This is a genomic window from Pseudoclavibacter chungangensis, assembly GCF_013410545.1.
Lineage (GTDB): Bacteria > Actinomycetota > Actinomycetes > Actinomycetales > Microbacteriaceae > Pseudoclavibacter > Pseudoclavibacter chungangensis.
Map to the genome: position 1 here is coordinate 3,446,977 of NZ_JACCFV010000001.1, position 115,343 is coordinate 3,562,319.

General features: G+C 69.2%; 102 protein-coding genes, 3 tRNA genes and 2 pseudogenes (2 of these 107 only partly in view). 58 read left to right on the plus strand and 49 right to left on the minus strand.

The window, feature by feature from the left end; translation table 11 throughout:
* On the minus strand, positions 1-401 hold the 5' portion of the coding sequence (locus tag HNR16_RS15245) for a hypothetical protein (protein ID WP_158041102.1). 175 nt of this gene lie to the left of the window's left edge; 401 of the gene's 576 nt are visible here — the first part of the coding sequence; it begins with the start codon at positions 399-401; the stop codon falls past the left edge of the window.
* A 139-nt stretch (positions 402-540) separates the two neighbouring features.
* Positions 541-627: transfer RNA gene (locus tag HNR16_RS15250), tRNA-Leu, on the minus strand.
* Between the two features lie 636 nt (positions 628-1,263).
* Here HNR16_RS15250 and HNR16_RS15255 point away from each other — a divergent pair.
* The 7 genes from HNR16_RS15255 to pknB all read left to right on the plus strand — a co-directional run bounded on the left by HNR16_RS15255 (position 1,264) and on the right by pknB (position 10,292).
* Positions 1,264-1,977: an FhaA domain-containing protein gene (locus tag HNR16_RS15255; RefSeq protein WP_158041103.1), complete on the plus strand. Its 714-nt coding sequence runs from the start codon at positions 1,264-1,266 to the stop codon at positions 1,975-1,977.
* The gene (locus HNR16_RS15260) at positions 1,974-2,519 is read left to right on the plus strand and encodes an FHA domain-containing protein FhaB/FipA (protein WP_158041104.1); all 546 of its coding nucleotides are present in this window, start codon (positions 1,974-1,976) and stop codon (positions 2,517-2,519) included. Before HNR16_RS15255 ends, HNR16_RS15260 begins: the two co-directional genes overlap by 4 nt.
* A 1-nt stretch (position 2,520) precedes the next feature.
* Complete coding sequence (locus HNR16_RS15265; protein ID WP_158041105.1) at positions 2,521-3,774, plus strand: PP2C family protein-serine/threonine phosphatase; 1,254 nt, start codon at positions 2,521-2,523, stop codon at positions 3,772-3,774.
* Positions 3,758-5,155: an FtsW/RodA/SpoVE family cell cycle protein gene (locus tag HNR16_RS15270; protein ID WP_158041106.1), complete on the plus strand. Its 1,398-nt coding sequence runs from the start codon at positions 3,758-3,760 to the stop codon at positions 5,153-5,155. The genes HNR16_RS15265 and HNR16_RS15270 overlap by 17 nt, the downstream gene beginning before the upstream one ends.
* Positions 5,152-6,612 carry a peptidoglycan D,D-transpeptidase FtsI family protein gene (locus tag HNR16_RS15275; RefSeq protein WP_158041107.1) on the plus strand — a complete coding sequence of 487 codons (1,461 nt, stop codon included), beginning with the start codon at positions 5,152-5,154 and terminating at the stop codon, positions 6,610-6,612. Before HNR16_RS15270 ends, HNR16_RS15275 begins: the two co-directional genes overlap by 4 nt.
* Complete coding sequence (locus HNR16_RS15280; protein ID WP_158041108.1) at positions 6,609-8,417, plus strand: serine/threonine-protein kinase; 1,809 nt, start codon at positions 6,609-6,611, stop codon at positions 8,415-8,417. Before HNR16_RS15275 ends, HNR16_RS15280 begins: the two co-directional genes overlap by 4 nt.
* A gap of 126 nt (positions 8,418-8,543) precedes the next feature.
* Positions 8,544-10,292, plus strand: coding sequence for a Stk1 family PASTA domain-containing Ser/Thr kinase (pknB, locus tag HNR16_RS15285; RefSeq protein ID WP_218868464.1), 1,749 nt, complete (start codon positions 8,544-8,546; stop codon positions 10,290-10,292).
* Positions 10,293-10,628: 336 nt separating this feature from the next.
* Here pknB and HNR16_RS15290 read toward each other — a convergent pair whose 3' ends face one another.
* The gene (locus HNR16_RS15290; protein ID WP_158041109.1) at positions 10,629-10,808 is read right to left on the minus strand and encodes a hypothetical protein; all 180 of its coding nucleotides are present in this window, start codon (positions 10,806-10,808) and stop codon (positions 10,629-10,631) included.
* Positions 10,808-11,785, minus strand: coding sequence for a class E sortase (locus HNR16_RS15295; protein WP_158041110.1), 978 nt, complete (start codon positions 11,783-11,785; stop codon positions 10,808-10,810). Before HNR16_RS15295 ends, HNR16_RS15290 begins: the two co-directional genes overlap by 1 nt.
* A 775-nt stretch (positions 11,786-12,560) precedes the next feature.
* Here HNR16_RS15295 and HNR16_RS18435 point away from each other — a divergent pair.
* Positions 12,561-12,788: pseudogene (locus tag HNR16_RS18435) on the plus strand (cell division protein CrgA); the annotation flags it as partial.
* 183 nt (positions 12,789-12,971) lie between these two features.
* Here HNR16_RS18435 and HNR16_RS15305 read toward each other — a convergent pair.
* Positions 12,972-13,817 carry a rhomboid family intramembrane serine protease gene (locus HNR16_RS15305; RefSeq protein ID WP_158041111.1) on the minus strand — a complete coding sequence of 282 codons (846 nt, stop codon included), beginning with the start codon at positions 13,815-13,817 and terminating at the stop codon, positions 12,972-12,974.
* A 7-nt stretch (positions 13,818-13,824) separates the two neighbouring features.
* Positions 13,825-14,364 (minus strand): peptidylprolyl isomerase, encoded by a 540-nt coding sequence (locus tag HNR16_RS15310; RefSeq protein ID WP_158041112.1) that lies wholly within the window; start codon positions 14,362-14,364, stop codon positions 13,825-13,827.
* Between the two features lie 140 nt (positions 14,365-14,504).
* Between HNR16_RS15310 and HNR16_RS15315 the strand changes: the two genes are divergently transcribed.
* Complete coding sequence (locus tag HNR16_RS15315) at positions 14,505-15,107, plus strand: DNA/RNA helicase (RefSeq protein WP_158041113.1); 603 nt, start codon at positions 14,505-14,507, stop codon at positions 15,105-15,107.
* Positions 15,108-15,314: 207 nt separating this feature from the next.
* Here the strand turns inward: HNR16_RS15315 and HNR16_RS15320 are convergent, their stop codons facing one another.
* From HNR16_RS15320 to HNR16_RS15340, 5 genes are all read right to left on the minus strand, one after another.
* A complete protein-coding gene (locus HNR16_RS15320; protein WP_158041114.1) occupies positions 15,315-15,785 on the minus strand; it encodes an NUDIX hydrolase in 471 nt (156 codons plus the stop codon).
* Positions 15,786-15,855: 70 nt separating this feature from the next.
* Positions 15,856-16,515, minus strand: a complete 660-nt coding sequence (locus HNR16_RS15325; protein ID WP_158041115.1) for a methionine ABC transporter permease — start codon at positions 16,513-16,515, stop codon at positions 15,856-15,858.
* On the minus strand, positions 16,515-17,666 hold the full coding sequence (locus HNR16_RS15330) for a methionine ABC transporter ATP-binding protein (protein WP_158041117.1): 1,152 nt from the start codon (positions 17,664-17,666) through the stop codon (positions 16,515-16,517). The genes HNR16_RS15325 and HNR16_RS15330 overlap by 1 nt, the downstream gene beginning before the upstream one ends.
* Positions 17,667-17,786: 120 nt before the next feature.
* Complete coding sequence (locus HNR16_RS15335; RefSeq protein WP_158041119.1) at positions 17,787-18,692, minus strand: MetQ/NlpA family ABC transporter substrate-binding protein; 906 nt, start codon at positions 18,690-18,692, stop codon at positions 17,787-17,789.
* Positions 18,693-18,873: 181 nt separating this feature from the next.
* Positions 18,874-19,758, minus strand: a complete 885-nt coding sequence (locus tag HNR16_RS15340; RefSeq protein ID WP_158041120.1) for a LuxR C-terminal-related transcriptional regulator — start codon at positions 19,756-19,758, stop codon at positions 18,874-18,876.
* A gap of 128 nt (positions 19,759-19,886) precedes the next feature.
* Here HNR16_RS15340 and HNR16_RS15345 point away from each other — a divergent pair, with 128 nt between their 5' ends.
* The 3 genes from HNR16_RS15345 to HNR16_RS15355 all read left to right on the plus strand — a co-directional run bounded on the left by HNR16_RS15345 (position 19,887) and on the right by HNR16_RS15355 (position 24,057).
* A complete protein-coding gene (locus HNR16_RS15345; protein ID WP_158041121.1) occupies positions 19,887-21,857 on the plus strand; it encodes an AMP-binding protein in 1,971 nt (656 codons plus the stop codon).
* Positions 21,858-22,042: 185 nt separating this feature from the next.
* Complete coding sequence (locus tag HNR16_RS15350; RefSeq protein WP_158041122.1) at positions 22,043-22,432, plus strand: DUF485 domain-containing protein; 390 nt, start codon at positions 22,043-22,045, stop codon at positions 22,430-22,432.
* Entirely contained in the window at positions 22,429-24,057 is a 1,629-nt protein-coding gene (locus tag HNR16_RS15355) for a solute symporter family protein (RefSeq protein ID WP_158041123.1), read from the plus strand. Before HNR16_RS15350 ends, HNR16_RS15355 begins: the two co-directional genes overlap by 4 nt.
* A gap of 153 nt (positions 24,058-24,210) precedes the next feature.
* Here the strand turns inward: HNR16_RS15355 and HNR16_RS15360 are convergent, their stop codons facing one another.
* Entirely contained in the window at positions 24,211-24,984 is a 774-nt protein-coding gene (locus HNR16_RS15360) for a FadR/GntR family transcriptional regulator (RefSeq protein ID WP_158041124.1), read from the minus strand.
* A 119-nt stretch (positions 24,985-25,103) separates the two neighbouring features.
* Between HNR16_RS15360 and HNR16_RS15365 the strand changes: the two genes are divergently transcribed.
* Positions 25,104-26,801, plus strand: a complete 1,698-nt coding sequence (locus HNR16_RS15365) for an L-lactate permease (protein WP_158041125.1) — start codon at positions 25,104-25,106, stop codon at positions 26,799-26,801.
* A 33-nt stretch (positions 26,802-26,834) separates the two neighbouring features.
* Positions 26,835-28,112 (plus strand): alpha-hydroxy acid oxidase, encoded by a 1,278-nt coding sequence (locus tag HNR16_RS15370; RefSeq protein WP_158041127.1) that lies wholly within the window; start codon positions 26,835-26,837, stop codon positions 28,110-28,112.
* A gap of 72 nt (positions 28,113-28,184) precedes the next feature.
* On the opposite strand, the gene HNR16_RS15375 is transcribed toward HNR16_RS15370, so the two are convergent.
* Positions 28,185-28,676, minus strand: a complete 492-nt coding sequence (locus tag HNR16_RS15375) for a GNAT family N-acetyltransferase (protein ID WP_158041129.1) — start codon at positions 28,674-28,676, stop codon at positions 28,185-28,187.
* A 172-nt stretch (positions 28,677-28,848) separates the two neighbouring features.
* Between HNR16_RS15375 and HNR16_RS15380 the strand changes: the two genes are divergently transcribed.
* The 3 genes from HNR16_RS15380 (at position 28,849) to HNR16_RS15390 (ending at position 31,414) form a co-directional block, all read left to right on the plus strand.
* On the plus strand, positions 28,849-29,568 hold the full coding sequence (locus HNR16_RS15380; RefSeq protein WP_158041131.1) for a DUF937 domain-containing protein: 720 nt from the start codon (positions 28,849-28,851) through the stop codon (positions 29,566-29,568).
* Positions 29,569-29,640: 72 nt separating this feature from the next.
* Positions 29,641-30,471 carry an SDR family oxidoreductase gene (locus tag HNR16_RS15385; protein WP_158041133.1) on the plus strand — a complete coding sequence of 277 codons (831 nt, stop codon included), beginning with the start codon at positions 29,641-29,643 and terminating at the stop codon, positions 30,469-30,471.
* On the plus strand, positions 30,458-31,414 hold the full coding sequence (locus HNR16_RS15390) for a DUF817 domain-containing protein (RefSeq protein WP_158041134.1): 957 nt from the start codon (positions 30,458-30,460) through the stop codon (positions 31,412-31,414). Before HNR16_RS15385 ends, HNR16_RS15390 begins: the two co-directional genes overlap by 14 nt.
* A 12-nt stretch (positions 31,415-31,426) precedes the next feature.
* Here HNR16_RS15390 and HNR16_RS15395 read toward each other — a convergent pair whose 3' ends face one another.
* Positions 31,427-31,822, minus strand: a complete 396-nt coding sequence (locus tag HNR16_RS15395) for a hypothetical protein (RefSeq protein ID WP_158041136.1) — start codon at positions 31,820-31,822, stop codon at positions 31,427-31,429.
* The gene (locus HNR16_RS15400; RefSeq protein WP_158041138.1) at positions 31,812-32,372 is read right to left on the minus strand and encodes a GNAT family N-acetyltransferase; all 561 of its coding nucleotides are present in this window, start codon (positions 32,370-32,372) and stop codon (positions 31,812-31,814) included. The genes HNR16_RS15395 and HNR16_RS15400 overlap by 11 nt, the downstream gene beginning before the upstream one ends.
* Before the next feature lie 190 nt (positions 32,373-32,562).
* On the opposite strand from HNR16_RS15400, the gene HNR16_RS15405 reads away from it, so the two are divergent.
* From HNR16_RS15405 to HNR16_RS15415, 3 genes are all read left to right on the plus strand, one after another.
* Positions 32,563-33,360 (plus strand): hypothetical protein, encoded by a 798-nt coding sequence (locus tag HNR16_RS15405; RefSeq protein WP_158041140.1) that lies wholly within the window; start codon positions 32,563-32,565, stop codon positions 33,358-33,360.
* Complete coding sequence (locus HNR16_RS15410) at positions 33,357-33,902, plus strand: ABC transporter ATP-binding protein (RefSeq protein WP_158041142.1); 546 nt, start codon at positions 33,357-33,359, stop codon at positions 33,900-33,902. Before HNR16_RS15405 ends, HNR16_RS15410 begins: the two co-directional genes overlap by 4 nt.
* A gap of 64 nt (positions 33,903-33,966) precedes the next feature.
* A complete protein-coding gene (locus HNR16_RS15415) occupies positions 33,967-34,194 on the plus strand; it encodes a hypothetical protein (RefSeq protein WP_158041145.1) in 228 nt (75 codons plus the stop codon).
* 95 nt (positions 34,195-34,289) lie between these two features.
* Here the strand turns inward: HNR16_RS15415 and HNR16_RS15420 are convergent, their stop codons facing one another.
* Positions 34,290-34,997 carry a glutamine amidotransferase gene (locus tag HNR16_RS15420; RefSeq protein WP_158041146.1) on the minus strand — a complete coding sequence of 236 codons (708 nt, stop codon included), beginning with the start codon at positions 34,995-34,997 and terminating at the stop codon, positions 34,290-34,292.
* The gene (locus HNR16_RS15425) at positions 34,994-35,890 is read right to left on the minus strand and encodes a dihydrodipicolinate synthase family protein (protein WP_158041148.1); all 897 of its coding nucleotides are present in this window, start codon (positions 35,888-35,890) and stop codon (positions 34,994-34,996) included. Before HNR16_RS15425 ends, HNR16_RS15420 begins: the two co-directional genes overlap by 4 nt.
* 168 nt (positions 35,891-36,058) lie before the next feature.
* Here HNR16_RS15425 and HNR16_RS15430 point away from each other — a divergent pair, with 168 nt between their 5' ends.
* The gene (locus HNR16_RS15430) at positions 36,059-37,471 is read left to right on the plus strand and encodes an aminotransferase-like domain-containing protein (protein WP_158041150.1); all 1,413 of its coding nucleotides are present in this window, start codon (positions 36,059-36,061) and stop codon (positions 37,469-37,471) included.
* A 15-nt stretch (positions 37,472-37,486) separates the two neighbouring features.
* Here HNR16_RS15430 and thrC read toward each other — a convergent pair whose 3' ends face one another.
* Positions 37,487-38,911, minus strand: a complete 1,425-nt coding sequence (thrC, locus tag HNR16_RS15435) for a threonine synthase (RefSeq protein ID WP_179558293.1) — start codon at positions 38,909-38,911, stop codon at positions 37,487-37,489.
* 116 nt (positions 38,912-39,027) lie between these two features.
* On the opposite strand from thrC, the gene HNR16_RS15440 reads away from it, so the two are divergent.
* Positions 39,028-39,999: a DMT family transporter gene (locus tag HNR16_RS15440; RefSeq protein ID WP_158041151.1), complete on the plus strand. Its 972-nt coding sequence runs from the start codon at positions 39,028-39,030 to the stop codon at positions 39,997-39,999.
* On the opposite strand, the gene HNR16_RS15445 is transcribed toward HNR16_RS15440, so the two are convergent.
* Entirely contained in the window at positions 39,989-41,062 is a 1,074-nt protein-coding gene (locus tag HNR16_RS15445; protein WP_158041153.1) for an ABC transporter substrate-binding protein, read from the minus strand. The genes HNR16_RS15440 and HNR16_RS15445 overlap by 11 nt on opposite strands.
* 150 nt (positions 41,063-41,212) lie before the next feature.
* Between HNR16_RS15445 and HNR16_RS15450 the strand changes: the two genes are divergently transcribed.
* Positions 41,213-42,784: a helix-turn-helix transcriptional regulator gene (locus HNR16_RS15450; protein WP_158041154.1), complete on the plus strand. Its 1,572-nt coding sequence runs from the start codon at positions 41,213-41,215 to the stop codon at positions 42,782-42,784.
* A gap of 107 nt (positions 42,785-42,891) precedes the next feature.
* On the opposite strand, the gene HNR16_RS15455 is transcribed toward HNR16_RS15450, so the two are convergent.
* The 12 genes from HNR16_RS15455 to dnaA all read right to left on the minus strand — a co-directional run bounded on the left by HNR16_RS15455 (position 42,892) and on the right by dnaA (position 55,297).
* Positions 42,892-43,416, minus strand: coding sequence for a hypothetical protein (locus tag HNR16_RS15455; protein ID WP_158041156.1), 525 nt, complete (start codon positions 43,414-43,416; stop codon positions 42,892-42,894).
* Positions 43,417-43,720: 304 nt separating this feature from the next.
* A tRNA-Ala gene (locus HNR16_RS15460) sits at positions 43,721-43,793 on the minus strand.
* A gap of 120 nt (positions 43,794-43,913) precedes the next feature.
* Complete coding sequence (locus HNR16_RS15465; RefSeq protein WP_179558294.1) at positions 43,914-44,090, minus strand: hypothetical protein; 177 nt, start codon at positions 44,088-44,090, stop codon at positions 43,914-43,916.
* A gap of 131 nt (positions 44,091-44,221) precedes the next feature.
* Positions 44,222-44,653, minus strand: coding sequence for a TetR family transcriptional regulator (locus HNR16_RS15470; RefSeq protein WP_158041157.1), 432 nt, complete (start codon positions 44,651-44,653; stop codon positions 44,222-44,224).
* A gap of 244 nt (positions 44,654-44,897) precedes the next feature.
* Positions 44,898-44,974: transfer RNA gene (locus tag HNR16_RS15475), tRNA-Ile, on the minus strand.
* A gap of 53 nt (positions 44,975-45,027) precedes the next feature.
* Positions 45,028-45,438, minus strand: coding sequence for a DUF3566 domain-containing protein (locus HNR16_RS15480; RefSeq protein WP_158041159.1), 411 nt, complete (start codon positions 45,436-45,438; stop codon positions 45,028-45,030).
* An 11-nt stretch (positions 45,439-45,449) separates the two neighbouring features.
* Complete coding sequence (gyrA, locus tag HNR16_RS15485; RefSeq protein ID WP_158041161.1) at positions 45,450-48,206, minus strand: DNA gyrase subunit A; 2,757 nt, start codon at positions 48,204-48,206, stop codon at positions 45,450-45,452.
* Between the two features lie 18 nt (positions 48,207-48,224).
* Positions 48,225-50,408 carry a DNA topoisomerase (ATP-hydrolyzing) subunit B gene (gene gyrB / locus HNR16_RS15490; RefSeq protein ID WP_158041163.1) on the minus strand — a complete coding sequence of 728 codons (2,184 nt, stop codon included), beginning with the start codon at positions 50,406-50,408 and terminating at the stop codon, positions 48,225-48,227.
* Between the two features lie 173 nt (positions 50,409-50,581).
* Positions 50,582-51,079, minus strand: a complete 498-nt coding sequence (locus tag HNR16_RS15495; RefSeq protein WP_158041169.1) for a DciA family protein — start codon at positions 51,077-51,079, stop codon at positions 50,582-50,584.
* Positions 51,076-52,260 (minus strand): DNA replication/repair protein RecF, encoded by a 1,185-nt coding sequence (gene recF / locus HNR16_RS15500; RefSeq protein ID WP_158041170.1) that lies wholly within the window; start codon positions 52,258-52,260, stop codon positions 51,076-51,078. Before recF ends, HNR16_RS15495 begins: the two co-directional genes overlap by 4 nt.
* Before the next feature lie 2 nt (positions 52,261-52,262).
* Positions 52,263-53,405, minus strand: coding sequence for a DNA polymerase III subunit beta (gene dnaN, locus HNR16_RS15505; protein WP_158041172.1), 1,143 nt, complete (start codon positions 53,403-53,405; stop codon positions 52,263-52,265).
* Positions 53,406-53,824: 419 nt separating this feature from the next.
* Positions 53,825-55,297, minus strand: coding sequence for a chromosomal replication initiator protein DnaA (dnaA, locus tag HNR16_RS15510; RefSeq protein WP_158041173.1), 1,473 nt, complete (start codon positions 55,295-55,297; stop codon positions 53,825-53,827).
* Positions 55,298-55,671: 374 nt separating this feature from the next.
* Here dnaA and rpmH point away from each other — a divergent pair, with 374 nt between their 5' ends.
* The 8 genes and pseudogenes from rpmH to HNR16_RS18440 all read left to right on the plus strand — a co-directional run bounded on the left by rpmH (position 55,672) and on the right by HNR16_RS18440 (position 69,725).
* Positions 55,672-55,809 (plus strand): 50S ribosomal protein L34, encoded by a 138-nt coding sequence (gene rpmH, locus HNR16_RS15515; RefSeq protein WP_158041175.1) that lies wholly within the window; start codon positions 55,672-55,674, stop codon positions 55,807-55,809.
* A 7-nt stretch (positions 55,810-55,816) separates the two neighbouring features.
* Positions 55,817-56,179, plus strand: a complete 363-nt coding sequence (rnpA, locus tag HNR16_RS15520) for a ribonuclease P protein component (protein WP_158041177.1) — start codon at positions 55,817-55,819, stop codon at positions 56,177-56,179.
* Positions 56,176-56,505 carry a membrane protein insertion efficiency factor YidD gene (gene yidD / locus HNR16_RS15525; RefSeq protein WP_158041179.1) on the plus strand — a complete coding sequence of 110 codons (330 nt, stop codon included), beginning with the start codon at positions 56,176-56,178 and terminating at the stop codon, positions 56,503-56,505. Before rnpA ends, yidD begins: the two co-directional genes overlap by 4 nt.
* A gap of 22 nt (positions 56,506-56,527) precedes the next feature.
* A pseudogene (gene yidC, locus HNR16_RS15530) lies at positions 56,528-57,484 on the plus strand (membrane protein insertase YidC); the annotation flags it as partial.
* A 227-nt stretch (positions 57,485-57,711) separates the two neighbouring features.
* Positions 57,712-58,227: a Jag family protein gene (locus HNR16_RS15535; RefSeq protein ID WP_158041182.1), complete on the plus strand. Its 516-nt coding sequence runs from the start codon at positions 57,712-57,714 to the stop codon at positions 58,225-58,227.
* Between the two features lie 8,388 nt (positions 58,228-66,615).
* Entirely contained in the window at positions 66,616-67,269 is a 654-nt protein-coding gene (gene rsmG, locus HNR16_RS15540; protein WP_158041213.1) for a 16S rRNA (guanine(527)-N(7))-methyltransferase RsmG, read from the plus strand.
* A gap of 51 nt (positions 67,270-67,320) precedes the next feature.
* Positions 67,321-68,280, plus strand: coding sequence for a ParA family protein (locus HNR16_RS15545; RefSeq protein ID WP_158041184.1), 960 nt, complete (start codon positions 67,321-67,323; stop codon positions 68,278-68,280).
* Positions 68,281-68,483: 203 nt separating this feature from the next.
* Complete coding sequence (locus tag HNR16_RS18440; protein ID WP_225737910.1) at positions 68,484-69,725, plus strand: ParB/RepB/Spo0J family partition protein; 1,242 nt, start codon at positions 68,484-68,486, stop codon at positions 69,723-69,725.
* Between the two features lie 573 nt (positions 69,726-70,298).
* On the opposite strand, the gene erm is transcribed toward HNR16_RS18440, so the two are convergent.
* From erm to HNR16_RS15585, 7 genes are all read right to left on the minus strand, one after another.
* Positions 70,299-71,174: a 23S ribosomal RNA methyltransferase Erm gene (gene erm / locus HNR16_RS15555; RefSeq protein ID WP_158041188.1), complete on the minus strand. Its 876-nt coding sequence runs from the start codon at positions 71,172-71,174 to the stop codon at positions 70,299-70,301.
* Positions 71,175-71,693: 519 nt separating this feature from the next.
* A complete protein-coding gene (locus HNR16_RS15560) occupies positions 71,694-72,749 on the minus strand; it encodes a D-alanine--D-alanine ligase family protein (RefSeq protein WP_158041189.1) in 1,056 nt (351 codons plus the stop codon).
* A gap of 27 nt (positions 72,750-72,776) precedes the next feature.
* Positions 72,777-74,099 carry an aminotransferase-like domain-containing protein gene (locus HNR16_RS15565; protein WP_158041191.1) on the minus strand — a complete coding sequence of 441 codons (1,323 nt, stop codon included), beginning with the start codon at positions 74,097-74,099 and terminating at the stop codon, positions 72,777-72,779.
* A 172-nt stretch (positions 74,100-74,271) separates the two neighbouring features.
* Positions 74,272-74,592 carry a thioredoxin gene (gene trxA, locus HNR16_RS15570; protein WP_158041193.1) on the minus strand — a complete coding sequence of 107 codons (321 nt, stop codon included), beginning with the start codon at positions 74,590-74,592 and terminating at the stop codon, positions 74,272-74,274.
* 22 nt (positions 74,593-74,614) lie between these two features.
* Complete coding sequence (gene trxB, locus HNR16_RS15575) at positions 74,615-75,670, minus strand: thioredoxin-disulfide reductase (RefSeq protein WP_158041194.1); 1,056 nt, start codon at positions 75,668-75,670, stop codon at positions 74,615-74,617.
* A 74-nt stretch (positions 75,671-75,744) separates the two neighbouring features.
* Positions 75,745-78,279, minus strand: a complete 2,535-nt coding sequence (gene murJ / locus HNR16_RS17910) for a murein biosynthesis integral membrane protein MurJ (RefSeq protein WP_218868466.1) — start codon at positions 78,277-78,279, stop codon at positions 75,745-75,747.
* Between the two features lie 2 nt (positions 78,280-78,281).
* The gene (locus tag HNR16_RS15585; RefSeq protein WP_158041196.1) at positions 78,282-80,582 is read right to left on the minus strand and encodes a DUF6049 family protein; all 2,301 of its coding nucleotides are present in this window, start codon (positions 80,580-80,582) and stop codon (positions 78,282-78,284) included.
* 130 nt (positions 80,583-80,712) lie between these two features.
* Between HNR16_RS15585 and HNR16_RS15590 the strand changes: the two genes are divergently transcribed.
* The 4 genes from HNR16_RS15590 to HNR16_RS15605 all read left to right on the plus strand — a co-directional run bounded on the left by HNR16_RS15590 (position 80,713) and on the right by HNR16_RS15605 (position 85,385).
* Positions 80,713-82,182 (plus strand): CCA tRNA nucleotidyltransferase, encoded by a 1,470-nt coding sequence (locus tag HNR16_RS15590; protein WP_158041215.1) that lies wholly within the window; start codon positions 80,713-80,715, stop codon positions 82,180-82,182.
* Positions 82,169-83,053 carry a carbohydrate ABC transporter permease gene (locus HNR16_RS15595; RefSeq protein ID WP_158041198.1) on the plus strand — a complete coding sequence of 295 codons (885 nt, stop codon included), beginning with the start codon at positions 82,169-82,171 and terminating at the stop codon, positions 83,051-83,053. The genes HNR16_RS15590 and HNR16_RS15595 overlap by 14 nt, the downstream gene beginning before the upstream one ends.
* Positions 83,040-83,906: a carbohydrate ABC transporter permease gene (locus tag HNR16_RS15600; RefSeq protein WP_158041199.1), complete on the plus strand. Its 867-nt coding sequence runs from the start codon at positions 83,040-83,042 to the stop codon at positions 83,904-83,906. Before HNR16_RS15595 ends, HNR16_RS15600 begins: the two co-directional genes overlap by 14 nt.
* 150 nt (positions 83,907-84,056) lie before the next feature.
* Positions 84,057-85,385: an ABC transporter substrate-binding protein gene (locus HNR16_RS15605; RefSeq protein WP_158041201.1), complete on the plus strand. Its 1,329-nt coding sequence runs from the start codon at positions 84,057-84,059 to the stop codon at positions 85,383-85,385.
* 69 nt (positions 85,386-85,454) lie between these two features.
* On the opposite strand, the gene HNR16_RS15610 is transcribed toward HNR16_RS15605, so the two are convergent.
* The 3 genes from HNR16_RS15610 to HNR16_RS15620 form a co-directional block, all read right to left on the minus strand.
* The gene (locus HNR16_RS15610) at positions 85,455-86,873 is read right to left on the minus strand and encodes a hypothetical protein (protein WP_158042013.1); all 1,419 of its coding nucleotides are present in this window, start codon (positions 86,871-86,873) and stop codon (positions 85,455-85,457) included.
* A gap of 150 nt (positions 86,874-87,023) precedes the next feature.
* Entirely contained in the window at positions 87,024-87,389 is a 366-nt protein-coding gene (locus HNR16_RS15615) for a hypothetical protein (RefSeq protein WP_158042012.1), read from the minus strand.
* A gap of 101 nt (positions 87,390-87,490) precedes the next feature.
* A complete protein-coding gene (locus HNR16_RS15620; protein WP_158042011.1) occupies positions 87,491-87,829 on the minus strand; it encodes a hypothetical protein in 339 nt (112 codons plus the stop codon).
* Positions 87,830-88,014: 185 nt separating this feature from the next.
* Here HNR16_RS15620 and rpsF point away from each other — a divergent pair, with 185 nt between their 5' ends.
* The 5 genes from rpsF to dnaB all read left to right on the plus strand — a co-directional run bounded on the left by rpsF (position 88,015) and on the right by dnaB (position 91,635).
* Positions 88,015-88,458 (plus strand): 30S ribosomal protein S6, encoded by a 444-nt coding sequence (gene rpsF / locus HNR16_RS15625; RefSeq protein WP_158042010.1) that lies wholly within the window; start codon positions 88,015-88,017, stop codon positions 88,456-88,458.
* A 3-nt stretch (positions 88,459-88,461) separates the two neighbouring features.
* The gene (locus tag HNR16_RS15630) at positions 88,462-89,016 is read left to right on the plus strand and encodes a single-stranded DNA-binding protein (protein WP_158042009.1); all 555 of its coding nucleotides are present in this window, start codon (positions 88,462-88,464) and stop codon (positions 89,014-89,016) included.
* A 36-nt stretch (positions 89,017-89,052) separates the two neighbouring features.
* Entirely contained in the window at positions 89,053-89,313 is a 261-nt protein-coding gene (gene rpsR / locus HNR16_RS15635) for a 30S ribosomal protein S18 (RefSeq protein ID WP_158042008.1), read from the plus strand.
* Positions 89,314-89,324: 11 nt separating this feature from the next.
* Positions 89,325-89,777, plus strand: coding sequence for a 50S ribosomal protein L9 (gene rplI / locus HNR16_RS15640; protein WP_158042007.1), 453 nt, complete (start codon positions 89,325-89,327; stop codon positions 89,775-89,777).
* 472 nt (positions 89,778-90,249) lie between these two features.
* Positions 90,250-91,635 (plus strand): replicative DNA helicase, encoded by a 1,386-nt coding sequence (gene dnaB, locus HNR16_RS15645; RefSeq protein ID WP_158042017.1) that lies wholly within the window; start codon positions 90,250-90,252, stop codon positions 91,633-91,635.
* A gap of 72 nt (positions 91,636-91,707) precedes the next feature.
* Here the strand turns inward: dnaB and HNR16_RS15650 are convergent, their stop codons facing one another.
* Positions 91,708-92,202, minus strand: coding sequence for an FBP domain-containing protein (locus HNR16_RS15650; protein WP_158042006.1), 495 nt, complete (start codon positions 92,200-92,202; stop codon positions 91,708-91,710).
* A 300-nt stretch (positions 92,203-92,502) separates the two neighbouring features.
* Between HNR16_RS15650 and HNR16_RS15655 the strand changes: the two genes are divergently transcribed.
* On the plus strand, positions 92,503-93,099 hold the full coding sequence (locus HNR16_RS15655) for a protein-L-isoaspartate O-methyltransferase family protein (protein WP_158042005.1): 597 nt from the start codon (positions 92,503-92,505) through the stop codon (positions 93,097-93,099).
* A gap of 37 nt (positions 93,100-93,136) precedes the next feature.
* Here the strand turns inward: HNR16_RS15655 and HNR16_RS15660 are convergent, their stop codons facing one another.
* On the minus strand, positions 93,137-93,769 hold the full coding sequence (locus HNR16_RS15660) for a GTP pyrophosphokinase (protein WP_158042016.1): 633 nt from the start codon (positions 93,767-93,769) through the stop codon (positions 93,137-93,139).
* A gap of 245 nt (positions 93,770-94,014) precedes the next feature.
* Positions 94,015-94,830, minus strand: coding sequence for a carbon-nitrogen hydrolase family protein (locus tag HNR16_RS15665; protein ID WP_158042004.1), 816 nt, complete (start codon positions 94,828-94,830; stop codon positions 94,015-94,017).
* A 224-nt stretch (positions 94,831-95,054) separates the two neighbouring features.
* On the opposite strand from HNR16_RS15665, the gene HNR16_RS15670 reads away from it, so the two are divergent.
* The 3 genes from HNR16_RS15670 to HNR16_RS15680 all read left to right on the plus strand — a co-directional run bounded on the left by HNR16_RS15670 (position 95,055) and on the right by HNR16_RS15680 (position 97,478).
* Positions 95,055-95,885 (plus strand): hypothetical protein, encoded by an 831-nt coding sequence (locus HNR16_RS15670; RefSeq protein ID WP_158042003.1) that lies wholly within the window; start codon positions 95,055-95,057, stop codon positions 95,883-95,885.
* 217 nt (positions 95,886-96,102) lie between these two features.
* A complete protein-coding gene (locus tag HNR16_RS15675; RefSeq protein WP_158042002.1) occupies positions 96,103-96,726 on the plus strand; it encodes an NADPH-dependent F420 reductase in 624 nt (207 codons plus the stop codon).
* Between the two features lie 65 nt (positions 96,727-96,791).
* Complete coding sequence (locus HNR16_RS15680; RefSeq protein ID WP_158042001.1) at positions 96,792-97,478, plus strand: MOSC domain-containing protein; 687 nt, start codon at positions 96,792-96,794, stop codon at positions 97,476-97,478.
* Between the two features lie 51 nt (positions 97,479-97,529).
* Here HNR16_RS15680 and HNR16_RS15685 read toward each other — a convergent pair whose 3' ends face one another.
* Complete coding sequence (locus tag HNR16_RS15685; RefSeq protein ID WP_158042000.1) at positions 97,530-97,994, minus strand: protein-tyrosine phosphatase family protein; 465 nt, start codon at positions 97,992-97,994, stop codon at positions 97,530-97,532.
* A gap of 51 nt (positions 97,995-98,045) precedes the next feature.
* On the opposite strand from HNR16_RS15685, the gene HNR16_RS15690 reads away from it, so the two are divergent.
* From HNR16_RS15690 to HNR16_RS15710, 5 genes are all read left to right on the plus strand, one after another.
* Positions 98,046-98,555, plus strand: coding sequence for an aminoacyl-tRNA deacylase (locus HNR16_RS15690; protein WP_158041999.1), 510 nt, complete (start codon positions 98,046-98,048; stop codon positions 98,553-98,555).
* 180 nt (positions 98,556-98,735) lie between these two features.
* Entirely contained in the window at positions 98,736-99,614 is an 879-nt protein-coding gene (locus HNR16_RS15695) for a DUF5336 domain-containing protein (RefSeq protein WP_179558295.1), read from the plus strand.
* 165 nt (positions 99,615-99,779) lie between these two features.
* Positions 99,780-100,865: a hypothetical protein gene (locus HNR16_RS15700; protein WP_158041998.1), complete on the plus strand. Its 1,086-nt coding sequence runs from the start codon at positions 99,780-99,782 to the stop codon at positions 100,863-100,865.
* Between the two features lie 249 nt (positions 100,866-101,114).
* Positions 101,115-101,807 (plus strand): DUF308 domain-containing protein, encoded by a 693-nt coding sequence (locus HNR16_RS15705; protein WP_158041997.1) that lies wholly within the window; start codon positions 101,115-101,117, stop codon positions 101,805-101,807.
* Positions 101,808-102,413, plus strand: coding sequence for a hypothetical protein (locus tag HNR16_RS15710; protein ID WP_158041996.1), 606 nt, complete (start codon positions 101,808-101,810; stop codon positions 102,411-102,413). It abuts the gene before it with no gap.
* 95 nt (positions 102,414-102,508) lie between these two features.
* Here the strand turns inward: HNR16_RS15710 and purB are convergent, their stop codons facing one another.
* The gene (gene purB / locus HNR16_RS15715) at positions 102,509-103,897 is read right to left on the minus strand and encodes an adenylosuccinate lyase (RefSeq protein WP_158041995.1); all 1,389 of its coding nucleotides are present in this window, start codon (positions 103,895-103,897) and stop codon (positions 102,509-102,511) included.
* Entirely contained in the window at positions 103,894-104,466 is a 573-nt protein-coding gene (locus tag HNR16_RS15720; protein ID WP_225737987.1) for a low molecular weight protein-tyrosine-phosphatase, read from the minus strand. The genes purB and HNR16_RS15720 overlap by 4 nt, the downstream gene beginning before the upstream one ends.
* A gap of 209 nt (positions 104,467-104,675) precedes the next feature.
* Between HNR16_RS15720 and HNR16_RS15725 the strand changes: the two genes are divergently transcribed.
* The 6 genes from HNR16_RS15725 (at position 104,676) to HNR16_RS15750 (ending at position 111,182) form a co-directional block, all read left to right on the plus strand.
* A complete protein-coding gene (locus HNR16_RS15725) occupies positions 104,676-106,832 on the plus strand; it encodes an MSCRAMM family protein (RefSeq protein ID WP_158041993.1) in 2,157 nt (718 codons plus the stop codon).
* 229 nt (positions 106,833-107,061) lie between these two features.
* Positions 107,062-108,543, plus strand: coding sequence for a DUF7927 domain-containing protein (locus HNR16_RS15730; protein WP_158041992.1), 1,482 nt, complete (start codon positions 107,062-107,064; stop codon positions 108,541-108,543).
* Between the two features lie 170 nt (positions 108,544-108,713).
* Positions 108,714-109,223 (plus strand): mycothiol transferase, encoded by a 510-nt coding sequence (locus HNR16_RS15735; protein WP_158041991.1) that lies wholly within the window; start codon positions 108,714-108,716, stop codon positions 109,221-109,223.
* 13 nt (positions 109,224-109,236) lie between these two features.
* A complete protein-coding gene (locus HNR16_RS15740; protein WP_158041990.1) occupies positions 109,237-109,431 on the plus strand; it encodes a hypothetical protein in 195 nt (64 codons plus the stop codon).
* A 199-nt stretch (positions 109,432-109,630) separates the two neighbouring features.
* Positions 109,631-109,858 (plus strand): hypothetical protein, encoded by a 228-nt coding sequence (locus HNR16_RS15745; RefSeq protein ID WP_158041989.1) that lies wholly within the window; start codon positions 109,631-109,633, stop codon positions 109,856-109,858.
* A gap of 1 nt (position 109,859) precedes the next feature.
* Positions 109,860-111,182 carry an alpha/beta fold hydrolase gene (locus tag HNR16_RS15750; RefSeq protein WP_158041988.1) on the plus strand — a complete coding sequence of 441 codons (1,323 nt, stop codon included), beginning with the start codon at positions 109,860-109,862 and terminating at the stop codon, positions 111,180-111,182.
* A gap of 59 nt (positions 111,183-111,241) precedes the next feature.
* On the opposite strand, the gene HNR16_RS15755 is transcribed toward HNR16_RS15750, so the two are convergent.
* Together HNR16_RS15755 and HNR16_RS15760 are read right to left on the minus strand one after the other, a co-directional pair.
* On the minus strand, positions 111,242-111,649 hold the full coding sequence (locus tag HNR16_RS15755) for a phage holin family protein (RefSeq protein ID WP_158041987.1): 408 nt from the start codon (positions 111,647-111,649) through the stop codon (positions 111,242-111,244).
* 108 nt (positions 111,650-111,757) lie between these two features.
* Positions 111,758-112,642 (minus strand): imine reductase family protein, encoded by an 885-nt coding sequence (locus tag HNR16_RS15760; protein ID WP_158041986.1) that lies wholly within the window; start codon positions 112,640-112,642, stop codon positions 111,758-111,760.
* A gap of 77 nt (positions 112,643-112,719) precedes the next feature.
* Between HNR16_RS15760 and HNR16_RS15765 the strand changes: the two genes are divergently transcribed.
* From HNR16_RS15765 to HNR16_RS15775, 3 genes are all read left to right on the plus strand, one after another.
* Positions 112,720-113,085 (plus strand): winged helix-turn-helix transcriptional regulator, encoded by a 366-nt coding sequence (locus HNR16_RS15765; RefSeq protein WP_218868467.1) that lies wholly within the window; start codon positions 112,720-112,722, stop codon positions 113,083-113,085.
* Positions 113,086-113,107: 22 nt separating this feature from the next.
* The gene (locus tag HNR16_RS15770; RefSeq protein ID WP_158041985.1) at positions 113,108-114,211 is read left to right on the plus strand and encodes a histidinol-phosphate transaminase; all 1,104 of its coding nucleotides are present in this window, start codon (positions 113,108-113,110) and stop codon (positions 114,209-114,211) included.
* 87 nt (positions 114,212-114,298) lie between these two features.
* Positions 114,299-115,343, plus strand: the 5' portion of a protein-coding gene (locus HNR16_RS15775; protein ID WP_225737986.1) for a thiamine pyrophosphate-dependent dehydrogenase E1 component subunit alpha. Its footprint extends 71 nt past the window's final position; only the first 1,045 of its 1,116 coding nucleotides appear in the window; it begins with the start codon at positions 114,299-114,301; the stop codon falls past the right edge of the window.

Here is a 115,343-nt window from a genome sequence, read left to right on the forward strand (position 1 = left end):
TGCAGCACGTCGCGGACCTCGTCCGCGGTGAGGACGCCGTCGGCCCCGACGGCGCGGACGCGTGCGGCGAAGGCGTCGGAGTAGTCGAACCCGGCGAGGATCCCGAGGTCGCGGCCCCTCGTCGACTCGGTCGCCTCGCGGTCACGGAGACGGTCGATCACGAGTTCGACGCCGTCACCGTCCACGTCGATCGCCCATGCCCGGTACTGGCCCTCGGTGATGTCGCCGCGTTCGACCTCGACGACACGCTGCACCGTCTCGCGGCCCGGCAGTTCGCCGTCGAGGTAGGCGCTCGCGAGGAGCTCGACGATCATCCGCCGGTCGTCCTCGGCGAGGGGGCTGAGGAGGTCGGGGAAATAGAGTCGCCAGTACTCGTCGAAGGACAGCGCGGCCGTGGTCATGCGTCAAGCTCACCGCGTGCAACTGGGAACGCGCCGGTTGCCGCGCCACACGCGGTCATCGGGGCGCGGGGCAGTGCGTGAGCCGGGGGCGAAGAAAAGCCCCCGTTCCCGGAACCGGGAACGGGGGCTGCTCTCTGCGTGGTGCGCGAGGGGGGAGTTGAACCCCCACGCCCTTTCGGGCACACGGACCTGAACCGTGCGCGTCTGCCTATTCCGCCACTCGCGCGCTAACCCGGAGACTCTATCAGACTCCGACCACCCCGCTCGACCACGCCCACGGCCCGACCACGCCCGCCACGCCCGACCACGCCCGCCACGCGACAACGGCCCTCCCTTCGAACACCGCCTCCCCTTGGCCAAAACCCTGCCCTCGACCACGCCCACCCCGCTCGACCACGACCCTCCCTCATGACACCCGCCCGACTCGTGACGCATCGCCGCGAACGCGTCCGGTCATACCCTCCGGACGCCGCACATCAAGCCGGGTTGTTGCTACCGGGCCTGAGGCCCGGTAGCAACAACCCGGCTTGATGCTGGATGGGTGGCAGGGGGGCGATGTCCGGACCGTGCTCGGCCGCGTGGTCCCAGCGCGCTCGCCGGCGTTCTCCGGCGCGCGTCCGTGCCGTGCGCCGAGCGGCGTCCTTCGGCACCGGCGCGCGGTTCGCGTGGACCGACGCGCCTTCCTGAATATGGGTTTCGTCGCCGTAGCGGCTACCATGACGTGACCCTTTTCCGAGGCCGTGTCCGTCGTCACCCACGCGGACGCCGTCTCGAGACGGACGTGAGCGACAGCCCCGAACGACCCTGCCGGAGGATCGGGGATCACGCCGTACCGACCGACCACGCGAGACCCGGGAGTCATGTGGGAATCCTCGACAAATTCGAGCGAGGTCTCGAACGCCTGTTCAACGGTGCGTTCGCCAAGACCTTCCGCTCCGGCTTGCAGCCGGTCGAGATCAGTGCAGCCCTCAAGCGCGCCCTGGACACCAAGGCACAGGTCGTCTCGCGCGAGCGCATCCTCGTCCCGAACCGGTTCCACGTGAACCTCAGCCCGGCCGACTACGAGCGCATGACCGGCCTCGGTACGAGCCTCACCGACGAGCTCCTCCGTGTCGTCGAGCAGCACGCGGCCAGCCAGCACTACCAGTTCGCGGGCGGCCTCAGCATCAAACTCCTCGAGGACGACTCGCTCGCCGAGGGGCAGCTCGACATCGACGCGCGCAGCGTGCAGGGGCAGGTCGCCTGGACGCCGGTGCTCGACTTCGACGGCGAACGCGTCCACCTCCGCACCGGCTCGACGATCATCGGACGCGGCTCCGACGCCGACATCACGATCAGCGACTCGGGTGCCTCCCGCAAGCACGCGGAGATCGTGTGGGACGGCAAACGTGCAGGCGTCCGCGACCTCGGCTCGACCAACGGCACGAAGCTCAACGGGCGCAACATCTCGCGCGCCGCGCTCGAACCCGACTCGGTCATCGAGATCGGCCGTCACGCCTTCACCTTCCGAGTCGTCCCGCAGGCGCCGCCGAGCGACGAGACCGGATACCTTCCCACCCAGCGAGGTCGCGTGTGACCAGTGAACTGACGCTCCTCGTTCTGCGGCTCGGCTTCCTCGCCGTGCTGTGGATCTTCGTCTTCTCCATCATCTATGCGCTGCGCAGCGACCTGTTCGGGACGCGCGCGAGCGAGTACCAGCGCCGCATGGAGCAGCAGTCGCTGCAGCAGACCTTCGGCGCCGCCGACCAGGCGCCGACCGCGACGCCGCCGCACGGCAACCAGCCCGCCGCCGCGCCCGCACCTCGCCGCACGGCAACCGCCACGAGCCCCCGCACGGTCCACCTCGTCGTCACCTCGGGTCCGCGCCGCGGCCTCGAGATCCCGCTCGCGAACGAGCCGCTCACGATCGGGCGCGCGCGGGACAGCGGACTCGTGATCCAGGACGACTACACCTCGACCCACCACGCACGCCTCGTGCGCTGGGACGACGACTGGGTGATCGAGGACCAGAACTCCACGAACGGCACCTACGTCGACGGCGAGCGCATCACCGGCTCGACGCGCATCGGCCGCGGCACCCCCGTCCGCATCGGAACGACCACCTTCGAGCTCCGCTGACATGACCATCATCGCGCGCGCGAGCGCCGTCTCCCACGTCGGCCGGGTCCGCTCCAACAACCAGGACTCCGCCTTCGTCGGCGAACACGTCTTCCTCGTCGCCGACGGTATGGGCGGACACGCCGGCGGCGACGTCGCGAGCGCGATCGTCGCGAAGTACGTCGCCGAGAACGACGTCGCGTTCCCGACGACCGACGACGCCGAGAACGGCCTCGCGCGCCTCCTCGTCGAGGGCAACCGGCAGATCGCCGATGCCGTCGACGAACACCCCGAACTGCGCGGCATGGGCACGACGAGCGATGCGATCTCCCTCGTCGGCGACAAGCTCGTCCTCGCACACATCGGCGATTCGCGCGTCTACCGGTTCCACGAGTCCGAGCTCACGCAGGAGACCGTCGACCACACGTTCGTCCAGCGGCTCGTCGACGCGGGGCGGATCACACCCGAGGAGGCACTCGTCCACCCGCGGCGCTCGGTGCTCATGCGCGTGCTCGGCGACGTCGAGACGGAGCCGGAGATCGACACGTTCGTGACGGACGCCGTCATCGGTGACCGATGGCTGCTCTGCTCCGACGGCCTGTCGAGCTACGTCGACGAATCGCGCATCGCCGCGACACTCCGCAACTCCGTCAGCCTCTCGAGCCGTGAGGTGGCCGACGAGCTCGTGCAGCTCGCACTCGACAACGGCGCACCCGACAACGTGACGGTCGTCGTGCTCGAGATCGGTGACACGCAGCTCGAACCGCTGGAACCGAAACTCGTCGGTTCCGCCGCGAACCCGCTCCGCTACGCGTCCAAGCGGCAGCGCCGCCAGTCACAGCTCATCCCGAACCTCCTGCACCCCCTGCGTCGAGCCGGTTCGCGCCCGGAGGACGAGGAGTTCGTCCCCCCGACCGACGAGTTCCTCGATCGCCTCATCGCGGACGACCGCAAGCGGCGTCGAGTCCGTCAGGTGAGCTGGCTCGTCGGCATCCTCCTCTTCGTGAGCGCACTCGCGGGCGCCGGCGCCCTGTCCTACGCGTGGACCCAGGAGCAGTACTTTGTCGCCGAGAGCGACGGCTACGTGGCGATCTACCAGGGCGTCCAGCAGCCCCTCGGCCCCATCGAGCTGAGCCACGTCGTCGAGGTCACCGACATCCCCGTGAATCACATCGCTGACTACCAGCGCGGGCAGGTCGAGGTGGGCATCACCGCCACGAGCCTCGAGGACGCCCGCGACGTCGTGGAACGGTTGCGAAGTGCCGTCGACGCCTGACCTCGCCGCCGCACCCGACACGCGCGTCCGCGTGCCGGGTGGTCGGCGACGCTCCACGCAGGGGCTGCGCAATCTCGAGCTCGCGCTGCTCGTCTTCGCCGTCGCGATCTTCTTCGCGGCGATCCTCCTCGTGCAGCTCGGCGCGTCCGGCGGCTTCGACTTCAACGTCATCACGATGCCCGCGATCATCGCGGCGCTCACGTTCTGCGTACACATCGTCCTGCGCTTCATCGCGCCGCAGGCCGACCCGTTCATCCTGCCCATCGCAATGACCCTCAACGGCATCGGCATCAGCATGCTGTACCGCCTCGACCTCGCGCACGTCGCCGCAGGTGAGGAGTCCGGTTTCGCGAGTGCCCAGATGATCTACACGGCCGTCGGGGTCGTCATGGCGATCATCGTGCTGTTCCTGCTCAAGAACCACCGCGTCCTGCTGCGGTTCATGTACATCAGCATGGCGCTCGCGATCCTCCTCCTGCTGCTGCCGCTCGTTCCGGGCCTCGGCGACCACGACGCGGCCGCTCGCGTGTGGATCAGCATCGGCCCGTTCAACTTCCAGCCCGGCGAGATCGCGAAGATCGCGCTCGCCGTGTTCTTCGCCGGCTACCTCGTGACCGCCCGCGAGACGCTCTCGGTCGTCGGCACGAAGTTCCTCGGCATCCAGTTCCCCCGCCTGCGCGACCTCGCGCCGATCATGGTCGTATGGGCCGTGTGCATGGGCGTGCTCGTGTTCCAGCGCGACCTGGGCACGTCGATGCTCTACTTCGGCCTGTTCCTCGTCATGATGTTCGTCGCGACGGGGCGCATCAGCTGGATCGTCATCGGGCTCGTCCTCGTCGCGATCGGTGGCGTGCTCGCGTACAACTTCATGGGCTACGTCAACTTCCGCGTCCACGCGTGGCTCGATCCGTTCGACCCCGAGATGATCGATGCGAGCGGCGGCAGCTACCAGTTGCTGCAGAGCCTCTACGGTCTCGCGAACGGCGGGCTCATCGGGCAGGGACTCGGCCAGGGGCGCCCGCTCATCACGCCCGTCGCGGAGAGCGACTTCATCATCTCCGCCCTCGGTGAGGAGCTCGGGCTCGCGGGCCTGTTCGTCATCTTCAGCCTCTATCTCATCCTCGTCGCGCGCGGCTTCCGCATCGGCCACCAGGGCATCGACGATTTCGGGCGACTGCTCGCGATGGGCCTCTCGTTCACGATCGCCTGGCAGGTGTTCATCGTCGTGGGTGGCGTGACCCGCGTCATCCCGCTCACGGGACTCACGACGCCCTTCCTCGCGGCGGGCGGATCGAGCCTCCTCGCGAACTGGATCATCGTCGCGATCCTGCTCCGATTGAGCGACACCGTCCGCCAGACCCCGGTGGAGGACCGCGAATGAACCGAAACATCCGAATCGTCGGCGTCGCCGTGCTGGGCATGTTCCTGGCGCTGTTCATCTCGACGACGACCATTCAGGTCTTCCAGGTGAACAACCTCGCGAACGGCCCCGAGAACCGCCGTTCGCAGCTCGCCGACTACGAGATCGAGCGCGGCCCCATCCTCATCGACGGCACGCCCATCGCCTCGTCGAACCCGGTCAACAACATGTACCGCTATCAGCGAAGCTACGCGAACGGCCCGCTCTACTCGGCCGTCACGGGGTACTACACGTACACGCAGGGGTCGACGGGCATCGAGGACGCGATGAACGCCGAGCTGTCGGGCAAGAGCGATTCGCAGTTCTTCGCCGGCCTCAACCGACTCTTCACGGGACAGACCCCCGCGGGCGCCGCGGTGGAGCTCACGATCAACGCGAACGCCCAGCAGGTGGCCTACGACGCACTCGGCGACCTTCGCGGTTCGGTCGTCGCGTTCGACCCGGCGACGGGCGCCATCATCGCGATGGTTTCGACGCCCGGTTACGACCCCAACGGATTGTCCGGGCCCGACCAGGAGCAGGTGCTGGACACCTACAACCAGCTCCTCGCCGACCCGAACGGGCCGTTGCAGAACCGCGCGATCGGTGGCGACATGAACCCGCCGGGGTCGGTCTTCAAGCTCGTGATCGCCGCGGCGGCGCTCGAGGAGGGCATCGCGACCCCCGACTCGCCCCTCGAGAACCCGGCGACGTGGACCCTTCCCGGCTCGACGGCGGTCGTGAACAACCCGAGTCACGGGAGCCCGTGCGGGTCCGGTGAGACGACGAACCTGCGCATCGCGATCGAGCAGTCGTGCAACATCCCGTTCGCCCAGCTCGCGGTGCAGCTCGGTGACGACAAGATCCGCGCGATGGCCGAGAAGCTCGGTTTCGGGCACGAGTTCAAGGTGCCCATGACGGCGAGCGCGAGCATCTACCCTGACGGGCCCCTGGACGATGCACAGACGGGGCTCACGGGCTTCGGGCAGTTCGATGTGCGCGCCACCCCGCTGCAGATGGCCCTCGTCTCGGGCGCGATCGCGAACGGCGGCGTCGTCATGAACCCGACGCTCGTCGAGAGCGTGCTCACACCGGACCTGCGCGAGCTGCAGGGCCAGCAGGTCTCGGAGTTCGGCCGCGCGTTCAGCGCGGAGACGGCGTCCGCACTCGAATCGATGATGATCGGATCCGTGAGCAGTGGCGTCGCGAGTAATGCAAGAATTGACGGCGTCGACGTGGCAGGAAAGACCGGCACGGCCGAGAACGGTGACGACGAGCCATACTCGCTCTGGTTCACCGGATTCGTCGCCACGGACACGACGCACATCGCCGTGGCGGTCGTCCTCGAGGACGGCGGGGGCATGGGGCAGTCGGGTACCGGGAACGGGTCTGCCGCGACGATTGGACAGCAAGTGATGAAGGCGGTGCTTGACGGATGAGGCCAGCTCCAGGGGTTTCGTTTGGAGATCGGTACAAGCTCTCCTCCCGCATCGCCATCGGCGGCATGGGAGAGGTGTGGCAGGCGACCGATCAGGTGATCGGCCGGACGGTCGCGATCAAGATCCTCAAAGACGAATACATGGGTGATCCCGGCTTCCTCGAGCGCTTCCGCGCCGAGGCCCGGCACGCCGCGCTCGTCAACCACGAGGGCATCGCGAACGTCTACGACTACGGCGAGGAGAACGGCTCCGCCTACCTCGTCATGGAGCTCGTGCCCGGCGAGGCGCTCTCGAACATCCTGGAGCGTGAGCGTGTCCTGCCCGCGCCGAAGGTCATGGACATCGTCGCGCAGACGGCGTCCGCGCTGCAGGCCGCCCACAACGCGGGTCTCGTGCACCGGGACATCAAGCCCGGCAACCTGCTCATCACCCCCGACGGGCGCGTGAAGATCACCGACTTCGGTATCGCGCGCATCGCAGACCAGGTGCCACTCACCGCGACCGGGCAGGTCATGGGGACGGTCCAGTACCTGTCGCCCGAACAGGCGTCGGGTCACCCCGCCTCCCCGTCGACGGACATCTACTCGCTCGGCATCGTCGCGTACGAGTGCCTCTCGGGTCGTCGCCCGTTCACGGGCGAGTCGCAGGTCGCGATCGCGATGGCGCACATCAACGACGAGCCGCCGGAGCTGCCCGTCACGGTGCCGGAGCCCGTCCGGAATCTCGTGATGTGTGCGCTCGCGAAGAACCCCGACGAGCGCCCGTCGACCATCGAGGCGATGGGCCGTGCAGCCCGCGCGCTTCGCGACGGTGACGTCGCGAAGGCCGCGCACTTCGTGCCCGCCGTCGCCGGCGGCGAGGTGCCCGACGCGACGGCGCCGCTCGACCGCACCCAGCTGCTGAACGACGACGCCCGCACGACGGTGCTCGGCGCGGCGCCGGGGCGACCCGACACGCAGGCCACGACCGCGTACGCGGACCCCACGGGCTTCGACACCCTCATCGACACCCCGAAGGACGACGACGCGCTCGTCGAACGCCCCGAGCAACGCGCGGACACGGAGAAGAAGAAGGTCCCCGTCTGGGTGTGGGTGCTCATCGCATCCATCGCCGTCGTCGCCATCGCGGCGGCGATCATCTGGGCGGTCATCCGCGGCGGGACGCCGGCGGCGACGACCGCGGCCACGACCGCGACGCCCACCCAGACGCAGACGCAGACGCCGACCGCGACGACGATCACGATCTCCGAGGGCCAGTACATCGGCCTCACCTACGAAGAGGCCTCGTCGAAGTTGTCCGCACTCGGCCTCGTCCCCGAACGCTCCGTCGGTGCCGCGGCGCCGAGCCAGGACCAGGTGAACACCGTCTCGGCGGTGAACCCGACCGGCACGCTGTCGCCCGGAGCGACCGTCACCGTCACGGTCTACGACGAGATCGCGAGCCCGGACGCGCCCACGAGCGCACCGTCGATCACGGTGAACCAGAACGGGACGCAGGCGAACGTGAGCTGGCCGTCCTACCAGTGCCCGCCCGGCCAGGCGCTCTCGCACTATGTCGTCCACGTCTCGGGCGGCTCGTCCAACAACGGCACCGAGGTGACCGGGACGAGCATCTCCGTCGCGATCGACCAGGGCTCCACGGCGTTGACCGTCTCGTACGAGGCGGTGTGCGGGAACACGAGCAGCGGCAGCTCGCCGGAGACCACGGTGGACGTGCACCAGACGCCCGCCACGAGTCCCCCCCAGCCGTCGAACACCGAAGAGCAGGGCAGCGGGAGCGGCGAGGGTCGGACCGTCCACGACTGATCGCCACTCGGTGCGGACCGAGGGTCAGGCTTTCCCACATCCGCTCGGCACGGAACGGTTAGTATCGGAAGCTGAACGGTTGTCCCGCCCGCGGTGACATGCGAACGGGAGTGAGGAGCGCGCAGGTTGATCCAAGGTGAGCGCACCCTGGCCGGTCGGTACGAGATCGGTCGCCGGGTCGGGCGTGGCGGCATGGCCGAGGTGTACCTCGGCACCGACGAACGGCTCGGTCGTCGTGTCGCAGTCAAGTTGCTCTCCACGTCGCTCGCCGGCGAGCCGGACTTCCGGTCGCGGTTTCGCCAGGAGGCGCAGGCCGCGGCGCGCATGACGCACCCCACGATCGTCCGCGTGTTCGATGCCGGTGAAGACACCTTCATCCGCGCCGACGGACACGAGCTCATCGTCCCGTACATCGTCATGGAGTACATCGAAGGCGAACAACTCCGCGACATCATGATGGATGCGCCGCTCCCGATCGACAAGGTCGTGAGCTACATGTCGGGCATCCTCACCGCGCTCGAGTACTCGCACCGCGCGGGCGTGGTGCACCGCGACATCAAGCCGGGGAACATCAAGATCACGCCCGAGGGCACGGTCAAGGTGATGGACTTCGGTATCGCACGTGCGATCTCCGACACGGCGGGCACGATCGCCCAGACCACGGCGATCCTCGGCACCGCCTCGTACTTCTCGCCCGAGCAGGCGAAGGGCGAGCAGGTGGACGGGCGAAGCGACCTGTATTCGGCCGGCATCGTGCTCTACGAGATGCTCACGGGGAAGGTGCCGTTCCAGGGCGACTCCGCCGTGGCCGTCGCGTACCAGCACGTGACCGAGAAGCCGGTCCCGCCGAGCCAGATCAATCCGGATGTGTCGCCGGCCATGGACGCGGTCGTACTGCGAGCGCTCGCGAAGAACCGGGACGCGCGCTTCCAGTCGGCCTCCGAGTTCCGACGCGACCTCGAACTCGCCGCACAGGGCACGATGCCGGCCTTCGCGACGGCCGACGACCCGAGCGACGACACGCAGCTCTTCGGTGCGGCGCCCACGTCCGTCGACCAGACGGAGTCGGCCTTCGCCGCACTGTCCGAGACCGACGACCGCGCGCCCCAGGTGCAGCGGCGCCCGCCCGCGATGTGGATCTGGGGGTCCGCCGCGCTGCTCGTCGTCATCGTGATCGCGGTCATCATCTGGGTCGGGAATCTCGGTGGCGTCGATCCGCTCCCGGCGACGAGTTCGGACATGCCCGATGTCGTCGGGCAGACGTGGGAGGAGGCCGAGGCGGCGATCCGTCTCGCCGAGCTCGAACCCACGCGTCAGACGGAGACGAGCGACACGGTCCCCGAGGGCGTCGTCATCTCGACGACCCCGGAGGCGGGCCTCACCGTGACGAAGGGCACGACCGTCACGGTCCTGGTCTCGTCGGGCCCGTCGGCCATCCCCATGCCGAACATCGACGGGATGACCGAGGATCAGGCGCGCACGGCGCTCGAGAACGCCGGGCTCTCGCTCGGGACGATCACCTCGCAGGACTCCGCCACGGCACCCGCCGGGACGATCATCAAGTCGGATCCCCCGAGCGGTTCGCAGGTCGCACCTGGGACGTCGATCAACATCGTCGTCTCGTCGGGGAACGTGACCCTCGATGATCTCCGCGGGATGCCGCTCAGCCAGGCACAGGACAAGCTCCGCACGCTCGGGCTGCAGGCGATCGTCGTGGAGGACCCGAACTGTCCCGCCGACGACGACCAGACGGTCGTGAACATGTCGGAGGCCGCGGGCTCGGTCCCCCAGCACTCGACGGTCACGATCACGTACTGCAGCGGTGCCCCGAAGACGCCCGAGACGACGGCACCGCCCTCGCCGCCCCACACCTGACGCACTCGGTGCGGTGACCCGGAGTCCGTCACCTCGTGACGGTCTTCGGACGGGACACTCGTGTGTTCCGGTCGTCGCCCGTCGACCCAGCGGGCGAGCCGGGCGGGCACCCCTCCAACCTGACGCGCGAGAGTGACTTGATGCGTGGGTGACGGCGTGCAAGCGTTCCCACCGTCTACCGTCTCCACCCGCTGCGGTATCGGCGCGAGCCCGTCGCCGCCGACGTCCCTGCCGAGCGACGGGCTTCCGTCACGCCGGCGGTCGGCTGACGACGGTCGGAGGTCGGCTGATGGCGGTCGCCGTCACAGCCGCACGGAGCCCGGCACGCGGTGACGGTTACGAGATGCCGAGGAGCCCCATACCGACGGTCACGTCGCTCTCCTGCTCGAGGAGCGAATCGACCCACGGGAACACCCAGTACACGAGCCCGTACAGGATCGCGGCGACGAGCACGAGCACGATGAGCAACTTCACGGGCCACGGGCCCGGCAGGACCCGCCAGAGGGCGCCGTACATCAACCGCCCCCGTTCGCGACCGCCTGGGCGATCTGTTCGGGCGGGCCGTCCGCGCGTGCGGTGAAGTGCGCGAACGTCGCGTAGGCGATGATGCGCTCGGCGGTCGACCAGAACGGATTGCAGCTCATGAGCGTGAGGATCCGATCGGTTCCGAGCCCGGCGGGTGGCGTCGGTACCGCGGGCGCGTCCGCGGACTGCTCGTCCTCGTTGAGGCCGAGCGTCCCCCCGCTCTCCTCGCCCGTCGGGACGCGTGGGATCGGATTGAGGACGTCGATCTGCGTCGGCGCCACGTACTCGCCGGAACGATACGTGTAGGTGTACCAGCCGTCCTTCGTCCCGATGATGATCTCGTCGCCCAGTTGCAGCTCGTGGATGTGCTGCATCGACGCACCGTACGCGAGCCGGTGGCCGGCGATGGCGAAGTTGCCTACGGCACCCGGCATCTGCGTGTCCTCGTAGTGCCCGACGTTCTGGTTGAGCACCTCGTGGTAGCCGGTGCCCTCGGCGATCGGACGACTGTAGTCGGCACCCCAGGCGGGCACGTACAGCACGGCGAATCGTTCGTTCGTGACCGTCGGCGCGATGCCGACCGGGATCCCGATCTCGGGGTCGACCGTCGACTCGGGCGCTGAGCTCTCGGCGTCGTCACGGGAGAACGACTCCTCGACACTCGCACCGACGGAGTTCTGTTCGTTGCCGACGATGAGGTCGTTAAGCCAGTACTTCCAGCCGACGAACATGAGCAGGACGAGCCCCATCGTCAGGAGGAGTTCACCCGCGACCCCGACGGCGGTCACCTTGGGGCGAGGCTTCGCGCGCGCGTGCCGGATGGAGCGTCGGCTCGGCAGTGCGGGCGCCGGCTCGGCCGCCCGCGGCTCGTACCCGTCGGACGGCGATGCGTCGCCGCCGAGCAGCGTCGGCAGACCGTCGACGTCGTCGGAGCCGTCGGCGCCGGAAGGGGTGCGGGAAGAGGGCATGCTATCGATTCTAGATAGAATGATCGACATGCCCACTGAGAAGCCTTCGCGCGCCCGGAAGACGTCGCGCGATCGCGCGAACGCCGATCGCGCCCGCACGAGTCCCGACCCGATCGAGGAGGACATCGAGGACCTCGACGACGCGGTGGTGGACGAGGACGACGACCTGGACCCGGACGACGACCTCGACGAGGACGACGACCTGGACCCAGACGACGACCTCGACGAGGACGACGACCTGGACGAAGACGACCTCGACGAGGACGACGATCTCGACGAGGACGAAGACGACCTGGCCGACGACGACCTGGCCGAGGACGACCTGGCCGAGGACGACGACGAGGACCTCGACCCGGACGACGACGAGGACGACTTCGACGAAGGAGACCTCGAGGACGAGGACGAGGACGATCTCGAGGACGAGGACCTCGACGAGTACGACGACTACGACGACCTCGATGAGGACGATCGCGCCGAGAGCGCGACGCCGGCCTCGAAGCGATCCGACTCGCGGAACGCGAAGAACGACCGACGCGCGACCGCCACCTCGAAGTCCGCCAAGGGCGGCCGGGCATCGGTCGGCACGGGCAAGGGGTCGAAGCGCAAGCTGACCGAGGCGGAGCGCAAGGCGCTCGAGCGCGAGCGCGCCCGCGAGAAGGCACGCGCCGCTCGCGCGGCAGCCAAGGGGGCCGCCAACGCGAAGGGCGGCGCCGCCGTCAAGACACCGGCCGGCAGCAAGAAGAACACGTCATCGCAGGCGTCGGCAGCGGCCTCCGCGGCGGCCGCGGCCGAGAAGCGTCAGCGCCGGGCACGTCCCGAGAACGCGAACCCGGTGTGGTTCAAGCCGCTCATGTTCGGGTTCCTCATCATCGGGTTCCTCTGGATCATCGTCTTCTACCTCTCCACGGGCGAGTTCCCCATCAAGGAGCTCGGCAACTGGAACATCCTCGTGGGCTTCGGCATCGCCTTCGTCGGGTTCCTCATGACGACGAACTGGAAATAGCCGCAACGCCGAGCACGTCGGCGTTCGTCGCCGAATGACACGCGTGTGATTCTCCACCGATGTGGAGAACCTGTGGAAAGAACGAGCCGCGCGACCGATGGTCGCGCGGCTCGTTCGTGTTCGCGTGCGGTGCGAGGCGTCGAACCGTCACCGCCGGGCGGCCCGCTTCGTCTCATCGCCCCCTCACGTCAGCTGGACGACAGCCACCGAGACGAGGGCACAGACGAGTCCGAGCACACCGACCCCGACCCCGCCGCGGATCCGCTTGCCGAGCGAATCGGCCCGGTCCCGGCCGAGCAGCCAACCGGCCGCGAGCCCCACGAGCAGGCCCCCGATGTGCGCCTGCCAGGCGATCCCGGGGACGACGAATCCGAGGACGATGTTCATACCCACGAGCACGAGCAACGATGTCGTGTTCATGCGCATCTCGCGCATGACCGTGAAGTAGGCGCCGAAGAGCCCGAAGACGGCGCCCGAGGCACCGATGACCGCCGTGTCGGGCGCGATGATCGTCACGAGCATCGATCCGCCGAGCGCTGCCGCGACCCACAGCAGCAGGAATCGCCACCAGCCGTAGGCGGGCTCGAGCACGCGGCCGAAGAGCCAGAGCGTCAACATGTTGAAGCCGACGTGGAAGATCGACCCGTGCACGAGGGTCGCCGTGAACAACCGCCACGGCTCGAAGTGTTCGGGCGTCAGGAACGCGGAGGTGTAGGCGAGGGGCTGGGCGAGGTCGACGCCGGGGATCAGGCCGACGAGCCACAGGAGTGCCGTGACGGCGATGATCGAGTAGGTGACGACCGGTGCCCCGGCCCCCAGCCGGGCACGGAGTCGACGGACGGGACTCCGCTTCGGAACAGCGCCCCGCGCGGCCTTCATGCACTCGGGACAGATCGATCCGACCGGGGCCTGGGTCTGGCACTCGGGGCAGATCGTGCGACCGCACCGCTGGCAGAGCACGAAGCTCTGCCGGTCCGGGTGCCGGTAGCAGAAGTTGTCGCGGTGATTCGGGTCGAACGGGGCGCTCATCGTCCGATCAGAGCTGCTCGACGGTGAAGCTCTCGATCACGACGTCCTCGGCCGGGCGGTCGCGACCGTCCGTCGGCACCTTCGCGATCTCGTCGACGACGGCCTTCGAGGCCTCGTCGGCGACGTGACCGAAGATCGTGTGCTTGCCCTGCAGCCAGGGCGTCGGGTCGGTCGTGATGAAGAACTGCGACCCGTTCGTGCCGCGTCCGAGGTGCTTCCCGGCGTTCGCCATCGCGAGCACGTAGGGCTCCTGGAAGGTGAGCTCGGGGTGGATCTCGTCATCGAACGTGAAGCCCGGACCGCCTGCACCGGTGCCCGTCGGGTCGCCGCCCTGCAGCATGAAGCCGGGAATGATGCGGTGGAAGACGACGCCGTCGTAGAAGGGATCGTTGCGCTTCTCGCCCGTCGCGGGGTCGGTCCACTCGAGCTCACCCGTCGCGAGACCGGTGATCGTCTTCACCGTCTTCGGTGCGTGGTTGCCGTAGAGCTCGAGCTTGATGGGTCCGTGGTTCGTGGTGATCGTCGCGATCGCTGTGGCTTGGGACATGGGCGTCATCCTCCCACACGGCACCCCGCCGAGTCCGCATACTCCCGTGGCGCGCGGAATCGCCGGGCGGAACTCAGCTTCGCCCAGGAATGTTCGTGCCAGTATGGGACACGTCCCGTCGAATGTCCTGGAGGCACCACATGGCCCTGTCACGCAAGAACGAACGGAACCTCAAGCGCCTGCGCAAGGAGGCCGATCGACTGTGGGCCGAGCAGAAGTCCGTGAACGAACACGCCAAGGCACTTCTCGCCTCGGCCGGGAGCGAAGCCAAGACGCTCCGCGACTCCGAGCTGTACCCGGCCATCCGCCGCAGCTACGACAGCAACGTCCGGCCGAGCCTCGACCGCGGCTTCGCGATCGCTCGTGACGCCGCCGACGACGCACGCGTCCGTTTCAACGGCCGTGTCATCCCGGCCGTCGCGACCGTCGGCGGTTCGGTCGCCGGTGCGCTCTCGCAGCTCGCCACCGACGACCGCGACTTCAAGCAGGTCGCGAAGCGCGCGAAGGGTTTCTCGAAGGATCTCGATAAGCGCGCCCGCAAGGCCGCCAAGGAGTACGACCGCAAGTACAACTCGGGCGGCATCGGTGTCGGTGGCTGGTTCCTGATCGGTGCCGGCGTCGCCGCGGTCGCCGCGGTGGGCTACGCGCTCTGGCAGACCTTCCGTGCCGACGACGACCTGTGGATCGCGGACGAGGACCTCGACGCCCCCGTCACGACGGTCACGCCGCACACCGCGGCGTAGTCGTCCGCACAGCTCCGGGAACGGGGCGCACCGCGATCGCGGTGCGCCCCGTTCTCCGTTCGCCCGTCCGATGCGCTCCGGCCGCGCAGATCGTCTCGGGCGCGAGTGGCTCGACTCGGGCGGAGCGTCACGCCTCGACGAGCGGTCACCGCTCATCGCCCGTCGCAGGCACGGCTCCACGACCGCGTGAGCGCGTGACCGTACGGCTCAGTGGCTCCGACGAACGGCCCGCGCCTGCGGGCGAAGGTGGCCGTTCTCGGGCCGCTGCTCGCGCAATCGCAGTGCGGTGTCGACGAGCGAGACGCGATGCAGGTCGGCGACCTCGTCGAACGTGAACCAGCGGGCCTCGTCGGTCGACCCGTCGGCCTCCGAGCGCAGCTCCCCGCCGATGATCGACGCCTCGTAGACGATGCGCACGGCCTGCATCGGTTCGCGCGTCGGAACGATCCGGTCCGATGCCTTGATGACGGCGGAGTCGATCCCGAGCAGCACGTCGATCGATGCGTGGAAGCCGGTCTCTTCCCAGATCTCGCGCACGGCCCCCTCGATCGGGTCCTCGCCGGGCTCGACGCCGCCGCCCGGCAGGGTCCAGCCGCTGCGACCGTGCTCGTTCCAGTGCGCGAGGAGGATCCGCCCGTCCACGACGACGACACCGTAGGCGGCGAGACGAACGCGCATGATCCTCCTCCGACCGGAGTCGGCCCGGCGTGGCTGCCCATCGTACGCACGGGCCGATGCGTCGTGCCTGTCAGCGGCGCAGCACGCTCTTCGCGATCCAGTTGCCGAGGAACTGCGCGAGCTGGACGATGATGATGATGACGACGACCGCGGCCACCATCACCCCGTAGTCGAGCTGACGCCAACCGGTCTGCACCGCATACGTTCCGAGGCCGCCGCCGCCGATCCAGCCGGCGACCGCCGACATGTCGACGAGAGCGACGAAGGCGTAGGTGTAGCCGAGGATGAGCGGGCCGAGTCCCTCGGGCACGATGACCGACCAGACGATGCGGAAGCGACTCGCGCCGACCGCGCGCGCCGCCTCGATCACACCTGGCGACACCGTGACGAGGTTCTGCTCCACGAGGCGGCTGATGCCGAAGATCGCCGCGATCGAGATCGCGAAGATGACGGGCGGATTGCCGATGCCGACGCCCATGACCGATCGCGCGAGCGGTTGCAGCAGCACGAGCAGGAGGATGAAGGGCACGGGACGGACGACGTTGACGATCACGTTCAGGATCGTGAACACGACCGGATTGTCGTACAGATTGCCCGGCCTGGTGAGGTAGAGCGTCAGCCCGATCACGAGGCCACCGAAGCCGCCGAAGATCATGCTGAGGATGACGATGTAGAGCGTCTGCCACGTCGCGTCGAGCAACTGCGGGAGGATCGCGTAGAGGTCGAACATCAGCGAGCCCCTCCGTCTTTCTCGAGCGACACGTCGGCGGCGCCGTCCGTCCCGCCGTCCGTCGTCCCCGGACCGGTGTCGGGGTCGTGCGTGATGGTCGCCTCGACGTCGTCGGGCACCCGTTCGAGCCGGCTCACCTCGGCGATCTCCTGGACCGCCGCGATGCCGCGCTCGACCGCGTGGGACTCGCCGTCGAGGGCGAAGGTCAGGTAGCCGAAGGAGTGTCCGCGGATCTCGTTGATGCCGCCGAACACGAGTTGGACACCGAGGTTCTCGGACTGGAGGCGCCGGAAGACCTCCGCCTGCTCGGTGCCGCCGGAGCGCACCGAGACCGCGATCAGCCGCGACGACGGGTAGCGCTCGCTGAGCTCCCGGATCTCGTGCGGGTTCGGGATGCCCTGCACGACCGTCGAGACGAATCGTCGCGTCGCGGGCGCCTGGGGGTTGGAGAACACGTCGAACACCTCGCCGCGTTCGACGACGCGGCCCGACTCCATGACCGCGACGTGCGTCGCGATCGACTTGATGACGTCCATCTCGTGCGTGATGACGATGATGGTGACGCCGAGTTCACGGTTGACCTTCTGCAGGAGCGCGAGCACGTCGCTCGTGGTCTGCGGGTCGAGCGCACTCGTCGCCTCGTCGGCGAGGAGGATGCGCGGCTGTGTCGCGAGGGCGCGGGCGATGCCCACGCGCTGCTTCTGTCCGCCCGAGAGCTGATCGGGGTAGTTGCCCGCCTTGTCGGCGAGGCCGACGAAGTCGAGCAGCTCGGCGACGCGCTTCTCGCGGGCCGCCTTCTCCCACTTCGCGACGCGCAGCGGATAGGCGACGTTGCCGGCCACGGTGCGCGAGTTGAAGAGGTTGAACTGCTGGAAGATCATGCCGATGCCGGATCGGATGGGGCGCAGGTCCCGCTCCGGGAGTCCGACGAGGTTCACCCCGTCGACCTCGATGACCCCGCTCGTGGCGGGCTCGAGCGCATTGACGAGCCGGACGAGGGTCGACTTGCCCGCGCCGGAGTAGCCGATCATGCCGTAGATGTCGCCCGCCTGGATGTCGAGGCTGACGCCGTCGACCGCGCGCACGGCGACGCCGTTCCTCGCACTCGACGGATACTCCTTGACGACGTCGCGAAGACTGATGAGCGCCATGCGGCTCCCCTTGCGTGGTGGTGCGGATTCCGCCTCAGCGTCTCACGACACGATCTCGGCGATGACGTGGAGCGGGGTGGGGGCCCGGCTTCCCGAGCCCCCACCCCGCCGGTGACGACGCTACTTCGTCGCCTTGTAGTCGGACTCGACCGTCGCGAGCGTCGACTGCAGCTCGGAGGCCGGCGTCTGCAGGAAGACGGCCGTCCCACCGGACTGCTCCTGCACGGCGTCGAGCACGCCCTGGTTCGACTGGAAGATCTCGACGAGCTTCAGGTAGGTCGGGTTGTCCTTCTGCTCGGCCGTCGTCGCGAACACGTTGACGTAGGGGAGGGCCTTCGGGTCGGACGGGTCGTCCTGAGCGATCGCCTGGTCGGCCGTGAAGCCGGCCTGCTCGATGAAGTCGTTGTTGATGATCGCGGCGTCGAGGTCGGGCAGCGAGGCACCGATCTTGTCGGCGTCGATCGTGACGACCTCGACCTTCGAGGCGGCCTTGTCGACCTCGGCGGCGGTCGAGAACGCGGTGCCGCCGTCCGTCAGCTTCACGAGGCCCTGGGCCTGCAGGAGCACGAGTCCACGGGCCTGGTTGGTCGTGTCGTTCGGCACGCCGACCTTCGCCCCCGCGGGGATCGAGGCGACATCGGTGTACTTCTGCGAGTACAGCCCGAGCGGGTAGATCGCCGTCGCGCCGATCGGCTGCAGGTCGGAACCCGTGTCGACGTTGTACTGCGCGAGGAACGGCAGGTGCTGGAACTGGTTGATCTGGATGTCACCGGCGGTCGTCGCGGGGTTGACGGCCGTGTACTCGCCGAAGTCGACGACCTCGATCTTGATGCCCTCGTCGGCCGCTGCGGTCTTGAACAGCTCCCACTGCGGGTCGGAGGCCCCGACGACGCCGATCTTGATGACCTCGTCGGCCGCGGCCGAGCCGTCGGTCGCCGCGGGGTCAGTGGAGTTGGAGCATGCGGAGAGGGCGCCGACGAGCGCGATGGCGCCTGCCGCGGCGAGGGCCCGGGTGAAGCGAGACATGGGTGGGGTCCTTTCGATCGGGAGCGGCCGACCGGGCCGATCCTCGCGAAACAGCGTAGGGAGCGCCGGAACCGACTCCAATCCGAGCCCGTCTCGCGATGACTTTCCGCGTAACAGAACCGTCTGCGGGAATGCAGGGTGGCAGATCCGCCGCCGTGCCCCCTCCGACGTGCCCGTGCGGTCAAGGCAGGAGCCCGCGTCGCCGTGCCCGGACGACGGCGTCGTGGCGCGTCGTCGCACCGAGCTTCTGCATCGCGGTACCGAGATAGCTCTTCACGGTCGACTCGGCGAGGCCCAGCGCCGCCGCCGTCTCGCGGTTCGTGCGGCCCAGCGCGACGTAGCCGAGCACATCCGTCTCGCGCGGCGCGAGCAGCACCGGCTCGGCGTCGGGTGCATCGGCGCCCACACCGCCCGCCTCGCCGGCCGCACCGGCTCCCGCGAGCGCCGCGAGCCGACCCTCGAGGTGGCGCAGGCGATCGAGCAGCTCCGGATCGGTGACACTGGACGAGATCGAGCGCAGTTCGGCGAAGCTCGACCGGAGCTCCTCCAATTGCATCGAATCGAGACCATCGGGCCGGCCGGCCGGAAGGACGCCACCCGCGGAACGCCGGACCGTCGCGTCGCGCGCGGCGAACTCGCGCCCGAGCTCCTGCGCGGCGCGGACGACCGGACCCACCGCGACGCCACCGGTCGACTCGTCGGAGCGTCGCCCCGCGTACAGCACGCTTCGCACGACGCCGTCGACCAGGACGGGGACCGCGAGCAGCGTGCGGACGCCCTCCGTGAGCACCTGCCGGTCGTAGTCGTGCGTGATCGCACTCGATGTCCGGTAGTCGACGGCGATCCGTGGTCGCAGTTCGCTGAGTGCCCGACCGCCGAGACCGCGGTCGGCCACGACGTGCAGATCCCGCAGGCTCATCGTGCGGTGACCCGCGAGCGCGGTCACGTGGATGCCGCTGTGACTCACGAGCCCACCGAACACGAGCGGGAACGCCGACGAGCGCGCGAGCCGGGAAACGACGCCCTGGAGCAGTTCGTCGTCCCGTGCGGTGTTCGGCGCGTACATCCCAGTACCAACTTCCGGGGGTAGGTCGAGCCCTCATCGGCTTCGTAGCGTGAACGATAACACCTGGCAATGGCGCCGGTCGTGCACGACGCCGTGCACCCGTCGCTCCATCGTGGGAGGACGACCAGATGACCGCAACACCGGAATCCGCAGCCGCCGCACCGCCCGGCAGCACCGAGAACGTGCCCACCGACCGCCTGCGAAACGACCGATACGCCGACGTCTGGCGCCGCAGCATCGAGGACCCGGAGGCGTTCTGGCTCGAGACCGCGGACCTCGTCGAATGGACGACGAAGCCCACGAGCGCGATCGAGATCACCGACGGATCCCACTGGCGGTGGTTCCCGGGCGGTGAGCTCAACACCTCGGTCAACTGCCTCGATCGTCACGTCCGTGCCGGCCGCGGCGACGCCCCCGCCGTGATCTACGACTCCGCCATGACCGGCACGAAGAAGCAGCTGACGTACGCCGAGCTCCTCGATCGCGTCGCACGCTTCGCCGGAGCCCTGCGCGACGCGGGCGTCGAGGCCGGCGACCGCGTCGTCATCTACCTGCCCATGATCCCCGAGGCGATCGTCGCGATGCTCGCATGCGCGAGGATCGGCGCGATCCACTCGGTCGTGTTCGGCGGATTCGCCGCGAGCGAGCTCGCCGTGCGCCTCCGCGACGCGACCCCGAAGGTCGTCGTGACGGCGTCCGGTGGGCTCGAACCCGGCCGGACCGTCGAGTACCTGCCCATCGTCGCGCGTGCGCTCGAACTCGGCGGCGCGAGCGTCGAGACGGTGTTCGTGACGAACCGCCCCCTCGTCCCCGGATCGGCCGCCGACTACGCCGACCACGAGATCCGCTTCATCGACTGGACCGATGCCGAGGCGGCGGCCGAACCCGCGGACCCCATGCCCGTGGCCTCCGAGCACCCCGCATACATCCTGTACACCTCCGGCACGACGGGGAATCCGAAGGGCATCGTGCGCGACACGGGCGGCCACGCCGTCGCGCTCACACGATCGATGTCGAAGATCTACGGCATCGAGGCGGGCGACGTGTGGTGGTCGGCCTCCGACGTCGGCTGGGTCGTGGGGCACTCGTACATCGTCTACGGCCCGCTGCTCGCGGGCGCGACGACGATCATCTACGAGGGCAAGCCCGTCGGGACGCCCGATGCGGGGGCGTTCTGGCGCATCGTCGAGGAGTACGGCGTCAAGGCGCTCTTCACGGCACCGACCGCCGTTCGTGCCGTCCGGCGGGAGGACCCCGCACTCACGCACCTCGGCCGCTACGACATCTCGTCGCTCGAAGCCCTGTTCCTCGCGGGTGAGCGGCTCGATCCGGAGACCTACCACTGGGCGAACGACGGCATCCACTGCCCCGTGATCGACCACTGGTGGCAGACCGAGACGGGCTGGCCGATCTGCGTCAATCCGCGCGGCATCGAATTGCTGCCCGCCAAGCCGGGGTCGACGAGCGTCCCGTGCCCCGGCGTCGACCTGCGCGTGCTCGACGCCTCGGGCGCCGACGTCACCGACCCGGGCACCGAGGGGAACCTCGCGCTCACCCTGCCCCTCCCACCCGGCTACCTGCTCGGGGTCTGGGGCGACGAGTCGCGCTTCCGCGATGCGTACCTGAAGGCGTTCCCGGGCTACTACGCGACGGGCGACTCCGGGTACGTCGACGAGGACGGGTTCGTGTTCGTCATGGGCCGGACGGACGACGTCATCAACGTCGCCGGCCACCGGCTCTCGACCGGATCGCTCGAGGAGGTGCTCACCCTGCACGACGCCGTCGCCGAGGCCGCCGTCGTCGGGGTCGCGGACGCGATCAAGGGGCAGCGGGCCGTCGGGTTCGTCACCCTCAAGCACGGTCACGAGCGCGACCCCGCCGTGCTGCGGGACGAACTCGTCGCGCTCGTGCGCGAGCACATCGGACCGGTCGCCGCGTTCCGAGAAGTGCACGTGCTCGCCAAACTGCCGAAGACACGGTCGGGCAAGGTACTGCGCAAGACGATCCGCCAGATCTTCGACGGCGAGGACTACCTCGTGCCCGCGACCATCGAGGACCCCGCGGCGATCCACGCGCTCGTGGCGATCGCGCCGCGCTGACCGCCGCGGTGACCCTGAGACTCGACGAGCGACTGGACCGGGCCGCCCACCGACCGACCACACCGACCGACCGACCACACCGACCGACCGAAGCATCCACCGGACCTACCCGAACCTGCACCCCACGAGGGACAGGCACCACCCACGAGGGACAGACACCAACGAGGCAAAGGAGCCCCAACCGCATGTCGAAACTCGATCCGACCGATCACCCCGACCCCACCGAGGTCGACTACCTCGCGTTCCGTGAGCGACCGCTGTTCAAGCGCCTGCGGACCTCGCAGCGGAAGTTCGTCTTCCCGCTGGCCGTCTTCTTCCTGCTCTGGTACCTCGCGTACGTGCTCCTCGCGGCGTACGCACCCGACTTCATGGCGACACCCGTCTTCGGGCTCGTCAACATCGGCATCATCCTCGGACTGCTCCAGTTCGTGACGACGTTCGCGATCACGACCTGGTACGTCATGTTCGCCAACCGCACCCTCGACCCGATGGCGAGCGAACTGCGCCACGACCTCGAATCCATCGAAGCGGGCACCGAGCCCGCCGGAGACCGCTCCGGGGAGGCCCGCGCATGATCGACCTCGCACACGTCCCAACGACACTCGCGGCCGCCGTCGAGACGGTGGAGAACAACCCCGTCCTCAACATCTCGATCTTCGCGGCGTTCGTCGCGATCACGATGTTCATCGTCGTGCGGGCGAGCCGCAACAACCGCACGGCATCCGACTACTACGCCGGTGGTCGATCGTTCTCGGGCACCCAGAACGGCTTCGCGATCTCGGGCGACTACCTGTCCGCCGCATCGTTCCTCGGCATCGTCGGCGCGATCGCCGTCAACGGTTACGACGGATTCCTCTATTCGATCGGCTTCCTCGTCGCCTGGCTCGTCGCGCTGCTGCTCGTCGCGGAGCTCATGCGCAACACGGGCAAGTTCACGATGGCCGACGTGCTGTCGTTCCGGCTCAAGCAGCGTCCCGTGCGCACGGCCGCGGCGATCACGACCCTCGCGGTGTGCTTCTTCTACCTGCTCGCGCAGATGGCGGGCGCGGGTGGCCTCGTCTCGCTGCTGCTCGGCATCGAGGACCGCGTCGGGCAGAGCCTCGTGATCGCGGTCGTCGGCGTCCTCATGATCGTCTACGTGCTCGTCGGCGGCATGAAGGGCACGACGTGGGTGCAGATCATCAAGGCGTTCCTGCTCATCGGCGCCGCGCTCATCATGAGCGTCTGGGTGCTCGCGATCCACGGATTCGACTTCTCGCAGGTACTCCAGCACGCGGTCGACGCGTCGGAGAAGGGCGCCGCGGTGCTCGCACCGGGCCTGCAGTACGGCGGCAAGGAGCTCGACTTCATCTCGCTCGGCCTCGCGCTCGTGCTCGGCACGGCCGGGCTGCCGCACGTGCTCATGCGCTTCTACACCGTGCCGACCGCGAAGGAGGCGCGGAAGTCGGTCGTGTGGGCGATCTGGCTCATCGGTGGCTTCTACGTGTTCACGCTCGTGCTCGGCTACGGCGCCGCCGCGCTCGTCGGCCCGGACGCGATCAAGGCGGCACCCGGCGGCGTCAACTCGGCCGCGCCGCTGCTCGCGCTGCAGCTCGGCGGCCCCGTCCTCATGGGCATCGTCTCGGCGGTCGCGTTCGCGACGATCCTCGCGGTCGTCGCGGGACTCGCGCTCACGGCGTCGGCCTCGTTCGCGCACGACATCTACAACTCCGTCCTGAAGCACGGGAAGGCCGACCAGGCGAGCGAGGTCCGCGTCGGCAAGATCACGGTCGTCGTGATCGGTGTCGTCGCGATCATCGGCGGCATCGGCGTGCAGGGGCAGAACATCGCGTTCCTCGTCGCACTCGCCTTCGCGGTCGCGGCATCGGCGAACCTGCCGACGATCCTCTACTCCCTCTACTGGCGCGGCTTCACGACGCGCGGTGCCGTCTGGAGCATGTACGGCGGCCTCGCGACGACGCTCGTGCTCATCACGTTCAGCCCCGTCGTGTCGGGAGCCGAGACCTCGCTGCTCGGCGAGGGCATCGACTTCGCCTGGTTCCCGTTCAACAACCCGGGCATCATCTCGATCCCGGTCGGCTTCCTGCTCGGCTTCCTCGGCTCGGTGACGACCCGTGAGAAGGAGAGTCCCGAGCTGCAGGCCGAGATGGAGGTGCGCGAGTACACCGGTCACGGTGCGGAGGCCGCGGTCGAGCACTGAGCCACGATTCGGGGCCGACCCCGAGGCCGACGGGCGCGTGGGCGGACGTGAGGACGTCCGGTCACGCGCCCGTCGCGCACTCGCGACGTACCATCGCGTCCGAGGGCGGCCCCGGCACCGAGCGGCGGGCACCGCCCGATCCGTAGGCGGGCGTCAGTCCGTCGCCGGGACGCCGGTCGTCGCGGCGTCGGGGCCGGGGTCGGGGAGCGCGGTCTGCGAGTACCGGATGTGTTCCGCCGCGAGCTCCCCCGCACGCACGCCCTCGCCGGCCCGGATCGCGTCGAAGAGCTCACGGTGCTGCCGGCGCAGCTCGGCCGAGACCGTGGGCCAGTCGTCGCTCCGGCGGATCGCGCGGAGGATCGGCGTCCGCAACGCGCCGCGGATGGCCGCCGTGAGGGAGGCGGCGAGTTCGTTGCCGCCCGCCTCTGCGAGCGCGAGGTGGAAGTCGGTGTCGGCGTCGTTGAACGCCTCCTGGCTCACCCCGTCGACCTCCATGCGCTCGAGTGCATCGCGCATCGCCTCGACCGCGGCCTCGCCCGCGCGGTCCGCGGCATTCACCGCGCTCGAAGCCTCGAGGAGCAACCTTGCCTCGATGACGTCCTCGACAGCGAAGTTCGTGAGGGCGACGTGCAGGCGCAGGAGGCGCGTGAGCGCTTCTCGCGGGAGCGCGTCGACGAAGGTGCCGGCCTCGGCGCCCGCGCCCGTGCGCGAACGGAGGACGCCGTCCCCCTCCAGCACCCGGACGGCCTCACGGACGCCCGCGCGGCTCACCTGCAGTCGCGCGGCGAGTTCGCGCTCGGGCGGCAACGGATCACCGACACGCAGTGCGCCGGCCATGATCTGCTCCTCGATGGCCTCCATCACGAGCTCGTGGGCCCGCGCGCGTTTGAGCGGTCGCCACGTCGGGCCACCATCGTCCTCGTGCATGCCCCATGCCTACCACCTCGCGAGTCCGACCGGGAGACACGTTGACGAATTCGACCCCTCGTCGTACCATCCATTCAGTGGTCTGACCTCTGGACAATGACGTTTCGCTTAGGAGTCGCATGCCGACCTATACCCCTGACCTCGCCCCGGTGGGTGAGAGTCTGCTCATCTCGGCGCTGCTGGCCCTGCTGCCACTCGCCACGATCTTCGTGACGCTCGGCGTCCTGAAGTGGAAGGCCCACTGGGCCGGCCTCACGTCCCTCGGTGTCGCGATCGTCGTCGCGGTCTTCGCCTACGGTATGCCCGTGCACCTCGCCGGGCTCGCCGCGACGCAGGGGCTCGCCTTCGGCCTGTTCCCGATCATGTGGATCGTGCTCAACGCCATCTGGCTCTACGAGCTCACCGTCCACTCCGGCCGCTTCGAGGACCTGCGCCGCGTGATCGACGCGATCAGCGACGACCCCCGGATCCAGGCGATCATCATCGCGTTCGGCTTCGGTGGCCTGCTCGAGGCGCTCGCGGGCTTCGGGGCCCCCGTCGCGATCACGGGCGTCATGCTCATGGCGGTCGGCTTCCCCGCCATGCGCGCCGCGGTCATCGTCCTCATCGCGAACACCGCACCGGTGGCGTTCGGCGCGATCGGCATCCCGATCATCACGGCGGGCAACCTCACGGGCATCGACTACCACGAGATCGGTGCCGTCGTCGGTCACCAGACGCCGCTGCTCGCGGTGTTCGTGCCGCTCTTCCTCGTGCTGCTCGCCGACGGCAAGCGCGGCGTCCGCGACACGTGGCACATCGCCGCGGCCGTCGGCATCGTGTTCGCCATCGCCCAGTGGGTCAGTGCGACGTGGCTCTCGGTCGAGCTCACCGACGTCGTCGCCTCGCTCGCGGGCATCGCGGCCGCGGTCGTCATGCTCAAGATCGCGCCGCCACGCGGCTCGGTCGAGGCCCGCGAGCGCCTGCTCGCACTCGCCGCGAGCGACGAGCACCGCACGGACGCCCCCGGCGGCACGGGCACCGCCCCGGCCACGGGCGCCGTCGCGACGGCGACCCGCACCGAGCAGCTCACGCCGAAGCGCGTCTTCCTCGCCCTGTTCCCCTACCTGCTCGTCATCGCGGTGTTCTCGCTCGCGAAGCTCTGGCCGCTGCTGCGCGACGCGCTCGCCGCGACCGACGTGAAGATCCCGTGGCCGTGGCTGCACGGCAACATCCTCAACGAGGCCGGCGAAGCGGTCACCTCGACGGTCTACACGTTCACGTGGCTGTCGTCGGCCGGTTCACTGCTCGTGCTGTGCGGCATCGTCGTCGCGATCGTCGACCGCACGCCGCTGCGCGAGGCCGCCGCGATCTGGTGGCGCATGCTCGTCAAGCTGCGCTTCTCGATCCTCACGGTCGGTGCCGTGCTCGCCCTCGCCTACGTCATGAACCAGTCCGGGCAGACCATCACGATCGGTGTCTGGATCGCCGGGACGGGCGCCGCCTTCGCGTTCCTCTCCCCGATCCTCGGCTGGCTCGGCACCGCCGTGACGGGCTCCGACACGAGCGCCAACGCCCTGTTCGCGACCCTCCAGCAGACGGCCGCCATCCGTGCCGGCCTCGACCCGACGCTCCTCGTCGCAGCGAACACCTCCGGTGGCGTCGTCGGCAAGATGATCAGCCCGCAGAACCTCACGATCGCCGCGACCGCCGTGGGCCTCGTCGGTCGGGAGTCCGAGCTGTTCCGCAAGGTCATCTGGTGGAGCGTCGGACTCCTCGCGGCCATGTGTCTGCTGGTCGGCCTTCAGTCGTCCGTGCTGTCCTGGATGCTCCCCTAGTCGTCTCCTCCCATCGAATCGAAAGGACACCCCTTGTCCCACATCAAGCGGCAGCTCCCGCACCCCAAGGAACTCTTCGCGGCCGTCTCGTTCAAGTTCCCCGAGCTCGACGCCAAGAAGCGCCGGCTCGAATCGGCCCTCACGATCGACGACCTCCGCCGCATCGCGAAGCGCCGCACGCCGCGCGCCGCGTTCGACTACACCGACGGTGCCGCCGACCGCGAGATCTCGATCGCCCGCGCACGTCACGCGTTCGAGGACATCGAGTTCCACCCGTCGATCCTGCGTGACGTCTCGACGGTCGACACGTCGACGACGATCTTCGGTGGCCCGTCCGCCCAGCCGTTCGGCATCGCGCCGACAGGGTTCACGCGCCTCATGCAGACCGAGGGCGAGGGTGCAGGTGCAGGTGCAGCGGGCGCGGCGGGAATTCCCTTCACGCTCTCGACGCTCGGCACGACCTCGATCGAGAACGTGAAGGCCGCGAACCCGAACGGCCGCAACTGGTTCCAGCTCTACGTCATGCGCAAGCGCGAGATCTCGTACGGGCTCGTCGAGCGCGCCGAGAAGGCGGGCTTCGACACGCTCTTCTTCACGGTCGACACGCCAGTTGCCGGCGCGCGTCTGCGTGACAAGCGCAACGGCTTCTCGATCCCGCCGCAGCTCACGGCCGGCACGGTGCTCAACGCCATTCCGCGTCCGTGGTGGTGGTTCGACTTCCTGACGACCCCGCCGCTCGAGTTCGCGTCGCTCTCGTCGACGGGCGGCACCGTCGGGGAACTCCTCAACTCCGCGATGGACCCGTCGATCTCGTTCGACGACCTCGACATCATCCGCTCCATGTGGAACGGCAAGATCGTCGTCAAGGGCGTGCAGAACGTCGAGGACTCGAAGCGGCTCGCCGACCTCGGCGTCGACGGCATCGTCCTCTCGAACCACGGTGGACGTCAGCTCGACCAGGCGCCGGTGCCGTTCCACCTGCTCCCCGACGTCGTCCGCGAGGTCGGCAACGACGTCGAGGTCGCGATCGACACGGGCATCATGAGCGGTGCCGACATCGTCGCGTCGATCGCGATGGGCGCGAAGTTCACGCTCATCGGTCGCGCCTACCTGTACGGACTCATGGCCGGCGGGCGCGAGGGTGTCGACCGCACGATCGCCATCCTGAGCGAGCAGGTCGAACGCACGATGAAGCTGCTCCAGGTCACGACGCTCGAGGAGCTCTCCCCGAAGCACGTGACGCAGCTCCAGCGCCTCACGCCGCGCATCGCGGCCGGTGCACTCTCGGACGCCGCGCTCGCGCGGGCCTGATCCGGATGCCCCGGGAGCGGGCGCGGTCCCTCGGACGAGGGGCCGCGCCCGCTCTCGTCGATCGACGGGTGATCAGGCCCGCTCGAACCGTGGGGTGACGTCGAGGGCGTAGTGCACGACGCCGTCGCCCGCGTTCTGGGCGCTGAAGCCGCGACGCAGCAGCGCCTTCGACGAAGCCTCGTTCGTGGGGTGCACGCGGGCGACGAGTCGCCCGATGCCGAAGCGGCCGGGTGCCGCACGGACGAGTTCGGTGACGATCGCGCCGCCGACGCCACGCCCCCACACCGCGGGATCGACCCAGTAGCCGATCTCGACGCACCCGTCACGCCGGGTCGCGGTACCGAGCCCGACCGGGCGTCCCTGCTCCTCGGCGATGAACCACCGCGACGAACCGACACGGTCGACGGGGTCGTCCGCGAGCGCGTCCGAGGCCCGCGCCGCGACCGTCTCCTCGCTCCACGGGCGACCGTCCCCGACGAATGCCGTCACGCGCGGATCGCTCGCGAGGCGGGCGAAGACCGCCGTGTCGTCGGCCGTGAACGGCCGGATCTGCACGTCCGACATCCTGTCCCCCCACTCCTAGCGTATCCGGGCGCCCTCGCGGAACGCCCGCCCCCGGTGCGCGTCGGCGCTCGCACACGCGGCGCGCGGCGCGACGGTCTCGTCCGCGTCGGCCCGGCACGGTACCGTCGGGCTGAGCGCACCACCGCGCCCCGACGTCCCGACAGGAGACCGCATGTCCGACCTCGCCGCACTCAAGGCGCAGCTCCCCATCGACCGCATCGCCGCCCAGATCGGTGCCGACCCCGCCGCGACCTCCGCCGCGATCGACCAGCTCCTCCCCGCCCTGGTCGGTGGCCTCGGCGCGAACGCCGCCGATCCGGCCGGAGCGGCCTCGATCGAGCGTGCCCTCGGCGCGCACCGCAACGACCTGCTCGACGGCGGCGTCGACCCGGAACGGATCGACACGGCGGACGGCCAGAAGATCGTCCGGAACATCTTCGGTTCGAGCACCGATCAGGTCGTCGCGAAGCTCGGCTCGCAGGCGGAGGGCGGCAGCTCGCTCATCAAGCAGCTCCTGCCGATCCTCGCCCCGATCGTGCTCTCGTGGCTCGCGTCGCAGCTCCTCAAGAAGACCGGCCAGGCCGACTCCGGCTCGCAGGGATCGGGCGGTCTCGGCGACATCCTGGGCGGCATCCTCGGCGGCGCGCTCGGCGGCGCGACGGGCGGCTCCACCTCGCAGACGACGTCCACGGGCGGCTCCAACTCCTCCGGCGTGCAGGTTCCGGACGTGTTCGGCACGGGCTCCGCCTCGTCGGGCGCGGATTCCCGTCCGACGGGCACCCCGACCTCGCGCACGCGCGAGCAGACGACGGCACCCCAGAGCGAACAGGGTGGGCTGGGTGACCTCCTCGGCGGTCTCCTCGGGGGCCTGCTCGGCGGCGGCAAGCGCTGACCACCGGGGTGGACCGGGGCCCGACGGCGGGTCCCGGTCCACCGTCGTGGTCGTGAATCGAAGGGAACGAGAATGACCGAATCCACACTCGCCGGCACCACGCTGCTCATGTCGGGCGGCTCGCGCGGCATCGGCCTCGCGATCGCGCTCCGGGCCGCGCGCGACGGCGCGAACGTCGCGATCCTCGCGAAGACCGGCGAGCCCCACCCGAAGCTCGAAGGCACCGTGCACACCGCGGCGGCCGAGATCGAGGCCGCGGGGGGCCATGCGCTGCCCATCGTCGGTGACGTCCGCGACGACGACGACATCATGCGTGCGGTGAGCGAGACGATCGGCGCGTTCGGGGGCATCGACATCGTCGTCAACAACGCGAGCGCCATCAATCTCTCGGGCACACTCGACCTCGACCCGAAGCGCTACGACCTCATGCACGGCATCAACGCGCGCGGCACGTTCATGCTCTCGCGTGCGGCCCTGCCGGCGCTCCTCGAGACGGAGCGTCCGCGCATCCTCACGCTCTCGCCGCCCGTGAGCCTCGACCCGAAGTGGCTCGGCGCGTTCCCCGGCTACACGACCGCGAAGTTCGGCATGTCGCTCGCGACGCTCGGCCACGCGGCCGAGTTCGTGGATCGCGGTATCGAGGCGAACACGCTCTGGCCGCGAACGACCATCCGGACGGCCGCCGTGCAGAACCTGCTCGGCGGCGACGAGGTGTACCGCCGCAGCCGGACGCCGGAGATCTACGCGGACGCGGCGCACGCCGTGCTCACCGGCAACCCGCGCCGACGCAACGGCGAGATGCTGTTGTGCGAGGACGTGCTCGCCGATGCGGGCGTGACCGATCTCGCACCGTACTCCCCGGGTGTCGATCCGGACGACCTCAATCCGGATGTCTTCGTCTGACGACGGGGTGGCGCCGAGCGCCGACTCCGACGCCCCGACGATCGGTGACGGCGAGGACGACCGCCGGAACCTGACGTCGACGGAGCGTCGGCTCGACGCGCTCGCCCGGCGCCTCCTCGGGAGCGCGCCGCGACACTCGGCGCGCGCCCGCCTGCTCGAGTTCCTCGTCTTCGGGGCGAAGCAGGCGTGGGCGTGCGTGTTCGGCGCGCTCCTGCTCGTGGCGATCGTCGCGGCGCGCCTCTGGTGGCCGGACGACGCGCCCCTCGCGCGCAACGACCTGCTCGTGATCGTCGCGGCCCTCCTGCAGATCGCGATGCTCGTGTTCAAGCTCGAGACCGTGCGTGAGCTCTGGGTCGTGCTCGTCTTCCACGTCGTCGGGACGGCGATGGAGCTGTTCAAGACCGACGTCGGCTCGTGGAGCTACGACGAGGGCGGCCTGCTGCGGATCGGCGGCGTGCCGCTCTTCACGGGCTTCATGTACGCGGCCGTCGGGTCGTATCTCACGAGGGTCATGCGGTTGTTCGACCTGCGCTTCACGCACTATCCGCCCCTGTGGGTCACGGTGCCGATCGCCGCGCTCGTCTACCTCAACTTCTTCGCGCACCACTTCGTGTGGGACGCGCGGTGGGTGCTGCTCGCACTCGTCCTCGTCGTGTTCGGGCGCTGCATGATGCACTTCCGGGTCTATCGCAACACGTACCGCATGCCGGTGCTCGTCGCGTTCGGGCTCGTCGCCGTGTTCATCTGGTTCGCGGAGAACATCGGCACGCTCGTGGGCGCGTGGGCGTATCCGGGGCAGGAGCACGGGTGGACGCTCGTGTCGACGCACAAGATCGTGTCGTGGTTCCTGCTCATGATGATCAGCGTCGTGCTCGTCACGCTCGTGCACCGGCCGCGTCCGCCGGACGCCGAACGCCCGGCGGTCGGGGCGTCCGGCACCTGAGCGCGTCGGCCGTCAATAGGCCTGCAGCGGACCCCACTCGTGACGGTCGAGCGTGGCGACATCGCCCTCGAGCCACGCCCACAGGAGGTCCGCGACCTCGGACTCGTCGCGTGCGGTCGCGGCGCGGTACCGCGGTGGCTTCAGGCCCTCGCCCCATTCGACGTCGAAATCTCCCGCGGCGTTCCGGTAGCACTGGATGAACTCGCCCTCACCCTGCCGGGCGACCACCATGAACTCGTTGCCGTGCGAGAGCCGGATGCGATCGACCCAGTGGTCGAGCAGCTCGCGGTCGAGTGTCGTGAGTTCGGCGAGCGTGCCGACCCGCACGTCGAGGTCGCGGTGCACGACGGGTCTTCCCTCGGCTGCCCAGCCGTCGCTCCGGTCGCCGGCCTGTTCGTCAGTCGACACGCGTGTCCCCCTCGGTGGTTCGGTCGCGTTCGGTGTGTGCACGTCTCTCGACGTCGCTGCCGCGCACGAACCGCACCTCGTCCGGGGCGTCCTCGAAGCCGGAGCCGCGTCGGGTGCCGTCGGGGGTGAATCCCGCGCGACGGTAGAACGCGATGGCGCGCGCGTTACCGTCGAGCACCCAGAGGCTCGCCGCGCCCTCGCCGAGCACGGCATCGTGCAGCGCGCGGCCCGCCCCCGAGCCGTGCGCGCTCGCGAGCACGTACAGGAGGCACAGTCGCAGCCCACCCGAGGGGTCGTCGCCCTCGGGCTCGGGCGTCGCGTGAGCGATGCCGATCGGTGTGCCGTCGAGCTCCGCGACCGCGGTGTGCCACTCCGGGCGGCGATCGTCGCACAGGGCGGTCCACAGGCGCACGCGGCCGGCGTGGGCGTCGGCACCCCACACGCTGTCCGGCAGAACGCCGGCGTAGGTCTCGCGCCAGGACGCCGTGTGGAGGTTCGCGAGCACATCCGCCTCACCCGCTCGGGGCGCTCGCACGACGATCGACGACATGAGCAGATCCTACGCAGGACGGACCCGGGCGGGGCCGCTCGACGGTCATGCGACGGCACCGTGCGCCGATGCGCGCGGCATCCCGCGAGCACAGAATGGAGACGACGACCGGAAGCGACGACCCACGGAACGGAGCCAACGTGACCCGAGTGTCCCCGCGAACGCACCACTGTCGTTCGAGGAGTCGGGCATGAATCCGGATCGTGGCGACGGGAGGGCGGGCCGTGGTGACGCGCAACCGCACGTGCCCGCTCGGCCCGATCCCGTTCCCGCCGCGCTCGCGACGCTCCGCCGGGACGGCGTCGTCGTGCTCCCGGGTGCGCGGCCTGCCGTGGTCGACGACGTCCGCGTGCGGGGTCGAGGCCTGGTGACCGCGGGCATCGTGCTCGGTTCGCTCGGGGCCGTGCTCCTCCTCGGCGGGGTCACCGCCCGCGTCGTCGCGATGTTCACCGATGCTCTCGATGTGTGGGCGCTGCTCTCGCTGCTCGTCTTCCCCGGGATCCTGCTCCTCACCACGGGCGGTGCCTTGTGGCTGGGTTCGCTGCTGACGGGGCTCAACGTGCAGCGGCGGAGCGCGGCGGACCCGTTGCCCGTCGTGCTCGAGCGGGAGGGCTTCCGCGTGCGCGGCGCCGCGATCGCGTGGACCGATGTGGAGGCGCCCCGGATCGCGAACCTGACCGTGCGAGGCGATGTGAGCGGCCGGATGGCCGTCATGCCGCTCACCGAGCGGGGTCGGCGGCGCATCAACGCGTGGCCGTTCGAAGCGCGTGAACTCGTCGGCCCCCGCGAATACCTCCGATCCCAGGTGCGGTACGCACTGCTCCCCGGCATCCAGGGATACACGGAGGCGGAGGTCATGCGCGTTTTCGGCGAGGCGCGCGAACTCGCTGCGGCGACCTCGGGCGAAGGTCCGTCCTCGACCGAGGCACCGCTCGCGGGTGAGGGCTGTCACGACGGTCGACCACCGACGGGAACGGAGACGATTTGAGTCGCGCCGCACGATACGCGGAGGCCATCCACACGCAGACGTCGCTGACGATCCCCGGTTCCGTCGTCGCGCGGCTCGGATCCGTCATCATGTTCGCGACCGTGACGGTCGTCTACGCCGTGATCGCGTTGCAGAGCGGGGCGTGGTGGATGCCGCTCGTCATGCTCGTGCTCGTCCCGGCATTCTTCATCGTGACGCTGTTCCAGGTGCGGTCCCTGCGGTACGTCCGACGCGCCTACCGCATGTCACCCGAGGGCCTCTCGTACGAGAACCTCCCGTTCGTGCCGTGGTCCGAGTGTCGCGGTGCGTACGTGGTGACCTCGGGCGGCGAGGCCGGGGAACGGACGATCATCCTGTCGCTCACGCCCGAGGGCGGCAGCCTGCTCAGGAACAGTGGACTCGTCGGACGGGCGAAGCTGTCATCGGGATCGAACATCACCGTGCGGCGGTTCGGCGGCTGTTCGCTGGCCGTGACGGCCCGGCTGCTCACGGAGGCCGTCGTCGTCAATCGCCGTCGACTCGGGCTCGCCCCCGTCCGTTGACGCCGCGGATCGATGTGCACGGATCGAGCGAACACCACGCCGGCGACGATCACGACGACGGGCCGTGAACGGGGCCGCCGTGCTGCCGGGCACGGCATCGCCGGATTCCGTGCGTTCTGCTCGGGCCGGCGCCAAGGGCTCGTCCTCATCGGCCTCGGTCCGATCCGGTGGTTCGAGGTGGAACGTCCGCGCGCAGGGTACGGGCGACGAGATCGTGCGCCTGCTCGATGCAGCACACGCGCTCGCGGAGGCGGGTGCCCTGCGGGCACCCGCGGACGGGGCCGGTGACTGAGCGGACGCACGTCGGCACCTGGCGCGTCCCGGCACGTGGAACCCGTGATGAGCCCGAGCGGGATCACGCCGGTCCTCGGCCGCCTGCTCGCTCGCTCAGTCGGCCGGGAGCGCTGTGTCGATCCACGCGTCGAACACGAGCCGAGCCGCATCGGCGAGCCGCGGGCCGTGGCGTGCGGCGTCCTCGCGGACGGCGACCGGATCGATCCCGGCGGATGCGAGCTCGTGCGCGTGCCCGATGAGCCACCGCTCGATCTGCGTGTGGTCGCCCTCGAGGTGGAACTGCAGGCCGAGCAGCGCGTCGCCGAGGGCGAAGGCCTGGTTCGGGAACCCCGGGGTCTCGGCGAGCCGCCGTGCGCCGGCCGGGATCGCGAACTGGTCGCCGTGCCAGTGCAGCACGGGCACCCCGTCGAGTGGTGCGAGCACGGAGTGCCGCCCCTCCGCCGTGAGGGTCAGCGGGGCGTAGCCGATCTCGGTCCGCCCGGTCGACTCGACCGTCGCCCCGAGCGCACTCGCCATGAGTTGGGCGCCGAGGCACACCCCGAGCGTCGGGTGCCCGGCCTGCATCCTCGTGGCGAGGCCGCTGCGTTCGGCGGCGAGGAACGGGTACGCGGCTGTGTCGGACACGCCGATCGGTCCGCCGAGGACGACGACGAGTTCGGGCTCGCGAAGGCGCTCCGCGGTGATCCGGTCGATCCCGGCATCGAGCAGTTCGACCTCGAAGCCGTGCTCGGCGAGAACCGGACCGAGGATGCCGAGGTCCTCGAACGCGACGTGCCGGACGGCGAGCGCGTGGCGCGTCATGCCGCGAGCCCGAGCGTCCCCACGACGGACGCGACGTCCCGTCGTGCCGCGTCGTCGAGGCCTCGGATCGGCAGCGGGAGGCACGATCGCGTCACGAGGCCGAGGTGCTCCGCGATCGCCGCCGTCACCCGCAGGCTCCCGTACCGCGCGAACAGGTCCCACAACGGCTGCAGGCGCTCGGATCGGAGCGTCGCATCGGCGGTGTCACCGGCGCGCGCCGCTCGGAGGATCGCGAGTGCGGGTTCGGGCACGGTGCCCGCGATGACGCTGTACCAGGCGTCGCAGCCGGCGCCGAGCCCCGCCGCACCGAACGCGTCGCCCGAGACGCCGATCGTGACGTCGTCGGGCAGGATCGTGCGCAGATGGGCGATGCGGGCCCGGGCCGCCTCGGGGTCGACGGGAACACCGGGGATCTTGATCGAGGCGATACGCGGCAGCGCAGCGATCGCGGCGTAGAGCTCGTCGGTGAAGGTCACGTGCGTCGTGCCGGGGTTGTCGTAGAGCACGACGGGCAGCGATGACGCCGCCGCGACGTCCTCGAACAGCCCGAAGACGTCCTCGTCCGTGAGTGCCTGGTACGTGACGGGTGCGAGCAGCACGCCCGCCACGCCCGCCGTCTGCGCGTCCTCGAGACGCTCGAGCACGTGGCTCGTGCGCAGTGCCCCGATGCCGACGACGACAGGGACCTCACCGGCGTTCCGCACCGCGAGCTCGGCGATGCGACGGCGTTCCTCACGCGTCAGGTACGCGTACGAGCCCGTCGAGCCGAGCGCGGTGATCGAGTCGACACCCCTCGTGGCGAGTCGTCGTACGAGCGCGACGAACCCGTCCTCGTCGATGCCAGCGTCGTGGAACGGTGTGAGCGGGAACGCACTGAGTCCCGTGAAGAACATGGCATCCCTCCTGATGGTTCATCGATCGCGACGGATGCGCGCGGCCACTCGAGCGAGCTCGCATCCGTGCACGACAACGCTATTGCAGTTTCTCCGTCGTCGTCCGGTTTCACCCGATCCGCTGCCCGAAATGCCGCGAACTCACGAACAGCGCTATCGTCCTTCACCATGAGTACCAGTAGCGCGGACCGGATCGTCGCCGAACTCCGTCTCGTCCTCGACGATGCGGCGCCCGGCTCACGACTCCCCTCGACGCGCGACTTGTCGGCCCGCTACGGCGTCGGTCCCGTGACCGTCCAGAAGGCCGTCCGCACGCTCGTCGGTCTCGGCCTCGTCGAGAGCCGCCCGGGGTCGGGCAACTTCGTGCTCGGGGCGAGGCCACCGAAGCCGCTGGAGTTCGGTTGGCAGACGAGCGCGCTGCGCTCGGCGGGCGGACGCGTGCCGACGCTCTCGGCCTCGTTGCGTGAACGCTCGGTCGATGCGATCGGCCTCCACGCCGGGTTCCCGACGCGTGAGTTGCTCCCCGAGCGGCTCGTCCGCTCGGCACTCGCGCGCGCCGCGCGAGGCGATGCAGCGATCACGCACGCGCCCGCGGCCGGTTCACCGGAGCTCCGGGCGTGGTTCGCGACGGAGCTGGCCTCGTTCACACCGACGGGCATCGTGCCCGTCTCGGCACGCGACGTCGTCGTGGTGCCCGGGACGCAGAGCGGCCTCGGCTCGATCTTCCGTGCGATCGCGGGCCCGGGGAGATCCGTCGTCATGGAGTCACCGACGTACTGGGGCGCGATCCTCTCGGCCCGCCAGGCCGGTGTCGACATCGTGCCGGTCGCGAGCGATGCGGAGGGCCCCGTCCCCGACGACCTCGCCCGTGCGCTCGCGGAGAGCGGTGCGCGCGTCGTCTACGGGCAGCCGACGTTCGCGAACCCGACGGGCGCGGTGTGGTCGCCCGCCCGGCGCGAGCGCGTGCTGTCGACGGTGCGCGAGTTCGGTGCGTTCCTCGTCGAGGACGATTGGGCCCGCGACTTCGGCATTGAGGACGCGCCGGTGCCGATCGCGGCATACGACGACTCCGGGCACGTCGTGTACGTCCGTTCGCTCTCGAAGAGCGTGTCGCCCGCGATCCGCGTCGGCGCGGTCATCGCCCGCGGTCCGGTTCGTGAGCGGCTGCTCGCCGATCGCTCGGCCGAGTCGCTCTACGTGAGCGGGGTGCTGCAGAGCGCGGCGCTCGACGTCGTCCTGCAGCCCGCGTGGCGAACGCACCTGCGCGCCCTGCGCGGTCGACTCCGCGAGCGCCGCGATCTGCTCGTGTCGAGCATCGAACGCCTCGTGCCCGAGGCGGTCGTCGAGCGCGTGCCCGCAGGCGGCCTCAACCTGTGGGTCCGGCTCCCGCAGCACGTCGACTCGGAGGTGCTCGCCGCGGCGTGCGAACGCGAGGGCGTCCTCGTCGCGGCGGGCACCGAGTGGTTCCCGACCGACCCGTCGGGGCCGTACCTGCGGCTCGGCTACGCCGGCCCCGACCCCGCGCGCTATGCCGACGCGGCGGAGGTCATCGGTGCGTGCGTGCGCGAGCAACTCGTCTGACGCGCCGAGGTCGCGTCAGTCGAGCTCCTCGATCACCGCGCGGATCGCGTCGACGTCGCCGGGCACGTCGACGACGCGCTGCGGCAGCGCCAGGAGCGCGCGCACCGCATCGGACACCGGGGGCGCGTCGTCACCGAGCGCCTCGGCGACGGTCTCGGGGAACTTCACGGCCTTCGCGGTCTCGAGCACGAGCAGTCGCTCGCCGGGTTCGGTGAACGTGCGCGCGACGCTCACGCCGTCCGCGGTGTGCGGGTCGATCACGATGCCGTGCGTCCGGTACACGTCGCGGATCGCGTCGAGGCGGTGCGCGTGGTCGCTGCTGCCGCTCACGAAACCGAACTCCTCGCGGAGGCGCGGCAGTTCGTCACGCAGGTCGAGGCGGCCCTCGCGCGCGAGCTCGGGCCACCGCTCGACGAAGCGCTCGGGACCGAGGAGGTCCCATACGAAGCGTTCGAGGTTGGAGGCCTTCGAGATGTCCATCGACGGGCTGCTCGTGGCGTGCGTGTGCTCGCGCGTGCGCGGCGCGTAGACGCCCGTCCGGAAGAACTCGTCGAGCACGTCGTTCTCGTTCGTCGCGACGACGAGCCGGTGGATCGGCACGCCCATGCGGCGCGCGAGGTGGCCTGCGTAGACGTTCCCGAAGTTGCCCGACGGGACGACGAACGAGATCCGCTCGTCGGCCGCCCGTCCGTCGACCTCCTCGGTCGCACGGAGCCACGCCCAGACGTAGAAGACGGTCTGCGCGATGATGCGCGCGACGTTGATCGAGTTCACGGCGCCGATCGAGTGGGCGGTCGCGAAGGCCGTGTCGGCCGAGATCGTCTTGACGAGGTCCTGGCAGTCGTCGAACACGCCCTCCACGGCGAGGTTGCGGATCGCGGGGTCGTCGATGGAGAACATCTGGGCGCGCTGGACGGGGCTCATGCGCCCCTGGGGCGAGAGCATCACGACGCGCACGCCGTGCGCACCGAGGAACGCGTGCTCCGCCGCCGAGCCTGTGTCGCCGGAGGTCGCGCCGAGGACGGTGAGCGTGCGGTCGGTCGCCGCGAGACGGTAGGGGATCGCCTCGCCGAGGAACCGCATCGCGAGGTCCTTGAACGCCCAGGTGGGCCCCTCGGAGAGTCCGACGAGGCCGATGCCCCCGTCGAGCGCCGTCACCGGCACGATGCGCTCGTCGTCGAAGGCCTCGGGGGCGTAGGCGCGGTGCGTCATGGCCGCGAGCTCGTCGCTCGGGATGTCGGCGGCGAAGGGAGCGATGACGGCCGTCGCGAGGTCGGCGTAGTCGAGTGCACGCCACTCGCGCAGCCGCTCCTCGTCGATGACGGGCAGTGTCGTCGGGACGACGAGGCCACCGTCCGACGCCGCACCGTCGAGCAGCACCTCACCGAAGCTCGCCGGTTGCACGCCGCCGCGCGTGGAGACGTACTCGATCGCGCTCATCGGTCGACCCCCGTGACGGTCGGGCGTTCGGGGAGCGACTGCGCGGCGCGCGCTCGGGGACAGGGCATGGACGACCTCCGGAGTTCCACGGAACGACAACGCTGCTATCGTAGTCCATGAGTGAACCTAATAGCGCTATCGCCAATCTTTCGCGTTCGCTATTCGCACGTTCCGGGATCTCGTGGGGATTCGTGGGTGTGCTCGCGTTCTCCCTGACGGTGCCGTTGACGCGCGTGGCCGTCGATGACGGTGCCATGTCGCCTGTCTTCGCGGGCGCCGCGAGAACGGTCGTCGCGGCCGTACTCGCCGCGGTCACACTGCTCGCCACGCGCGCACGACTGCCGAAGGGATCCCAGTGGTGGCGGATCGCGGTCGTCGCGGCCGGTATCGTCGTGGCGTTCCCGCTCCTGACCTCGTTCGCCCTGCGGTCGGCTCCCGCGAGTCACGGCGCGGTCGTCATCGCGCTACTGCCCGCCGCTACCGCCGTCGCCGCCGTCATTCGGACGGGCGAGCGCCCGGGCTGCTCGTTCTGGGTCGCTGCGGGTGCGGGTGCGATCGCGACGCTCGCGTTCGCAACCGTGCAGGGCGGTGGGATCGGCGGCGCCCACTCGGCGGGCCTGCTCCTCACTGCCGCGGTCGTCGCCGCCGCGGTCGGCTACGCCGAAGGCGGGCTGCTCGCCAGAGAGCTCGGTGCGTGGCAGGTCATCTGCTGGGCGCTCGTCGTCGCCTCTCCGGTCATGGTGCCGACGACGATCCTCTCGCTCGTGCAGGACCCGCCGGCCGCCTCACCCACCGAATGGGCGGCGTTCGCCTACCTCGCGGTCATGAGCACGTTCCTCGGTTACATCGCCTGGTACCGAGTCCTGTCGATCGGGCCCATGGCACAGGTGAGTCAGATCCAGCTCACGCAACCCGTCATGAGCATCGCCTGGGCCGTGCTGCTCCTCGGCGAACAGCTCACGTGGCCGACCGTGGTCGGGGCGCTCGCGGTCGTCGTCTGCGCGCTCACGGCCGTCCGATCACGAGCGCGTCCGGCGACAGCGCGAACCCACTCCACGACCGCCTCACGTCCTCGACTCACTCGGTGACGACGGGCACCTCCGTCGCCGGGTCGCCGTCGAGCGCGGCGACGAGCTGCGGCATGAACCGTTCGAGGTAGTAGGGCATGCTGAGCGGCGTCACGAAGTTGGATGCCGTGACGAATGCAGCGGATTCGTCGGGCGACGCGTAGATCGCACGGCCCTCCTTCGCCGCATCGGTCTCGAACCAAATCCGACCGACGGCCTCCTCGACCTCCTGCTCGGTCGCACCCCAGATCACGACGCCAACGTCGTTCAGCTCGCCCGCCTTCTCGGGACTGATCGACCAGCCGAATTCCTCGCTGTCGCCCGTCAGCAGGTTCTCCGGGAAGCCGATGCCGAGGTCCGTCAGGAGCCGGCCTCGTGGGTCCTCCGGGCCGTAGACGAAGACGCCCTCCCACGTCGCGACGTTCACGCCGGTCTGTCCCGCGAACAGCTCCGCGTGCTCGTCGGCGTACGTGTCGAGGGTCGCGCGGACCTCGTCGACGAGCGCCTGTGCCGCCGCAGGCTTCCCGACGGCACTGCCGATGTTGAGAGTCGCGACGTCCCACGGGGCTCCCCATTCCGCGTAGTCGCCGGGCTGCACGACGGTCGGGGCGATCCTGGAGAGCTGCTCGTACTCGTCCTCCGTGATGCCCGCGTACTGCCCGATGATCAGGTCAGGTTCGAGTGCGGCGACCTTCTCGAGCTGGACGCCGTCGTCGGCGTTCAGCACCTCGGGGAGGGGAGCGTCACCGAGCGCGTCGAGTGCCCACGGGTAGATGCGCCCCGGGGTGTCGTCGCCGAACCAGTCGGTCACGCCGACGGGGACGACGCCGAGCGCGAGCAGCGCATCCTGTTCGTTGTATCCCACGCTCACGACACGGACGGGGGCACGCTCGATCGTGGTCGATCCGAAGGCGTGGTCGATCGTGACGGGGAACGCGCCGTCCTCGACCTCGTACTCCGCGCCGTTCGAGTCCGTCGCGCCGCCCGCGCAGCCGGTGAGTGCGGTGATCGCGACGAGCAGGCCACTGATCGCGGTCGAGATGCGTGGCCTCGTCGTCGAGGTGGCATGGTTCCTGCGTGGCATGTGTCGTTCCCATCCGTCCGGCACGGTCGGTTGCGCCGACCGTCGTGACCGCCCCGAAGGTGAGCGGCCTGATCGCGCTCTAGGTTAGGGTTGCCTCACTCGTCAGGGTTGTCCGTGACGGACCCGTTCTTTGCATGACTCCGAGGCGCCGTGATCCATACGACCCACCGGTCCACCGAGGCACCGTCGATCCTCGCCATGCGCGTCGGCCCCCTCGTCGAGGAGCAGCATGCGGTCCTGCTGTGGGTGCACACCGGGTCGGCATCGTTCGACGCGGGTGGGCTGCACGTGGTCCTCGGGGAAGGGTGTGCGCTGTGGGTCCCGCCGGGAGTCGAGCACCGGACCGGCACGGAAGCGGGTTCCGTCGTGTTCCCGTTCCTGCTGCGTCTCGATGCCCTCCCGGGTGTCCTCGGTGTGGTGCACATCGTGCACGTGCCACCGGGCTGGGGTGATTGGCTCGTGCACCGGTGGGACGACAACTCCTACACGAGCGATGCGCTGCCCGACGCCGACCTCCTGTTGCGTCTCGTCGCACACCCGAACGCGTCGGCGTCGCCGAAGGCCGGGTACCCGGATGCACTTCCGATGCCGCGCTCGCGGGAAGCGCTCGCTGTCGCGCGGACGCTCCTCGACGACCCGACCATCACGCACGACCTCGCCCGGTTCGCCGCGCGGGAGCGCGTCAGTGCGAAAACGCTCCAGCGGCAGTTCCACCGGGAGACCGGGACGACGTTCGCGCTGTGGCGTCGTCGCGCACGCATCGGCCTCGCCGTTCGACGCCTGTCGCAGGGGCATCCCGTGGCGCCCACGGGCCGTGAGATCGGGTATCGGACGACGGCGGGATTCTCGCGGGCCTTCCGGCGCGTCGTGGGCGTCCCGCCACGCGAGTTCCGCTCCGGCGTGGCCCACGCCGATGCCGTGCACGCCCGTGTCGGTTCGGTGAGCACGTCACCGACGCCACGCCACGATGCGCCTGCGCGGCGGGTGCCGCGGATTCCTGCCCGCACGTTCTGGGGGACGGTCGGTGACCGACACGAGCTCATGTGGGTGTTCCGTGGAACGGTCGTCTTACGGATCGGTCGCGAGCGGCGAACGCTCCGCCGCGGGCAGGCCCTCTGGGTATCGGCGGGCGTCGCGCACGACGCCGAGTTCGAAGCGGGCGCGGTGATGCTGACCGTCGGTCGGCTACCCGGTCATCTTCCCGTCGAGAATCGGATGGTGGATGTCGTCGAGTTCCCCGACGAGTACGAATCGTTCCTCCTCCACACGATGCTGGCTGAGTTCTCGCTCTTCCGCCCCGACCGGGGACGCGGTGCGTTCGTCCGTGAGCTGTTCCATCGCACGTTCCCGGTGGCGGGACGCGAGCCTCGTGAACTCGGTGGCGTGATCGGCGACATCGCGGCAACGCTGCGCCGTGATCCGTCGGACGCCCGCTCTCTCGCGGCGTGGGCCGACCGCTTCGGCACCTCGGCGACCGAACTCGGCGCGGCGTTCGTGTCGCGCACCGGCGAGTCGTTCCCTCGATGGCGGGCGCGCATCCGCATGGACGTCGCCCGCGAGCGCTTGCAGCACGGACGAGCGCCGGGCACGCTGCACACGGAGCTCGGTTACTCGTCGCAGGCCGTCTTCACACGGGCCTTCACGGCCGCGCACGGCATCTCACCGGGCGCCTACCAGCGTCGCGAATCCCGGTGGCTCGAGGTGCCGGCGAGCGAACACTGAGCTCGGCCGACGGCGAGCCGGTGCCGGGTGCCGTCACGGATGCCCTCGTCGGCACCCGGCTCGTCGGACCACCCTGCGGTGAACGCCGCATGCCTCCGCGAATGCGTTCACACGCCCGGCGGGACCGCGTTCGGGCGACGGACGGTACCCGAGTCGACACCCGACACCACCTGATCTCGGAAGCGCACGAATGATGCGAACTGCCCGCAGAGTGCCGACCGGAGTTCGTCGGGCCCATCGACCCAGGCGACCTCTCCCTCGCCGTCGTCGGGGATCTGTTCGGGCCGGTGGTTCCCGCCCGGGACGACGTAGGACGGCCTCCCCTGCGGGTTCACGACGAGCATCTTCCCCGCGACGCAGAGGTCATGGACGAAACGACACTCCTCGTCGCTCAGCGTGGCGTGCCAGATTCCGCCGGTGATTCGACCCTCGGTGTCGAGTGGCGAGAGGTGGAGGTCGGTCCAGCGCCCGTCGAACTCGAGCAACCCGTCAGGACCGGTGAGGTGGTGCGTCCCGTCGGCGCTGGGCGCGACCTCGAGGCCACGCTCACGCAGGAACGTCGCGATGCCTTCGCGGTCGGGGTCGATGAGGGTGTCGCATTCGAGGCGCATGAACATGACGGAGAAGCCCATGCGCGGAGCCTACGTGCCACCGCCGAGCACCCCCGGTGCACGATGTCGCCTCGTCGTTCAGCAGTTCTCTCCGCCACGCGGTGCCGTTCGCTGTCGTGAAGCGCCGCAACAGCGCTCTCGGGAACGAGACGATGTCTGCGACCGTGGAGACGAGGGGAATCGAACCCCCGCAACGCGCCAGCGTTGCGCCGTGTACGACGGTCCCGAGTGAGTGAAACAGTTTGTGGAGACGAGGGGAATCGAACCCCCGCAACGCGCCAGCGTTGCGCCGTGTACGACGGTCCCGAGTGAGTGAAACAGTTTGTGGAGACGAGGGGAATCGAACCCCTAACCCCCTGCTTGCAAAGCAGGTGCTCTGCCAATTGAGCTACGTCCCCTCGCGCGAGTACCGATCGTCCGAGGGAACTCGGGCCGTTCGGCACCACGCAGCGCGTGGGTGCGGGGACGACTGTAGCAGATCGTCGCCCCGCGCGATGATGCGGCGGCCGGGCGTCCGCTCAGAAGCCCTGCGCGCGCAGCCATTCGAGCAGGGCGTCCACGCGCGCCGCGGCTGTCGCCGCCTGCCACGGGCCGAGCCCGCGGGAGTCGACCATGAGGCCGTCGCGCAGGTACACGATGCGGTCGCCTCGCGCGGCGACGGACGGGTCGTGCGTGACCAGGACGATCGTCGCCACGTGCCGGTGCACCTCTCGGTATGGGTGTCCATGACCGCCCTCGTCATGTTGCTGTCGAGTGCGCCCGTGGGTTCGTCGGCGAACAGAGTCACTGGACGCGCGGCGAGCGCCCGGCAGATGCTCGTCACGGATCACGCCACGAGTCCGTCCGTCCGCGACCACGTGGGTGACGAGGAGCACCCACTCTCGAAAGGTGCCGATGAACGCACCGTCACCCAGATCGGGTTGCTCGACGGCGAATCGCTGGCGGCGCGGAGCGCGGTGTCGTCGACGAGGCGCTCGGCCAGCCGACGACGCATCTCCTGAAGGGGCTGCAGGCGGTCGCCATCGAAGGCCTCGACGTCTTTGACGAAGGCGACACTCGCGTCGCGCTGGTGTGTGACGGTCGCTCGCGCGAGCTCCGCCTTCGACGCGAAGTGGAAGGCGAGCGCACCCTTGGTGACGCCGGCTCGTTCGGCGATCTCGGCGAGGCTCGTCGCAGCGTACCCCCACTCGAGGAACACCTCGGACGCGGTGGCGATGATCGTCCGGCGCGTCTCGAGCGCGCGCACCTGCGTGATCATCTGCTGTTCTGTTCGTGCGTGCCCGGCGTCTCGTGGCGAACCCGGGAGACACGATTCTGCCAGACCCGAACGATCACCCATGCTCACCGCCCGTCCGCACGGGTAGCCTTCCGCCGTCCGCCACGCCCGTCGCGTCGCCCGGAGCGGCAACGCCGGTCGCACGAAGAAGCCGGCCCGACGAAGAAGGCGGTCCGGAACGAAAAATCGGGACCGGACCCGAAGGTCCGATCCCTAGGATCTCGCGTGGTGGGGCTACCAGGACTTGAACCTGGGACCTCTTCGTTATCAGCGAAGCGCTCTAACCGCCTGAGCTATAGCCCCCTGTGCGACACCCCACTGTAGCGGAAACGGCGGGCGACGCGAAATCGTGTCGGCTACCCGTTCGTGAAGCCGAACACGAGCCCACCCGTGAGGCGGACGGAGAGGTTGTAGAGGAACGCGCCGACTGCGGCGAGGGCGGTCGAGGCGACGCAGTTGAGGGCCGAGACGACGAGCGTGAAGCCCATGAGCGGACCGAACTGCACGAACGTCGCGACGCTGATGTTATTCCCCTCACCGGTCACATCGTTGAGCAGGCTGTTGACCGAGTCGAACACTCCGGTCTGCACGAGCACCGTCCAGAGCAGTGCGACCGCGATCACGGCGATCACGATGCCACACACGCCGATGAGGAACGTGAGCTTCACCACCGACCAGAAGTCGATGTGCACGAGGCGCAGTCGCACCTGTTTGCTCGCCGTCTTTCGGGTCGACTTCTGCGCGAGCTTGTCGGCGACGCTAGTCATGAATCACATCCTCAACCTTCGGACTCCGGATCGGAGAACGGTTCCGAGTCTGGCACACTCTCGGCCCCCGCGCCGTCCGCGGCGGCCTCGGTGCGCTCCTCGACGTCGTGCTCGTGCTCGCGCGCCGCGGTGCCGTCGGACGACTCGACGGCGTCCGCGGCCGCGACGGCCGCATCGCCGATGGCCGTGCTCTCGAGCGACGGATCGTCCTCCGGCCGTTCGGATGCCTCGGACGTCGTGTTCTCGTCGTCCGCCTCGTCCGTCTCGTCGCCGAGCTCACGGTCCGAGTTCTTCGCGATCGCGATGACGAAGTCGTTCTTACCGGGGCGGGCGAACGTGACACCCATCGAATCGCGGCCCGTGATCGAGACCTCGGAGACGTCCGAGCGGACGACCTTCCCGGAGGCGAGGATCACGAGCACCTCGTCCTCCGCCTGCACGAGGAGTGCGCCCGCGAGGCCGCCACGCTCGTCGTTCAGCTTCGCGACCTTGATGCCGAGGCCACCCCGCTTCTGCGAGCGGTACTGTGCGACGGGCGTGCGCTTGGCGTAGCCGCCCTCGGTCACGACGAACACGAAGGTGTCGTCCGCGTCGGCCTCGGTCGAGACCGCGGCGGTGAGCAGGTAGTCGCCGTCGCGGAACGACATGCCCTTCACGCCCGAGGTGGAACGCCCCATGGGTCGAAGCGTGTCGTCGTTCGCCTGGAACTTGAGCGACATGCCGAGGTGCGAGACGCAGAAGATGTCGTCCTCGGGGTTCGCGAGCATGGCGCTCACGAGCTCGTCGCCGTCGCGCAGCTTGATCGCGATGACGCCGGCCTGACGGTTCGTGTCGAACTCCGTGAGCTCCGTCTTCTTCATGAGCCCGGCACGCGTCGCGAGCACGAGGTAGCGCGCCTGCTGGTAGTCCGACACGTCGAGGATCTGTGCGACCTGCTCGTCGGGCTGCAGCGGCAGCAGGTTCGCGATGTGCTGGCCCTTCGCGTCCCGCCCGGCCTCGAGCAGCTCGTACGTCTTCGTCCGGTACACGCGCCCCAGGTTCGTGAAGAACAGGAGCCAGTGGTGCGTCGTCGTGACGAAGAAGTGGTCGACGATGTCGTCGGCCCGCAGCTGCGCACCCTTGATGCCCTTGCCACCACGGTGCTGCGAACGGTAGTTGTCGCTGCGCGTTCGCTTGATGTAGCCGCCGCGCGTGACGGTGACGACCATCTCCTCCTCGGGGATCAGGTCCTCGTCGGTCATCCCGCCGTCGAAGCCCGCGACGATCTGCGTGCGGCGGTCGTCGCCGAAGCGGTCGACGATGCCCTGCAGCTCCTCGGAGACGATGTCGCGCTGACGCTGCGGCGAGGCGAGGATCGCCTCGTACTCGGCGATGAGCGCCTCGAGCCGGGCGGCGTCGTCCATGATCTTCTGCCGCTCGAGTGCGGCAAGACGACGCAGCTGGAGGTTGAGGATCGCGCTCGCCTGCAGCTCGTCGACGTCGAGCAGCTCCATGAGGCCTTCGCGGGCCTCCTCGACCGTCGGTGAGCGACGGATGAGGGCGATCACCTCGTCGAGCATGTCGAGGGCCTTGAGGTAGCCGCGGAGGATGTGGACCTCGTCGAGCGCCTTGCGCAGCCGGAACTTCGTGCGCCGGACGATGACCTCGATCTGGTGCGCCACCCACGCCGTGATGAAGCCGTCGATCGACAGCGTGCGCGGCACGCCGTCGACGATCGCGAGCATGTTCGCGCCGAAGTTCTCCTGCAGCTGCGTGTGCTTGTAGAGGTTGTTGAGCACGACCTTCGCGATCGCGTCGCGCTTGAGCACGATCACGAGGCGCTGGCCCGTGCGGCCCGAGGTCTCGTCGCGGATGTCGGCGATGCCCGACACACGGCCGTCCTTCACGAGCTCCGCGATCTTGAGCGCCAGGTTGTCCGGGTTCACCTGGTACGGGAGCTCGGTGATGACGAGGCACGTCCGGCCGTGGATCTCCTCGATCGAGACGACGGCGCGCATCGTGATCGAGCCGCGGCCCGTGCGGTACGCGTCCTGGATGCCGCGCGTCCCGAGGATCTGGGCACCGGTCGGGAAGTCCGGCCCCTTGACGCGGCGGATGAGCTCCTCGAGGAGTTCCTCGCGGGGTGCCTCGGGGTTCGCGAGGTGCCACAGGGCACCGTCCGCGACCTCGCGCAGATTGTGCGGCGGGATGTTCGTCGCCATCCCGACGGCGATGCCGACCGAGCCGTTGACGAGCAGGTTCGGGAAGCGGCTCGGGAGCACCGAGGGCTCCTGCGTCTGCCCGTCGTAGTTGTCGACGAAGTCGACCGTGTCCTCGTCGATGTCCCGCACCATCTCGAGTGCGAGCGGCGCCATCTTCGTCTCGGTGTATCGCGGTGCGGCCGCGCCGTCGTTGCCGGGCGAACCGAAGTTGCCCTGCCCGAGCGCGAGCGGGTAGCGAAGCGCCCACGGCTGCACGAGTCGCACGAGCGCGTCGTAGATCGCGGAGTCGCCGTGGGGGTGGAACTGCCCCATGACGTCGCCGACGACGCGCGCGCACTTCGAGTACGACTTGTCGGGGCGGTAGCCGCCGTCGTACATGCCGTAGATCACGCGGCGGTGGACGGGTTTGAGGCCGTCGCGCACCTCGGGCAGGGCGCGCCCGACGATGACGCTCATCGCGTAGTCGAGGTAGGAGCGCTGCATCTCGAGCTGCAGATCGACCTGCTCCACGTGGTCGTTGCCGCGGCTGCCCTTCTCGGGGAGCGGCGTGTCGTTCTCGTCAACCATTGGGATGCCTTCGGGGTCTCAGATGTCGAGGAAGCGCACGTCGTGCGCGTTCTGCTGGATGAAGGTGCGGCGGGAGTCGACGTCCTCGCCCATGAGCGTCGAGAAGACCTCGTCGGCCGCCTCGGCGTCGCTCATCGTCACCTGCAGGAGGGTGCGGGTCTCGGGATCCATCGTGGTCTCCCAGAGCTCCTGGTAGCTCATCTCGCCGAGCCCCTTGTAGCGCTGGATCGCGTTGTCCTTCGGGATGCGGTGGCCGGCGGCGCGTCCGGCGGCGAGCTTCTCGTCGCGCTCACGGTCGGAGAACACGTAGTCGTGGGGTGCGTTCGACCACTTGATGCGGTACAGCGGCGGCTGCGCGAGGTACACGTAGCCGAGCTCGATGAGCGGCTTCATGTAGCGGAACAGGAGCGTGAGCAGGAGCGTCGTGATGTGCTGCCCGTCGACGTCGGCATCTGCCATCAGGATGATCTTGTGGTAACGCGTTCGCTCGGGGTCGAAGTCGTCACCGATGCCGGCGCCGAACGCCGTGATCATCGACTGCACCTCGGCGTTCTGGAGCGCCCGGTCGAGGCGCGCCTTCTCGACGTTGAGGATCTTGCCGCGCAGCGGCAGGATCGCCTGCGTGATGGGGTTGCGCCCCTGCACGGCCGAGCCGCCTGCCGAGTCGCCCTCGACCATGAAGATCTCCGAGATCGCGGGGTCCTTCGACTGGCAGTCCTTGAGCTTGCCGGGCATGCCGCCCGTCTCGAGAAGGCCCTTGCGGCGCGTCTGCTCACGGGCCCGACGTGCCGCGAGGCGGGCTTGCGAGGCCTGGATCGCCTTGCGGAGGATGTCCTTCGCCTGGTTCGGGTTGCGCTCGAACCAGTCGGCGAGCGCGACGCTCACGACGCGCTGCACGTACGACTTCGCCTCGGTGTTGCCGAGCTTCGTCTTCGTCTGCCCCTCGAACTGCGGCTCACCGAGCTTGACGGAGATGATCGCCGCGAGCCCCTCGCGCACGTCGTCGCCCGTGAGGTTCTCGTCCTTCTCCTTGAGCAGGTTCCGCTCGCGCGCGTACTTGTTCATGACGATCGTGAGCGCGGCGCGGAAGCCCTCGAGGTGCGTCCCGCCCTCCTTCGTCGTCACGGTGTTCGCGAAGGAGTGCACCGACTCCGAGTACGACTCGGTCCACTGCATCGCGAGCTCGAGCGAGATGTGCTTCTCGGTGTCCTCTGCGTTGATCTCGATGATCTCGTCGTGGACGACGCCGATCTTGCGGCGCTTCACGAGGTGCTGCACGTAGTCGACGAGACCGCGATCGAACTTGTAGGTCTGCGAGCGCTGCTTCGGGACGATGTCGATCGCCTCGGTGACGGGCTTCGGCTCGCCCGTCTCGTCCGTGTCGGCCGGCAGCGGCTCCGCCTCGTCGCTCGTGACGGGCTTGATGCCGTGGCTGAGGGTCGCGGGGTCGCGCTCGTCGGTGATCGAGATCTGCAGCCCGCGGTTGAGGAACGCGGTCTGCTGGAAGCGCAGGCGCAGCGTCTCGTAGTCGTACTCCGTGGTCTCGAAGATGTCGCCGTTCGCCCAGAACGTGATGGTCGTCCCGGTCACGTCGGTCGGCTCACCTCGACGGATCGGCCCCGTCGGGACGCCGTCCTCGAAGTCCATGTTCCACACGTAGCCGTCGGTGCGGACCTCGGCCGAGAAGCGGTGCGAGAGCGCGTTCACGACCGATGAGCCGACACCGTGCAGACCACCCGAGACCGCGTACCCGCCGCCGCCGAACTTGCCGCCGGCGTGGAGCTTGGTCAGGACGACCTCGAGGGTCGAGATGCCCTCGATGGGGTGCACCGCGACGGGGATACCGCGACCGTTGTCCTCGACGCGCACCCCGCCGTCGTCCTGCAGCACGACCGAGATCGTGTCGCAGTAGCCGGCGAGGGCCTCGTCGACGGAGTTGTCGACGATCTCGGCGACGAGGTGGTGGAGCCCCTCGATACCGGTCGAGCCGATGTACATACCGGGGCGCTTCCGGACGGCCTCGAGACCTTCGAGCACCTGGATCTGGTCGGCGCCGTAGTCGTTCTCGACCCTGTGCGTGCCGGGCAGCTGGTGCTCGCCGTTCGCCGAATCGATTTCGGTCCCGTCCTGGGGAGCCGTGTCCGGCTCGCTCCCGTTCTCGGGCGCCTCGTCGGATTCGGGCGAAGTGGGTGCGTCGGTCATCCCTGGGGATCTCCTTCTGGTCAGCAGGCGTGTCGGCGCCCGTGCGAGCGGGCGAAATTCGCCCGCTCATCAGCGCGACACGCGACATCCCAGTGTACCAAGCGGTGCGCGCTTCGCGCCCGTGAACGGCCGTTCTGCGCCCTTTCGAGTGCGCGGGTAGCGGATTTGTCTCCCTAGCCGTAGGTATCGCGTGGACCGCGCCCTGGGACCGATCTGAGGCCGCGTTTCCAGGACGGGGCCCCGGGGTTGAGAAATCGGATGTCGACGACGCGCGCATCGGCGAACTGCTCGGCGATCGCGCGCAGGATGTGTGAGCGCATGCCGCGCAATTGGGTGGCCCACGCGGTCGAATCGCACTGCACCACGAGCGTGCCGTCGTCGATGTGCATGGGCGTCGAATGGGCCGCCGTGTCGCGTCCCGCGATGCGCTCCCACGCGGCGATGAGTTCGGCCTGCGCGATGGGCGTCTCCCACCCCAACCTTCGCGAGACGACGACGAACGCGCTCCCGAGGCTCACGGGGTCGCGGTGCGAACCGAACGGCTGGGCGGATTCGTCCGTGTCCTCGGGCCGCTGCTTCGCCTCCGCCGCCTTGACGCGGCGGAGGAACGAGGAGGTGCGCCCGCCGAACACGGCCTTGAAGCGCTCGTACACGTCGCTCGCCTCGCTCATGCACCGTCACCCACGATCGTTCCGCCGCGGATCGTCGTGACCTGGGCGTGCATCGAGTCGGGGATGTCACCGAGAACGGCCGCGGTCACGAGAACTTGTTCGAAATCCCCGATCGCATCGGCGAGCCGTTCGCGGCGATCGGCATCGAGCTCGGAGAAGACGTCGTCGAGGATGAGGACGGGGTCGCCCGTCTGCGATTCCGCCCGCACGAGTTCCGCCGCTGCGAGCTTGAGGGCGAGGGCGAGCGACCACGATTCACCTTGGCTCGCCGTGATGCGCGCCGGCAGCCCGTTGAGCATGATGACCGCATCGTCACGGTGCGGACCCACGAGGCTCACGCCCCGCTCGATCTCCGCGTCGCGCCGTTCCGCGAGGCGGTGCACGAAGCGTGCGCGCAACTCCTCGAACGAGATCTCGCCGCCCGTGAGCTCGCTGTCGTCGTCCTCGGGCTCCTCGTCGCCCACGCCGACGCTCGTCGATTGGCCCAGCGCACTCAGCCGCAGCTGGATGCCGGGTGCGTGATCGGCGCCGACGAGCCTCGCGTATCCGCGCTCGAGGTGCGGCACGAGGCGTGAAACGAGTCGGAGGCGCTCGGCGACGATCTCGGTCCCGAGATCCACGAGCCGGTCGTCCCACACCTCGAGGGTGTGTAGTCGCGGATCGTCCCGTCCCTGCGATCGCGCCGAGCGCAGCAGGCTGTTGCGCTGTCGCAGGACGCGGTCGTAGTCCGAGAGCACCCCACCGAGGCGGGGCGAGTGCGTCACGAGCAGGCGATCGAGGAACGATCGGCGCACGGCGGGTTCACCGCGCACGAGCGCGAGGTCCTCCGGTGCGAACAGCACGGTCGTGATGTAGCGCGAGAGTTCACGGGCCCGGACCGCTCGGCCGCCCACCTGTGCGCGGTTCGAGCCCGCCTTCGCGATCTGCACCTCGATGCGCAGACGGCGGTTGCCGTGGCTGAGTTCCCCGCGGGCGATCGCCGATTCCGCACCGAGCCGCACGAGGGCCGCGTCGCTCGACACGCGGTGCGAGCCGAGCGACGCGAGGTAGCCGATCGCTTCGACGAGGTTCGTCTTGCCCTGCCCGTTGGCCCCGACGAACAGGTGTGCGCCGGGGCCGAGCTCGAGATCGACCTCCCGATAGTTGCGGAAGTCGCGCAGCTGCAGGTGCGAGACGTGCACCGTCAGCGCATGAGGAGGTTCGGCTGCAGCAGGTAGCGGAAGCTGTCGTCCGAGGTCCCCTCGTCCTTCGAGGTCTGGCTCGTGAGCAGGACGGGCCCGGGCTTGCCGGGGTTGTCGGTCTTCGTGAACGCGATGCGCACGAACGGCGAGTGGATCGCGCCGACCCCGTCGAGCAGGAACTGCGGCTTGAGGGAGACGACCACGTCGTCCCCCGTGAGCACGACGTCGATCTGCTCGGACGCCTGCGCCTGCTCGCTGCCGGCCGCCTCGAGCATGAGCCCGTCGACGCCGAACGTGAAGCGCAGGGCTGCCTCGCGCTCGAGCACGAGCTGCACGCGGCGGACGGCCTCGACGACGTCGGAGGCGGCGAGCACGGCGTAGTGGGGCGTCTCGGCGGGGAAGAGTCGTTCGACGGCGGGGAAGTTGCCCTTGATGAGCAGCGAGGTGACGGTCTTGTCGTTCGCGCTGAACGCGATGAGCTCGCGTTCGCCCTGCTCGACGAGCGTGATGCGGATCGTGCCCGAGTGGCCGAGCGACTTCGCCGCCTCCGCGAGCGTGCGCGACGGGACGAGCGCGGTGCGGGTCTCTGTGAACTCGGACTGCCATTCGAGCCGGCGGACGGCGACGCGGTAGCGGTCGGTCGCGACGAGGCCGAGGCTGTCGGCGTCGAGTGTGAGGTTGACGCCCGTGATGACGGGCGCCACGTCTTCCTTCGAGGCCGCGACGGCGACCTGCGAGACGGCCTCGGCGAATGCGTCGGCCTCCACCGTGCCGGAGACGCCCGACACCTCGGGCAGCGTGGGGAACTCCTCGAGGGGCATGGTCGGGAGGTTGAACGATGCCTGCCCGCAACGGATCGTGACGGCGTTGTCCTCGCGCGTCACCTCGACGGGTGCCTGGGGCAGGCGGTTGGCGATGTCGGCGAGCAGGCGTCCCTGGACGAGCACGGCGCCCGCGGTCTCGACCTCCGCCTCGACGGTGGTGCGGGAGGAGACCTCGTAGTCGAACGACGAGAGGGTGAGTGCGCCGTCGGAGGCTTCCAGCACCACCCCGGAGAGGATCGGCAGGGTCGGTCGCTGCGGAAGGAGCTTGACGACGAACGACACCGCGTCGCTGAAGACGTCACGGTTGACCACGAACTTCACTGGGGGTCCTCTCGATTGCGTGCAGCTCATGCTAGCGGCCGTGCGGGAATCGCTCACGAGGGAGTTCGACGCTTCAGGCTCGGGGCGTGAATGTCATCGAGCCCTTCATGATGAAAGAGATCCTTCATCTTCATCTTAACGGCTGTGGAAACTGTGGACGGTGTCCGCCTGCCTCGTCGGGCCTAGGGAACCACATCCGTGTAAGTTGTGTCGCACTCGTGAGCGAGCTGTGGTCGCCGCGGTGGCGGTCCGTGGACAGATCCTGGTGGTCCACATCCCGGGACGGTTTCTCCACATTCGGTTCCCGCGCGTCACGGACGTTGTCCACAGGTTCTCCACATGTGTCATTGGGACGACGAAACGCCGCTCCCGTTGTGGGGAACGGCGGTGTGCCCCGCAAAATGGGGGCGATTCGGGTGTCAGCGGGCTCCGGCGCCGTTCTGGCGGATGCGGGACGTGAGCTCGGCGACCTGGTTGTACACATCGCGACGTTCGGTGATGAGCTTCGTGATCTTGCGGTGCGCGTACATCACGGTCGTGTGGTCGCGGCCACCGAACAGCTGCCCGATCTTGGGGAGTGACATGCTCGTCATCTCCCGACAGAGGTACATCGCGATCTGGCGGCTCGTGGCGATGGCCTGCGAGCGGGACGAGCCGTAGAGGTCGTCGACCGAGAGATGGAAGTAGTCCGCGGTGTGCCGGATGATGTCCGTCGGTGCGATGTAGCTCGGTTCGTCGTCGGAGACGAGGTCCTTCAGCACGGTCATGACGAGCGGCATGTCGACGTGCTGCCCGTTGAGGCTCGCGTACGCGGTGACACGGATGAGCGTGCCCTCGAGCTCGCGGATGGACGACGTGATCCGGCTCGCGATGAACTCGAGCGCGTCGTCGGGGATCTGCATCTTCTCGATCTGCGCCTTTTTGCGCAGGATCGCGATGCGGGTCTCGAGGTCGGGCGACTGGACGTCGGTGATGAGTCCCCACTCGAAGCGGGACCGCATGCGGTCCTCGAAGCCCGTCAGACGTTTGGGGGGCAGATCGGACGTGATCACGACCTGCTTGTTGTGCTCGTGGAGGGTGTTGAACGTGTGGAAGAACGCTTCCTGCGTCGTGTCCTTGCCCTGGAGGAACTGGATGTCGTCGATCAGGAGGATGTCGTTGTGCCGGTAGCGGGCGTGGAACGACTGCGTCCGGTTGTTCGCGATCGAGTTGATGAAGTCGTTCGTGAACTCCTCGCTCGACACATAGCGCACCCGGATGCCCGGGTACATGCTCTCGGCGTAGTGGCCGATGGCGTGGAGCAGGTGCGTCTTGCCGAGGCCCGATTCACCGTAGATGAAGAGGGGGTTGTAGGAACGCGCCGGTGCCTCGGCGACGGCGACCGCGGCCGCGTGCGCGAAGCGGTTGGAGCCGCCGATGACGAAGTTGTCGAAGGTGTACTTCGCGTTGCGGGCCTGTTCGGCGTCGCTCGTCGACGAGGACCGCGTCGCGGCCGTGTCGAACTCCTCGGCAACGGGCTCGCGCGAATTCGCGTAGTCCCGCTGCTGTGACGGACGCTGCGGAGGGAGCTCGACGTAGTCGTCGGGGGCCGTCTCGTCGGCCGGCTCGGCGGTGCCGAACGTCGGGTCGACGTCCGGGTTCACGATGACGGCGAAGGTGGAGACCTTCGCGTCGTCGTCGAGCTGAGCGATCGCGCCGAGCAGCGGGAGGCGGCCGCGCTGCTCGATCATCGTGCGTGTGAGGTCGTTCGGGACCTCGAGGAAGATGGTGCCGGCCATGACACCCTTGGGTGACGCGAGCCCCAGGAAGCCGTGCAGCGACGGCTGGACGCGGTCGTCGCTCGCCAGGGACTCGAGGATCCGTCGCCAGATGTCGGCGATGTCCGCGGTCATCTACCGCGCTCCTCTCGTCCGTCTGCGGTTGCGTGGTGCACTCCGCGAACGTCCTGCAGAGCGGGGCCCTCACGGTATCGGCAGCACGAAGTTATCCACAGAATACTGTGGATAACAGAGGTGTGGTGTGCACAACTACGGGGGGTGCCGCCTAGCCTACGACGCACCCTCCCCAATTGCGCAAGCTCGCGCACGGATTCCGGTGGGTCATGCAGGCAGGAGCCCGCTTCGTGTCGTGCCGCTGTGGTGTGTCGCCGAGCCATGTTGACGGCCCGTGAGCCGTCGCATACTGTTAAGCAGTTGTGCCTGCAGCCAGGCATCCCACTTCTCTGTCGCACGGACTCGCCGTGCGGTCCCGATCCTGGAGTTCTCTGATGTCCAAGCGTACGTTCCAGCCGAACAACCGTCGTCGCGCGAAGGTGCACGGATTCCGTCTCCGTATGCGCACGCGTGCCGGCCGCGCGATCCTCTCGGCACGCCGCCGCAAGGGACGCGCGCAGCTTTCCGCGTAGTTCCTCCGTGCTCGCCCGCGCGCATCGTGTCACGAGCGGTGACGACTACCGGGCCGCAGTGCGGCGCGGAGCGCGCGCCGGTGTGCCCGGTGTCGTGGTGAGCGCGCTCGCGCGAAACGACCCATCGTCGCCCACTCGCTTCGGATTCATCGTCTCGAAGCGCGTGGGCGTCGCTGTTGTCCGGAACCGCATGCGTCGACGACTCAAGTCGATCTCACTCGAATTGCTCGACGAGGTGCCCACGGGGTACGACATCGTGTTCAGGATGCTGCCGGAGTCGGCGGCGTTCGACTTCGCGACGCTGCGGGACCGCGCTCGCGCGGCCTCCGCATCGGCACTGCGCCGCTCGCGGTCGGCGGTGAACGCATGACCGGGGGCACCCTGACGACCTCGCGCCTGGATTACGCCTGGCGCACGGCGCTGCTCGTACCGCGGAATCTCGTGATCGCGTTCCTCATCGCCTACCGCGCGGTGATCTCCCCCACCTACGGGGACGTGTGCAAGTACCACCCCACCTGTTCCGCGTATGGTTTAAGGGCCGCGCAGGACTTCGGTGTCGTGCGCGGTGCCTGGTTGACCGTGCGTCGAATCGGCCGCTGCCACCCGTGGGCGCGCGGGGGGATCGACGATGTGCCCGATCCGGGCCCACGACGAACACACCTCACTCGTTTCGGCTTCGTCGCCGCCGACCACTGATCGAAAGGCTCTCCGCACAACCATGGACTTCCTGGGCACCATTCTCTGGCCCATCCGGTGGGTCATCGAGCTCATCCTCGTCGGATTCCACTCCCTCTGGACCACGCTCGGACTCGACCCGAACGACGGCTGGACGTGGATCGCCTCCATCGCGGGCCTCGTGATCGTCGTGCGCTCGGCGATGATCCCGCTCATGGTCAAGCAGATCAAGTCGCAGCGCTCGATGATGGACGCGGCCCCCGAGATCAAGAAGATCCAGGACAAGTACAAGGGCAAGCGAGACCAGTTCTCGATGGAGGCGATGCGTCGCGAGACCATGGAGGTCTACTCGCGCACGGGCTCCAACCCCATGGCGAGCTGTTGGCCGATGCTCGTGCAGATGCCGGTGTTCTTCGGTCTGTTCTCGGTGCTCAACGGCGCGCAGCGCGACCAGTCCGGTGTCGGTCTGCTCACCCCGGAACTGGCGCACTCGTTCGCCGGCGCGTCGATCTGGGGGGCGCCGCTGAAAGCGACGTTCCTCGAGAACGGTGGGAACCCGCTCGTCATGTGGCTCGCGGGCACCATGGTCGTCGTGATGACGGTGTCGCAGTTCATCACGCAGAAGCAGATCATGTCGAAGAACATCTCGCAGGCGACGCGGGAGTCGCCGATGTTCAAGCAGCAGCAGATGATGCTGTACGTGCTGCCGCTCGTCTTCGCGGTGTCCGGCGTGGCGTTCCCCCTCGGCGTGATGTCGTACTGGCTCATCTCGAACTTCTGGACGATGGGTCAGCAGTGGGTCGTCATCCGCAACATGCCCACGCCCGGTTCCGAGGCGGCCAAGGCTCGTGAGGAACGACTCAAGCGCCGGGGCAAGTGGGTCGAGCCGGAGCCGAAGTCGAAGGACGGCAAGGTGATCGACGTCGAGGCTGCGCCGAAGCCGACGCAGCGTCAGCAGCCCGTGTCGAAGTCGCGGGCCAAGAAGCAGGGCACGGCCAAGTCCGCTCCGGCACAGAATGGGCCGGGCAAGAGCGCTCCCGAGAAGAGCCGTCCGGCGAAGACGGCGCCCTCGAGCGATGCGGCCGCGACGGATGCGGACGCGGACGATTCGGCCGCTGGGAGCGACGACGCGGATGTCCGTTCGTCGAACGACGATTCGGCGCCGAAGCGTCCGAGTGGTGCGCGCCCGAAGAAGAAGAAGTGACCGCAGGAGAAGAGGGACGCGCGATGACGACAGAATCCGGAACGCAGGACACGGCTCCCCTCGAGCCGACGGAATCGGGCGATGCGCCCCGCGACGAGGGCGACATCGCGGCGGACTTCCTCGAGGAGCTGCTCGACATCGCGGACATCGATGGTGACCTCGAGATCGAGGAACGGGACGGGCGCATGTACGTGTCGGTCTCGGCGGATGGTGCGACGAGTCTCGATCGACTCGCGAACCCCGAGGTCGTCGAAGCATTGCAACAGCTCACGCGACTCGCGGTGCAGGCCGACTCCGGTGAGTTCTCGCGACTCATCCTGGATGTGGGCGGATCTCGCGACGCACGTCGGCGCCAGCTCGGTGAGCTGTTGGATCGCGCCGTGGCGCGCATCGAGGAGGGGGCCGCCTCGGCCGCGCTCCCGCCGATGTCGTCGTACGAGCGGAAGATCGTCCACGACCTCGCGGCCGAGCGTGGCTACCACTCGGAGTCCGAGGGTGAGGGCCGCGAACGGCACACGGTGGTACGCGCCCTCAGCTGATCGTCCGATGCCGGCGATGGGCCCGCGACGACGATGTCCGGGCCCGTCGTGCGGGACGTCGGTGCATGACGGCGGTCCGGTCGGCCGGCGTGGCGCCGCCGCTCCTGCGGTTCACCGGGAGCGTTGTGTGTCGTCCTCGGGACGGCTCACTTGTCGGGGATTCGGTGTCGGCCGCGCATCGACGTAGTGCACGAGGCGGATGACAGGGGTCGTCCGCGTGCCGTCGTGATGGTCGGCGTCGCCCACACGAGTTGTGACCCCGGTCATGCACCGGGATGGCGGTCGGCACGCGCGCGTTCCATGTGCTGGCAGCCCTTCCCTCTCCCGTTCGCTCTGCGCCCAGTTCGGCCTGCGCCCAGTTCGCCCTGCGCCGGTTCCCCGCGCTGCTGTTTCCCGATCGCCTGGCCCTCATGTGGAACGATTCGGCGGCGCTGTCCCGGGCTCGGAGCTCATCGGATTCGGTGTCCGGGGGTGTCGAGCCGGCGGTTTCGGTGCCAAGGAGTCGTCGGCGTGTTGCGGGGTCGCACATTGTCGTGTGGGGCTGTGACGGGTTGGTGCACCGTGGTGGCGGGGTTGTCGCAGGGGTGTGCCTTGTCCTGTCTGGCACTCACGCGTTGTGCGTTGCGCTGTCGGTTGTCGTGGGTTCGTGCGTGGTGGTGTCGGGCTGTCGGGGTTCGTGCGGTGCGGTGTCGGCCTGTCGCGGGTTTGTGCGTCGTGGTGTCGGCCTGTCACGGGATTGTGCGTCACGGTGTCGGGCTGTGACGGGTTTGTGCGTCACCGTGTCGGGTGCTTGCGGTGTCGCGGGCCATGTCGTCCGGCGCGCGATCGGGCAGGCCGAGCACGGAGCCGTGCACGTGTTGGCGTCACGCACGTCGGACACGTTAGTGGCCAGCGAGCTCCACGACGGGTGGCCGCCAGTGGCGGCGCCGCACGCTCTGCACGAGTTGGTGTCGGTTCATGTCGTGGCATAACTGCGCACATCGCTTCGCTCTGAGGATCCCTCGTTTCATGCTCGGGTGTGGTCCGTGCGTTCTCTGCTGGACAACCCTCTGTCGGCGCAGTGCCCCTGGATCGAACCAGATCGATGCACGGTCCGTCGCAGCTCCGCCACCGATCGCCGGAGGCCGTCGGTCTGTGCTGGAAGCCAATCCTCGTCGTTGCATCGATGTCTATCGATAGAGCCTCGGCCGACCGACGTTGGGTCCCGCTGGATCGATGAGGGTCGCGATCCAACGTCCGATCGGGTGACGTCCCGCTGACATCGATGAGTTGACGTCACCGATGTCGTCGGAGTGCGTCGCAGCACCGAGATGGTCTGACGATGGTGCGGGATATCCGGTGGTCGATGTGGCTGACGGAGCTTGGTGGATTGGTGTGTTCGCTGCGGCGACCACTCCCCCTCGTGTACGCGTGTCTTTCGGTGGTCGATCTCTGGAAGTCATCGGGCTCGGCATGTCATCGATGGTCGTGACGCGGGTCGCGAGTCGCGGTTCGGCCGTGAAGATCGTATGCCGCGCGTGCGGGACGCCACAGGACACCGTTCGGGACCGCGATCGTCGGGACGGTGCAGCGGAAGGGCCATCGGGGGTGAGTCCCATGGACCGTCTCCTGAAGTGCAGCCCGCGTGAACTCGTACTCGGTGTGATGGCAGGTCGGTACTCCTACACTTGCGTGGGTTCGATGGACGGCCACGTGAAGGTGGCATGTCGTGTCGGATGGAGTGGCGGCGTGTCGATGTGGATCATCGGATCGGCCCGATCGATGCATTCGGCCCATTTGCGTCGCCACGCCGAGCGATGCAGCTTGGGGCTTCAAGGGCGTGCCTTCATCGTTCTGAGTCCGGTGACGTGGGCAGATGTATGTCGCACGCGTTCGTCGTGGCGCGAGTCCGACGTGAACGGGGCACCGGGTGTGACTGCTGACTCGCTCCGGGAGATGAGTTCCACACTCGACGACGTTGTGTCGTCTTCGTTTCGAGTGGGGGGAGCACGCGGTCGGTGATCGGTGGTTCACGATTATCAGTGGATCATCGCGTGTCGACGCGAGGCACCGGTGCGTGTCACGTGCTGGTGGGGGTTTCACGTGAAACATCGCGACGAGCGGCTGAGAACGTACTGCTCGGAGCTGGCTGTTCTGCGACGGACCAGGCCTCCATCCCCCACCTACACTCGCGGTTGCTGGACCTGACGGGTCACCAAGTGTCGGACGCACGTTCAGCAACCGCGCCCTCACTTCTCGACGGAGGGCCTCCCTGTGGATGTCCATCGGGGCGCGCCGGAAGGGATGGGATGGGCGTGCCTCGTTGTCGAGGCGTGAATGGTTGCCAGCGTGCGGTTCTCAGGGGCGCAGCACTGCTCCCCGTGGGACAGGATTCCGGGAGGGACGGTCGATCGGCGCGCCGGCAAGCGGCGGGGAGCCGATCGGTGCTTCGGCTGCCCCTCTCAGCCCCGTTCAGGGGTGAACGACAGAGGCGTCGAGCGCGAGTACCCGCCGGCGGATGCCACACTGCCCCTCCTCCGGGCGGTGACCCATGTGACGTCGGCGATACTCGAGGCCGATGGGAGACGGCACCGGCGGAGGGTGTTTGACGTGAGATGCCGACTGACTGCTCGTCCGCGAATGTCATGCAGGTGGAGGTCGGTGTTCGGCACTCACGCCCCATGCGATCTGCAGACCGCGATCCGCTGAGTATTGTTCCTCGACTACTCGGCGGCGTCGGGGACTCATCTGATCTGGTACAGGCGCATGACCGCTTTCGTTTCACGTGAAACGCACACCCCGGTGCTTCCACATCATGGACGTGTTCGTCACCCGTGGCGCGGAACTCCCACGCGATGCGGAAGAAGGTGACGACGGTTGCTCGTCGGGACGAGACCCCTCGAGCCTCACCCCTTGGCGCGTGAACCCGTCTCGGCCCCGAGGGGCCACGTAAGCGGTTGCACGACGTGCAGGTCGCGTCTCGCCTCGTACCGCAAACCCCGACGCACGACCCATTCCTCCACACACGGTGCGATCGAGTTCGACAGGGCCATTGCCCGGTTCAGGCGCCTTTGACGAGCTAGGGACGAAGCCGAATGTCGACTGACATCTGGCCGCGTATGGCCGCCATCCTGGAAGGCTGCACGTGGAGGAACGCACCGTCCCATTTCGGTGTGCGGGAATGGTGCCCACCTATCACCCGATGTCGGCACAAGAGGCTCGACCGTGACCGCGTGGTGGAATGCCGGATCGCATATCGCTGCTCGCAGAGTCGCTGCGGCAACGACGAGCACCCGGCGGGGGCTGCTGCGGGCTTCCTTCGTGATCATGGAGGCGAGCCCGTCATTGCCCGATGACCTGTCGTCCGGTGCTCCATCATGACCGGTCCCGTTTGCGTTTCACGTGAAACACGGGCCGCAACAACACGGTGAGACATTGAACGAGGATCTTGGAGCCCGGCGGTGCCGATTCAGTGACAGTTCGCTCCGGTTGCGAGTGGGCGGCGGGACTGCCCTGTGCCCGCGCCCGAGCTCCGAACGCCTCGGTCGTGAAGTCCGGGCGACCAACCCCGGTAGCTCCGCGCTGCAGCTGAGTTGCGGGAGCCGACCACCAGACTCTGTCGGGGACTCCCGCTCAACCGTGCGTCCATAGCGTTCCCCGGAGGGTGTCATCCTCGACCTGTCCGACCCTCGTGCCAGATTGTTCTCCTCACGGTCATCGCGACTGAGACAGCAGTAGTCCACGTGACCGTCGTCGAGGGTCTTGCCACGCTGCCGCTCGTCGGCGCAAACGCTCGTCGAGGAGGCGTGCCCGGGCGCCGAGCTGCGACACTACGGCGGCGTGGTCTCGAGGGTGGAGGCCGGCTTCGTTCCAGTCTGGCCCGTGGGCCACTGTCGTGATTGGGCTTCGCGGGAACCTCCTGAGATTCAAGTACCGAGCCCGTGTTCAGCGGATCCCCCGTGGTGTGCGGAGCAAGGTCATCGTGGCCGGGTGATGGTGGGACCGGAACCATTTCGCGCTCGGGCGAGCGGATCTACATGCTGAGTACGGGTGCACTGCGCTCCGTTTCACGTGAAACACGACATCCTTGAAGCACGTGGCGCGTTGGAGACGACTGTCCCGGAATGCGTTCGTGGTTTGCGGGCAGGTCACCCCGTAGTTCCGACGGAATCCAGCAGGTCTCGTCATCGTTTGGGGCTGCCCGAAACGCACGCGTCGCATTCGAATGAGGGCGTACTGCCGGGCTCGCGTGCTGGGTCGTGACGAAGTCACTGCATTGCCTCAAGGGCGACTCTGCTCCCTGTGCGCGCCGGAGCCCCGCGTCGGTACCGCCGGGTCGGGGGTTGGGAGGCCCGTGGGATCAGAGGCCGCGTGGGGAGATGGCAGGATATGCGGCGGTCGTTCGAGCGGGTGAGCCTGAGTGACCTCTCGTGATTGCCGCAATGCGTCGCATGAGCTGGCATGACGAGACAGAGCCACGGCAGAGAGGCTGCGCTGTGGACTGACGTTTCACGTGAAACGCTCCATTGCGTGTCCACCACATCATGAGTGTCGTCTCTTGCGAGTTGTCCCGCCTGGCCCCTGGAACGCAAGGGATCAGTGTCTTTCGAACGAGACAATCCCCTGCCCGGATGCGTAAACAATGCCTCGTGACCGGCAGCGAGGTGGGAACGCGACTCGAGAGTCGAGCGGCCTGGTTTGCTGTATGCATGTCGGTATCGAACTGTGATCGATGATGGCAATGGCACGGATCGCAGCGGGGGCTCTGACATCGGTGAGGACAAGATGATGAACCTCACGCATTGCTTCAAACGAACGACGGCCGCTCCGCGAGTTTCGCTGAGCCATTGGCCGACTGAACGGTTCTCAGGCGGGCGGCGGGCGCCGTTTCACGTGAAACCTGACGCAGAGGGTGCTTGCTGGGACACCTTCGCCGACCAGGTTGTGGAAGTCGGCTCGGGTTGGTCAGGAGGCCTGCCCGTAGGAATTCGCCGGGATGCACACCTTGCAATCGGTAATGGCGGCCCGCCACAGAAGCTTGTGCGAACGACCTTCAGGATCAGTTGCGTTTACATCGAGGCGCGGCCGCTCACACGGCATCCGGAACGACGGTGGCGCACAGATAGGTCATAGCGGAGGAGCTCCGGTGCTGCTTCCATTCCACTGCGGTCCTGTGGCCCTGAGTGGAAGTGGGATCCCTTGACACTCTACGAGTGCGATATGTCGTTGGTGGGAGCTGGTTCCTAACCCAAGTTCGGGCCTGCTGCCGTTTCACGTGAAACGGCGAGTCCTTGTCACGGCAATCAGCTCAACTCATACTCGGTGCGGCGTCGATGAACTCTGGGCGAGATCCAGGGAACACCCACGGTTGGGATCAGTGCCAGTGCCAGTGCCAGTGCCCTCGTGGAAGTGGAAGTGGGAGTGGGAGCCGGAGCCGGAGCCGGAGCCAGAGCCAGGGCCGGAGTGAGTGTGAGTGACAGGGTCAGGCGTCGGTGATGTACGGATAGATTGCGCCTGCGGGGTCGAGGAATGCCTTGCGCTCCCGTTCGAGTGGACCCGCTTGGAGACAGCAGGGTCCCGAAGCGAGATGGCGATTCGCACAGTAGGGTGCGATCTGTTCAAGCGCGTAGATGCTCGGTCGGACAGCGCCCGGCGGCGGACGCTCGGTGGGTCGAGGTGCACCCCTCGGTGGAATCCTGCGCCTTGCAGCGACTGTTCACGGGGTTCCCTCCTCGCGTGAACTGCTCGGAGTCCAGAACAGCGGGCGGTTTCTCTGAATGGAAGGAAGTGGCATCACTATCCGCCGCTTCCTCTGCGAGGCGGCACCTATGTGGCGCCGAGGGCGAAAGCGCATTCGCTTGAGGAGCAACCGCGTGCGAGTTGGCTCTGATTTGGTGGGCATCGGATTGCCACGCGGGGTATCGCAGTTCCCTCCCGTCCCCTGCAGTGGACGACGAAGAGGCCGGCGTACGACAAGGCTTCGATGTTTCACGTGAAACGTGTCGCTGTCGCTCCCGGCAAGCAGGGGTGCGCCAAGGTAACTAGCACGCGTTGGGAGCTCAACGCGGCCTCCACCTGGCCTTTGGCGATTCATGCAGCTTGTTTGGGCATTGCCGTAGGGGCGTCAGCGCTCACGTCCTACCCACCCGGCGTCTGTGCGGCACTCATGCGCAGCTCATGAGAGTTCTGCGGTCGTGCGGGTGGACGCCGACGGAACGAGAAGGTTCAGCTGTCGCCTCATTGCTGTCAGCGCGCGTGTCCCGATCCCACACGCTCCGAGCAGGCGTGAAGCTTCCAACTACTCTTCGTGAGAGGGAGCACGGAGCACGACTGAGCATGCGCGTGAACACCGTATTCCACGAGGTCCGATCGTCCACATCTGGTCCATGCCCGCCCTTGTCGGCGTCGACAATCGGACGTCGAGTACGGAAGGCACGCCGGCGTCGTACCTATTCGTCGGGCGCGGCGGGTTGTGTTGTCGCTCGTTGGCCCCCGCGTCTTGCTGTCCGATTCTTGCCCTCGCGCCGAGCGGTATCGCGTTGCTTGGTGGCGTTCGCGTACCGTGCCCTCAGATGCCCCGGGTTCGTTTCACGTGAAGCAGTGCCGATTGGCGTCCCATCGGCAATGCCGAAACAGGACTGCCGTGGCCAGCGTCCCGCATTGGGGAGCGCCGAGTCTCGTGGCTGGACCTCTGCCAGTCGCACATCTCGCAGGAATGCGGATCGCGTTTCACGTGAAACATGTCGAGGTTGGAAGCGTGGGACTGCAGAGTGACCGGGTGCACGGGATCGGTGCGTGGCAACGGGTGATTCGACTGCAGGCAAGGCGGTGCAGCCGAAGTGGGTAGAGAACACGGAGTGCGCGCCACACGTGACGCTCGCATCGCCGCACGTCTGGGCGGGATAGCGCGAACCGAGGTGTGCGGTGCGGCGCCGCACCGACAATTCCAGTCGTACCGGCGTCTGCCGCTGTGGAACGGACCCACTGCTCGTGTCGAGCGTTCCTTCGTCGGTCGTGATGACGGCCCCTCGTTGGCCGGGAGTGAGTATTCCGAACTTGGACGTGGTGTTTCGGCAGTCCACACGTGCATCCCGGACGGGCGGAGTTTCGAGGGTACGGACGTGATGGGGAATGCTTGCTCGGTGCTCGGTGCTCGGTGCTCGGTGCTCGGTGCTCGGTGCTCGGTGCTCGGTGCCCGGTGCTCGGTGCTCGGTGCTCGGTGCTCGGTGCTCGGTGCTCGGTGCTCGGTGTTAGAGGTGTGCGTGTTCGAGGTTCGAGGTCAGAGCGCGGGTAGGACGACTTCGCGCGCCCGAGTACTAGGAGGACGCCAAGGGAGGCGGGGCGGGCCTGTTTTGGATGACGATACTTCTTCCCTTGTCGTGAGGACGGGTGCGTCTTCCATGCAGCGGTGCTGTGGCGGCGATGGCCTTCAGCGTTGCACGGTGCCGTCCGCTTCCGCGTCGTCACGACGAGTTCGGTCGGCTCGGGCGCATCTCGTTGTCGTCGCGCGGCACGGTGTCGGTCTGGACATACTGATGTGGCCAAATGGTTGGGTCGACGCCGTGGCGCGGCGAGGGAGCAGGTTCATCCGTGCGGCGCGACGGTTGCTCGATGAGGTAGTTGGGTCTCGACCGTTCCGCGATCAGGAGTGTGCCTGGGTCTTGGGGCTGGTTCGCGATTGCCCACGGTGCACGTCCGATCCGTTCGGCGCTGCTCGTAATGTGACGGGGGCGTGCGAGGTGGTGACGGCTGTAGTCACCTCCGCGGGCGTGCGGGGAATCGCGACACGAATCAGTGCACGGGTTCGGGGTTGTGGTATCTCGGTGCCACATGCTCTGGGCGCTTGGAACTGGTGGGTGAGAGGACGAGCCCCCTCGCCCACGCGTTACATGGCCCAGAGCGCCCGAGTTGGGTGGGCCCGACATCGGGCCCCTGTCCGTTGGTGCTCCGTTGGCGCGTTCGATCGGTGACTGTTTCACGTGAAACGCCTTCACGAGTCGGCACGATGACGCGGCCCTGACCACAGCACGAGCGACACATCCGCGGAACTCCGCTCAGCAGGAGGCGAGCGGAGTCGGAACGAAGCGGCACGCGGTCGAGGACATGAATCGCCGAGCGCATGGGCGGGCCGCACCGGGGTCGAGCGTGGTTCGGGTCCCGAACGCGCACCGATCTCGCGTTTCACGTGAAACACCAGTTGAAAGGTTGGACGGAATGCGCTCCGGTAGCCGTTCTGGACAGGCTCACTTCACACGCATGGGGCGCGCGATCCGCGAGGGCGCCCGAGCCGGTGACTCGCGGAAGCACGTGCGGGACCCTGCAGCCTGAGACGGCCTCCGTGCGACCACGTGCCGTGTGGGCGCGTCGGTAGGCCGACGTGAAAGACTGGGGTCTCGGAAAGGACCCGCATTGACCAACCCGTCGCTTCCAGCGGACCTCGAGTCCGAGCCCGACATCGCCGCTCAGCTGTTCGGAGACACGATCGAACAGGCACGCGAGTACACGTTCGCCCTTGCCTCCCATGGTGAGGAACTCGGTCTCGTCGGCCCCGCAGAGTACCCGCGGCTCTGGACCCGTCACATTGTGAACTCGGTTCTTCTGGCACCCCTCCTTCACGGTACGGTCGGTGACATCGGCTCCGGGGCGGGTCTCCCCGGCCTTCCTCTTGCGATCGCCCGTCCCGATGTGCACCTCACGCTCATCGAGCCGATGGAGCGCCGCACCGATTGGTTGCAGTCACAAGTCGAGGCACTGGGACTCACGAACGTCACCGTCGTCCGCGCTCGAGCGGAGGAGGTGCATGACGAGTACACCTTCGACCAGGTGACCGCTCGGGCGGTGTCGGCATTGAGCAAGCTCATCCCGATCACGGTTCCGCTCCTGCGCGAGGGAGGTGAGCTCATCCTCCTCAAGGGACGGTCGGCTGAGGCGGAGATCGAGAAGGCGGCCAAGATGATCAGGAAGTTCCGTCTGCACGATGTCCGTGTCGAGGAACTGGGCTCGGATCTCGAAACGGAGCCCACGCGTGTGCTGCGAGCGATGCACGGGGACTCGGCCGAGTGAGACTCGCTGTTTCACGTGAAACGGTGATCCCGACCGGGGCATGTCGGTGGCATGGGCGACAATGGAGACGCATCAGTGGGTGGAAGGACGAGTGTGACGAAACAGAGCAACTCGGGCGACGGTGACCCTTCCGTCGACGAGTCCCCGATCGCGACGGAACTCAACGCCCTGACCGAACGCCGCATCAGACTCGTCAAGACGTCTGTGCCGCTCCCCGAGCAGACTCGGATCTTCACGGTGTCCAACCAGAAGGGTGGCGTGGGCAAGACCACGACGACGGTCAATCTCGCGGCTGCCCTCGCGACGACCGGTGCTCGAGTCCTCGTGATCGACCTGGATCCGCAGGGCAACGCCTCGACCGCACTCGGTGTGGAACACCGCGGTGACGTCCCCGGCATCTACGAAGCACTCCTCGACGGCCGCCCGCTCGACGAGCTGATGAGCGAGAGCCCGGATGTGGACAATCTCTGGTGCGTACCGGCGACGCTCGACCTCGCGGGTTCCGAGGTCGAACTCGTTTCGCTCGAGCACCGCGAATTCCGTCTCCGACAGGCGATAGCCGGGTTCCTGGCCGCGCACGACGACCCGAAGACCTTCTTCCACTACATCTTCATCGACTGCCCTCCATCGCTCGGTCTCCTGACAGTGAACGCGTTCGTCGCCGCCCGTGAGGTGCTCATTCCGATCCAGTGCGAGTACTACGCACTCGAAGGACTGAGCCAGCTCATCACGAACGTCAACCGCCTGGCCGAGCACCTGAATCCCGACCTTCGCCTCACCACGATCCTCTTGACCATGTACGACGGTCGCACGCGCTTGGCACAAGAGGTCGCGGCAGAGGTTCGCACACACTTCCCGTCCGAGACGCTCGAGACGGTGATTCCTCGATCGGTTCGTATCTCGGAGGCCCCGAGCTACGGACAGACCGTCATCTCCTACGACCCGAATTCCACGGGCGCCGTCTCCTACCGCGAGGCCGCGGTCGAGATCGCCCAGCGAGGAGCGAACTGAACATGGCAACGAAACGACGGGCCGGGCTCGGGCGCGGAATCAGCTCACTCATCCCGACCTCCACCGAACGACGCGAACGTCCCGTGGACGTCTTCTTCGGACAACACGAGTCCGAAGATGCCACGACTACATCGGCTCCGATCGATGCATCGGATTCCGCGACCGCGAGTGAGAGGACGGCGGCCGACGCGAGCGCGCCCACGGTGAAGGCACCGAAGTCCGCATCACCGAAGACGAACGCATCGTCCGCTCGTTCCACGAAGCGATCGACGTCCGGCCGCACCAACACCGGTAGCGGGACGTCGACAAATGCGAAGGGGGCGGGCACCGCTTCCGGTAAGACGACGCGGTCGAAAGCCACGACATCGACCACGAGCGCACCATCAGACCGGTCCCGGCAACGAGGCGAGGATTCCTCGACCGACTCGGTCGTCGAGCAGAACGCGAACGATGAGGCTGCGGAGGCGAGCACGCGGGAGACACCCGTCGGCGACGCGACGAACGGTGTCGAGGCGACGGACCGCGGTGAATCGACCGCGGCGCAGCAGGCCCCGGTACCCGACCGCACGCACGATGAGTCCGACGCTGCAGACCTCCTGCCGATCCCCGGTGCGAGTCTCCGCCAGGTCGAGCCCACCCAGGTCGTTCCCAATGCCTGGCAGCCGCGACGCGAGTTCGACGAGGAGGCACTGGCCGAGCTCGTCCACTCCGTACGCGAGTTCGGACTCCTGCAGCCGATCGTGGTGCGCCCCATTCCGGAGGAGCATCCGCTCGCGGGCGAGGCCGAGTACGAGCTCATCATGGGTGAGCGACGTCTCCGTGCCTCGAAGGCGGCCGGACTCGAGACGATCCCTGCCATCGTCAAGGAGACGCCTGACGATGTCATGCTCCGCGATGCACTCCTCGAGAACCTCCATCGCAGTCAGCTGAATCCTCTTGAAGAGGCGAGCGCCTACCAACAGCTCCTGGACGACTTCGGGATCACGCAGGAGGAGCTGGCACAACGGATCGGGCGATCGCGCCCGCAGGTGAGCAACACGCTTCGTCTGCTGAAGCTGCCGCTCGAGGTGCAGCGGCGCGTCGCGGCAGGCGTGCTCTCTGCCGGACATGCTCGCGCGGTGCTCTCCGTGGGCGAGCCGACGGGGATGGCCCAGCTCGCCGACAAGATCATCAACGAGGACCTGTCGGTGCGCGCGGCCGAAGCGGCGGCAGCGAAGGTGGGTGCTCGCTCGACGCAATCGACCGGAGAGTCGGGGGGAACGTCGGGCGGGAGCCTCACGGGATACCTCGACGAGGTCGGGGAGCGCTTGGGCGACCGGTTGAACACACGCGTGAAGGTGACCCTGCGGAGGACGAAGGGCCAGATCGTGGTCGATTTCGCGTCGGTCGCCGACCTCAACCGCATTCTCGGCGAGCTCGGCGAGGACGTGGGCGACGCGAACTGACGGTTCGAGGGCCGGGCGGGTGGCCTGTCAGCCGGATCGGTTGCGTCGCGGGTCGCCCGGGAGTTCGTTCGCCCTCGGGTGTCGTATGCCTGCTCGCTCGGGGAGCGGCGGCGGGCGATCGCCAGCACATCGTCGGAGGCGCTCACCCGCGCCGGTCATGCGGCGGTCCTGCGCCGGACTGCTGCCAGTGGCACGGGGACGGACGGACGTGGTCGTACCGGCGAACCTTCGACCGAGCCGTGGACGGCACGCCCGAACGGCAGCGGCGCTCGAGCCGGGCATCGGCCCCGCCCGGCGGCCCTGTGCGGACTCCACCGCACGACAGCGTTCGGCGAGCAGACGATGGCCCGGGGCACAGGGCGCGCGGGTGACGGCACGTTCGGATGGTTGTGGGGTGCAGGGCGTCCGGGCCGCGTGTCCGTCACCCCCGCGAAGTGCCCGGGACGCGAACGGGGTGGTCGGGTCCGCACGAGACCGCGCGTCCGTTGGAACGCGCGATCAGCTGAGCATCGAGCCGATGGCCTGCGACAGGCCGCACACACACGGCCAGACGGCATGAAGCCGCGCTCGGTGTCACGGACGGCGTCCCTGCTTTCGCGCACGACGCATCGGTGCACGAGGCGGTGCCGGCGTCGCATCCCGTCCCGGCTCGGAGCGTGACGGACGCGTGCCTCCTCGGACGGGCACGGCCAGGCCGAAGAGCGTCGCCCACTGTGCGGCCGTGAGGTCCCGGGGGAGCGCCCCACGTCCGAGGCCCTCGCCGGCGAGCCACGCGACGACGATCGCGCGCTGTTCCGGAGCGACGAGCCGCTCGGCGATCGCTGCGAGTCCGCGGCCGCGGCCTCCGAAGACCGCGCGCACGAACCGACGATAGGCCGTTCGTCGTGCGGGCGGCACGAGCGGCGCGGAACGTCGACTGATGGTGAGGAGACCACCGTCGACGCTCGGCCGTGGACGGAACGCCCGCGCGGGAACACGTTGCTCGAGGGCGAACTCGAACCACGGCCACCACTCCGCGGTCATGAGGGTCGCACCGCCGACCGCGGCCCGACGACGAGCGACCTCCCACTGCACGATGAGTACCGCCTCCGACCAGCGCGCGGACTCCAGCAGCGACCTCAGCATGGCCGTCGTGACATGGAAGGGAAGGTTCCCGACGACGACGCGTGTCCCGGCGGGTACCGGGACACGCAGCGCATCACCGTGCCGCACGGTCGTTCGAGAGCCGACGCGGGCGGACAGTCGGTCCGCGAGTCGCGGGTCGAGTTCCACCGCCGTGATCCGACGGTTCAGGCGTTCGAGTGGCAGCGTGAGCGAGCCCTCCCCGGGCCCGATCTCGAAGATCGGACCGGGTGAGCGGCGCACGAGCGCCACGACGCGATCCACGACCGCGCGGTCGACGAGGAAGTTCTGACCGAGTTCGTGCGAACCGGGGTGACGGGATGACATGACGAAGATCTCCGGGCTCTGAGAGCGGTGCCCGGGCAGCACTGACGGCGCCGCCCAGCATGGTCTGCTGAAGGGCGACGGAGACGCGAGAGAAGTTGCGCGACCGCCGCTATGCGCGACGCTCGCGAACGATTGCCATCATCGTGATCACGTGGTGAGCGTAGCAGGGCCTGACGCGTGATCGAAGCGGTGCCCACGACGGAAGCGGGTCGTCGCGGAGGTTCCCGTGACGGGCACGCCGCCGGGCGCGTGGAAGGGAACAGGGCGTGCCGACCGCGGCACGCAACACGGGGACGCGACGCCAACGATGTGACGCAGTCGGCGATCCGGACACGGACACGCCTCGAGGATCCGCGACAACGCTCGAGATCACGCCTCTACACATCCACGGGGGCACGGCGCTGACGGAGCGGACGACACGGACGGCGTCGACCTCCGCCGTCGGACCGACGCCGCACGCGGTGTCGTGGTCCGGCCCGTCGCGAGGTCTGCGTCGAGAATCGGTCGTCGGTCGGCGACTCAGTCGGCGTCGACCACCGATTCGTCCGCGTTCCGCTCCGCCGCATCGGCCGGCGCCGCAACGGCGGGAGCCTCACCGGACGACGCGTGGCCGTACGCCTCGGAGCCGCGCTCCGCGGCGACCCGCGCGATCGCCGAATAGACCTCACCGAGCGAGAGCCCGGCCGCCTCGATGCCGAGGGGCAACAGCGAGGTCTCGGTGAGACCGGGAATCGAGTCCGCCTCGATGAACCACGGCACGTCGTCCTCGTCGATGATCATGTCGACGCGGGCGAGGTCGCGCAGCCCGATCGTGCGTGCGGCGACGAGCGCCGTCTCGGCCGTCCGCGCTGCGGTGGCCTCGTCGAGACGAGCCGGTGCGAAGTAGGTCGTCTCACCCGCGTTGTAGCGGGCGGCGTAGTCGAAGACGCCCGAACGCGGGACCACCTCGACGGCGGGGAGCGCCCGCAGCCCGTCACCCGTGTCCACGACACCCACCATGACCTCACGGCCGACGATCCGTCGCTCGATGAGCACGGTGTCGCCGTAGGTGAGCGCCGTCACGAGCGCCTGGGGGAAGTCCTCGAGCGCCTCGACGAACGAGACGCCCTGCGCGGAGCCACCCTCGAGCGGCTTCACGACGGCAGGGAACTGCAGGCCGTCGGAGATGCCGGCGATCACGGTCTCGGGACCGAGCTCCTTGAAGATGCTGTTGGGCAGCACGATCGAATCGGGGGTCTGCAGTCCCGCCCGCTTCGCGAGCACCTTCGAGGTGCCCTTGTTCCAGGCGAAACGGGCCGCGCCCGGCTTCGAGCCGACGTACGGCAGGTGCGCCGCGCGCAGGAGCGCGTAGAGCGCGCCGTCCTCACCCGATGCGCCGTGGAGCACGGGCCATACGACATCGGGCGACGAGGCACGCAGACGCGAGATGACGTCGGCACCCGGGTCGATGACCTCGACCTCGACGCCGACACGCGTGAGCGCGTCGGCGACTCGTCGACCCGAACGGAGCGAGACGTCCCGCTCGTGTGAGATGCCGCCGGCGAGGATGGCGACGTGCAGGCTGCTGGTGCTCATGTGCGTGTCCTTCTCGAACGTCGGCGGCTAGTTGATGTTGGGCGGCGGCGTCACGACACCGGTGTCGGCGATGGTCCGCCTCGTCGTGCCGCGGAACGTGTCGAGCAGTTCGAGCTCGCCGTTGATGACGTTCGCGAGACGCCGCACGCCCGTGCGGATCCGATCGGGCGTCGGGAAGCAGAACGACAGCCGCATCTCGTGATGCCCGCGTCCGTCGGCGAAGAACGCCGTCCCCGGGGTGTAGGCGACGAGCTCGGTCACCGCGCGCGGGAGCATCTGCTTCGAGTCGAGGTCCTCACTCAATTGCAGCCACGTGAAGAAGCCGCCACCGGGCTTCGTCCACGTGAACTGCGGCAGGTGCTCGCGAAGGGCCTCGTCCATCGCATCACGGCGCTCGCGATACACCCCCCGGTACTCCTCGATCTGCTCCTGCCAGTCGCTCTGCCGCAGGTACTCCGTGACGACCCACTGGTTGAACGTCGACGGCGAGAGGATCGACGACTCGACGGCCAGGATCAGCTTCTCGCGGATCGCGTGCGGCGCCAGGACGTAGCCGACGCGCAGGCCGGGCGAGAGGATCTTCGAGAACGAGCCGAGATAGATCACCCCGTCGGCGTCGAGGGAGCGGATCGCCGGCGGTGCGGGTTCGTCGAAGTAGAGCAGCCCGTACGGATTGTCCTCGAGGATGAGGATGTGCTCGCGGCGGCAGATCTCGAGGATCTGCCTGCGCCGCTCGAGCGACATCGTGATCGCGGAGGGATTGTTGAAGTTCGCGACCGTGTAGAGGAACTTGATGTGCCGTCCTTCGGCACGCAAGCGCGTGATCGTGGCGGAGAGCGCGTCCGGGTCGAGCCCGTCGGCGTCGATGTCGACGTGCACGACGTCCGCCTGGTACGAGCGGAACGTGCCGATCGCACCGACGTAACTCGGCGACTCCGCGAGCACGACGTCGCCGGGGTCGAGGAACAGCTTCGCGACGAGGTCGAGCGCGTGCTGCGATCCCGTCGTCGTGACGATGTCGTCGGCCGACGCGTCCGTGATGCCCTCGAGCGCCATGACCTCGAGGATCATCTCGCGGATCTGCGGAATGCCCTGCCCGCCGCCGTACTGCAACGCCTCGGCGCCGTGCTCGGACATCATCGTGCGGAACGCCGACTCGATGAGCTCCTCGGGAAGCGCCTCCACGAACGGCATGCCGCCTGCCAGGGAGACCACCTCGGGCCTCGAGGCGACGGCGAAGAGGGCTCGCACCTCGCTCGCGCTCAACCCCGCCGTGCGTGCGGCGTAGCTGTCGAACCAGGGGTCGAGGTTGCGTCCGGCCTGCTGCGGGCCGACGCCGATCGGTGTCACGATGCGTGTCCTCCGTCTCGTCGAAGTGCCAGGATACGCCCGCGCGCGGCCGTGACGGACCACCGACTCGTCCGCGCCCACGTCACGCTCGGTCCGTCGGCGGTCGGGCGGGAACGCCGGAGGCGGGCACACCTCTCGGTGTGCCCGCCTCCGGCGAGCGGTCCTCGATGCGTCAGAGGAAGGCCGCGAGCTCGCGCTCGAGGACGGCCTTCGGCCGCGACCCGATGAACTCCGAGACCTGCTTGCCGTCCTTGAAGACCTTCATGGCCGGGATCGAGGTGATGCCGTACTGCGCAGCGAGCTGCGGTTCGGCGTCGACGTCGACCTTCACGAGCTTGAGGTTCTCGTGTTCCTCGGCCAGCTGGTCGAGGATGGGCGAGACCTGACGACACGGACCGCACCAGGCGGCCCAGAAGTCGACGAGGACCGTCTTGTCGGTGCCCTCGATCTCGTCCTGGAACGTGGCTGTGGTCGCGTTGATGGCGTTGGACATCTGCATTCCTTCCGGTGGTGGTTCAGTCGCGCTGGTCGCCGAGCGCGACGGGGGTGAACGTGAATGTGGCGTCCGTGGCGGTGCCGTCGGACTCGACCGCGGACGTGACGAGGTCCGCGTCCTCGTCGGTCCAGGCGTCCTGCGCGAGCAACTCGGTCGGGAGCCCCGTGAGGTGGTGCTCGGCGTCGAGGGCTGCGACGCAGCCGGAGCCGGCAGCCGTGATCGCCTGGCGGTAGTGGGGATCGACGACGTCACCGCACGCGAAGACGCCCGGCACGCTCGTGCGCGAACTGCGCCCCTCGACCGCGATCGTGCCCTCGGCCGTCAGATCGACCTTGCCCTGGACGAGGTCGGTGCGCGGATCGTTGCCGATCGCGACGAACAGCCCCGTCACGTCGAGCGTCGACTCCTCACCCGTGACGGTGTCGCGCAGCCGGATCCCCGTCACGTTCGGGTCACCGAGCACCTCCTCGACCGTCGCGTTGAGCCGCCAATCGATCTTCGGGTTCGCGCGGGCGCGCTCGATCATGATGTTCGAGGCGCGCAGGTTCTCGGAGCGGTGGATGATCGTGACCCGATCGGCGAAGCGCGTGAGGAAGGTCGCCTCCTCCATCGCGGAGTCACCGCCGCCGACGACCGCGATGTGCTGCTCCTTGAAGAACGCACCGTCGCACGTCGCACACCACGAGACGCCGCGACCGGCGAGCCGGTCCTCCGACTCGAGGCCGAGGCGACGGTACGCCGACCCGGTCGCGAGGATGACCGTGAGGGCCTCGAACTCGCCCGAGTAGCTCGTGACGACGCGCTTGACCGGGCCGTCGAGGTGCAACTCGGTGACGTCGTCGTTCACGAGCTCCGCGCCGAAGCGCTCGGCCTGCGCCTGGAGCTTCTCCATGAGGTCGGGGCCCATGACGCCGTCGGGGAAACCGGGGAAGTTCTCGACGTCCGTCGTGTTCATGAGCTCGCCACCGATCTCCACGCTCGACGTGATGACGACGGGTTTGAGACCGGCGCGGGCCGCGTAGATGGCTGCCGTGTAACCGGCTGGGCCGGAACCGACGATGACGACGTTGCGCATGGAACCTCCGGGATGAGCGCGTACGAGGAGGGAAACGCGCCCAGCGTAACGGCTATTCCCGTCTGCGCCCGGGGTCAGTCGTCGTCGCCGAACCAGCTCGCGAGCAGGTCCTGTCCGCTCTCGCCGTCGTCAGGGTCGACCGTGGGCGGCGGCGTCCGACGCGGCGGCGTGCGGTCCTGCGGGCGCGGGGTGGCGGGTGGCTCGGTCCTGCGCTCGGAGCCGTTCGTGGGGTGGGCCGCACGTCCCTCCGCGGCCGCCGGAGGCGCGGCCGCGAAGCGCTGTGTCGGCGGGTGGGCCGAGGAGTCGGGCGTCTCACGAGCCCGGCGCTCGGGTTGCGGGGCAGTGCCGCTCGGTGGAGTCCGCCGGGCGGGACGTTCGGTGGGCGTGCGCTGCAACCGCTGCGCCGACGTCGGATCGGCGGGCGGAGCGTTCCGCCAGCGCTCCGGCAGCTGTCGTGCACCGTCCGACGCGCTCGGCGTGCGGTGCTCCGCGTGCGCGTCCGGGACCGCCTGCGCATCGCCTGCGGCACCCGGCCAGGGTGCGCCCACGGGCCCGCCGGGGCCATCCGTCTCGTGCGGCGGCCGCCCCGCCCGCTCGGCGGCGGCCCGGGCGCGCTCGGCGGCGATCCGGCGCGCCTGCAGGGCCGCGGCGGCCCTCGCCTCGAGTTCACGACGCTCGCGTCGCGTGCGCGGGCCGGTCGTCGACGTCGCGTGCATGGGCAGGATGATGCCGGCCGTCGTGAGGTCGCCCGTCGCGCCCTGCATGCTCCACGCCCCGGCGTACGCGTGCTCCTCGCGCTCGCTCACCCGGGCCGCACGCTGCGCGGCGACCTCGAGCTCCTCGGGCGTCGGACGCGACGGGACGCCCACGGGGTCCGTCGGTGGTTCGGGCGCCTGCGGCAGGTCCTCGACCTGGATGAGCTCCGTCGCCGGGCCCGCGGACCAGTCGATCTCCGCCGGCTCCGGCTCGATCTCCTCGACGGACGCCGCCCGGCCCTTCCCGAACCGTCGGAGCACCGGGGCGAGCGCGTCGCGCAGATCGCTCGAACGCATGACCGCGAGGACGACGACGTAGACGATCGCCATGACGGTGCCGCCGACGGCACACGCGACGAGCGCGTTCACGAGGCCCGAGCGGGCGAAGCCCTCGTGATCGTACGCACCGAGGAGCCACATGAGCCCGACACCGACGAGGGCGGCGGCGACCGCCGCGACGCCGTAGACCGTGTACGAGCGAACGATCCGCGCCGCGTCGACGCCGCCCACGCGTCGCCGGAGCAGCGTGAACAGGATCGAGAGACGCACGGCCGACATGACCGTCTGTGCGAGCGCGAGCCCCGCGGCGATGAACTCCACGGGCAGCGTCGACGCCATCGCCATGAGGAACACGTGCACCGGCAGCGTGCTGAGGAAGACCCAGAACTGGCTGCGCGTGTCCTCGAGGGCGTAGAAGGCCCGCTGGACGAGGAACAGGCCGCAGAACGGCACGAGCCCGAGCAGGAAACAGCACAGCACGATCGCGAGCGAGTCGACGCCCGTCTGTGTCGACTCGAAGATGCGCGCGAACGCGGGCGATATGACGGCGATCCCGAGCGCCGCGAACACGATGAACAGGCCGATGAGGCGTGCGCCGCCGCTGAAGTCGCGCACGTAGTCGGCCATGCGACTCTCGCTCGCCGCCTCGCTCATGCGCGTGAAGTACGCCGTCGCGATCGAGACCGCGACGACGGCGTGCGGGAGCGCGAAGATGAGGAACGCGTTCGAGAAGGCCGCGACGCTCGCCGCCTGCCCGAACGCGATGTTGAGCACGATCGTCTCGACGATGCCCGCCGACTGCGTGATGAGCAGCATCCCGAACGTCCAGCTCGCGAGCTTGCCCGCTCGACCGAGCCCCGTGCCGCGGAAGTGGAAGTCCGGCCGGTACCGCAGGCCGACGCGGCGCCAGAAGAGGAACAGCACCATCGCCTGGATCGCGACACCGAGCGTCGTCGTCCCGCCGAGGAACGCGACCATGTCGGGTGTCCACGCCTCGACCGGGCGCGTGCCGGAGGGGTCGGCACCGAAGATCGCACTGAACGCGAACAGTCCGACGATCGACACGACGTTGTTGATGACGGGCGCCCACGTGAAGGGACCGAACATGCCGCGCGCGTTCAGGATCTCGCCGAGCACCGCGTACAGGCCGTAGAAGAAGACCTGGGGCATGCACCAGAAGCCGAAGGCGACGACGAGGGCGAGGTTCGCCGGGTCGAGCGATGCCCCGTAGATCATCGAGATGAGCGGCACCGCGAGTGTGGCGACGACCGTGAGGCCACCGAGGACGACGATCGCGAGCGTCACGAGCCGGTTGATGTAGCTCTGTCCACCGTCCTCGTGCCGCGCGGCGCGCACGACCTGCGGGATGAGGACGGCGCTGAGCATGCCGCCGGCGATGATCGAGTAGATGTTGCTCGGCAATTGCATCGCGTTCTGGAACGCGTCCGCCGAGGCCGAGCCGACGATACCGATCGTGTTGGCGAGGATGATCGCCTTCACGAAACCGAGGACGCGGGACACCATCGTGCCCGACGCGAGCAGTGCACTCGCGCGGCCGATCCCACCTCCGGCCATACCTACTCCTCGGTCGTGCCGACCTCGTCGGGGCCGGTCGAAGCCCCTACTCTCTCACGGCGCCGCTTTCGCACCGTTCTGACCACTCCGGCAACGAAAAGCAACACGAGTCCCACACTGAACACGATCATGCCGACGGCCTCCCACTCGGCCTGCACGTTGATGTTCAATGTGGCGGCGGGACCCGTGAGCTCGGTTCCCTCGGGGGTGAGCAGGACCACATCGGCCGAGGTGGCGCCGTTCGTGATCGCGGTGACGGGCACCTGCGCGCGGGCCATCGAGTTCGGCTCGATCACGAGCGTGACCGGTTCGCCGGCCTCGATCCGACCCGTGACGGGACGCAGATCGACCTGGACGGTCACCCGTTCCTCGGTGTCGTTCGTGACGAAGATCGGCAGATCGGTCTGTCGTCCGACGAGCTGGATGTCGCTCGTGTCGGCGACGTGGACGCTCGCCTCCGTGGCGTCCACGAGGTCCGTGAACAGCGTGCACGCCGATGCCCACGGCTCGGCGCGTGTCACGTACCCCGTCGAGAGCGTCGACAGGAGGGTTCCCCGTAGTTCGCCCGTGAAGCGCTCGGGATCGTCGAAGATGCTGCTGTACCCGATCGCCCGCTGCTCGGACGCGAACAGCGCGGCGGTGCGATCCACCGCGGCCTGATCGTGGCCCCCACCGACGAGCGTCGCGGTGAGCGTGCCGTCGGCCTCCTCGGTCGACGGGAACGAGGCGGTCTCCAGATCCGACCACGCGTTGCCGTCGAGGGTCCGAAGGAGTGCGCCGAGCCGGCCGGGATCGTCGAGTGCCGAGCGGCCGACGGTGGCCAGCAGGTGGCGGGGCTCGTAGGGCAGCTCGCGCGCGACGACCGCGAGGATCGAGGACGCGAGGGACGTCGCCGCATTCCATTCGGCGTCGGTGTCGGACGCGGCGGCGTCCGCGACGGCCGAGGAGAGGCGCGTGTCGGCGACGAGTGCGGACCAGCCGTCGACGAGCGTGGCGGCGGGCGGCGTCGCGTTGGCATCGGCGTACAGCTCGATGTTCGACGCATCGAGAACGAGGTGCTTCGCACCCCAGTCGGCGAGGACGCTCGCCTGCCCGGGGGCGAGCGTCGCCGCCGCCGGCCACGCGACGTTCTCGATCGTGTACGGGAATGCCGCGAGCTCCTCGTAGTCGGGCGTCTCGTCGTCGTCGCCCGCGGTCGCGGACGGGTCGGGCGAGCCGGACTCCCCGTCACCTCCGCCGCTCGGGGTGGTCGAGGGCGTCTCGTCGGTCGCGGTCGTGCTCGCCGTCGAGGTGGGCGACGCGGTCGGCGTCGTGCGCGACGGATCGAGCGCGAACCCGATGTCCGAGAGGGCGGGCGGGGTGGTCGCCCCCGCCTGCATCATGAGTCCCTCGTCGGCATCGGCGTAGGGCAGTGCGAACGAGTCGTTCGGGAGTTCGGTCAGACGTTCGAGCCAGCGCTCGGCGGAGGGCGGTGCGGCATCGCCGAGCGCACGGATGGAGAACACGATGCGCGGGTCGATCGCGAGCACGGCCGCGGTTCCGTCCACCGCGTCGAGCAGTCGGGTGAGGCGACCGGTCGGCGCGGTGAGCGCCTCCAGGGTCTCCTCCGACAGGACGGCCGCGGTCGACTCGGGTGGGACGATCGGCACGATGATCGAGAGGGGGGTGGGAAGGGCGTCGGGGGTCGCCGCGTACACGATCGACGCGCGGGCCTGCCCCTGCTCCGAACCCGAGTGCAGGTACCGCGCCGCGACGCCGCGAGGTCCGAACTCCGCGTCCGCACCGAGCGGCAACGATCCGGCTGGGACGGTGACGTACACGGTGGTGGATGTTCCCGCGGCGACCTCCGGCACGTCCGCGCTCGCGAGCTGCGTCCCCAGATCGTCGTCGGCCCCGGTCGCGGGCTGCGACATCCACGCATCGAGTGCGGCCCTCGAGTCGATCGTGCCGGTCGCGAGCGAGAAGACGGCGGTCCCCGCCGGGCTCGCGTCGCCCGTCCGATTCACCACGACGAGTTCGAGGTCCAGGTCCTGGCCCGGTGCGAGGGTCCCGCCGGAGCCCGGCGCCAGGAAGACGGTGACCGCACCGTCGCTCGCCTGCTCGGTGAAGCCCGTCGTGGCCGGGCTCGCCGGGCTCGCGAGTGCCGCGTCCGAGGGGGCCGGGGTCGACTGCGCCGCCGGGTCGGCGGCAGCCGGCGCTGCGAGCCCCCCGAACGCGACCGACGCCAGCACCGCGGCCGGGACCAGGTGCCGTGCGATCACACGGAGGAACCGCGACGCACTGCGTCGAGCGGCCTGGTCCATGCCGCCCATCGTACGGGCACCGGTCGCGCGCGTCGGCACGCCGAAGCGCGGGCACGGGCTGCGGGCGGCAGTGGGGCCTCTCGTGACGACGAGCGACATCGCCGTCGCGGCGCGCTCCTACACTGGACGGATGCAGCAGGTGCAGTCGGCTCTCGACCGTCTTCGCGCGCTCGCGGCGTCGCACCCCGTGTCGGCGCTCGCGGCGGCGTTCCACGACGCCGGACACGAGCTCGCACTCGTCGGCGGACCGGTGCGGGACGCGTTCCTCGACCGCGCCGTCACGGATCTCGACTTCACGACCGACGCGCGGCCCGAGCGGATCCTCGAGATCATCGCCCCCATCGCCGATGCGCACTGGGACATCGGGCGCGAGTTCGGCACGATCGGTGCCCGGATCGGCGGGGAGCAGGTCGAGATCACGACCTACCGGGCCGACCAGTACGACGGCGTCTCGCGGAAGCCCGTCGTCGCGTTCGGCGACACGATCGAGGGCGATCTGCTGCGGCGCGATTTCACGGTGAACGCGATCGCCCTCGCGCTACCCGAACTCCGACTCGTCGACCCGACCGGGGGCCTGGAGGATCTGCTCGCGGGACAACTGCGCACGCCCATCGAACCCGAGGTCTCGTTCGGTGACGACCCGCTGCGCATGTTGCGGGCCGTCCGGTTCACATCGCAGCTCGGATTCCACCTCGACGGTGCGGCGTTCGACGCGGTCACCGCCATGGCGCCCCGCATCGACGACATCTCCGCCGAGCGCATCCGCGACGAACTCGTGAAGCTCATCAGCACGGACACGCCGCGGGCGGGCATCGAGCTGTTCGTCGAAACGGGGCTCGCGGAACGGACGCTGCCCGAGCTGCCCGCCCTGCAGCTCGAACGCGACGACGCCCACCGACACAAGGACGTGTACGAGCACTCGATCACCGTCCTCGAGCAGGCGATCGACCTCGAGCGCGTGCGGCGCCCCGACGACTCACCCGATGTCGTTCTCCGGCTCGCCGCACTACTGCACGACATCGGCAAGCCGAAGACGCGCCGATTCGGGCCGCGCGGACAGGTGACGTTCCACGGCCACGACGTCGTGGGCGCGAAGCTCGCGCGCAAACGACTCCGGGCGCTGCGCTTCGACAACGACACGATCGCGGAGACCGCGCGGCTCGTCGAACTCCACATGCGCCTCTTCAATTACGAGGGCGCGGGATGGACGGACGCCGCCGTGCGCCGGTTCGCCCGTGACGCGGGGGACCAGCTCGATCGACTCGTCATCCTCATCCGCGCCGACATCACGACGCGGAACCAGCGCAAGAGCGACCGGCTCGCATTCGCGATCGACGACCTCGAGGCGCGCATCGCCACGCTGCGCGAGCAGGAGGAGCTCGACGCCGTGCGACCCGAGCTCGACGGCGACCGGATCATGGCGATCCTCGGCATCGGGCCGGGCCGAACGGTCGGCGAGGCCTACCGGTTCCTCCTCGATCTCCGACTCGACGAGGGACGGGTCGGCGAGGACGCGGCCGAGCAGCGATTGCTCGAATGGTGGCGCGAGCGCGGGGAGACACCCGTGGAGTCGCAGCGGACGCGCCGTGCGGACGACTGAGCGCCGGGCGGCGCGCCGGGAGGCGGCCGCCGGCTACCTCCTGCTTTCACCGGCACTCATCGGCGTCGTCCTGTTCCTTCTCGTGCCGATCGGCGTGCTCGTCTGGCTGACGTTCCGGTCGTGGGACCTCCTGGGCCCCGTCCGACCCGCCGGTCTCGACAACTGGACCGCCGTCGTGTCGGACCCGGCGTACGTGCGCTCGTTCCTCGTGACGGCGATCTACGTGGTCCTCGTCATCCCCGTGCAGACGACGCTCGGGGTCCTCCTCGCCACGCTCCTCAGCCGCAACCTCCCGGGCTCGACGTTCGTGCGCACCGTCCTCGTCCTCCCCTGGGTGTGTGCGCCGCTCGTGCTCGGTGTCGTGTGGCGCTGGATCTTCCGCCCGGACGGTGCCCTCAACGCGCTCATCGGCGTGCGCATCGAGTGGCTCACCGATCCGTGGCTCGCGCTCCCAGTCGTCGCGTTCGTGAGCGCGTGGAGCCAGGTCGGCTACGTGACCCTCTTCTTCATGGCGGGGCTCGCCTCGATCCCGACGCAGGTGATCGAGGCTGCACGCATCGACGGTGCGAGCGAGTGGCGGATCTTCTGGAGCATCAAGCTGCCGCTCCTGCGCCCCACGACGTTCTTCGTCCTCGTCACGTCCGTCATCGCCAGCTTCCAGGCCTTCGACCTGGTCTATGCCCTCGTCCCGGACGGCGGCCCGAAGGGCACGACCGATCTGATCGCGCAACGCATCTACTCGCAGACGGTCGAGGCGAACGAGATCGGGCGTGCCGCGGTGTTGGCGCTCGTCCTGTTCGTCGTCCTGCTCGTCGTGACCCTTGCACAGAACGCCTACTTCTCGAAGCGGATGACCTATGACCGAACGTGATCGGGCTCGCCGGGCGGTCGGTACCGCCCGCACGCGTCACGTCCTGGGCGTCATCGCGACGGCGGTCGTGCTCGTGTCCGCCTGCGCGCTCACACTCGCGCCGTTCCTCCTGAGCTTCCTCACCTCGTTGACCTCGACGACGCAGTTCGGACAGCAGGGGCCGTTCGGTCTGCCGAACCCGCCCGTCCTCGACAACTACGTCGACCTCTTCTCGCGTCGCGTCGACTTCGCCGAGGCGTTCTGGACCACGGTCGGCCTCGTCGCCGTCGTGACCGTGTGCCAGCTCTTCTTCTCGGTGCTCGCCGCGTTCGCGTTCGCGCGCCTCCGCTTCCCCGGGCGCGACGTCCTCTTCTGGGTCTTCCTCGGAACGCTCATGGTGCCCCAGGTCGTCACGATCGTCCCGCTCTTCCTCATGCTCGCGCAGACGGGCCAGCGGGGCACGTTCCTCGGGCTCGCCCTCCCGTACCTGCTCGGCTCGCCCTATGCCGTCTTCCTCCTGCGCGAATCCTTCCGGCAGATCCCGCAGGAGCTCGTCGACGCCATGCGCATCGACGGGGGCGGTACCCTGCGCGTGCTGTTCAGCCTCATCGTGCCGCTCAGCCGCCCGATCCTCGTGACGCTCGGGCTCATCACGGTCGTCACGCACTGGAACAACTTCATGTGGCCGCTCATGATCGGCGGGAACCGGGTGTTCGTCCTGACGACGGCGACCGCCACGCTGCAGGAGCAGTACACGAACAACACGACGCTCGTGATGGCGGCGACGACGCTCGCGATGCTCCCCCTCATCGTCGTCTTCGTGATCTTCCAACGCCAGATCGTGCGATCGATCTCGATCTCCGGGTTCCGCTGAGACGTCGCCGATCGAGCGACCGAGTCGTCGCGTGTCGCGCCGCGTGGCGACGACGGTGGCCGTGCGGAACAATGGCGCGCATTCACGCGCGGAACGGGCGAGCCGTCGGAGGCGGACCCGATCGCCGCGCGCACCGATGCGGAGGAGAACATGAAACCCAGGAAGTCGGCATCGCTCGCCGTCGGCACCGTGGCCCTGTTGGCGCTCGCGGGCTGCGCGAGCGGCGGTGGGGCAGGCGGAGACGGATCGGGTGACATCACCCTGCGGCTGTGGGACGAGCAGGTCGCGACCGCCTACGAGGCATCCATCGACGCGTTCGAGGCCGCGAACCCCGGCGTCACCGTGACGATCGACGTGGTGCCGTGGGCGGACTACTTCACCACCCTGCGCCAGGACGTCGCGGCCGGCGGCGGCGACGACGTCTTCTGGTTGAACGGCTCGTACTACCAGGACTACGCCGACAACGGACTGCTGCGCCCCGTCAGCGAGACGCTCGGGGCCGACGCGGCGTCGGCCTGGTCGGCCTCGGCGGTCGAACAGTACACGCGCGACGGCGAACTGTGGGGCGTTCCCCAGCTCGTCGACGGTGGGTCGGCGCTCTACTACAACGCCGATCTCCTCGCGGCGGCGGGTGTCACGCCCGAGCAACTGCAGGACCTCGTGTGGAGCCCGAGCGACGCGGCCGCCGACACGTTCAAGCCCGTCGTCCAGCAGCTGACGGTCGACGCGCAGGGGCGGAACGCCACCGACCCCGCCTTCGACGCGAACCAGGTCGCGAGCTGGGGGTTCAACGCGGCCCAGGACACACAGAACGTCCTGCTCAACTTCATCGGTTCGAACGGAGGCACCTACCAGACCGAGGACGGGGCGATGACGTTCACCGACCCCAAGACCGAAGAGGCCCTCGCCTACGTCGTCGACCTCATCAACCAGGCGAAGGTGGCGCCGCCCGCATCTTCGACCAACGGTGACGGTGACTACACGCGTGACCAGTTCCTGCAGGGCAAGATCGCGCTGTTCGAGTCGGGTACGTACAACCTCGCGAACGTTCAGCAGGGCGCCGCGTTCGACTGGGGCGTCGTCGAGATCCCCTCGGGCCCCGAGGGCAAGGTCACGACCTCGCCCGCCGTCATCGCCGCCGCGAACGCGAACTCGTCCAACCCCGACGCGGTCACGAAGCTCCTGCAGTGGCTGGGCTCCGCGGAGGGGAACGCCTACATCGGCGCCGAGGGCGCTGCCGTCCCCGCAGTGACGGACGCTCGCGCCCAGTACGACGCCTACTGGCAGGGACTCGGTGTCGACGTCTCGCCGTTCTTCACCGTCCTCGACGGCGCCGACCCGCTCCCCGCCGTGACGGGTCAGAACTACGGTGCGGTCCTCGACGCCTTCAAGCCGCACCTCGACGAGGTGTTCCTCGGAACGGTCGACGTACCGACCGGACTCGAACAGGCACAACAGGCGGCCGACGCGGTGAACTGAACACGGCGCGGAACGACGTCGGGCGCCCGGGGATCCCCGGGCGCCCGACGTCGTTCCGCGCCGTGTCCGTCAGTTCAGATAGGAGTTCAGTCCGTAGACCGAACACGATGCGTATCCCTTGGAGCTGTCCTGCACGACGACGATGCCGTCGACGGTGACCTCGCACGACACGTTGTCGTCGTAGGAGTCCGTGCTCGCCCGGAGGCTGACCGACGAGCCGTCGTACTCGGTCTGGATACCCATATCCATCGTCGTCGTCCATGGCGACGACTGGGCGAAGAGTGCCTCGGACTTGTCGACGGCATCCGTGCCGCTGTACATGCCGTTCGAGATGTTGTAGTCGATGTCGACGGGCCCGTCGGAGGTGACCGTGAGGACGACCTGGACCTGCCGGTCGGCGGTGTCGTAGTCCGAGGTGTAGGTGGAATAGGTGGACGAGTAGTCGGTCGACGATGTCGGCGCGCTCGACGTGATGATGTTCGTCCACACGATCGGGTTGGCGATCCCGACGATGATGGCGATGACGCTCACGATCGTCCCCGCGATGGCAAGGCCCTTCCTCGCGTTGAAGTTCTTCAGGACGAGCCCGAGGATGCCGAGGACGAGGCCCGCGAAACCGAGGAATGCCGCGATCACGCCGATGAAGGGGATGAGCCCGAGGAGGATGCCGAGCCCGCCCGCGATGAGCGAGATCAGCCCGAAGACGTTGAACTTGTTCTGCGCGGCGGGATAGCCGGCTCCGTTGTAGGGGTTGACCCCACCACCACCGCCGTACGGCGGCGTCCCACCGTACGCGGGCGCGGTTCCGTACTGCGGGCCGCTCACGGGCTGCTGGGCCTCCGGCTGCTGTCCGTAGGCGGGGGCACTCTGCGGGGCCTGGCCGTACGGCGACGGCGCCTCGTTCGACCCGTAGGGATCGGTGGACGAACCGTAGCCGGACGGCGCACCCGGTTCCGCGTCGGGCGTCTGCGGGTCCTTGCCGAACGAAACGGACGGCGCGGGCGCGGGGTCGGACAGGTTGGTGACCTGGTCGTTGGACTCGTAGAGGGCGTCCTCGGAGGTGGCCGTGGACGCATCGGTCGACGCGTCACCGCTTCCGGACGGGATGCCGTACGAATCCGACCCGGTGTACGGCGTCGGGCTGTTGTAGTCGGACGAGGAGCCGTCGTAGGACGAGGTTGAGCCGCTGTAGTCGGTCGAGCCACTGTCGTACGGCGAGGTCGAGCCGCTGTAGTCGGTCGAGCCGCTGTCGTACGGCGAGGTCGAGCCGCTGTAGTCGTTCGTGGGCGCGTAGGGCGAGGACGCCTCGTACGGCGTGGACGACTGACCGTATGCGGGCGGCGTATCGCCCGGCGAGGGCGGCGTGTCACCACCGATCGGGGTGGTGCCCTCGGTGTTCCCTCCGAGCGGTGGAACGGGTCCACCGTCGTAGCCCTGCTCGGGGGTCGGCCCCGAGGTGCCCTCCGTGTTGTTCGGCTCGTCGGCCATTGGTGCTCCCCAATCGTCGTGCACGCCGACGAAAGACTCGGCGCGAGTACGGTCAAGACTATTCACTGACGGCGCCCGTGACATCCGGTTCGCGGATGAAGGCGCGTCATCCGGGCGTCGCGTTCGCGGACGCGTGACGTGTGGTGCTCGTCAGAGGGATGCCGGGAACGGGACGCCGTCGAGCGCGATCGAGGCGATGGGGACGACGGTGCCGACGAGGAGTGCGGCGGCGCCGACGCCCGCGCCGATGCGGGCGACCCGAGCGCCCGTGTGACGGACGATGACGTGTCCGAGGAGACCGGTGAGCGCGGAGCCGAGGCCGGCCGCGCCGGCGTAGAGGACGGTTCCGGGCAGGACGGTGAGGAGGAGGCACAGCGCGGCGAGGGCGAAGGCCACGATCGAGAGGGCCGTCCCGGCTCGCGCGCGTCGGCGTCTGCCGTGGTCGCGGGACGCGATGCCCGCGACGATCGTCGTGACGGGTGCGGGGTCGACCGTGCGGACGTGAACGTCGAGCATGCGGCCTCCCGGTTGGTCTGCGATCGCGCTGGCGGCCACTCTACGTGCAGCGCGTCATCGACGCGCGTGGAGTCGGGTGGGGAGTCGGGCGGACGTGCCGGTCACGCGCCGAGTAGGGCAGCGAGGGCGAGGGACACGACCACGACGGCGAGCGAACCGCACGAGACGACGATCGTCGTCCTTCGGGCACTCCAGCCGAAGCGGGTCGAGAGGCCGAGCAACGCCCCGAAGCCGGTCGCGACGAGCGCGAGCGCGACGGCGGGGATCGCGGGCAGCGGGCCGAGCAGGGCCACGCCGACCGCGACGACGGGGAGGAGGACGACGAATCGGAACCACCGCGGGCGGGCCGTATCGCCCTCGCCGCCGGACCGGCTCGTGCCGGTCGAATCAGCGCCCGGCGACCGTGTCGGCCCTGCGGGGGTGGGGGAGTCGTCGGTCATTCGGTCTCCAGGGTGTTCGGAGGGCCAGGCTAACCCACGTCGTCCCCGGCGCGTCGACGGCGACTTGCCCGGCCCGCGCCTGTCGTCTAAGCTGAAGCGGTTGTCTGCGCTCCCGCGCCGACACGATGCGAAACCCTCCTGCTGCAGAACGTCTGCGGCCGATCTAGACCAAAGGAGGTGGGTTTATCGTGCATCAGTATGAGTTGATGGTGATCCTCGATCCCGAGATCGATGAGCGCACCGTGGCTCCCAGCCTCGACAAGTTCCTCAACGTCATCCGCAATGACGGTGGGACCATCGACAACACCAACATCTGGGGTCGTCGCCGTCTCGCGTACGAGATCAACAAGAAGGCCGAAGGCATCTACGCCGTCGTCAACTTCACGTCGACCGCCGACTCCGCCAACGAGCTCAACCGTCAGCTGAAGCTCTCCGAGGCCGTCATGCGCACCAAGGTGCTCCGTGCCGAAGAGGCCATCGCTCGCGTCGAGGCCGAGGCCGCCCGCAAGGCCGCCCGTCCCCAGCAGGCGGAGAAGCCCGAGACCACCGAGTCGGCTGCGCCCGCGCGCAAGCCCGCCGCGGGTGCCGCGCGCGTCGCGTCCGCCAAGTCGCAGGCGTCGGCCGAGTAAGCCATGGCCGGCGACACGATCATCACCGTGGTGGGCAACCTCACGGCTGACCCGGAGCTTCGCTACACCCACAACGGACTCGCGGTGGCGAACTTCACCATCGCATCCACCCCACGCGTCTTCGACCGGCAGGCGAACGAGTGGAAGGACGGCGAAGCGCTGTTCCTCCGCGCCTCGGTCTGGCGTGAGTTCGCCGAGCACGTCTCGTCGAGCCTGCAGAAGGGGTCCCGCGTCATCGTGCAGGGTCGCCTCAAGCAGCGCTCCTTCGAGACGAAGGAGGGCGAGAAGCGCACCACCATCGAGCTCGACGTCGACGAGATCGGCCCGAGCCTCCGCTACGCGACCGCGCAGGTGACGCGCACGAGCGGCGGATCCGGTGGCGGTGGCGGCGGCCAGCGCTCCTTCGGGGGCGGCGGCGGGAACGCCGGTGGTGGGCGTCCGCAGGCGAGCGAACCCTGGGGTCAGGGTGGATCGTCCTCCGGCTCGTCCCTGGGCGACCAGGGCGGCGGCTGGGCAACGCCCGGCGCCAACAACGATTTCGACGAGCCGCCGTTCTAACGGACGCGCGTCAGACAAGCACGAAAGAAGAAACCCATGGCTGGAAAGTCGAGCGGCGACCGCCGCAAGGGTGGCGCCCGCGGTAAGGGGAAGCCCGCCGCGCCCGCGAAGAGCATTCGCGTCGGCGTCATCGATTACAAGGACGTCAACACGCTCCGCAAGTTCATCTCGGAGCGCGGCAAGATCCGCGCCCGTCGTATCACCGGTGTCTCCGTCCAGGAGCAGCGCCTCATCGCCCGTGCCGTGAAGAACGCGCGCGAGATGGCGCTCCTCCCGTACGCCGGCTCGGGCCGCTAGGAGGACTGACGATGGCAAAGATCATCCTGACCCATGAGGTCTCCGGGCTCGGCTCGGCGGGCGACGTGGTCGAGGTCAAGGACGGGTTCGCCCGCAACTACCTCGTTCCGCAGGGCTTCGCGACGCCGTGGACCCGTGGCAGCGAGAAGCAGGTCGAGCAGATCCGTGCCGCGCGCACCGCGCGCGAGCACGCTTCGCTCGAGGCGGCGCAGGCCGCCAAGCAGCAGCTCGAGTCGGCCGTCGTGCGCCTGCACGTCAAGTCCGGCGCACAGGGCCGCCTGTTCGGCTCGGTCCGCGGCACGCAGGTCGCCGAGGCTGTCGCCGAGCAGGGCCTCGGCACGATCGACGGCCGCAAGGTCGAGTTCCCGACGCCCATCAAGGCGACCGGGCACCACGAGGCGACGGTTCGCCTCCGCGACGACATCGTCGCGACGGTGAAGCTGCAGATCATCGCCGAGCGCTGATCGGCGGCGACCCGTTCGAGCGTCCCCGCCCCGATCCACGAGGGTCGGGGTGGGGACGTTCGCGCTGTGGACAATCTGTGGAGAACACGTCTCGTGACGAACGTTCGGGCGTCACGGTTATACACAATCGAGATGCCGCGTAAACCTTCAAGCCCTGCTTGAATACTTCCGGCCCGGTGGGCTGGGAGTATTTCTTTTCCCAGATCAGAAGGCTTTTCATGGTTCTGTGCGAGTGGACTCGCCCACATGTGGTCGCGAGTTGTCCACACAGAGTCGACACCCCACCCGGCGGTTCTCCACAAAGTTATCCACAGGGTCGTCCGAACGGGCGCTACGGTGGACGCCTGCCGATCGACATGCTTCCGGCGCCCCAGCAGCCGGACCGGATGTCGGTCGTTCGCGGTATCCATCGGAGTGACCACCGGTGCGTCCTCACCGCGCACCCTCGATGAACCGGATGGAGCTGCAGGAGATGTCGATCACGCACCTCGGGAGCGCGCAGGGCACGGACGTCCGCGATTCGCACGACGGCATGCGCACGCCACCGCACGACCTGCTCGCCGAGCAGTCGACGCTCGGGGGCATGCTCCTGTCCAAGGACGCCGTCGCCGACGTCGTCGAGCAGGTGCGCTCAGTCGACTTCTACGTGCCGAAGCACGAGATCATCTACGAGGCGATCTCGACCCAGTACGCGGCGGGCGAGCCGACCGACGTCATCGCCGTGACGGACGCCCTCACGAAGTCGGGTGAACTGCAGCGCGCGGGTGGCGCGGAGTACCTCCACACGCTCGCCGGCATCGTCCCGACCGCGGCGAACGCCGGCTACTACGCGGGCATCGTCTCGGAGCGCGCGGTGTTGCGCAGGCTCGTCGAGGCCGGCACCCGCATCGTGCAGATGGGCTACGGGGCCGAGGGCGAGGTCGTCGACCTCGTCAACATGGCACAGGCCGAGATCTACGGTGTCACCGGTGCGGTCGAGGCCGAGGACTTCGTGCCGCTGAGCGAGGCCATCATGGCCGCACAGGCCGACATGGACGCCGCACAGAACCGCAGCGGCGAACTGACCGGGGTGCCGACCGGCTTCGCCGAGTTCGACGGGCTCACGAACGGGCTGCACGGTGGCCAGCTCATCATCGTCGCCGCGCGACCCGGTATGGGAAAGTCGACCTTCGCGCTCGACATCGCGCGCTCCGCGTCGATCCACCACGACATGCCGTCGATCTTCTTCTCGCTCGAGATGGGGCGCGCCGAGATCGCCATGCGCCTCATGTCGGCCGAGGCGAGCGTGCTCCTGAAGAAGATGCGCACGGGTGGGCTCGACCAGGACGACCTCATGCGCATCGCCCGGACGCAGGGCAAGATCTCCGAGAAGCCGCTGTTCATCGACGACAGCCCGAACATGACGCTCGTCGAGATCCGCGCGAAGTGCCGTCGACTGAAACAGAAGCACGGCCTGCGGCTCGTGATCATCGACTACCTGCAGCTCATGACCTCGGGCAAGCGCGTCGAGAGTCGTCAGCAGGAGGTGTCCGAGTTCTCGCGGGCCCTCAAGCTCCTGGCGAAGGAACTCGAGGTTCCCGTCATCGCACTCTCGCAGCTCAACCGAAACTCCGAGCAGCGCGCCGACAAGCGCCCGGCGGTGTCCGACCTCCGTGAGTCGGGCTCGCTCGAGCAGGACGCCGACATGGTCATCCTCCTGCACCGCGACACGTCGCAGGAGGGCGACAGCGACCGTCGCGGCGAGGCCGACATCATCATCGGCAAGCACCGCAACGGTCCGACCGACACGCTCACGGTGGCGTTCCAGGGCCACCTCTCACGCTTCACCGACATCGCGGCGGGCCAGCAGTTCGGCTGACGAGCGGCCGTCGCCTGCGGGAGCACGACGCGGCGCCCGTCACACGGCGGGCGCCGCGCGGAGACGAGGGTGTCAGGCGCCTTCGCGCACGACGTCCGCGAAACCCGCGACCCGCAGGCGCAGGACGTCGATGCGCTCGGCGCGAGCGGCCGCCGCATCGAAGCCCTCGTAGGGCAGCGGCGGGTCCTTCCGGACGTTCAGGGAGCACTCGAAGCCCTCGCACACGAGCGTCGCGACGCTGTCGCCGCGGCGGCCCGCGGCGCCCGCACGCTTGGCCCCGAACGTCACGACGCCGTTGGGCAGTCTGACGTCGCGGCACCACGAGCACAGCGCGCGCGAGCGCGGCGCGCGATCCGTCGACGTCAGCAGCACGCCGACGACCTCGCCGTCGAGTCCCGGTACGACGACGTATGCACGACGGGCGATCTTCGGGTCGTGCCACCCGAGGTAGTCGAGGTCGGCCCACGGCGTGGCGTCGAAGCCCTCGGGCAGTGGCAGATCGTTCGACTCCCGTCGGCTCGCGTTCACGAACGAGGCTCTGAGGGTCTTCTCGGTGATGGGCAGCATGAAATCGTCCTTCGTCGTGCCGGACCGATGCCGGCGGATGGTGTGGTGATGGCGTGCGTCGGGACGCGCACGTCGACGGGCGTCGACGGCGAGCGTCGACGCGGGCACGCTCACCTCGTGCCGACGGAATGACCGTCGGCGACCTCCTGACGCCCCGGCGGGCAGATACGTGACGAAGACATGACCGCAGGATACGCCCGTCACACGTACGCTCGATCCACGACGGTGGCGGTGACGCCCGGAGTCCTCCGCACGCCACGGGCTGAGGAGGAACCAGGAGCGGGCGGCTACCATCGCGACATGAGGGGAGTCATCGTCGTTCCAGCGGTCGTCGCGGCCCGCGTGCGTCAAGCGATGGGTCGAACACCCCGCTCGCACTTCCTGCCCGCCGACGTCCGCCACCTCGCCGACACCGACCTCCCCGTCCCCATCGGGTGGGAGGCGACGAACTCACAGCCCTCGACCGTCGCGCGCATGCTCGAACTGCTCGACGTGCGGCCGGGTCACCGCGTCCTTGACGTCGGCAGCGGATCGGGCTGGACGACGGCGATCCTCACGCGCCTCGCGGGGCCCGACGGCGTCGTGCTCGGCGTCGAACGGGTGCCCGAACTCGTCGACTGGGCCCGCCGTCGTCTCGCCGAGGCGGGCATCGAAACGACGGTCGAGGAGGCCGTGCCCGGCGTGCTCGGCCTTCCCGCACAGGGGCCGTTCGATCGGATCCTCGTGTCGGCGGACTTCGCCAGGCGCCCCGACGATCTCGTCGCGCAGCTCGCGGAGGGCGGACGACTCGTCGCGCCCGTCGCCGAGGTGATGACGATCGTCGACGTGCACGACGGGCACGAGCGAACGCGCGCCGATGCCGGTCGCTACGTCTTCGTGCCGCTGCGGGCCGACTGACCCACGTCGCGGCGGTCGTGCCCGCCCGTGAGGTCGCTCAGGAGCCGACGGGCGACTCCTCGCTCGGCTCCTGCGCGCCGTGCAACTGACGATGCAGGCGCTCCATCCGCGCATCGAGCTCCGCGGCCGTATCGGCCGCGTCGCGGAGTTCGGAGAGCAGTTCGTCGGGCACGATGCGGTCGTACTTGTAGTAGATCTTGTGCTCGAGGCTCGCCCAGAAATCCATCGCGACCGTGCGGAACTGCACCTCGACACACACGTCCACCCGGCCCGTCGAGAGGTAGACGGGCACCTCGATGATCGCGTGCAGGCTCTTGTACCCGTTGTGCTTCGGATTCGCGATGTAATCCTTGACCTGCACGACCGTGACGTCGTCCTGCTGGGTCAGCAGGTCGAACAGTCGATACGCGTCACCGTTGAAACTGCACGTGATGCGCACGCCCGCGATGTCCGTGATGTGCTCCCGCACCGCATCGAGCGTCGGCGTGAGACCCCGCCGGGCGACCTTCGCCATGATGCTGTCGGCCGACTTCATGCGCGTCGAGACGTGCTCGATGGGGTTGTAATCGTGGAGGTGCTGGAACTCGTCCCGCAGGATCGTGATCTTGGTCTCGATCTCGCGCAGTCCGAACTCGTACTGCAGCAGGAACCGCTGCAATTCGCTCTGCATGAGGCGCAGCTCCTCCTGCGACACGGTGACCGTTCCACCGTCCGAGGTCACCGAGATACGGCGACCGAGGCGGGCCGCCTCCGCCGGCAGCAGCGCCCCCCGCTCATCGGCCCCGGCCGCGGTCGGAGGGACGTCGGCGTCGGGGGGCTCGAGTTCGGTGGGACGGAACGGCGCAGGATCGGACACGCGGCGATGCTAGCCGCGGCGTCCGTGGGCACGCTGACCAGCGTGGCCCGCGCAGCCGGTCATGTGCCGACCGTCGTGGCACCGAGCGGGCGGATGTTCCGGAGCACGGGGAGCGACGAACGGGCCTCACCGACCGCCGTCGGAACGACGTCGACGACGGCGTACTCGGGCCCACGGCCGAGCACGAGAAGCTGCTCGCCGAGAGGCGAGACCACCTGACTGCCCCCGACACCGGACGGCGCACCGCCCACCGGTTCGCGGCCGACACTCGTGGGATCGGCCTGATCGACGGCGACCACGAACGTCGTGGAATCGAGCGCGCGCGCCCGACCGAGGAGCGCCCACTGCTCGGCCTTGCCCACACCGTCGCCCCAGGAGGCCGCGACGACCGAGACCTCGGCGCCGGCGAGCGCGTTCGCGACGAACAGGGCCGGGAAGCGGAGGTCGTAGCACGTGGCGAGACCGACTCGCGTTCCCGCCACGGTGATCACGACGGGCGTCGCGCCCGGCGTCACGGCATCCGACTCCAGATACCCGAACGCGTCGAACAGGTGGATCTTGTCGTAGTGCGTCGCCGTGTCCGGCCCGACCACGAGCAGGGTGTTGCGGACGCGGCCGCCCTCGCCGGGGGTGAACATGCCGACGACCACGGTGATGCCCGACTCGACGGCGAGTGCGCGGACGTCGCTCGCCCAGGGGCCGTCGACGGGTTCCGCGACGGCGGGAAGGTCACCGCCGAACGCGCACATCGTCGCCTCGGGGAAGACGAGCAGATCCGCCCCGTCGGCCGCGGCACGACGGATGTGTTCTCCCACGAGCCGGAGGTTCTCACCGAGATCACCGGTCGAGGAGATCTGTGCGAGTGCGATGCGCATTCGGCGCTCCCTCCGTCGAGGATCGTGGGCTCCGACCATTGTGCCGCCCGAACCCGTCACCCACCCGACCGGGCCGGATGCGACTCGGGGTGGACGTGTCGGTCGTCGGCGCGGGCTCAGCGTGAGCGCGGGTACGCACCGTCCGGCGCAGTCTCCGGCCGGGCCGCGGAACACGCACGACGCGTCCGCGGGCACCCTCCGGTCGTCGAGCGCGAGGTGGAGCCATGAGCTACTCGGGGGATCAGTGGGGCGCGTCCGGTGTCCAGCCGGGATACGGGCCGTCGCCGGGGTACGGCCCGCAGCCGGGGTACGGGCAGCAGCCCGGCTACGGGCAACAGCCCGGGTACGGACAGCAGCCGGGCTACGGGCAACAACCGGGGCAGACGCCGCCTTCCGGTGGACTCCCGGGGTGGGGATGGGCGCTCATCGTGATCGTGGCCGTCCTCATCGTCGGTCTCATCACCTGGGCCGTCTGGCAGGGCGTTCGGGGCTCGAACACCGGCGCCACGACGCCCCCGATGACCTCCCCGCCGGCGGATCCGAGCGGCTCCGCATCGCCGACCGGCGATCCGCTGGGCGACGACGTCCTGTCGCTCGACGAGACCGTCACGCTCGCCGCTGCGCCGACCATCGAGTTCGCGGACAGCGACTGGACGTTCGAGGGCGTCACGCAGCTCAGTCTCGGTGAGGTGCAGACATGGCGGCATCCCGGTGGTACGTGCTACTTCCAGGGGTACGTCTACACCCGGAATCCATCGCCCGCGAAGAACGACCGTGAGCAGTCGAAGGAACGGTACGAGGCCCTCGTGCTCGATTCGGCCGACACGATCAGGGAGGTGCACGAGGTGGCGCAGGCGACCGAGCGCGCCGGTGACATCGCGATGTTCGACGTCGTCGTCCGGCGTGACGACGACAGCGACCGGTGGCTCCGGACGCGGTCGTTCGCCGGATCGGGTCACGAGGTCAGCCTCGCCGTCGAGTGCCGGTCGGGGACGCTCGGACAGGACGTGATCGACGAGGCGCTCTCGCACATCGTGGTGGACATCCGTCGCTGACGACCGTCCTCCCCGCTTCCCCTCCTGCCCTCCTGTGGACGGAGCGTGCACGCGTGCCCCGCTCGGTCACGGGCCGCCGGCCGGACGGATCCGTGTCGTCTGCCGATGCCGCGCAACTGACACTTGTAGCTACAAGTAAATGGGCGTACGGTCACCTCGAACACATGAACGAGACCACGTCGCAACGACGACGGGGCATGAACATGGAGGAATCGACATGACGAGCATCACCATCATCGGAACGGGCACGATGGCGTCGGCCATCGCCGACGTCGCGAGCGCCGCGGGCGCCGACATCCAGGTCCTCGGCACGAGCGAGGAGAAGGCGCGGGTCCTGGCCGGTCGTGTCGCCGGCACCGCCGGAACCGTGGGCGACGACGTCACGGGCGAGATCGTCGTGCTCGCCGTGCCCTATCCCGCGCTCGCGACGATCGCCGACACCTACGGCACCCGACTCGACGGTCGGGTCGTCGTCGACATCACCAACCCGCTCGACTTCGCGACGTTCGACTCGCTCGTCGTGGCGGCCGACGGTTCCGCCGCGGCCGAGCTGCAGGTGGCGCTCCCCGGCGCCCGCATCGTCAAGGCGTTCAACACGAACTTCGCGGGGACGCTCTCGTCGCGCGAACTCGGCGGCGACCCGACGACCGTGCTGGCCGCGGGCGACGACGAATCGGCCCGGCAGGCCGTGCTCGATCTCGCCACCGCAGCGGGCCTCGCGGCCGCCGATGCCGGGACGCTCCGTCGCGCCCGCGAGCTCGAGGCGCTCGGATTCCTCCAGCTCACGCTCGCCGCGTCCGAGCGCATCACGTGGAACGGCGGTTTCGCGCTGCGCCGCTGATTCGAGTCCGTGCCGCCGCCGCTCCCGCCGCCCGGTGGGCGTGGCGGCGGACGTAGCATCGAGCCATGACGCGCCGACTCGCATCGATCCGCCGGTACCCCGTGAAAGCGCTCGGCGGCGAGCCGCTCTCGCGAGCGCGCGTCACGGAACACGGGATCGAGGGGGACCGGGTCCACGTCATCGCGGAACCGGACGGCAGGTGGCTCTCCGGCAAGAACACGAAGCGCATGCGACGCAACGACGCCCTCTTCGAGCTGCGCGCTCGGACGGGTGCCGACGGTCGGGTGCGCATCGTCGACGGGGACGAGGAGTGGGATACGGCTGACCCGGGAATCGACGAGCACCTGCGCCGCCGACTCGGCACCGACGCCGTCCTCCTCCACGACCCCGGTGCGCGATTCCATGACGCCGCGCCCGTTTCGCTCGTCGGCACGGCGACGCTCGCCCATTGCGCCGACCGGTACGACATCGATGCGGACCCCCGCCGCCTCAGGACCAACCTCGTCGTCACGACGAGTGAACCGTTCGAGGAAGAGGGCTGGATCGACCGCCCGGTGTGCATCGGCGATGTCGAACTCGTCGTCACGGCACGCGTGACACGATGTCGCATGATCGACCTCGCGCAGGACGGCGCCACCGGGCGCGGCCCGTGGCTCGCTCCGCTCGGGCGTGACCGCGACGCGAAGGCCGCCGTCTACGCCCGGGTCGTGCGCGACGGCAGCGTCCGCGAGGGCGACGTCGTCGTCGTCTGACCGTCGGGTCGCGTGTCCGGTCGGTGCGACCTGCGGCGTGAACGACGCCGGTCAGGGGCGACGCGGTGCGGCCGGTCGTTCGAGACGACGCACGAAGCGCGCCTGCCAGGGTGTCTCGACCGCGTGCCGGTCGTAGTTCGTCCGCACGTATGCGACGGCCGCACGGGCGCCGACGCCGTCGAGCACCGCGAGGCAGGCGAGTGCCGTTCCGGTCCGTCCTCGTCCGCCACGGCAGCTCACGGCGACGCGTTCGGACGTCGAACGCACGAGCACGGCGCGGAGTGCGCGCAGCGCCTCGTCGCGATCCGCGGGAACGCCGAAATCCGGCCACCGGAGGACCTCGGAGGGCCACGCAGGGCGCTCGCCCTCGCGGCGGCCCGCGAGCACCAACTCGAACTCGGGCTCCGGCGCATCGCCGGGCCACGTCGAGCGACGCCCCCGTCCGACGACGGTCCGGCCCGATGGAAGACGCAGTCGACCGGGAACGCCCTCGGGCCACGCGCCGTTCGCCTGCACGGCGCCAGTCTCGCGCGATCGGCTGGGAGCGTCGGGCGTAGCATGCGGCCCATGGGAACCGACACCTCGCCCTCGGCCGACGATCTCGATCGTGTGGACGCGCCGGCCGCCGCCGCACTCGAAGCCGCGGGCCTCGACTTCCGCATCACGCGCCACGGCCGAGTCGCGTCCCTCGACGAGGCGGCGGCCGCCCGTGGCGTGCAACCCGGCGACATCATCAAGACCCTCGTGGTGCGCCGGGCCGACGACGATTTCCTGTTCGTCCTCGTGCCCGGTGATCGGGAGATCAGCTGGCCGAAGCTGCGGCACGCGCTCGGCGTCACGCGATTGTCGATGCCTGATGCGGCGACGGCCCGTGCAGTCACCGGCTACGAGCGCGGCACGATCACCCCCTTCGGCTCGAGCAACGCGTGGCCCGTCATCGCTGACCCGACCGTGCTCGGGCGCACCGTGTCGATCGGCGCCGGCGCGCACGGCGTGGCCGCGACGCTCGACGGGACGGCGGCGATCGAAGCACTCGGCGCGACGGTCGCGGACGTGACCGAGCGCCGCGCCGATTGATCGACGCACGACGCCGGCGTCCGCGGATACCACCCCGGGCGGACGCAACGGTTCGGCGCCGACGCTAGTTTGGGCACGAGACGTGTGCGGGCCGTCGACGGCTGACGATCGATCGACGGATGCGTCGTGCGTGGACCGCCGCCCGCAGGCGCCCCTCGCGCGTCGAGAGCAAGGTGAAACATGACCTACCCCGGTGATCAGTGGGGCGCGTCCGGCGGACAGCCGGGGTACGGCCAGCAGCCGGGCTACCCGCAGCAGCCGGGCTACCCGCAGCAGCCGGCGTACGGGCAGCAACCGGGCTATCCGCAGCAGCCGGCGTACGGGCAGCAGCCCGGCTATCCGCAGCAGGCGGGGTACGGGCAGCAGCCCGGCTCCGGGACGCCACCGTCGGGTGGCCTGCCCGGCTGGGGCTGGGCCCTCATCGTCATCGCCGGTGTGCTCGTCGTCGCCCTCATCGTCTGGGCCGTCTGGCAGGGCTTCCGCGACGGGGACACGGACGACGAGACCGCGCCGGCCACCACCACGACGAGCTCCACCGAGCCGACGTCCTCGTCGACGACGAGCACGGTCGGCACCGACACGGCGGACGCGCTCTCGCTCGATCGGACCGTGGCGCTGACCGGGGACCCGACGATCTCCTTCACCGCGAGCGGATGGGTCGACGAGGGCGTCGAGCTGCAGCAGGGTGGGCAGAAGCAGACCTGGCGCGCTCCGGGCGGCGAGTGCTCGTTCGCGGCGTACGTCTTCGAGATGTCGGCGTTTCCGTCCTCGACCGACCGCGAGAAGTCGATGGAACGCTACGACCTCGTCGCGGCGGATTCGATCGGCATCCTGACGGACGTCCGGGACGCCGCACAACCCGTCACGAGCGGTGAGTCCATCGACGTGCTCGAGTTCGCGATGCAGCGGACGACGACACTCGACGAGTGGCTCCTGACCCGGACGTTCGCCGGGTCGGGGCACGAGATCATCCTGTCGCTGGTCTGTCGGTCGGGACAGATCGACCAGGAGCGGATCGACGACGTCCGTTCGAACATCGTGCTCGACGTGCGGCACTGATCCCGATCGGTTCGTCACGGCGGGCGGCGTCACTCAGTCGCCCGGCGGTGTCGGGATCAATCCGTCGTCGGTTCCGTCGCGGTCGGCGGCGCCACAGACTTGGGACATACCGTCGGTCGGCGGGGTGGACGCGGACGGCGTCGGGCGGACGAAGCGGGAGATGTCGTGTCGGATCAGTTCTGGGGGACGGGCGTGCAGGGCGAACAGGTGCCGAACCACTCGTCCGCACAGGGGGCGGAGTACGACGGGGCGTCGGTGTTCGGCACCCCCCGGTCGTCGACCTGGGGCATTCCGGCGGTCGACCGCGCACCGTCGTCGGACACGCCGCCGCCCACCGGGTACCCGGCCGCGGAGTACGACCGATTCGCCACGACGACGACACCTGCCGCGGGGGCACCACCAGCGGGCACGTGGGCGACACGCACCGGGACCATCGGCGCGCCGGTGACGCGTACGGGGGACGCGCGAACCTTCGGTTCCGTCCCCGCGCAGCCGTCGACCGGCTACGGCGCAGGTGACGGGCAGCCGTCGACGGTCCACGGCGCCGGCTACGGACCGCCGCCGATCGGCTACGCCCCTGGACAGGTGCCGCCCGACGGCGGTTCCCGGATGCTCCCGGGCGCCCCCGAGCCGCGTCGCTCGGGGATGCCGCTCTGGGCGTGGGTGCCGATCGGTGCCGGCGCGCTGATCGTCGTGGCACTCGTCGCCGCGTTCGCGCTGCCACGTTTCCTCGCGTCGGCAGGGTCGCCACCGCCGACGACCGCGCCGGTCGCCGCGATCGATCTGGGCTTCGACGGCTCGTCGTCGCTCGCCGCAACACCCATCGTGATGATGGACGAGGGCAGCGAATGGAGTCCCCTGGGTGCCGACGAGACCGAGGACTACCGAGTCGACCGCTGGGAGCAGGGCGGGGGCGAGTGTCTCGTGTCGTCCCAGACCGGTGCCGACGTGCCCGGGGTCACCGGATCGGACGATCGCGACATGAGCGAGAGCCTGCTCGAGAAGGTGCTCGGCGAACGGCCCGGAGGACTCGACGTCGTCGAGATCGGCACGACCACCGGGGGGTCGGTCTCGCTGCTCGCGTTCGAGGTGTCGACCTCCTACGGCACCCAGTGGCTCGCCACGCGGGCGTTCGCGGATTCCGGCGACTTCGTGCTCCTGAACGTCGGGTGCGCCGACGGTCGGCTCGACGACGCGCTCGTCGACTCCGTCCTCACCGACATGCGCTTCACGATCGAACCGTCGTCCTGACGCGCGGCCACGCCCCGTCGGTGCCGGCACGCCGCGCTGACGCGGCGGCGGGCGCCGCGCGGACGGCACCACCGTCACCGATTGCTAGACTCGGCTACACGCCCCGAGGGGCGCACTCCCGCCATATGAACTCCGATCCGGGGTCGAAGGGTCTTCATTGCTGCGCACGATCTCCACGTCCCTGCACCGTCGCGCCGTCGCCCGACGGCGCGCGACCACCGGCGTCGTGCGCGACCGGACGGTGACCGCATGACCGCCGACGTCGTGGGACCACCCGAGACGACGACGGACCGCGTCTCACCGAGCATCTGGGGGTCGATGCTCGCGCGCGCGGCGATCGCGGCGGTCATCGCACTCGTCATCGCGTTCACGCCGGGGCACACGCTCACGTTCGATCTCGTCGCCTTCGGGGTGCTCACGCTCGGCTCGGGCGTCGTCGTGGTGCTCGGCACCCGCCGTGCCCGGGCCCTGCCCGGGAGGGCGAGCGTCATCACCCGTGGCCTCCTCTCGCTCGTCGTCGGGCTCGTCGCGATCATGCTGGCTGCACTCCCGGACGCGCGCTCGACCGCGACGCTCATCTGGCTCGTGGCGGGTTGGGCGATCCTGGCCGGTGGCCTGTGGGTCCTCACCGCGTGGCAGGCTCGCCCGGCCCGCGTCCTCGCCCGCGAGTCGGTGCTGATCGGTCCGATCACGCTCGTGCTCGGGGTGCTCGTCGCGCTCGTCCCGCCGGACCTGTACCAGGAGTACGGGGGCCTCGAGCAGGTCGAGGGCGCCATGACCGCGACGATCCAGATCGGCGGACTCGTCGGCGGGTACGCCGCGATCCTCGCCGTGCTCCTGGCCGTGGAGGCGTTCACCCTCCGCGGCGCGCAGCGACGTGCCAACCGGAACGATGTCCGGATCCAGAACGCGGCCGATGAACCGGCCACCGAGGTGAACTGAGTGGTCGACCCGAAGCGCAAGGCGCTCATGAAACCCTTCGAACTGATCGGCATCTCGGCCGTGTTCGGTGGGTTCGTGGGATTCATCGTGGTCTACACGATGGGGCTCGCGAACCTGCTCATGGGCATCATCGCGGGCGTCGGCACGTTCATCGTCGCGATCGTCGTCCTAGCCATGCTCGTGCTCTCGTACCGCCCCAACGCGAGCGCGACCCACTACCTCGATCGGTTCGAGACGGAATCGAGCGAGGCGGAGACGGCGGTCGACGCTGCCGCCGACGCCGCCACCGACGACGACGTCGAACCCACCACCGACGCGCACGACGAATCCGCCACCGACACGCACGACGAATCCGCTCCGACCGTCGCCGCACGTGCGGGCACGGACCCTGCCGACGGTGCGGACGGTGCTGCAGTCGCCGACGAACCGGCGTCGGACACCGTGGCCGATCCGGCCGCCGCACCCGACGAGGACGGACACGCAGCCGCACTCGACGACGTCGAGATCATCGACGTGATCGAGGTCGACGACACGGCGAGCGATGCGAACGACCCAGCGCGCGACGAGCACGCGGACCCGTCCGGGGCGGACGCCGACCGTCGCTGATCCCGGCGTGCCGGCGGCGACGCCTCACGCCCCGGCGGCACCACGACACGAGCGGGTCGACGGTCGTCGCCGATCGCCGACCCGCCCGAACTCCGTCACGGACGCTCGAGACGCTCCACGAGCTCCGACGAACGTCCCGTGTACCGTGCCGGCGTGAGCGCGAGCAATCGCTGCTTCGCGTCGTCGCCGATGTCGAGCCCCTCGACGAACGCGACGAGGTCGTCGCGACCGATGCGATGGCCACGCGTCAGTTCCTTCAGGACCGCGTAGGGGTCGTGGATCGTCGAGCGACCCGCGACGATCTCGGCGCGGATCACCGTCTGGATCGCTTCGCCGAGCACCTCCCAGTTCTCGTCGAGCTCGCGAGCGAGCACATCGCGGTCCACGGCGATCTCCTCGAGACCCCGCCGTGCGTTCCCGATCGCGAGCAGCGAGTGCCCGAATCCGACGCCGATGTTGCGCTGCGACGACGAGTCCGTCAGGTCGCGCTGCAGGCGCGAGGTGACGAGCGTCGACGCGAGCGAGTCGAGGATCGCGTTCGACAGCTCCAGGTTCGACTCCGCGTTCTCGAAGCGGATCGGGTTGATCTTGTGCGGCATCGTCGACGATCCGGTCGTGCCCGCCTGCGGGATCTGCCGGAACACCCCCCGCGAGATGTACATCCACACGTCGGTGCAGAGGTTGTGGAGGATGCGGTTGAAGTGCGCGACGTCGCTGTAGAGCTCCGCCTGCCAGTCGTGCGATTCGATCTGCGTCGTGAGCGGATTCCATTCGAGATCGAACGCCGACAGGAACTCCGGGGCCAGTGCCTCCCAGTCGAGTTCCGGAGCGGCGACGACGTGGGCGGCGAAGTTGCCGGTCGCGCCGGCGAACTTGCCGAGGTACTCGGCGTTCTCGATGCGCCGCAGCACGCGCCCGAGGCGGTGCGCGAACACCGCGAGCTCCTTCCCGAGCGTCGACGGCGTCGCCGGCTGCCCGTGGGTGAGCGACAGGATCGCGTCGTCACGGTGGTCCACGGCGAGTTCGGCGAGCTTCGCGACGAGATCCTGGGCGGCAGGAAGCCACACGTGCTGGACCGCACCACGAACCGTGATCGCGTACGAGAGGTTGTTGATGTCCTCGCTCGTGCACGCGAAGTGCGTGAGCTCGGCGATCGGATCGAGCCCGAGTTCCGCGAGGCGGCGACGTACGAAGTACTCGACGGCCTTCACATCGTGCCGGGTGACGGCCTCGTCGGCGGCGAGCTCGTCGAGCGCGGGCTGCCCGAAGTCCGTCACGACGCGTCGGAGGGCCGACTTCTGCTCGTCGTCGAGGCGCGTCGAGCCGAACAGCTCGCGGTCGGTGAGGAAGACGATCCACTCGATCTCGACGTGCACGCGGGCCCGATTGAGCGCGGCCTCCGAGAGGTGCTCGGCGAGCGGCGCCGTCACCGACGCATAGCGGGAGTCGAGCGGGCTGAGGATCTGCGGGGGAAGTGGGCTCATGACGGCTCCTGTGACGGTGGGTCGTGTCGGACGGCGGACGCGCGGCGGCCCTGTTGGGCCGCTCGCACGACGGGCTCGATCTGGGCGAGCAGACCCCGGCAGGCGACTTCGATCATGTCGCGCACGCGGTCGAACAGCTCGTCGGAGCCATAGTACGGGTCGGGCACCTCACCCGAGGGGGAGCCCGGGTCCGCCGGCGAGAAGGAGAGGAGCGGTCGGATGAGCGCGCGTTCGTCGTCGTCGCGGGCCCACGCGCGCAGGATGCGTCGCTGCCCCCGATCGAACGTCACGATGAGATCGAAGGTCTCGAACCACGACACCTCGAACTGCTTCGCCCGATGGTTCTCGGCCGAGTAGCCGACGCGATCGAGCGCCGCGCGCGTGCGCGGGTCGGCCTTCTCGCCGACGTGCCACTCGCCGGTCCCGGCGGAGGTGATGTAGACGGCATCGGCGAGACCGGCCTCGTCGACCATGTCGCGGAAGATGACCTCGGCCATGGGGGAGCGGCAGATGTTGCCGGTGCAGACGAAGCAGATGCGGAGGATCGCGTCGTCATGACGGGCTGGCATGTCCCCCATTGTCACGCATCACGCGGCCGCCCGTGCGACGAATGCCGGGAAGTCACGGGGCTTGGGGCGAAGGATGACGCCTGTTATGGTTCATATCGTCTCCAGCACCGGCGTCGTGACGCCGTGGTGCATACTTCCGCGGGGGGCGGATGACGGAACGTCTGCCACCGCGCGGTGCCCCTTTGCATCCAGTGAACATATTGAGTGTCATGCGTTTCCATCCCCCACACGCTGCCGCGGCGCAGCGCGCCCGGCTCGGGCGGCTGACCGCCCTCGCCTTGGGTGCCCTGTTGCTCGCGGCCGGGCTCTTCGCCCCCGCCCTCTCGTCGGCCGCCCCGGCGAACGCCGCACCCGACGACACGGAGGGCTGCAGCTACGGCACCGGCGGCCCCAGCGCCGACACGATCTGCTGGCTCGACCTCTCGGCGTTCAGCGGGGACGCCGCGCTCACGGGGCAGGACATGTCGACGCAGCTCGGCAACGGCATCCGCATCGACTTCCACGCGAAGTTCGTCAAGCAGACGCAGACCTCGGGGAGCACCAGCGTCTCCGATCGCGGCATCCAGGCCGTGCCGTTCCCGGCGTGGGAGCAGTCGCTCCTCGGGACGCAGGACTACGTGGGGACCACGGGCAAGCCCGCGCTCTACATCGACCGCGAGGGCGTTCCCGCCGGGTGGGTGGACGCGCCCCGCGAGTCGGGCATCATCGAGATCACCGACATCAAGGTCTACCAGAACGACACCGCGGTGACCTCGGGCTACTCGCTCGTCATGGCGGACGCCGATCGCAGCAACCGCAACGAGGGCTACACCTGGCGGTCCGACGCGCCCATCAAGCTCATCGAGAACATTCCCGCGATCGGCGCCGACGGCACCGAGTACCCGGCCTGCAAGGCCGAGCTGAGCGGTCTCGGCACGAACGAGGTCCGCTGTCTCGGCGTGAGCGGCGAGGCCGGCGCGGTCGTCGTCGCGGCCGACTCGCCGACCGAGGTGTCGAGCGCGTTCCTGACGGGCAACCCGTACTCGAGCCAGGCGGTCGCCTTCGGCGTCATGTTCTCCAAGGTGCAGGCCAACAAGCAGGTGGATTCGCGCTACGACTCCGCCGACCAGTTCACCGTCACCACCTCCGACGAGGGCGGCGTGCTCGGCACGGGTTCGACGAGCGGTGACGCCTCGACGGCCACGACCGGCGGCACGAGCATCGTCACGACGACCGACGGCAAGCGCATCACCTTCACCGAGAGCGCGGCGAGCGATTCGGTGGACTTCCAGCACTACGACACCGCGTGGCAGTGCCAGGCGAACGGCGAGGCGATCGAACCCTCGCGCGTGACCCCGTCGACCGACGGCCTGTCCGTGTCCGTCGACGTGGGTGTCGGTGAGTTCGTCGACTGCACCGTCACGAACACGGCCAAGCTCGGCTCGGTGTCCTGGAAGAAGGTCGATCCGGACGGGACGGCCCTCGCCGGTTCCGAGTGGACCCTCACGCCCACCGGTGGTTCGCCGATCACGGTCGTCGACAACGGCGAGAACGACACGAACGACGCCGTGGGTGACGTGCAGGTCGACGGCCTGAAGTGGGGCGAGTACTCGCTCGTCGAGACGAAGGCGCCCGACGGTCACTTCCTGAGCGATGCGACCTCGACGTTCACGATCTCGGGCGACCACTTCGTCGAACTCCTCGGCACTATCGAGAACACCCCGGGCACGCCCGGCATCGCGGTTCGCAAGGACTCGAACCCCGCGTCGGGATCGACCGTCGAACCCGGCCAGCAGATCACCTACACGGTGACCGTGCAGAACACGGGTGACGTCGATCTGACGCCCGCCACGCTCGATGACGACCTGTCCGACGTGCTCGACAACGCGAGCTACGTCGACGGCTCGGCCGTCGCGGGGATCAACGGCGTCGCGGCCGCCGCGCCCGTGGTCGACACGACCGCACGCACGCTGCACTGGCAGGACGCGCTGCCGGTCGGCGCGACGGCGACCCTGACCTACACGGTCCAGGTCGCCGCCGACGTGACGACGGACGACGTGCTCGTGAACGTCATCACGGCGAAGGCCGACGTGCCCCCGGGCTTCACGCCGCCGACGCCGAACTGTGTCGAAGGGTCCACCGACCCCGCGTGCAGCACGACGCACACGCCCGTGATCCCGCCGACGCCGACCGAGCCCGTGCCGCCCACCACGACGAGCGTCCCGCCGACCACGGCGGTGCCGATCCCGCCGGCGTCGACGCCGAGTTCGCCCGAACTCGCGAACACGGGCGCCGACCTGTCCCCGACCCTGTTCGTCCTCGGCGCGCTCGTGCTCGCCGGAGCGGGTGCCCTCGCGCTCGGACGACGCCGGGGCCGCCAGGGCTGATCCACGCGAGCGATCGGACGATCGCAGAACGGCGCGGGGCCGTGAACCGAGATCTCGGTTCACGGCCCCGCGCCGTTCGCGATGACGGCAGACGGGGACGGACCTCCCAGTCGACGGTCGAGTTCATATAGGCTGCCTGTGGTAAAAGGCCACGGTCCACCGTGCGACGTCCTGCCATCTGCTCTTCGAGCCCCCACTGAATTCCCCCGCTTCAGAGAAGAGAACCGTCATGCCTGACGTCCTCGAGCGACGATCGACCGCTCACGACTCCCCTTCACGATTCCGTCGCGCCGCGGCCGGCCTCGCCTCGCTCGCCGCGATCGCGGAGACGCCCACGACCATCTCCTCGACGTTCATCAACGACTTCTCCTCGAGCCGCCAGGGCATCGCGCTCGGGGTCATGTTGTCGAAGGTCGAGGTGAGCAAGACCGTCGAGAGCCGCTACCAGGACAGCGACCAGTTCACCGTCTCGACGAGCGACGCGAACGGCGAGATCTCGAGTGCCTCGACCGAGGGCGACGCGACGTCGGCCTCCACCGACCCCGTCGAGCAGCTCACGGGCCCCGGCGGCTCCGACGTCACCTTCACCGAGCGGGGCGCGTCCGATGACGTCGACCTCGACCACTACACGGTCGAGTGGGCGTGCACGCGCAACGGCGAGGAGATCCCCGCGGACGACCTCACGGAGAGCAGCACCGACGACAGCCGCGACGTCGTCGCGCACGTCGGAGTGGGCGACCTCGTCTCCTGCGAGGTGACGAACACCGCTCGCCTGGGCGCTGCGTCCTGGACGAAGACGGACGCCGACGGCGCGCCGCTCGCGGGTTCCGAGTGGACGTTCGAGACCGAGGGCCAGGACCCGATCGTCGTCGTCGACAACGGCACGAACGACACGGACCCCGCCGTGGGCGCGATCGGCGTCGACGGGCTGCGCTGGGGCGACTACACGCTCACGGAGACCAAGGCGCCCGCCGGCTACCTGCTGCCGACCGAGGCCGCGGGCACGTTCACGATCGACGGCGACAACCTGACGGCGACCGTCGGACCCGTCGAGAACGTCCTCGGCACGCCCGCGCTCGAGGTCAAGAAGTCGTCCGATCCCGCATCGGGCTCGCAGATCGACCCCGGTCAGGACATCACCTACACGGTGACGGTCGCCAACACGGGCGACGTGCCGCTCACCCCGGCCAAGCTCGACGACGACCTCGCGGGCGTCTTCGCCCACGCGAGCTACGTCACGGATTCGGCCACGGCGACCGTGAACGGTACACCGGTCGACGCGCCGGTCGTCGACGAGGACAACGCGACGCTGCACTGGGAGGGGACGCTCGCGGTCGGTGAGACCGCGACGCTCAGCTACACGGTGACGGTGGACGCCGACGTGACGGCCGACGACGTGCTCGTCAACGTCATCACCGCCGAGGCCGACGTGTCCCCGGGCTTCACGCCGCCAGTCTCGAACTGCGTCGAGGGTTCGACCGACCCGGACTGCAGCACGACGCACACGCCGCTCGTGCCGACGCCGACGACGCCCGCGCCCACGACGCCGGCACCGACCACCCCGGCACCCACGACGCCCTCGACGCCCACGGGCCCGCAGCTCGCCAACACGGGTGGGGAGCTCGCCCCCGGGCTGTTCCTCGTGGCGGCGTTCCTGATCGCCGGTGCGGGTGCGCTCGTCGCCTCGCGTGCTCGGGGCCGCCGCAGCTAGGCGCCTCACGACGACGACCCGTCGGCGTTCCCTCGACCTCGCGTCGAGTGGGACCCGGCGGGTCGTCTCGTTGCGTGACACGGACGCACAGCGCCGGTACCGCTCCGTTCGCTAGATTCGCACCAGTGGCCCGGCCCGTGCGGGTCGCATCGTCCGAGGGGTGGCTCAGCATGCGCAGTACCGAGGTCCTTTCCGACGGGTACGCCCGCATCCCCGCGCTCGTCCGGGCCGCTGTCGAGGGTGCGAACAGGTACGAGCTCATCTCCCGACTCGACCCGGACGCCAACTCCCTGCTCTGGCTCACGTGGCACATCGGACGGGAACAGGACGCGCAACTCGCCCAGCTCGCGGGCCGCGAGCAGGTGTGGGTGACGGGCGATTGGCGCACGCGGACAGGGCTCGACGTCGACGACGACGACGTCGGGTACGGCAACACCTCTGAGCAGGTCGCCCGCATCGACGCACCCGCCGACGAGCTGCTCGCCTATGTGGACGCCGTCGGGGTGTTCTCGCAGGAGGTCCTCCGCGGCTTCGACGACGACGCGCTCGACGAGGTCATCGATCCGGCCTGGGACCCGCCCGTCACGCGCGGCGTCCGGCTCGTGAGCATCCTCGGCGACGCGTTCGAACACGCGGGCCAGGCCGCCTTCGTGCGCGGCGTCCTCGATCGCGCGCGCTGAACGGCGGTCCGCCGTGTTCGCGTCGCACGCCTTCTCGGCCGTCGTCTTCCGCGAGGCGGGCTGGTGGGTGATCGAGATCCCCGAGTGCGGACAGACCCGCCAGTGTGCGACCCTCGACGACGTCGATCGCACGGCGAGGGAGTGCGTCGCGGCGCTGCTCGACTGTGCCTGGACCGATCTCGAGGCGGACATCGTCATCGCCGACTGAACTCCCCGCTCGTGTCACTCGGGCTCGCCGGGTGGCGGTCGACCGTCTGCCCATCGGTGCGTCGCCTGTGGAACGGTGACCGTCCACAGACGCACGGGCGATCCACGACGGGGTGCTCGTCGAGGGGCGAGCATGCTTCGAGCGCGGCAGGGGGCCGTGCCCGTGGCGGATCGGGGCGACGATGCAGCGAGTGGGGGACGTGGACGGTTCCACACGGGCGGCGATCGAGGAGGTGCGGGAGGCGGTCGCCCGCCTCCGCGAGACCCTCGTCGCCTCGACGATGACCCCGTCGGGCGGTGCCCTCTGGCTCGGCCACGACGTCGAACTCGCCGGCCTCGTCGCCGAGGCGGTCGCGCTCGAGGCACTCGCCGCGGGTGCCGCGGGCGAGGCGGCGATCCTCGGGGTACTGCCGTCGTCGGGAGGGTGAGGTGGTCCTCGTCCACGATGCGACCGGCCTCCGGGGGAGGGCGCTGGCGCTCGAGGCGGCGGTGCGTGGCCTCGAGGGCGCGAACGCCACGCTGCGTGTCCTGATCGACGGACGGGGTGCGGCGGGCACGGTGGGCCCGATGACCGGCACCCTGCCGGCCGGCGTGCAGGTCGTACTGGAGCGCGTCGACGACTTCGCCGCACGGACGCGCGCGGCCGAGGACCGCCTTCGCACGGCGGAGGATGCCGTGTGGTCGATCGTGCGGGCGACGGCCGAGGCCGGTGCCGGGACGGTCGCGCGGCTCACGGTCGCACTCGGACTCGCGACACCGTTCGGCGGGGCCGCGGGGCTCCTGCCCGCCGTCGCGGTCCTGGCCGCGGGAGGGGCGGCGCTCCGGGCGATGCGGAACACCCCGCAGTTCGCGGCGGTCGTCCGCGTGGGCGTGGAGTTCGCCGACGATCTCGTGTTCGGTGCGGTCGGTCTTCCCGTCCCGGCGCCCCTCCGCGGTGACGAACGGGCGCTCCTCGACGCGGTGCACGACGGCGCGGTCGCGATCGGTGCGCTGACGGTCGGCGGGCTGGTCGTCACGGCCCACGACCGTCGCCCGCTGGGCGGCGGCCCGCCCGACATGGCGGACATCGTCGGGAGCATCCCGGACGCCGAGGACGGTGGTCCGCAGGTCTCCGTCACGACCTACACGCGTCCGGACGGCGGCATCATCAGACTCGTCTCGGTCACGGGCACCTCGAACCAGGGGTTCGGGAGCTCGCGCCAACCGTTCGACCACGTCGGGAACCTCGCGGCGTACGGTCGGAACGAGGGCGAGTCGATCTCGGCGGTCCTCCTCGCGCTCGACGCCGCGGGCATACGGCCGGGGGACGAGATCGTCCTCGCCGGCTACTCGCAGGGTGCGCTCGTCGCGCAGGCGATCACCGAGTCCGGACGATACGACGTTCAGGGATTCGTGTCGGTCGGGGGACCGATCACGACGACGGCGCTCCCGCCCGACGTCCCCGTCGTCGAACTCCAGCATCCGGCCGATCCGCTCGTCGCGCTGCAGGGGCTTCGCGATCCGGACGACGACGGGTCCGCGATCGTCACGGTCGATCCCTACGGCCCCGGTCGGGCTGCGCGCACCGACGGGTGGTTCGATTCACACGAACTCGGGCTCTATCGCGAATCCGCTCGCCTGGCGCCCGAGTTCGTCGACCCGAGTGGACCGTCCGTCGCGCGCATCGAGGCGGCGTTCGCCGGTGCGAGCGCGACGGGCCGTCAGTTCGTCACCGTCGGGCGCGAGCAACCGCGATTCGGTGGCGAGGCGTGACACGCGTCGGATGCTCGCGGACGGTGTGGCGCCACGGCGCGTGCCGATCGGGGCGTGGTTCAGTCCTCGTCGGAGGAGGTGCGGCGACCGATGCCGCGCGTGAGCGCGCCGAGGATCGCCGTCAGGATCGACATCACGAGGGCCGCGAGCACCGCCCACCAGAACCCGTCGACCGTGAGGCCGAAGCCGATGAGGCTCGAGATCCACCCCACGAGCCAGAACAGGAACCCGTTCACGACGAGCGCGATGAGCCCGAGCGTCAGCACGTAGATGCAGAAGCCCGCTGTGCGCAGGATGCCGCCGATGATCCCGTTGACGACACCCCAGATGACCCCGAGGAGCAGGTAGGTGAGTACCCACGCGAGCGGGGTGTCCTCGTACGGCGTGACGTGCGTGCCGCCCGAGACGATGAGGGTCGTGACCCAGAGGGCGACCGCGTTGACGACGAGGTTGACGAGGAGGCGCATGACTCCATCATGCCGCGCGCGCCCGGAACGAACCATGGGGCTGGCCGGTGGAACGCGCGACGACCCGCACGGCGGACGCACCCGGGTCGGCGCGGCGGACACGCGTGTTCAACGCGTCGGGAGGAACCGTTCGGCGACGACGTCCCAGTCCGTCGTCCCCGGATGGTCGCGTTCGGCGTCACGCGACGCATCGAGGACGAGGCCCGCGATGCCGGGATCGATGTCTGCATCGCGGCTCGAACCGACGATGTGCTCGAGGAACGCGCGGCACATCGCGAGGCTCGCCTGACCGCCGTCGTAGCGGCGCCGCGCCACGGCGTCGGTGAGGCCGGCGAGTGAGTCACCGAGCGTCGACACGATGCCACGCGCGTACGGGAGGAACCGCGCGGGCTCGATGCCGTTGGCAGCGGCGAGTGCCGTCGCGTGCAGGTGCGCGTCCATGCCCGCGAAGTACACGTCCAGCATCGCGAGATCGAGTGCGGGTGGGACGGCGTGATCCGTGCCCGTGAGGTCCGCCGTGCCGCCGAGCGCGTCGAGGAGCGGCCCGAGGGCATCGAGTTCGTCGTCTGCGCCCGCGTACAGGACGAGGCTCTCGTCGGTGCCGACGAGCGGCGTCGGCACCATGATCGCGGCGGTCACGTAGGCGATGCCGAGGCGTTCCGCCGCCGTCGCCGAGGCGCGCGCCTCGGCGGGGGTGCCCGTTGCGGCGTTCACGACGATCCGCTGCCCGACGGCCGGCGCGATGCGCTCGATCACCTCGCACGCGGCCGTGTGGTCGCGGACGCAGAGGACGACGATCCCCGCGGCTTCGACGGCCTCGACCGGATCGTCGGCGAGTCGGATGGCGTCCGTCGTGAGCCCGAGCGCTGTGCGCGTGCGGGGCGTGCGGTTCCACGCGGCGACGGGGCGACCCGACGCGGCGATCGCGTGGGCGATCGCCGTGCCCATCGGGCCGAGGCCGAGAACGGTGATGGTGTTGGTGCGTTCGGTCATGTCGTCCATGCTGGGAGTGCACGACGATTCCGACCAGTACGCACTTCGATGTGCGTCCGCGGACGACGGAGGAACTCATGGACGACGATCGGTGGACGTGCGGGGTGAACGTCGTCTTCGATCTCGTGGGGTCGAAGTGGAAGCCCACGATCCTCTGGCGGCTCGCCGAGGGCGATCGACGGTTCGCGGAGCTGCGCCGGGCGATCGTCCCCATCACCGAGAAGGTGCTCACCGAGCAGTTGCGCCAGCTCGAACGCGACGGTCTCGTCGAGCGCAGCGACGACGGTGGCTTCCCGCGGCGCGTGGTGTACGGCCTGAGCGACGACGGCGCGGAGCTCGAACGGGTGCTCGACGCGGTCGGCCACTGGGGCGACGCGCACGCCGACGACATCCGTGAGCGGCGGGCCGCGGCGCCGCGACGGTCGGGCACACCGGCGGCATGATCCGGCGCAATAGACTGCGGGGATGACGCGTCCCACCGTGAAGCTGCGCCCGGAGATCGTCGCCCAGACCGCGTACCGGCAGGGTCGGCCCGCCGCGGCCACGGACTTCAAGCTCTCGTCGAACGAATTGCCGTTCCCGCCGCTGCCCGCCGTCGTCGAGGCGGTCGCCGCCGCCGACGCGTACCACCGGTACCCCGACGCCACCGCCCGGCGACTGCGGGAGGCGATCGCCGAGCGTTTCGACGTGTCGCCCGACCAGGTGCTCATCGGCTCGGGGTCGGTCGCGCTGCTGTACCAGGCGGCCCTCGCCGCGGCCGGGCCCGGGGACGAGATCGTCTACCCCTGGCGCAGCTTCGAGGCGTACCCCGGCATGGTTGCGCTCACGGGTGCGACGGGTGTGCAGGTGCCGCTGCGCGACGACGGATCGCTCGACCTCGACGCCATGGCGGACGCGATCACCGACCGCACGCGGCTCGTCATCGTGTGCACGCCGAACAACCCGACGGGCCCCGTCGTGGGACACGGGGAGCTCGAGGACTTCCTCGATCGGGTTCCCGACGACGTGCTCGTCGTGATCGACGAGGCGTACACGGAGTTCGTGACCGACCGGCGCGCCGCCGACGGCTCGCGGTTGCTCGCCGAGCACGCGAACGTCGTCGTCGCCCGCACCTTCTCGAAGGCGTACGGGCTCGCCGCACTCCGCGTCGGCTACCTCGTCGGGCGTGCCGAGAACATCGCCGCGCTGCACCCGGCCGGCATCCCGCTGAGCGTCACGGCGCAGGCCGAGGCCGCGGCGCTCGCGGCACTCGGTGAGGTCGACGAGATCGGTCGACGCATCGCCGAGATCACGGTGCGACGCGACGAGATCGCGCGTGCACTCGCCGACCAGGGGTGGCGGTTGCCCGTCTCGCAGGCCAACTTCGTGTGGCTCCCCACGGGCGCGCACACGGGCGAGGCCGAGCAGATCTTCCGCGACCACGGCCTCGTCGTGCGTGCCTTCGCGGGTGACGGCATCCGGGTGTCGATCGGGGAGGACGGTGCCGTCGGGCCCATCCTCAAGTCGGCCGCGGCGATCCTCGCCCGATTTCCTGAGCTGAAACACACAAAGGAATCCGTCGAACGTTGACCGATGCTGACAAGGGGGCTCGTGTCGGCATCCGTAGACTGGCGGACAGCGCCGATCGGGCGCGACCGGAAGGAAGGCACCGCCGCTGTGACTTTGAGCGATGACACCGTCCAGATCCTGACGCCCGACGGCGAGGTGCGGCCGAACGCGGCCGCGGGCCCGTTCCTCGCGGCGCTCGACGAGCTCACGCTCGACGACTACCAGCGGGCGTATCACGACATGACGTTCGTGCGGGCCTTCGACCATGAGGGCACGAACCTGCAGCGGCAGGGCCAGCTCGCGCTCTACGTGCCCGCGGAGGGGCAGGAGGCGGCGCAGATCGGCTCCGCGTTCGCGCTGCGGCCGCAGGACGTCGCGTTCCCGAGCTACCGCGAGCACGGCGTCGCGTTCGTGCGCGGTGTCGATCTCACGCGCGTGCTCGCACTGCTCCGCGGCGTGACCCACGGCGGCTGGGACCCGGAGGAGTTCCGCTTCCGCCTCTACACGCTCGTCATCGGCTCGCAGACGCTGCACGCGACGGGCTACGCCATGGGGCAGCTCTTCGACGAGGTCGTCGGGACGGGCGACCCGAGTCGCGACGAGGCGACGATCGTGTACTTCGGCGACGGCGCGACGAGCCAGGGCGACACGAACGAGGCGTTCGTCTTCGCGAACAGCTATCGGACGCCGCAGGTGTTCTTCTTGCAGAACAACCAGTGGGCGATCTCCGTGCCCGTGCGGGTGCAGTCGCGCACACCGCTCTACAAGCGTGCCGCGGGTTTCGGCATGCCGTCGACGCAGATCGACGGCAACGACGTCATGGCCGCGTACGCCGTCACGCGCACGTCGCTCGACGCCGCACGGGCGGGCGAGGGGCCGTCGTTCATCGAGGCGATGACGTACCGCATCGGTGCGCACACGACGAGCGACGACCCGACGAAGTACCGCGCCGACGAGGAGACGGCGTCGTGGCGCGAGCGCGATCCGATCCTGCGGCTCGAGCGCTACCTGCGCGCGCAGGGCGTCGGCGACGAGTTCTTCGAGCGGGTCGCCGACGAGGCGAAGACGTACGCGCTCGGTATCCGTGAGGCCTGCCTCGCGCTGGGCACACCGGACCGCTCGCTCGTGTTCGAGAACGTGTACGCCGAGCCGC

Coding starts and splice junctions, on each gene's coding strand:
- HNR16_RS15455 (WP_158041156.1), bottom strand. CDS start 43,416: ATGGGCTTCTCCGTCATGTTCATGCGCCTCGAATGCGACACCCTCATC.
- HNR16_RS15650 (WP_158042006.1), bottom strand. CDS start 92,202: ATGCTGCCCATCACCGAGAAGACCCTCAGAGCCTCGTTCGTGAACGCG.
- HNR16_RS15655 (WP_158042005.1), top strand. CDS start 92,503: ATGAGGGGAGTCATCGTCGTTCCAGCGGTCGTCGCGGCCCGCGTGCGT.
- dnaA (WP_158041173.1), bottom strand. CDS start 55,297: ATGACCGCGGACATCGCCGACATCTGGCGACGGATCCTCGAGTCCCTG.
- HNR16_RS15420 (WP_158041146.1), bottom strand. CDS start 34,997: ATGACGCGCCACGCGCTCGCCGTCCGGCACGTCGCGTTCGAGGACCTC.
- HNR16_RS15315 (WP_158041113.1), top strand. CDS start 14,505: ATGGCCCTGTCACGCAAGAACGAACGGAACCTCAAGCGCCTGCGCAAG.
- yidD (WP_158041179.1), top strand. CDS start 56,176: ATGACCGGGGGCACCCTGACGACCTCGCGCCTGGATTACGCCTGGCGC.
- HNR16_RS15705 (WP_158041997.1), top strand. CDS start 101,115: ATGACCGCCGACGTCGTGGGACCACCCGAGACGACGACGGACCGCGTC.
- HNR16_RS15365 (WP_158041125.1), top strand. CDS start 25,104: ATGCCGACCTATACCCCTGACCTCGCCCCGGTGGGTGAGAGTCTGCTC.
- HNR16_RS15495 (WP_158041169.1), bottom strand. CDS start 51,079: ATGAGCGAGGCGAGCGACGTGTACGAGCGCTTCAAGGCCGTGTTCGGC.
- thrC (WP_179558293.1), bottom strand. CDS start 38,911: ATGAGCGCGATCGAGTACGTCTCCACGCGCGGCGGCGTGCAACCGGCG.
- HNR16_RS15440 (WP_158041151.1), top strand. CDS start 39,028: ATGAGTGAACCTAATAGCGCTATCGCCAATCTTTCGCGTTCGCTATTC.
- HNR16_RS15560 (WP_158041189.1), bottom strand. CDS start 72,749: ATGAGCACCAGCAGCCTGCACGTCGCCATCCTCGCCGGCGGCATCTCA.
- HNR16_RS15425 (WP_158041148.1), bottom strand. CDS start 35,890: ATGTTCTTCACGGGACTCAGTGCGTTCCCGCTCACACCGTTCCACGAC.
- HNR16_RS15295 (WP_158041110.1), bottom strand. CDS start 11,785: ATGCCCTCTTCCCGCACCCCTTCCGGCGCCGACGGCTCCGACGACGTC.
- HNR16_RS15720 (WP_225737987.1), bottom strand. CDS start 104,466: ATGCCAGCCCGTCATGACGACGCGATCCTCCGCATCTGCTTCGTCTGC.
- HNR16_RS15680 (WP_158042001.1), top strand. CDS start 96,792: ATGACGCGCCGACTCGCATCGATCCGCCGGTACCCCGTGAAAGCGCTC.
- trxB (WP_158041194.1), bottom strand. CDS start 75,670: ATGCGCAACGTCGTCATCGTCGGTTCCGGCCCAGCCGGTTACACGGCA.
- HNR16_RS15605 (WP_158041201.1), top strand. CDS start 84,057: ATGAAACCCAGGAAGTCGGCATCGCTCGCCGTCGGCACCGTGGCCCTG.
- HNR16_RS15760 (WP_158041986.1), bottom strand. CDS start 112,642: ATGACCGAACGCACCAACACCATCACCGTTCTCGGCCTCGGCCCGATG.
- gyrA (WP_158041161.1), bottom strand. CDS start 48,206: ATGGTTGACGAGAACGACACGCCGCTCCCCGAGAAGGGCAGCCGCGGC.
- HNR16_RS15400 (WP_158041138.1), bottom strand. CDS start 32,372: ATGTCGTCGATCGTCGTGCGAGCGCCCCGAGCGGGTGAGGCGGATGTG.
- HNR16_RS15585 (WP_158041196.1), bottom strand. CDS start 80,582: ATGGACCAGGCCGCTCGACGCAGTGCGTCGCGGTTCCTCCGTGTGATC.
- HNR16_RS15660 (WP_158042016.1), bottom strand. CDS start 93,769: ATGCAGAGCGAATTGCAGCGGTTCCTGCTGCAGTACGAGTTCGGACTG.
- erm (WP_158041188.1), bottom strand. CDS start 71,174: ATGTCATCCCGTCACCCCGGTTCGCACGAACTCGGTCAGAACTTCCTC.
- HNR16_RS15350 (WP_158041122.1), top strand. CDS start 22,043: ATGTCGAAACTCGATCCGACCGATCACCCCGACCCCACCGAGGTCGAC.
- HNR16_RS15480 (WP_158041159.1), bottom strand. CDS start 45,438: ATGACTAGCGTCGCCGACAAGCTCGCGCAGAAGTCGACCCGAAAGACG.
- HNR16_RS15670 (WP_158042003.1), top strand. CDS start 95,055: ATGAGCTACTCGGGGGATCAGTGGGGCGCGTCCGGTGTCCAGCCGGGA.
- HNR16_RS15325 (WP_158041115.1), bottom strand. CDS start 16,515: ATGTTCGACCTCTACGCGATCCTCCCGCAGTTGCTCGACGCGACGTGG.
- HNR16_RS15265 (WP_158041105.1), top strand. CDS start 2,521: ATGACCATCATCGCGCGCGCGAGCGCCGTCTCCCACGTCGGCCGGGTC.
- HNR16_RS15590 (WP_158041215.1), top strand. CDS start 80,713: ATGCAGCAGGTGCAGTCGGCTCTCGACCGTCTTCGCGCGCTCGCGGCG.
- HNR16_RS15755 (WP_158041987.1), bottom strand. CDS start 111,649: ATGCGCCTCCTCGTCAACCTCGTCGTCAACGCGGTCGCCCTCTGGGTC.
- HNR16_RS15335 (WP_158041119.1), bottom strand. CDS start 18,692: ATGTCTCGCTTCACCCGGGCCCTCGCCGCGGCAGGCGCCATCGCGCTC.
- HNR16_RS15340 (WP_158041120.1), bottom strand. CDS start 19,758: ATGTACGCGCCGAACACCGCACGGGACGACGAACTGCTCCAGGGCGTC.
- HNR16_RS15380 (WP_158041131.1), top strand. CDS start 28,849: ATGTCCGACCTCGCCGCACTCAAGGCGCAGCTCCCCATCGACCGCATC.
- HNR16_RS15770 (WP_158041985.1), top strand. CDS start 113,108: ATGACGCGTCCCACCGTGAAGCTGCGCCCGGAGATCGTCGCCCAGACC.
- HNR16_RS15355 (WP_158041123.1), top strand. CDS start 22,429: ATGATCGACCTCGCACACGTCCCAACGACACTCGCGGCCGCCGTCGAG.
- HNR16_RS15305 (WP_158041111.1), bottom strand. CDS start 13,817: ATGAGCGCCCCGTTCGACCCGAATCACCGCGACAACTTCTGCTACCGG.
- purB (WP_158041995.1), bottom strand. CDS start 103,897: ATGAGCCCACTTCCCCCGCAGATCCTCAGCCCGCTCGACTCCCGCTAT.
- HNR16_RS15535 (WP_158041182.1), top strand. CDS start 57,712: ATGACGACAGAATCCGGAACGCAGGACACGGCTCCCCTCGAGCCGACG.
- HNR16_RS15430 (WP_158041150.1), top strand. CDS start 36,059: ATGAGTACCAGTAGCGCGGACCGGATCGTCGCCGAACTCCGTCTCGTC.
- HNR16_RS15470 (WP_158041157.1), bottom strand. CDS start 44,653: ATGATCACGCAGGTGCGCGCGCTCGAGACGCGCCGGACGATCATCGCC.
- HNR16_RS15390 (WP_158041134.1), top strand. CDS start 30,458: ATGTCTTCGTCTGACGACGGGGTGGCGCCGAGCGCCGACTCCGACGCC.
- HNR16_RS15375 (WP_158041129.1), bottom strand. CDS start 28,676: ATGTCGGACGTGCAGATCCGGCCGTTCACGGCCGACGACACGGCGGTC.
- HNR16_RS15275 (WP_158041107.1), top strand. CDS start 5,152: ATGAACCGAAACATCCGAATCGTCGGCGTCGCCGTGCTGGGCATGTTC.
- HNR16_RS15445 (WP_158041153.1), bottom strand. CDS start 41,062: ATGCCACGCAGGAACCATGCCACCTCGACGACGAGGCCACGCATCTCG.
- HNR16_RS15280 (WP_158041108.1), top strand. CDS start 6,609: ATGAGGCCAGCTCCAGGGGTTTCGTTTGGAGATCGGTACAAGCTCTCC.
- HNR16_RS15675 (WP_158042002.1), top strand. CDS start 96,103: ATGACGAGCATCACCATCATCGGAACGGGCACGATGGCGTCGGCCATC.
- HNR16_RS15360 (WP_158041124.1), bottom strand. CDS start 24,984: ATGCACGAGGACGATGGTGGCCCGACGTGGCGACCGCTCAAACGCGCG.
- dnaB (WP_158042017.1), top strand. CDS start 90,250: ATGTCGATCACGCACCTCGGGAGCGCGCAGGGCACGGACGTCCGCGAT.
- HNR16_RS15600 (WP_158041199.1), top strand. CDS start 83,040: ATGACCGAACGTGATCGGGCTCGCCGGGCGGTCGGTACCGCCCGCACG.
- HNR16_RS15610 (WP_158042013.1), bottom strand. CDS start 86,873: ATGGCCGACGAGCCGAACAACACGGAGGGCACCTCGGGGCCGACCCCC.
- HNR16_RS15320 (WP_158041114.1), bottom strand. CDS start 15,785: ATGCGCGTTCGTCTCGCCGCCTACGGTGTCGTCGTCGTGGACGGGCGG.
- gyrB (WP_158041163.1), bottom strand. CDS start 50,408: ATGACCGACGCACCCACTTCGCCCGAATCCGACGAGGCGCCCGAGAAC.
- HNR16_RS15695 (WP_179558295.1), top strand. CDS start 98,736: ATGACCTACCCCGGTGATCAGTGGGGCGCGTCCGGCGGACAGCCGGGG.
- HNR16_RS15615 (WP_158042012.1), bottom strand. CDS start 87,389: ATGCTCGACGTTCACGTCCGCACGGTCGACCCCGCACCCGTCACGACG.
- HNR16_RS15725 (WP_158041993.1), top strand. CDS start 104,676: ATGCGTTTCCATCCCCCACACGCTGCCGCGGCGCAGCGCGCCCGGCTC.
- HNR16_RS15345 (WP_158041121.1), top strand. CDS start 19,887: ATGACCGCAACACCGGAATCCGCAGCCGCCGCACCGCCCGGCAGCACC.
- HNR16_RS15735 (WP_158041991.1), top strand. CDS start 108,714: ATGCGCAGTACCGAGGTCCTTTCCGACGGGTACGCCCGCATCCCCGCG.
- HNR16_RS15765 (WP_218868467.1), top strand. CDS start 112,720: ATGGACGACGATCGGTGGACGTGCGGGGTGAACGTCGTCTTCGATCTC.
- HNR16_RS15385 (WP_158041133.1), top strand. CDS start 29,641: ATGACCGAATCCACACTCGCCGGCACCACGCTGCTCATGTCGGGCGGC.
- HNR16_RS15630 (WP_158042009.1), top strand. CDS start 88,462: ATGGCCGGCGACACGATCATCACCGTGGTGGGCAACCTCACGGCTGAC.
- rpsR (WP_158042008.1), top strand. CDS start 89,053: ATGGCTGGAAAGTCGAGCGGCGACCGCCGCAAGGGTGGCGCCCGCGGT.
- HNR16_RS15690 (WP_158041999.1), top strand. CDS start 98,046: ATGGGAACCGACACCTCGCCCTCGGCCGACGATCTCGATCGTGTGGAC.
- murJ (WP_218868466.1), bottom strand. CDS start 78,279: ATGGCCGGAGGTGGGATCGGCCGCGCGAGTGCACTGCTCGCGTCGGGC.
- HNR16_RS15330 (WP_158041117.1), bottom strand. CDS start 17,666: ATGGCGCTCATCAGTCTTCGCGACGTCGTCAAGGAGTATCCGTCGAGT.
- HNR16_RS15405 (WP_158041140.1), top strand. CDS start 32,563: ATGAATCCGGATCGTGGCGACGGGAGGGCGGGCCGTGGTGACGCGCAA.
- HNR16_RS15310 (WP_158041112.1), bottom strand. CDS start 14,364: ATGTCCCAAGCCACAGCGATCGCGACGATCACCACGAACCACGGACCC.
- trxA (WP_158041193.1), bottom strand. CDS start 74,592: ATGTCCAACGCCATCAACGCGACCACAGCCACGTTCCAGGACGAGATC.
- HNR16_RS15545 (WP_158041184.1), top strand. CDS start 67,321: ATGGGCGACAATGGAGACGCATCAGTGGGTGGAAGGACGAGTGTGACG.
- HNR16_RS15290 (WP_158041109.1), bottom strand. CDS start 10,808: ATGTACGGCGCCCTCTGGCGGGTCCTGCCGGGCCCGTGGCCCGTGAAG.
- HNR16_RS15730 (WP_158041992.1), top strand. CDS start 107,062: ATGCCTGACGTCCTCGAGCGACGATCGACCGCTCACGACTCCCCTTCA.
- HNR16_RS15620 (WP_158042011.1), bottom strand. CDS start 87,829: ATGACCGACGACTCCCCCACCCCCGCAGGGCCGACACGGTCGCCGGGC.
- rplI (WP_158042007.1), top strand. CDS start 89,325: ATGGCAAAGATCATCCTGACCCATGAGGTCTCCGGGCTCGGCTCGGCG.
- HNR16_RS15665 (WP_158042004.1), bottom strand. CDS start 94,830: ATGCGCATCGCACTCGCACAGATCTCCTCGACCGGTGATCTCGGTGAG.
- rpmH (WP_158041175.1), top strand. CDS start 55,672: ATGTCCAAGCGTACGTTCCAGCCGAACAACCGTCGTCGCGCGAAGGTG.